The organism is Paenibacillus sp. FSL P2-0136, assembly GCF_037975325.1.
Lineage (GTDB): Bacteria > Bacillota > Bacilli > Paenibacillales > Paenibacillaceae > Paenibacillus_AQ > Paenibacillus_AQ silagei.
In genome coordinates, this window is the sequence record NZ_CP150244.1 from 4,668,468 (window position 1) to 4,783,810 (window position 115,343).

Genomic DNA, 115,343 nt, shown 5'->3' on the forward strand with positions numbered 1-115,343 from the left:
TAGAAAATCAGCCAGCGCGGCGTGATGCCCTGCAGCCAAATCGTAATGCGGAACATCTGGTCGGTGAACAGCAGGATGCCCATGAATACCATCAGCCCGCCGCCCAGCTTCATCAGCAGGTTGGAGTATTTCAGGATCTTGCGCGCCCCGCCCAGGAAAAAGGCCAGTCCGAAGAACGGCAGTGCAAAGCCGATACTGTACGCCGTAATCATCGTAAACCACGTTCCCGGATCACTGGCTGACAACGCGATAATGGCTGTTAGAATCGGTCCGATACACGGTGACCAGCCTGCCGAGAACCCGATGCCGAAGATGAAGGAGCCCAGGTACCCGGCAGGCTTCCATCTCAGCTCCAGCTTGCGTTCCCGGAGCAGGAACTGCGGCTGGAAGACGCCCAGCAGGAAGAGCCCCATGACAATAATAAGGATCGCCGATAATTGACGGATCAGATCCCGCTGGCCGTTGAAGAATTCACCGAACAAGCCGGCTCCAAAGCCAAGCGTATAGAACACTGCCGAGAAGCCCAGAATGAACGCCAGTGTATGCGAGAGGGTCCGGAGACGGACCTCTTTGCTGTTGCTGCCGCTCTTCAGCTCCTGCACCGATAAGCCGGTAATATAAGATAGATAAGAAGGATAGAGCGGCAGGCAGCAAGGCGATATGAATGACGCCACTCCGGCGGCAAAAGCGATTCCTGCATTCAGGTTGGACACGGGCGCATCTCCTTCCATAGTCGGGGTCACTCGGGTCACTTCATGTAGCAGCAGTACAGATACAGTTATGTAGTTGGTGCTGAGGGTGGCCGGTTATCCTCCTGTTTGTTAGGCTGGCAGCCCTTTTTTGCCGATGAGGGTTAGGGTCAATAGTGCAATTAACAATAGAACAATCGTTGCTCCAGGAGCCAGATTCCATACTCCAGCAATGACCAGTCCGCCAATCACGGCAATCTCGGCAATCGCCACGGACAGAATAACCGAAGACTTGAAGCTCCGGGACAGCAGCAGACTAACGGCCACAGGAATGGTCAACAGTGCCGAGACCAGCAGCGAGCCGACAATCTTGATCGCCGTACTGATCACCAGAGCCGTTAACACCGTAATCAGCATATTGAGCAGCTTCACCGGAAGTCCGCTGACACTGGCCGCGTCCTCCTCGAAGCTGAGCAGGAAGAATTCCTTGAAGAATAAGGTTACGACGACCACAACGGCAATCGTTACGATGCCCACCACGATAAGATCAGTAGTATTGAGCGTATAGATGCTGCCGAACAGATAGCTCATTACATCTGCATTATACCCTTTGCCCAGGGTGAAAAAAAGGGAGGCCAGCGCTACACCGCCCGACATGATGATCGCAATGGATAGCTCGGCGTAGCTTTTATAGGCTTTGCGCAGCTTCTCAATCGCAAATGAGGCCACAACCGCGAAGATCAGCCCCGCCCCGAGCGGATAAAAGCCAGTCAGAAAGCCCAGCGCTACCCCGGCAATCGTAACATGCGCCAGCGTATCTCCGATCATAGACAGACGCCGCAGCACCAGAAAAACGCCGATCAGCGGCGCCGTAATGCCAATCATCAGCCCGCCGGCCAGCGCCCGCTGGAAAAAATCACTATACAGGATTTCCAAGATGATGTTCTCCTACCTTTCAAATGTGAAACCTTTTTCGATCCCTCCCAAACCCTCCCTTCGCCAAGGGAGGGCCCCAAGGGCTCTGCCCTCTGGACACCCGCTAAGTGCAATTGGCGTGGGAGGAGGGGTTGTCGCAGCTTAGGGACGTTGGTGAAAAGAGCGCTTTGCCTCCCTGCGGGATACGCTTCACAGCAGGCGGGATTTACTTACGTCCCAAGACTTTCACCTCATATATTTGACCTGCTGGCCTTATCATGCCACTCTACTATTTTATTTCCATAAATACAGTAAGGATGAAGCTGCGTTCGTAGCGAATAATCAGAGATAAGTGTAGTCTGTGCAACTAAAAACAGTAAAACGGAAGGCTTTCCTCTTCTAATTGTATTCTGTACAACTATATTTGCCCGGATGGCCGAAAATCCAGGTACGAAGGCATTTTAATTGTACGAAATACATCAAAACAGAGATTTGGCGGCGCATCTGACTATTTAGTTGTACGAATTGCAATTAACCCACCCTTTCCCCCTAATCTGGGCACGGCAAGCCCTCAGCAAGCGAGAGTTAAAAGTAATCCTCACACGTTTAAAACTGATTGCAGAATGTACAACAGAACTATCACTTTTGAGCGTATAATCAGATTCTGTTGTATTTCGTACAATTGATATTGGCAGAAAGGCTGGAAAAAGGTCCATTTCAAAAAATCTAATGTACAAGCTGCAACAGAAGAGCAAAAAGGGCAGAAATTCGTGCAATCTACTGTACAAAATACAATAGGCTGCGGTTCGAGCAGTTAAACCGTTAAATGATCAGGGTAACTATCCTCTTATCAGCCAATCTCAACGATCAGGACAACGTATGCTGCAGGTTATCGACAGCGCAGTCCTGCACATCATGCGAGTGGCGGCAGTAGAAGTTGATTTTACCGTTCTTCTGGACCGGCTCGCTGCCCAGGTAGTTCTTCATCATGTCGATATCATGCGAGACCATCAGGAAGGTCATATGATGATGGGCATGCATGTGCATGATCAACTCGAAGAATCCGGCCTGGGTCTCGGCGTCAATGCCGACGGTAGGCTCATCCAGAATCAGCAGATCCGGGTGGTTGATCAGCGCACGGGCCAGGAAGACACGCTGCTGCTGGCCGCCGGACAGCTGGCCGACTCTTTTCTCGGCAATATCCTGAATCCGCATCACTTCAAGCGCATCCTCACACTGCCGGTGCTGGGCCTTCGAGACCCGCCGGATCAGATTCTTGTTGTTATACAGGCCGGACAATACGACCTCACGGACAGTTGCCGGAAACAGCGGGTTGAACGCATTCTTCTGCGGAACGTAGCCGATCCGCTCCCAGTCCTTGAACCTCCGCACCGGCTGGCCGAATAATTTGATTTCCCCGCTGGTGGCAGGCAGCAAGCCGACGATCATCTTAAGCAGCGTAGTCTTGCCCGCACCGTTAGAACCGAGGATGCCGAGGAAATCACGTTCTTTTACCGTATAATTCAGATTCGAGATGACCTTCTGTTCCCCGTAGGAGAAGGACAAATCCTGTATTTCGATCATATGCTGATGGCAGTCCAGGGATACCGGTTGCATGTGAAGTACCGCCTTTCGCTTATACTTTCCTTATTATTGTAAGGCCAGAATGAGATTTTGCAAATTTTTCTCCATTAAGGTGAAATAATTGTCCCCGTTCTTCTGCTGGGCCTCGGTCAGCCCTTCTACCGGATTCAGCACCATCGTGGATACACCGGTCTCACTTGCCAGTGTCTTAGCCAGCTTATCAGATACAAGCTCCTCGAAGAAAATATAACGGATGCCCTCTGCCTTAACCAGCGCCGCCAGCTTCACCAGATCCTGCCCGCGCGGCTCAGCGTCAGGTGACAGCCCCATAATCGCATGCTGCGACAGGCCGTAGTCACGTGCCAGATACGAGAAGGCCTGATGAGATACGACAATCTCCTTGCCCGGCAGCTTGCCCAGCTCTTCGGTGAACTTCAGATCCAGTGCGCTCAGGCGGTCCGCCAGCTTCTGGTAGCGCTCCTCATAGCCTTCAGTATGCGCAGGATCAACGGATTGAAGACTATCCTTGATATTCTTGGCCATTACAAGCGCCGACTTCGGGCTTACCCAGGTATGCGGGTCCGTGTGCAGGCTGTCGCCATGCCCGTCTGCTTCAGCCTCTTCACCTTCATGGCCGTGATCATGCCCATCGTCTTCATCCGTTGTAATCAGCTTCACCCCTTGGCTAACCTCTACAGCCTTAGTTTTACTGTCACGGTCAAGGCTCTTGAGGAAATTAGGGACCCAGCCCTCTAGCCCGGCTCCGTTATAGAGAAACAGCTGCGCCTTGGAGGTAGCGATGATATCCTGGCTGCGCGGGGTCCAGTCATGCGGCTCTACCCCTACAGGAAGCAGGTTGATAACATTGGCATCTTCGCCGCCGATTTCGGCAGTGAATTCATATATAGGATAAAAAGTAGTTATAACGTTCACTTTTCCTTCCACAATGCTTCCGTTGCTCTTCGGTCCGCATGCGGCCAGCGACAGCGTAAGCAACAGGACAGCGGCGAGCAGCAGCCCTTTTTGCAAGCTTTTTGTAACCATTTCTCTATCGACCCCTTAAATCGTAAAATTTACTATCAGAATTATAATAGTAATCGTTACGATAAGTCAACTCCGATCTGCATTTCGTAGTCTGCAAGCTGCCTTCTACCCGGTTATCTTGGAGCAAAAAGAAGCAATCCCCGCTGCCTGTGGCCTGCGGAGATTGCTGTACAGTCATTATGCGGATGCTCTTGGCATCCTTATTTCACAATCGCTCCGTTCGGCATGCTGTCCGGAACGGTTGCAATGGTCAGCTGCTCGCCCTTGGAAGCGGCCAGGATCATGCCCTGCGACAGCTCACCGCGCAGCTTCACCGGCTTCAGGTTCACAATGCAGATCACCTTGCGCCCCACCAATTCCTCCGGTGTGTAGAACTTCGCAATGCCAGATACCACCTGGCGCTGCTCATAACCAAGATCCAGCTGCAGCTTCAGCAGCTTATCCGCTTTCTTCACCGGCTCGCACGCGATGACCTGGGCGACGCGCAGCTCTGCTTTGGCGAAATCGTCGATGCCGATTTCTTCCTTATGCTCCTCTTCCTCCGGATCGGCTGCCGCCGCCTCCGGAGTCACAGCAGCCGCTGCCGGCGCCGCCTCTGCAGCGGCCGGCTTCCCGGCTCCCATCGCTTCGGCGATGTACGCTACTTCCTGCGCCACATCCAGGCGCGGGAAGATCGGGTCGCCCTTCACCAGCTTAGTACCTGCTGGAATCAGGCCGAAGGACCTGCCGCTCTCCCAGGTGGTCAGCTCGCCCGGCTGAATGCCCAGCTGCTCCCAGATTTTCGCCGGAGCGCCGGTCAAGAACGGCTGGAGCAGAATGGACGCAGTGCGCAGTCCCTCCACCAGATGTCTCATCACCGAAGCCAGCTCCCCGCTACGGCTCTCTTCCTTCGCGAGTACCCATGGCTGGGTCTCGTCAATGTATTTATTCGTCCGGCTGATCAACGCGCCGATCGCAGTCAGAGCTACGGAGAATTCCATTTTCTCCATCGCTTCTTCCACCTTGGCGTAAGTGCTCTGCACCATTGCCTCAAGCTCACCGTCAAATGCGGTAACCTGACCGGCATAAGCCGGAAGCTCGCCGCCGAAATATTTCTCCACCATCGCCCCCGTCCGGTTCAGCAGGTTACCAAGATCATTGGCCAGATCGTAGTTAATCCGGTCCACGAAGCTCTCCGGCGTGAAGGTTCCGTCCGAGCCGAAGGGAACCTCGCGCAGCAGATAATAGCGCAGGGCATCCAGACCGTAGCGGTCAATCAGCGTCACCGGATCAACCACATTGCCCTTGGATTTGGACATCTTGCCGTCCTTCATCAATAGCCAGCCATGTGCGAATACCTTCTTCGGCAGCGGTTCGCCGAGCGCCATCAGAATAATCGGCCAGTAGATCGTATGGAAGCGGACAATTTCCTTCCCGACAATGTGTACATCTGCAGGCCAGTACTTGTCATACAGGCTGCGGTCCTCCGAGCCATAGCCAAGGGCCGTAATGTAGTTGGTAAGGGCATCGATCCACACATAGACTACATGCTTCTCGTCGCCTTTCACCTTAACGCCCCAGTCAAAAGTCGTACGGGATACAGCCAGATCCTCCAGACCCGGCTTGATGAAGTTGTTAATCATCTCGTTCTTACGGGATTCCGGCAGGATAAACTCCGGGTTCTCTTCGTAGAACTTCAGCAGGCGGTCAGCATACTTGCTCATGCGGAAGAAGTAGCTCTCCTCCTTGACCAGCTCCACCGGATGACCGCTGTCCGGACTTTTTCCTCCGGTAATCTTGCCGTCAGCATCTCGTTCAATATCCACCAGCTGGGTCTCGGTGTAGAAGGTCTCATCCGAAATACAGTACCAGCCTTCGTACTCCCCTTTGTAGATATCCCCCTGCTTCAGCAGGCGGTCAAAAATATCCGCAACCACCTTCTTATGGCGCTCCTCCGTGGTACGGATGAAATCATCATTCGAGATGTCCAGCTTCTTCCACAGATCCTTAATGCCGACTACAATCCCGTCCACGAACTCCTGAGGGGTCTTTCCGGCCTTGCCGGCCTTCTCTTCAATCTTCTGCCCATGCTCGTCCGTTCCGGTCAGATAGCGCACCTCATAGCCGCGCAGCCGCTTGTAGCGGGCCATCGCATCACCAGCTACCGTAGAATACGCATGCCCGATATGCAGTTTGTCGCTCGGATAATAGATCGGTGTTGTCAGATAAAAGGTTTTGTTCTCACTCATTACTTCATCATCCCTTCGTTATCCCTAATCGTCCATTTCACACAAAAAACTCCCGCCCCTATATGGGGCGAGAGTAAACTCACGCGATACCACCCAACATTCCCCGGCTCCTCACAGAGCGCAGGCTTCGTCAGTTCCTTAACGGAACTGTCCATTAACGCTGGAACACGCCGTGCGCTTACGCAGGCCCCGGCTTCAGGCCTTCCGCTCGAACACAGTTCCTCCCGGACCATATTCAATCTGGCGTCCCATACCGGCTCCCAGCAGCCCCGGCTCTCTGTGATGGTGTCCATATCTACTTATCCGTTCCTCGGAATATCACTTATTATTCAAAATATACCCATCCCAGCGGCCTGTGTCAAGTCGTATGCAGCGGCTTGTCCCCGGATGGCTGCTCTTTGCGCGGCGGCACCGGGTCAAGACCTCCCGGATGGAAGGGATGACAGCGGGCGATCCGCCTGGCAGCGAGCCATGAGCCCTTAAGCGGCCCATGGACCTCAATAGCCTCCAGCGCGTAGGCCGAACAGGTCGGGTAGAACCGGCAGGTGGCGGGCTTTAGCGGCGAAATGAACTTGCGGTAGACCCGGATAGGGGCCTGTACCGTTCTTCGTAAGCTAGCCATACTCAGCGTCCCTCTTTGCTGCGGACTGCCCCAGCCGGCTCTTCTTCTCTTCCCTGCTCACAATCCTTGCAGTAGCCGAAGACCTCGAATTTATGCTTGACCACCCGGAACTGATCCGGCGGGTCGGTTAGATTCATCGGGCAGAATTGAATCGGGTACGTCTTCATGCACTGCAGACAAATCATATGGTGATGATGGTGATCCTGACTGCAGCTTGCCTTGAATTTGACGCCTTCTTCAAATACAATCTGCTCCAGTACCCCCAGCTCCTCCATAACGCGCAGGTTACGGTAGACTGTATCGAAGCTCAGCCCGCTATACTTGCGGCCCATATGCTCATATACATCCTTCGCAGACAAATATCCCGTATTCTCGCCGAATAATTTGGCAAGCGTCTTGCGCTGATCGGTGATTCGCAGCCCCTGCCCCGACATGGCTTCCAGGATTTGATCTGTCGACAGCATTCGCTCATCTCCCATAACATTAGATCGTTTGTGTTGCACTCTCTTTATAATGCCCCAAAAGCACTGCCCCGTCAATAAAGGTGCCTGTTGCCTCCCCGCATCCAGATACTTGCGGAAGAATACAAAACGGCAGCCGCCCCCTCAGGAGCGCTGCCGTTTGTATTGTAGAGAAATTATTTTTTCGCCGGAAGCGGGGTGAAGACAAAGTTAACGGGCAGGTTGCTGCCTGAGGCGACGGAGAACACAATCTCCACACGCCCTTCATATTCTCCGGTGCGGTAGATGACAGCATTCGTGTCTGAGGATAAGCCTAATACGCCCTTATTGGGCAGGTTCACCATTGTACCGTTTACGATCAACGGCCCCAGATAAGGACCCCCGCGCGGATTGAAGGTGATCAGCGTGTTTGCTGCAACACGATCCAATACGATTTTGTACAGTACCCCGAAGTTACCGGCGTTAGAAACATATGTTCCATTCATTGGATCAAGGCCGTCCAGGTTTTTGTCCATTTTATTGTCGCCCAGAAGCAGCTTGCTTTGCGTGGTACCCACCAGATCGGTCACGTTCATGACGCGGGTAGAATCGGGGAAGGTTCCCCGGGTATGCACGCCGTCAATGTCAAGAACCGGCAGATAAGGCAGCTCGGCGACAGGATCTTTGCTCTGCTCCACCATAACTACATTATACTGAATCGGCAGATCACTGAACAGGTCTGCGCTCAGCGACATTACGTCTTTGGGCTTCATGGCGATTTTGTTCAGGTCTGTCATAATCGGAAGACTTTGCCCCGGCTGCAGGGTAATTTGCGATTGGGCCAAGCCGGTAACCATGGAATTGAAATATTTCTCCATCGATACTTTTCCAGTATATTCCGGTGAGGTCACCGGTCCGGCAATTCCTAGATATTGGATGTTAATAGTTGTCGGATACAGGTTGTTATTCGTTGCAATCACATAGAGCTTCTGTCTGGTAGCCATATTGTTCATATGATGCACCAGGAAGCGCGTATTGCCCACTGAACTCTCCCGGTACAGTACACCTTCCGTCTGAACGGTCTCCGGGCTGTTACTGCGGATCAGGGTGTAGCCTTCGGACGACAACGTATACGGCAGGTTAGGGAGCGCCGGAATCATCCCGCCGTCCAAACTGATGATATCCCCCGGAATGGTGAACAGCTTCGTTACTTCATCCTGTGTATAGAGTTGTTCATTCGTGATTGTAATCATCTTCTCAAAAGTACTGCTAAGACCATGCTTGTCCGTAACCGTCAGCTGAATGGACAGCGGTCCCGGGGTGAAGTATGCCAGGGAACGATTATTCCAGGTTGCGGTCAGCTCTTCATTCTCAGGATCATAGCTGGTATCGGTCAGGATGACCGGCTCACCCATTTTGTATTCTTCTTTATCTGTTGTGAATTGGGCTACTGGCGGCTGATTAGGCTGCAGTACCTGAATGGTTACCGGATAAGGGTCACTCCACATGTTGTTGGCATCCCGTACCGAATACATAACCGTATAGAAGCCCGGCTGATCATAAATATCCTGCTTGTTGTCGCTCCAACGTTCTTCAACAATCGGCGTACCGTTCGGGGAAGAGCTGTAGGTTACATAATTCACAGTAGTCTCACCAGCATAGATTTCTTTGGGCTGAACTGTGAAGGAGGCAGTCGGCTTTGTATTCAGCGTAAGAATAACCCGCTTCTGCACATTGTCTACGGTATAAGGAATATTAAGTGCATAGGTAATGGACGTTAACGGAATCATGAAGGTGCCTTTGAACTGGTAAGCCGGTCCCTTCATAGTGAACTTGGTACCATTGACGGTATAGATTTTGCTGTCGGTCTTGAACCGCATAATGCTGGTACCCTTGGTCACAATGACCTCTTTGGTTTTGGCGTCATAGGTGAAGGCAACGCCGACCATTTCCACCATTGCGCGGATCGATACGTAGGAAACGCCGTTCTTGACTGCCATCGGCTGATTGGCGGTGTAAGGCGTTCCGTTTCTGAACATCTTGTTGCTGTTCATCATCAGAATAAGCTGGCCTGCCCCTGCAGCAGAGGTAGTAGTCATACTTGGCGTTACAGGCGTATCCGTTAACGGAGTAGCCGTAGGCATAACGGCATCAGTCGGCACAGTACCGTCCACAGGAGCAGCTGTTGCACCTGGAACCTCAGTAGCGGCCGGAGCCGGAGTCTCTGTTACTGCTGGAATGCCTTGAACCGGTGATGCTGTAGGAACAGGTGCCGGTGTTGGGGTCGGTATTACTGTGTCTGCCGGCGGCAGCGGGTCCGTTGACCCGGGCTGAAGCTGTGTGTCAGCGGTGTTTGCCGCTGCGTTAACGTTCTGAGGTGTTGCACTCTCTGTGCTGACAGGCGCGGCCCAAGCCGGAACGGCTGCAGCGGCTTGCGATACAGCCAGTACTGCCACTAAAAATACTTTTTTCAAATTCATTGTACGACTCCTTCTGCTCCCATTGTAGTGTATAAGGCAAGTATCTTTATTGCTTTCTCTTCACCTTATATTCCCCGTAAAAACGGGAACCGTCCTCTTCAGGACGGCAGCATATTTTGCCACGTTCATTTTACAAAACATAGTATTAGACGCAAGCAACGGAGAAAAGTTTCATTCTGTGTAAAGAAAGATCAATATAAATCCAATTAGCTCCATTATTAATGGGGTGCCCCCACCTGTCACCAGGAGAGTATAATAGTAGCAGACTTCATGTGAAAGGAGTATTTAAGCTGAAATGAATCCATCTGAAGGGTTATACAAACTTATCGACGCCCGCTGTGTTAATCCGGCTGGATCTGAATCTGAAATACATAAGTCAGACAGGCATACCCTCCTCATAGGAATTAAAGGCAGCGGCGAAGTTGAAGCTAAAGGCTATTGCTTTGAATTCGGTTCTTGCGATGTACTGCTGCTGCTCCCTGATACACCGTGGCGCTTGTTAGTGAAGGAGAAGAACTCTCTGGAATACTGCTGTTTTACCTTTGATGTGTATACTATGGACGGACAGCATACGCTTCAGCGCGGAGAGCTGGAGGCCGATATTTTCCCGCCTGCCCATTGGTCTGAAGCGTTAGCCAAGACTGACCTGATCTGCACTTGCTTGCAGGGCAGCAGCTGGGACAGAATGGAGTCATCTATCCGTTTCCAGGAATTGCTGCTTCAGTTATGGAGACCAGACAGTCCGGAGACTAAGCATCGCACTCCCTCAACTGCAATAATTGACCAGTCCAAGGCCTATATAGATAGTCATTTCGGGCAGCCCATGACCAGAGAAAAGCTTGCCGAAATGACAGGAATGAGCGTTGCCCATTATTCCCGGCTGTTCAAAAAACAGGTGGGCCGGAGCCCGATGGAATATCTGAATTCTGTCCGCATTCGTCATGCGGGTGATTTGTTGCTCCGCTCTGAAATGACTCTCCGTGACACAGCGCACCATGTAGGCTATCAGGATGAGTTCTATTTCAGCCGTAAATTCAAATCAGCCATTGGTATTTCACCATCTGTATATGTTAAAAAACACCGTATGTCCACTCGAATTGCCTCCATGGCCCATCCCTATACCTCTCATTTGCTGGCATTAGGTTTAACGCCTTATGCGGCATTGATTAATAATTCACGCGGATCTGCTTATAGCTTGAATAACGTTATCAGCTTGGGGCATGATCAGCCCGACCTCGGCAGACTGGCAAATTCCCGGCCGGAGCTGATTATCAGCTTCGAACATTCAGATTATGCGGAACCGGACAAAGCAGGCTTGTTCCCCCATATTGCCCCAACGTGTACCGTGCCATTTGAAGGGGATTGGCGTGAGCATCTCCGGATAATTGCGAGAGCGGTGAACCGTCTGGAGATCGCCCGGCAGTGGCTTGAGGCATACGAAGAGCTGGCTGAGAGTCTTCGGCTCAGTGTCAGAGAAAAGCTTAAGGACGAAAAAGTTGCTGTGGCGCAATATGAGAACGGGTGCTTCCGCCTGTTCGGCAACCGTAACTTGGGTACCGTGCTGTATAAAGATTTGCAGCTTGAGAGACCCCGGCAATTACTGAATGTAGAGCATTCCATTCTTCTTACTCCAGATCAGCTTTCGGAATGCAGCATTGACCATCTGATTCTGTTTACATCGGGTAACTCCGCACAGCGTGATTTGATCCATCGTTCGCTAGCTTCACAAGAAGCATGGAGGGAGTTAAATGCCGTACGAAAAGGAAACGTCTACGAGGCCGCTGATTCAAGTCTCTATTCCTGTTACACCTCGCTGGCCCACGATTTATTTCTGCGCCGTTCAAGCGATTTGCTCCTGAGCCATATGTCCAGGCGATGAGCATTTTTGTCCATGGCACCCACCTATGCCACTCCTTATAATTAAGTTGTGATAATGATTATCAAAATCAATTACGAAAGGTGTGTGGCTTGTGTTTCCTTATACTCGAAAGTTCAAAGACAAATTTAGCCGTGGAGTCATCGGCCTGCTTGGAGTAATAATGCTGGGGCTTGTCGTTGGATGCAGCAACAGCGGGAATAATGGAGGTTCGGCGGTTGCCGGTTCCACCTCTCCAGTACCTGCCAAGACGGCTGAAAATACGGATACCCGTATCATCTCAACCATTAAGGGAGATATTGAAATTCCGGCACATCCGAAAAAGGTTGCGGGCATGCTTTATGTTTTTGCTGACCATCTGCTGGCACTTGGAATTGAACCTCATGCAATGGTTACATACAACGATTTGGGATTCCCCCAATACCTGTCAGACCAAATGAAGGATACTATCGTTATTGGCTCAGGAGAAGCACCTAACTTAGAAGCACTGCTCGAAGCGGAGCCGGATCTCATTCTTGCTTCTAAGACACTGAACGAAGCGAACTATGAGCAGCTATCAAGGATTGCGCCAACGATACTTTTCGACAATGAAAATGAAGATGATTGGACCCGATTCCGGCAAACGGCAGAAATCTTCGGAAAAGAAACTGTGGCTGATCAGGTCCACGCCGATTATGAATCAAAGATAGCTGCGGTAAGGAACGAATTGGCTGCCACTGCTGCCACTGAGACTGTCGCCTATATGCGAATACAGGACAAGCAATTGCAGCTGATTCAACCGGGAGATAATTTTACGCTCTTCGGCCCTCTGGGACTAACCCCCGCTTCCACAGAAGGTATAGATTTCAAGGACTCATGGAATGTAGCCATCTCCGAAGAAGTACTTCCCGAGCTGAATCCTGACCGTATGTTCATCATTCTTCGTCCAGGTGACAGCAATCAGACGGCTCTGGATAATATTATGAGCACTTCAATCTGGGCCAACCTTACAGCTGTCAAGAACAAACATGTGTATATCGGTGATGCAAATCTGTGGTTTGCCGGCTATGGCCCAATCGGACTAAGCAAGGTTATCGATGAAATCTCGAATGCCTACCTGCCGGAATCGTGAGGGACGAGCCATGACTCCCACTCCTGACAGCCTGCTCATACGAACGATACGCGACAGAAGAACCATACAGGAATTTAATGGAATGCCCATTGCCCGGTGCACACTGCTCAACTTGCTGGACAATGCGGTATGGGCACCTTTTCATTCCAAAAAAGAGCCTTGGCGATTCATCCTGTTCACAGGGGAGGGCCGGACAATATTTGCCGACGCTGTTCTGAAGACACGCCCGGAAGCATTCGTTCAACATTTCGGTGCACAGATACATGATACGTATTGCAGGCGGATTCCGGTCCACCTCATCGTGATCATGCATAGCGCCCTTCCTCCAAAAGCCTGGGAGGAGGCCCTGGCAGCAACTGCCGCTCTGATTCAGAACATTCAGCTGCTGGCCTGGGAACAAGGAATCGGTGTGGTATGGAAGACCACTGCTTTTAATGAAGATTCCTCATTTCGGTCAGCAGCAGGTGTAACTCCTAACGAGAAAATCGTTGGCACCTTGCATATGGGATATTTCGATCCCGAAGACAAGCCTGCTCCAAAACCGCGTACTGCTGCTGTAGACTTGCTGACTGTTATAGAAGGCAATCATTCGGATAATTGTTGACAAGAGATCGTGGTCGGTTCCTGCTTTAAAAAAACAGAGGGCTGTCCCGCAAAGCCATTTCACGGCTTTGTGGGACAGCCCTAATTACTGAAAAAGCAGACTTACTGTGCTTCAGCCGTCCTGAACCTGCTGCGGTATTCCTTGGGGGTCATTCCCGTCTGCTTCAAGAACACCTTGGTGAAATAACGGCGTTCCTGATAACCGACGCCCGAGCTGATGGCCGTGATGCTCTTATCACTGCTGGCGAGCATGAATTTGGCAGCATCAATCCGCTGCTGGGTGACATACTCCACGAAAGTCACCCCGAAGCGGTTCTTGAACAGCAGGCAGAAATAACTGCTGCTGATGCCTATCGTATTCGCCACCTCATCAATGCCGAGATCCGCATGGAGGCGCTCTGTAATGAACTGTGCGGCCTGATTCATCAGCTGCTCCGGTGTTTTTTTGACAGGATCGTCAGCCACAGGCACTTCCTGAAACAACGGGATGCTGTTGTACAACTTATCCTTATACTGCCTGCTGCGAATCCGCGAGCCAATCTCCCTCACCTTGTCGCCAAGCTCCCCATAATGAATCGGCTTGCAGATATATTCCTTCACACCCAGCCGGATCGCTTCACGCGCATAATCGAATTCCTGGTAGCCGCTGAGCAGCAGCACTTCGCTCTCCAGCCCCATCTCGCGCAGCTTGCCGATGAACGTCAGTCCGTCCATTACCGGCATACGGATGTCACATAGCACCAGATCCGGCGGCTGCTCCTCAGCAAGGCGCAGCGCCTCCATGCCGCTGCGGGCCATCCCCGCAACCTCCATCCCCATCTCCTGCCAGGGCAGCACAGTGTTGAGATTGCTCAGAATAGGCGCTTCATCGTCAACCAATAATACTTTTAGCATAATGGCCTTCCCCCTGCCCGTATTTCGGAATGACGCACTGGATGATCGTTCCTTCCCCAGGACTTGCACATATGAAAATCCCATATCTGTCGCCGTATTCGATCCGTATCCGGTCCGCAACACTTCGTACACCCAACCCTCGCCGCTCCAGATGAATGCCCTGCCCAGGCTTGCCTTCCGGCTGCTGCTCTGCCGCGTCATTCACCATGTATTGAAACATCGATAGCTGAGACGGGGTCATCCCGATTCCGTTATCCTGTATCCGCAGCACCAGATTGCCTTGGGTCTCCCACACCTTGACACTCACCAGACCCTTATACCCGATCCCTTCAAAACCATGCTGAATACTGTTCTCCACCAGCGGCTGGAGCGTAAGCTTCAGAATCCCGCAGCCCAGCAGCTCTGGCGGAATTTCAAGCTCATAATCGAACAGATCCTCGAACCGGAACTTCTGGATATCCAGATAATTGCGCAGATGCTTAACCTCTTCCTCCAGAGTAATCTCATCCCTGTCCTGAATGCTGATCCGCAGAATACTCGCCAGCCGGTAGACCATCTCACTGACCTTGCGGCCTTCATTCTGCACAGCCAGCACATTGATCGATTCCAGGGTATTGAACAGAAAATGCGGCTTGATCTGGGCCTGCAGCACACGCATTTCCGCCTGATTCTTGCGCTGCTGCTCCACATGAACCCGGCTGAACAATGTATTGATTTTGTCCATCAGATCATTGAAGCCTCTGGCCAGCAGCGTCATCTCGTCGTTGCCCTTCTCCTCGACACGGGTAGTAAGGTCACCGTCCTCCACCCGGCGCATGAAGCGCACGATCACAGCAATCCCGCCTGTAATCCGGTTCATGAAGAACAGATTGAAGATGACAGCACCCAGGAGGCACAGGAACATCACTACGACGAACCAGCGGGCGAACACCGTCACCTCATGAGACAACGTATCCCAAGAAGTGATGGAGACCAGACTCCAGGGATACTCCTTGAGATGGTAGACTGACAGAATGCTTTTCTCGCCGCCGAACTGCGTCTTGAAGCTCTGAAAGCCGGGCTTAAACGTAATCTCCTTCGTGGTGAAGCCGCGGAAATCCTGCCCGTCCAGCTGCCTGTCCGGGTCCAGCAGAATCATCCCGTCATCGTTAACCAGCATGAAGGACACCTTCTGGTCGGTGCCGCCAATCTTAAGATTGCGAAAAATCGACTCGAACTCCCAGTTCTTGATCTGCACCACCAGAATGCCGATATTCTGAAAGAAGCTAAGCTCCTTAATCAGCCGGATTTGCGTAAATACAGCCTCCGTCCCGGTCAGCTCAGGGTACTCATGCGGGGCCAGCCATTTCGGAACCCCGTTCAGCTTCATGACCTCCTGGTACAGCTCGCTGCCTTTGAACTTATCATAAGGCAGGGTGCGGAAGTTCTCCTTGTTGAAGACCGACACGATCTCTGAGCTGCCTTTACCGTTGAAATTATACAGGAAAGCATAGCTGATTGACGGATGATTATAGAGCAGACTGCGGAAATTGCGCTGGCTGGCATTCAGGCTGAGCTGCTCGGCATCGGTTAAATCCTGCTTGGAGGGATCATCCGCGCTGAGCGCCATATGAAAGACCGAGGTGGCAATTCCGTTGTCAGTCACATTGTCCATATCCTTGAGCACATTAGAAATGCTGTAGCTGATCGCTTTGAGCGAATATTCGGACTGCTGGCTGTATTTCTTCTCAATGGAATTATAAGTCACGAAGAACATAATCATGCCAAGAATGAACAGCGGAATGATAATCAGGCCTAAGAATGCCGTAAACAATTTGTAGCGCAGATTCATCGGCTGTTGCTCCTGACATGATTGATATTAGCCTTTTACACTGCCTGCGGTGACGCCTTCAATAATCTTCTCTTGCAGAACCGCATAAATCACTATAACCGGAACCACACTGTAGACAATCCCCGCCGACATCTGTGCGTAATTCATCTGATACTGATCGCGGAACTGGACCATCCCCACCGGGAGCGTACGCAGCTCGTCATTGGAGAGAAAATAGTTGGCCAGCAGGAACTCATTCCAATTTCCCAGGAAATTAACAATGAATACCGTAACCATCGCCGGAACTGTCAAAGGTACAATAATTCTAGCAAATATACCCGGGGCCTTCAAGCCATCCATGACCGCCGCTTCTTCAATTTCACTGGGCAGCGAACGCATGAAGGCCGCCAGAATAATGATCGTGAACGGAATCGCATTGGCAATGTAAGGAATAATGAGCGCCCAGTGGGTATTGAGAATATGCAGCTTGCGGACAATCGTGTAGATGGGCAGCATCAGCGCATTATTCGGAATCAGCATCCCGATCAGGACCAGCGAAAAGAGGATGCCGTTCCACTTCCCTTGGCGCATCCGCGTGACCGCGAAGGCGAACATAGACGCCAGCAGAATAGACACTACAGAGGCCAGAACCGAAATATATAAGCTGTTGAAAAAATAAGTGCTGATCTTGGCATTCACCCACGCTTCCACATAGTTGGACCATTCGAAGCTCTTCGGAATGCCGAAGGGGTTGAGGGCAATCGCATTATTATCCTTCTTCACCGAAGAGAAAAGGACAAAGAGGAACGGAAACAGCACAATCACCAGATACCCTAGCAGGGCGATGTGCGGCAGACTTTTTTTCAACGCGCGCGGCATCAGTATTCAATCCTTTCCGTACGGCGGGCAAACACCAGCTGGTAGAGGGCGGTTACCACGAGTGTGAACAAGAAGATCAGAACAGCGATCGTATTGCCGTACCCGTATTTGAAGTTGGTAATCGCATACTTAATCATATAGGTAGCCATTACCTCGGTTGAACCCGCAGGACCGCCCTTGGTCATAACAATGACGATATCGGCAGCCTTCATCGCTCCGGCAATGGAGAGCATAATCACCACCGAAATGATCGGTACGATCAGCGGCAGAGTGATGCGTGTAGCCCGCTGGAACCCTGTAGCGCCATCTATGGCCGCTGCTTCATCCAGCTCACCGGGAATGGAGAGAATCGCCGCCAGTACCATTACAATGTAGAATCCGGTCCACTGCCAGGCGTTCGTAATCAGAATTGACAGCATGGCGAAGCGCTCATCCGACAGCCAGTAGACCGGCTCAATGCCGACAAGGCCAAGCACTTTGTTGAACAAGCCAATATTCGGCTCATAGATGAAGCCCCAGAGAATCCCGATAACCGCTGTAGACATAATGGATGGCATGAATACCGCCGTCTTGTACAGCCCCTTCAGCTTCTTCACATTCGCAATCAGTAAGGAGAAGAACACAATCAGCGGCACCTGTATGCCTACGGAGAAGAGAATGAACCACCCGTTATTTTTCACAGAAATCCAGAAGCGTTCATCTCCCAGCGCTTTCTTGAAGTTGTCCACTCCGGCATATTTGACCGTCTCGGATACACCGTTCCAGCTAGTGAAGCTATAGTAGATTGAGCTGAAGATGGGATAGATGAAGAACATTACGAACAGCACCAGTGCCGGAATAACGAACAGAATGAACACCAGAGGATTTCTCAGTGCCTTATTCATAGCTACCTCCATATTGCTTTCTTTTGAAAAATGCACCCTGGAGCAAGCACCAGGGCACATACAGTTCACCGTCTCTTATTCCACCGCTGCATTAGCCTCTTCCTGTATCTTCTGAAGCGCTTCGCCCATCTTCTCAGGAGTCGTCTGCCCGCCGATCAGGCTCTGAATCTGGATATTACTGATTTCAGTGGTGACATCCGCCTGCACCAGCGAATCAAAGGCCGGGAAGGACGACTGGGAGCTATTCAATACAGCGACAATCTCACTCATCAGATCATCCGTAATGTTCTTGTTCAGCACAGCCTGATCGATCTTCATGGCAGGCAGGACTCCGTCCTCTACCAGACCGCGCAGTTGCATCTCTTCATTGAACATATTCTTAATGAAGGATTTCACTGCTGCAAGCTGCCGCTCATCTTCACCCGCCGAAGCGGAGAAGCCATAACCGTTGTTCACATCGCGCATAAGCGCCGTCTGATCCCCCACTCCGCCTTCAACCGCCGGAATATTGAAGAAGCCGACCTTGCCGATTAGACCTTCGCCGGATTGGCCGGCTTTGAATACGGAAGACTTCCAGGTTCCGTCATACATCAGGATGGCTTCACCGCTGGTGAACTGGGTCGTATATTCAGCATATTCGAAGCCCAGCTCTCCCTTCTTGAAGTAGCCTTTATCCACCCATTCCTTATATTTCGCCAAGCCCTTGATAACGTTCGGATCATTCCACTTCGCTTCACCGGTAGCGAACTTCGCGGTCACATCCGGTCCGGCATAACGGGACCAGAGATGGTTGGCCAGCATCAGCGGTACCCAGCCTGCTTTGGAGGCACCGGCCATCGGCACTTTACCATCCGCTTTAATACCGGCCAGCTGCTGCTCCAGTTCAGCGAAGGTTGTCGGAGCCTTCCAGCCCTTGCTGGTATAGTATTCTTTATTATAGAAGAAGCCTTCTCCGGAGCCGCCGATCGGCAGACCGTAAATCTTACCTTCATAGGTGAACGGGTCCAGATTAGAGAACTTGTCTTTGATGCCTAATTCATCAAGGATCGGGGTCAGGTCCAGCAGCTTGCCTTCTTTGGCATAGATCTTGGAGTCCGGGCTACCGAACAGGTCGAAGATCTCCGGAGGGTTACCGGCCGCCATTTCACCGCGCAGCTTCTCCTTACGGTTCACATCCGAATCTACTCCATCAAGCTTGAAGGTCAGTCCAGGCACATCCGCCTGCACCTTGCCCACCACATCCTCCAGAATAGCCAGTCGTTTCTGTTTGTCCGCTCCAACCTGGGTATGACGGATCGTCATTTCAAAAGGCTCAGCATTAGCCGGTTCTTCCGTTGCGGCAGCATTGGTAGCAGCAGCTTCATTCGTTGCAGCAGGCTCTTTGGTGGCAGCAGCATTGTTATTCTTGTTGCCTCCACAGCCAGCCAGCAGCGCCGAGCTAACGAACATCAGGGACAACAGCAGTGTTAGACTTTTTCTCATTACGGGTGACCCTCCCTATTTCATGATTTCCCTTACAACTCTAATTATAGAAAATCACATTTGTAATCGTAAGGTTAAGATTTATCTTCAATAGGGATAAAATCCTCTAATGGAAGCGGATTCAGTTAGGTTTCCTGACATAGAAAAAAGCGAAACTCCTCAGAATAGAAGCTCCGCTTTTGAAATTCTTATATGCAATTAGACCAATGCGGTCTGCATACGGCCTTCTTCAATCAGCCGGTACGCACGCTGCACTTCTTCATCGGAAGGCGACTCTACCCCTTCAAGCTCATAGGGACGGCCAAGCTCCTTCCATTTGTAGATGCCCATTACGTGATAAGGCAGGATTTCGAACTTCTCTACTCCATTAAGCGTTCCAATAAAGCGTCCAAGGTTCTGCAAATCCTCTTCCTTATTGTGAATGCCTGGAACATAGACATGGCGAATCCACATTTTACGGTTATTATCGGATAACCAGCGGGCCAGCTTCAAGGTACGGTCGTTGGACTTACCGGTCAGCTTGATATGCGCTTCATCATCAATATGCTTCAGATCCAAGAGCACCAGGTCAGTAACATCCAGCAGGTCGCTGATTTTCGATCCATCATTATAGCCGTTGGTATCAAGCGTGGTATGCAAATTCCAGCGTTTCTTCACCTCGGTGAACAGTTGCTTCACGAAATGCGCCTGGAGGGTTGGTTCACCGCCGGATACGGTCAGGCCGCCGCCGGACGTTTTATAATAATTCAGGTAAGGCTCAATTTCCGCCAGTACTTCCTCGACGGTCATTTCCTTGCCTTCATTGAGTTCCCATGTATCCGGGTTGTGGCAGTATTGACACTTGAGCAGGCAGCCCTGCATAAAAAGCACGAAGCGGATACCCGGGCCATCCACCGTTCCAAACGTCTCCAAAGAGTGGATATGTCCTTTAAGCATGAGATGTCATCCTTTCGAAAAAAACTTAAAATTTTAACCACTTTCAGACAAGAGTGTACCGCCCTCTTGCAAGGGCGGCAGCTCTTTGATTGATTTCAGTTCTTGTAGAACAAGAATGCTTCTTACATGGAATCGTGGAATGTACGGTTGATAACATCCATCTGTTGTTCACGGGTCAGCTTGATGAAGTTAACAGCATAGCCGGATACGCGAATCGTCAACTGTGGATAGTTCTCTGGGTGATCCATAGCGTCAAGCAGCTGCTCACGGTTAAATACGTTAACGTTCAAGTGCTGAGCGTTATTGTGGAAGTATCCGTCCATCATGAAGACCAGGTTGGACTTACGGGAATCTTCGTCTTTACCCAGCGCCTTAGGAACGATGGAGAAGGTGTTCGAGATACCATCCTGTGCATCGGAGTAAGGAAGTTTGGCAACAGAGTTCAGGGATGCCAGGGCGCCCTTCTTGTCGCGTCCGTGCATTGGGTTAGCACCAGGAGCGAATGGTTCGCCTTTTTTACGTCCATCAGGAGTAGTACCAGTCTTTTTACCATATACAACGTTCGAAGTGATAGTCAGTACCGATTGAGTCGGCACAGCATCACGATACGTTTTGTTTTTGCGGATCATCGACATGAAGGTTTCAACCAGCTCAACAGCAATGCCGTCAACAGCGTCGTCGTTGTTACCGTAGCAAGGGAATTCACCCTCAGTTTCAAAGTCGATAGCAATACCTTCTTCGTTGCGGATTGGCTTAACCTTAGCGTATTTGATTGCGCTCAGGGAGTCAGCAGCAACGGACAGTCCGGCAATACCGCAAGCCATAGTACGCAGAATGTCGCGGTCATGCAGCGCCATTTCGATACGTTCGTAGGAATATTTGTCATGCATATAGTGAATGATGTTCAGCGTATTGACATAAGTCTTAGCCAGCCATTCCATCATTGGTTTGAAGCGTTTCATTACTTCATCATAATCCAGGTATTCAGAAGTGATAGCAGGATATTCAGGACCTACCTGAGCACCGGATTTCTCATCTTTACCGCCATTGATCGCATACAGCAGAGCCTTAGCCAGGTTGGCACGGGCACCGAAGAACTGCATTTGCTTACCGATACGCATTGGGGATACGCAGCAGGCAATCGCATAATCTTCGCCCCAGTATGGACGCATTACATCATCGTTCTCATATTGGATAGCGCTGGTCTCAATAGATACCTTAGCACAATATTTTTTGAAGCCTTCCGGAAGCTTCTCGGACCACAGTACAGTCAGGTTTGGTTCTGGAGCAGGTCCCAGATTGTACAGGGTATGCAGGAAGCGGAAGCTGTTCTTGGTTACGCGGGTTGTGCCGTCTTCAGCCATACCACCGATGGATTCTGTAACCCAAGTTGGGTCGCCGGAGAACAGGTCGTTATAGTCAGGCGTACGCAGGAATTTCACGATACGCAGCTTCATTACGAAATGGTCAACGATTTCTTGAGCTTGCTCTTCAGTCAGAGTACCTTCTTCAACGTCGCGTTGAACATAGATATCAAGGAAGGAAGATACGCGTCCAAGGGACATTGCCGCACCATTCTGTTCTTTAACAGCTGCCAGATAACCGAAATATACCCATTGTGTAGCTTCTTTGAAGTTCGTAGCCGGTTTGGAAATATCCATACCATGAGCTGCAGCCATTTGTTTCAGTTCGCCAAGAGCACGCATTTGCTCGGACAGCTCTTCACGCAGACGGATAACATCTTCTGTCATGGAGTCAACTTCAAGCTCAGCCAGTTGCTGCTTCTTGTCTTTAATCAGGAAATCAATACCATACAGAGCAATACGGCGATAGTCGCCGATGATACGTCCGCGGCCATAAGCATCAGGAAGACCTGTGATTACGCCCGATTTACGCACAGCTCTCATATCTGGTGTATATGCATCAAATACGCCTTGGTTATGCGTTTTGCGGATGTTCGTGAACATGTCAACGATATTCTGCGGAAGCTCGAAGCCATAAGCCTTAGTAGCATCGATCATCATCTTGATACCGCCGAACGGCTGAATGGAACGTCTGAAAGGCGCGTCAGTCTGAACGCCGACAATCTGTTCCTTGTCCTTGTCAATGTAGCCAGGAGCGTGGGAAGTGATGGTGGAGACAGTATCGAGGGATACATCCCATACGCCGCCTCTTTCTCTTTCTTCCTTGCTCAGCTGGGAGATAATCTTCCACAGTTCAGTTGTATTGCTGGTAGGTCCAACCAGGAAATCTTCAGTTCCTTCATAAGGCTTGATGTTCTTTGCAATAAAGTTGTTAACGTCAACTTTCTTGGCCCAGACACCTTTTGTGAAATTTCTCCAACCTGATTTTGCTTCTAATACTTCTTTTTCAATCACCGACATGCTAAATCCCTCCATTTATATTTATTATATTTGTAGAGATCGCGGGCTTGAAGGTTAATCCCGTGTCTCGTGATCCCGAAACTAATAGTTGTTATAAAATTCACAATCACATCTTCATAACGGGGATCGTTGTCTATATAAACATTTTAGTTTATTTTCTGAAAAAGGACTGTGACAAATATCACTCTTTCGGTGATATTTGTCACTTCCATCCAGTCCCATATTAACCTTTAACCTTATTCTTTGCCAGGCAACCGTTAATTAGTTATCGAATTTGCCGTAGAATGCGTTGCGGTATACATCAGCAAGCTCGGATACCAGCGGCATTTTAGGATTGGCAGTAGTACATTGGTCTTCAAATGCACGGTCAGCCAGATAGTCTACACGGGATTCGAAGTCCTTAGGATCGAAACCAAGAGCCGAGAAGGATTCTTCGATACCGAGTTTTTTGTTCATGTCGCGGATTGCATTGATCAGGCTGGTTACGCCTTCTTCGGTAGTGCGTGCAGGCAATCCCAGAATACGGGCGATTTCTGCGTACCGTTCGTCAGCTACAAAGTGCGAATATTTAGGGAACGAAGCGAACTTCGTAGGTTTCTTGGCATTGTAACGGATAACATGCGGCATCAGGATCGCATTGGTACGGCCGTGTGCGGTGTGATACTGTCCGCCCCATTTGTGTGCCAAGCTGTGGTTAATCCCCAGGAATGCGTTGGCAAAGGCCATACCGGCAAGCGTCGAAGCATTGTGCATTTTCTCACGGGCCAGCTTGTCACCTTGCAGTGCGGATTTCTCCAGCCACTGGAACACCAGTTGGATGGCTTTGATTGCCAGACCATCGGTATAGTCACTGGCCATTACAGATACATAAGCTTCGATAGCATGTGTCAATACGTCCATTCCTGTATCGGCAACTGCAGTCTTAGGCAAGCTGTAGACAAACTCAGGGTCAATAATTGCTACGTCTGGAGTCAGCTCATAGTCAGCGAGCGGATACTTGGTATTATTGCCTGTTGTCTTGTCTGTGATAACTGCGAACGATGTTACTTCAGAACCTGTACCCGAAGTGGTTGGAATGGCAACGAATTTCGCTTTGTTGCCGAGCTTAGGGAATTTGTATACCCGTTTGCGGATATCCATGAACTTCTGTTTCAGGCCGTTGAAGTCTGCATCCGGATGTTCGTAGAACAGCCACATACCCTTGGCAGCATCCATTGGGGAACCACCGCCGAGTGCGATGATGCAGTCCGGCTGGAATCTGTTCATCATAGCTGTACCTTTTTCTACAGTAGTAGTCGATGGATCCGGTTCAACTTCCGAGAACACTTCGATCGCTACAGGAGTCTGGCGCTGACGCAGATAGTGCTCAACTCTTTCAACATACCCCAGCTTAACCATTACAGGGTCAGTGATGATAGCAACGCGTGTGATATCAGGCATTTTGGCCAGGTACTGAGTGGCTCCCTTTTCGAAGTAAATCTTGTCAGGTACTTTAAACCATTGCATATTCACGGTACGACGATTCACCCTTTTCACGTTGATCAGATTGATTGCAGTGACGTTCTGCGATACCGAGTTGCGTCCGTAAGATCCGCAGCCCAGTGTCAATGAAGGGATATTAGTGTTGTAAATGTCGCCGATTGCGCCGTGAGTCGATGGCGAGTTGACGAGAATACGTCCGGTCTGCAGACGGTTGGAGAACTTCATGATTACTTCTTCGTTGTTGGAATGGATAGCCGAGCTGTGGCCCATGCCGCCAAATTCAACGATTTGAGCTGCGCGCTCGATACCCTGGTCAGCATTCTTCACCTTGTAGCAAGCCAGAACCGGGCTCAGCTTCTCAGCGGACAATGGATATTTAGTACCTACACCTTCAAGCTCAGCTACCAGGATCTTCGTTCCGGCAGGAACCTGAATGCCGCACATTTCAGCGATCTTCACAGCGGATTGGCCAACGATAGCCGGGTTAACTGCACATTTCTCTACGTTCATTGCGCCGCTGGTCAGCTTAGCTGCTTCTTCTTTGTTCACAAAGTAACAGCCGTTTGCAATCATTTTCTTTTTCACTTGATCGAAGATGGCTTCTTCAATGATAACTGCCTGTTCAGAAGCACAGATCATACCATTATCAAAAGTCTTCGACAGGATAAGGTCTGTTACAGCCTGATCAATATCAGCACTCTTCTCAATGAAGGCAGGCACGTTACCAGGACCTACGCCGAGTGCCGGTTTGCCGCAGCTGTAAGCTGCCTTGACCATTGCCGATCCGCCGGTTGCCAGAATCAGTGCAACGTCCGGATTGTTCATCAGTGCGTTTGTTTTGTCCATCGTAGGAAGCTCAATCCATTGGATGAAGTTCTCAGGTGCGCCTGCTGCTACGCCTGCATCATGCAGAATTTTGGCTGCTGCCGCACTGCACTCTTGCGCTGACGGGTGGAAACCGAATATAATAGGGTTACGTGTCTTAGCGGAAATCAAAGCTTTAAACATCGTGGTGGATGTTGGATTGGTTACCGGTGTGATACCCATAATGATTCCGACTGGTTCAGCAATCTTCTGGAAGCTGTCATAAGCGTTATCCTCAATAACGCCTACAGTCTTGTCGTACTTAATACCGTGCCAGATATATTCAGTGGAGAAGATGTTCTTTGTAATTTTGTCTTCGTATACTCCGCGTCCTGTTTCTTCAACAGCCAGTTTTGCCAGGTACATATGCTTGTCGAGTCCGGCCAGCGCCATTGCATGAACGATTGTGTTTGTCTGCTCTTGATCCAGGCCCATGAACGCTTCGTGGGCTTTCTTTGCTTTATCCACCAAAACCTGAATATACTCTTCAGCGGTGGTTTGTTTCACTTGGGCGGCGACTTCGTTTTTAACTGCCATCTCCCTCGTCCTCCTGTCAATTTTTAGGTTGTTTCTTTCTATACATTTATCTTAGCACATCCTTTTCACCTTGTATAGTGAAATCTTTCACAAAGTTTAAAGTTTTTTTTGAGTTGTTTTCAAAGCGCTTTCATTCGATCATTTACCGGTATTTTTTCCACATTATATGTAATATTTAATTAATATTTGTCTATTCTGCGAACGCAATACGATAGTCTGCAGCGTTGATGGCCCATCTTGCCTTGCAATGCCGGTTGGGCTTCGGGAATTTTGCTCATGAATGCCAAGCCTCCACTTCGGTTCATCCGTCGCTCTTCTACAGACTCACTCTGACGGTGAATATAAATATAAATCTCTGCCAAGTGGAAACGGCTTTGCCGTCCTTTTAAAGGACGGTAAATTACCCTGCGGGTGAACGATGCTAATGCCTCTCTCACCGGCCGCTTTTAAGGAGCAGTAATGGTAATGTTGCAGTTTTTGCAGGATTTCTCTATAACTTTTACGGGTTGCAAGTACAATGTTGCATTATTTGCACAAATTTCGGTGTTTAGAGCACGTTAGCGCTGAATTTGTTGCAGTTCGTGCAGGATTTCAGCATAGAACGCTTCTTTGGGGCAGTAATGTTGCACTTTTGGCAGGATTACTCTTAAAATGTTATTGGCATAATTTCCTGAAAGGAAAAAAAGGAGACAGCATCTCTGCTGCCCCCCTTATTCATCTCTTCCCCTAAGTCTAGAAAGAGACATCCCAGGCTACTCCACCTTAATGGTATCGAAAAATTTCTTCTGTACGGTTGCGGCTGCTGCATCAAGCTGGGCCTTCGAGTCCGTGCCTTCCTTGGCGAACAGCTCCTGAATGACATTGGACATGGTTGCATAGTAGTCCTGGGTATTGTACTGCGCCTCAGGCTTGCCGTCGAGCAGAGCCATAATATCTGTATTGTATTGATATACAATATCAGAGTATTTGTCATACACTGCTTTGGTCTTCTTGCCGAAGTCGGAATCGGCAGCATAGTAATCCAGAAGCGGCGGAATGAAGTATTTGCCGTCCGCCTTGCGCTGCTGCAGAATGGCATCGAGCGCATCCAGGCCTTTATCCGAGAAATAGTCGAAGGTAATATAACGGAAGGCCATCTCCTGCTCATCCTTGCTGGCATTCGGGTTAATGACCAGATAGTCGCCGCCGAGCACACCGGTATGCTTGCCGCCCTTCTCAGCCGCAGGCATTGGATAGGTCAGCACATCCTCAGGCTTGAACCCGCCCTGGTTAAGCGCCTGTTCAATGACTCCGTCTGATCCGGCCATTACCATCGCGGTACGGCCCTGCTGGAAGGCACCTACAGCATCGCCCCAGCCGAGCGCCCAATCCTGGGGAACCGCTTTGGCTTCCCATCTCAGCTTTTTATAGAAGTCCAGCGCTTTAACACCAGCTTCGGAATTGAAGGTGGCCACCACCTTTCCGCCCTCAATCTTCTGAATCTCCCCGCCTGCTTCGAACAGGAAGTTGGTCCAGTTCCAGCCGGCTTCGTTGCCTTTGCCCATCGGGGCAATCCCGGAGATACCTTTCTTGGGATCGGCCACTCCTTTGGCTGTGTTCAGCATGTCGTCCCAGGTCCAATCCATTGGAGGTACGGCTACTCCTTTGCCATCCAGCATCTTCTTGTTGATCATTGTTGTAGTGACGTAACCCTTTTGTGTAACCCCATACACCTTGCCGTCAATGATGAACTGGTTCTGCAGCACAGGATTGATCTGATCCTTGAACTCATAGTTATTCCACAGATCGGTGATGTCGGCTACCCAGCCCTTCTCAATCAGGAATTTAGCTTCGGTGGCATACGTGTTGAAGAAGGTCGGCGCTTCATTCGCTGCCATCTTCACCCCGATCTCGCTTACATTATACTGCCAGTCGTCCTTGACGATCTCCACGTTCGGATAGACTTCCTGGAACCGCTTGATCTTGTCATCCTCCTGCGCTCTCACCTCGGTCAGGTCCGGCGTAGGATAGTGGATTTTAATTGTTACCTTTCTCTGGGTGATATCGTCAGCCGGTGCTGCAGACGGAGTGGCTGACTCTTCCGCCGCCTGGGTCGCTGCTGGTGCAGGTGTCGCTTCTCCCCCGTCAGCCGCCGGCTTGTTGCCGTTATTATTGCCGCCGCAAGCGGACAATAAGGTCCCCGTGACCAGGAGACAGGCGAATACGCTGGAAACTTTACGCATGGTAACTCCCCTTTTCCATATCATAATGAGCTTACAAATTCATCTTAAAAGAGAAACCGTTTACAAACGAGGTGTATTTATATTCCCTTCATGTGCAGGAGTACGATCTCTAACGGACCTCATCCTTCCTGCTCAGCCTTTGACAGCAGACAATGAAACTCCGCGCATAATGAACTTCTGGAAGACCAGGAATACCAGGATCGGCGGCAGAGAGACAATGAACAGAATTGCGAATTTGATGTTCGTATTCAGCGCTTTTACATTGATAACGTACTTATAGATAGCGGTAGCGAGCGTATACTTCTCCTCACTGTGCATGACCAGCGACGGCCAGAACCAGTCATTCCAGGCTGTGGAGAAGATGAAGATCGCCAGTGTTGCAAAAATCGGAATCGACAGCGGCACCGCGATGGTGAAGAAGCTTCTCGGCTCCGAGGCCCCGTCCATCCGCGCGGCTTCCAGAATCTCAGGATGAATCCCGTCGAAGAAATTCTTAAGCAGCAGGAAGAAAAATGTGTTCGCGCCTGCCGGCAGCCAGAAGGCCGCATATTGATTGAGCAGGCCCAGCTCCTTCAGATTGACAAAGTTCGGAATCATATAGCTCGTAGCCGGAATGAACAGTGTCATCAGGAAGAAGAAATAGAAGGCCTTGCGGTAAGGCACATTCATCCGTGAGATACTGAAGGACGCGAGTCCCAGTACAATTAGCGTGGCGACCATATTCCCTGCAAAAATATACAGGGTGTTCCGCAGAAACATAGCCAGATCGATATAATCCAGCGCATCCTTCAGATTACCGAAATGCCATTCCTGCGGAAAAAAATGCGGCGGAAAGGAATTGACCTCGATATTCGACTTTAGCCCGTTGAACATCGTCATGAGGATGGGATACAGCATGCTGAATATCATCAGGACAATGAACAGCACCATAATTCCGTAGACCACCCTGTTGCTGGTCTTTTTCAGGTCATGCTCCGAGAGAATACCTCTGTCTGCGCTCTTCATCCTAGTTGTCCTCCTTGTTAAGCTTGAACTGTAGAATGCCCAAACCGCCCAGAACAACAAACATCAGCATCCCCAGCGCAGTCGCCGTACCATAATCCAGTCTGGTAAAAGCATACTTCACAATAAGCAGCGCATACGTCAGCGTAGCATTGTTCGGCCCCCCGTCCAGCAAGGCCAGCTGTGACTGGTAGCCCTGAGAGGTGGCAATCACCTGAAGAATCAGCATCAGCAGAATCAGATTGCGCAGCGAAGGCAGGGTGATGTGGCGGATACGGGCCCAGACTCCGGCTCCGTCAATCTCGGCGGCTTCATACCAGTCCCGGGGAATACTTAGCACCGCAGCAAGATAGATCAGCATCCCCGAGCCGAACTGCTGCCAGGTCTCCATGAAGACCAGCGAGATCATCGACCACCGGGTATCGGTCAGGAAGGCGATCTGCTCCGCTCCGGTGCTGCCGATTACCGCATTTATCGGTCCAACGGGATCATACAGCCAACGCCACAGCCCGTATAGGACTACAGCAGGCATGACATATGGCAAATACGCAGCAACGCGCACGAATCCGCCGAATTTCCGCAGCTCGGAGATCGCAATGGCAAAGGCAATCGGAACCCAGAAGCCGATCACCAGGCAGAGCAGCATATAGTACAAGGTGTTTTTGACAGCAATCAGTACATCGGGGTCAGTAAGGGCCCTGGCATAATTGTCCAGGCCGACGAAGGTATTCCCTTTGACGAAATCAACGGTGTAGAAGCTGTACAGGAACCCTTTGAAGATAGGCACCCACATAAACATAATGAAGATAATCAATGCGGGGACAAGAAACATCACGCCCCAATAATTCTTTTTCCAGCGGTTCTGCTTGTACGGCTTGCTCTCCAGCTCCGCTGGAAGGTGATCATGTAACGCAGCAGACTGATTCATTCCGGCTCCCTCATTCCTGTCGTCTTTCAGCACTTTATGGGAAAGCGCCTCCTGTCTTCATTGTAGGAAATGAGGGAGAGACTTAACATGTCTATATCTATGGCAATCGTAAGCGTTCTTACTTCTTCAGTTCGCTGGGGCTGAGTCCAAAGTATTTTTTGAAAATTTTGCTGAAATGCTCAGGCGACTCGTATCCTACCCGCTCCGCAATCTCATACCGCCGCAGATCGGTGTTCAGAATCATCTCCCGGCTGTCCTCCATCCGCAGCTTAATGACATATTCCCAGAGGTTGTAGCCTGTATTCTTCTTGAACAGATAGCTCAGGTAATTAGGGCTGACATGATTCTTCTTCGCTACTTCATGGATCGTCAGACCCTTCTGGGCGTAATTCCCGTCAATGTATTCCTTCGCCTTCTGAACGATCAGATTGCTATGCGTATGCAGCTCCTCAGGTGACGGATCAGCAGCATAGTTGTTCCAGTTGAAATCCCCATAATAGAACACATAATGATCGGCATGCTCGTTGTTCCAGAGGATCGCCTTCGAGGCCTGCCGGTTCAGCACATCCATGAAGCTCAGCCCCTTCAGAATCTGGCTGATGCCGATGACAGCCCGGAGCTGCAAATAGCGGTTAATATTGTAATGGAGGCTGCGGCCCAGCACCTCCAGGCGGCTCAGCTGGCCGGTGGATGGCTCCTCGTAGCTCTGCTCATCCCACTGAATCAACACGGAAATCTCCCCGTCCGGCGAATAGAACGCGGTAGAATTCCATTCCTGGTCGAGCAGCTCCTTGGCAATATTCAAGGCAGCGTAACGCAGCAGGCTATGATCGTGGGTAGTGTACCTCTGCTCCGGCCGGTCTTGCGGCAGGGGAAGCTTGATTTTGATCACCGCAAAAAACGGCCCCTGCAGCCTCAGCTCATCCAGCTTGCGCCGCTTCTCCTCTGCCCCCAGCACCGCCGCAGTCTCCGTAAGCAGGCTGTTCAGCAGCTCGCTGTACTCGGGAAGCGGCTCCTCCAGGCGGAAGCGGTCTGCATTCCCATCCATATAAGTGGCCAGCTCCGGCGACGGTCTATTCATCTTCAGGACGACACTGCGCACCGAATCCAGGAACTGCTCACTGTTCAGCGGCTTGATCAGATAGTCTCTCGCACCCAGCCGGACGGCCATCTGGGCGTACTGAAAGGTCTCATGCGCAGAGATGACGATCGTCTGCATCCAGGGCCTGGTCATTTTGGCATGCTGCATCAGTTCGATCCCGCTCATAGCCCCCATCTGGATATCGGTCACAAGCAGATCAATCTCCTCCATGCGGATACAATCCAGTGCCTCATACCCGCTGCCAGCCGTATAGATATGGTCAATATCCAGCCCGGAAGCAGCCAGCAGACTGCTCAGTCCTTTGCAAATGAGCGGCTCATCATCAACAACAAGTATATTGAACACCGTATTCTCTCCTCTACTCTATAGTCTCTGACTTCGGAAGGATCACACTTACTATCGTGCCTCCGCACTCGCGCGGTCTGTAGCTGATCCCGTAATCCCCGCCGAAGTGCAGTTGCACACGCTGATGGATATTGCGGATACCGTAGCCGTTAACCGGGTTCGGGCTGTCATCATTGAGTATCTGTTCGATAGCCTTATAATCCACCTGCTTATAACCGTTATCCTCAATGGTAATCCGAATCCGGCCATCCTCCAGCACAGAGGTAATAATGATTTCGCCGTCCTCCTCCATATGCTTAACCCCGTGGATAATCGCATTCTCGATCAGGGGCTGCAGCGTGATCTTGGGGATCAGATTCCTGGTCGTCCCGGGAGCAATATTCCAGATAACGGCGAACACATAATCATGCCGGTGCTGCTGGAGCTTGATGTAGGCACCGGCATGCTCAAGCTCCTCTTCGAGCGTGATCAGCTCCCGGCCCCGGCTTAAGCTGATCTTCATCAGCTTGGATAATTCCTTGATCATTTCCGCGGATTCCACGTTGCCTTCGAGCGAGCTTTTCCAATAAATACTCTCCAGGGTGTTGTACAGCAGATGCGGGTTGATCTGCTGATAGAGCAGCTGCAGCTGCGATTCCTTCTGCTTCAGCTCCATCTGGTATTTGTACATAATCAGGCTGTTGAGCCTGCGGGCCATATCGTACGTGGCGTTAATCAGCACACTGACCTCATCGTTGCTTCCTCTGCGTGGAGTCTCGGGCACACGGTTGCCCGGCTCATACTTGCGCACAAAAAAAGCCAGCTTCTGCAAAGGAGTCATCAGCGAACGCCAGAAGTAGGTAATGATGATCAATCCGAACAGCGCATAGGCCACTGTTATGTATTGAATGACGCGTTTCATTTCGTTTTGCTGCTGGAGCAGGGATTTGACGGGTACCTTGTAGACCAGCTTTTGCTCAAAGGCATGATTGTTGTTCACCACATAGATGAAGTCATCAGTGATGATATCCTCGGTCCCTTCCGGATCTCCCGCCTCCGAGCCGTCCGGCAGAACGATCACCTCTCCAGTTGAATTCGTGGTGGAGGCCAATACACGGTTGCTCATATCCGTCAGATAGATTTCCCCGTCCGGCAGTGAGATGGACCTTAGCGATTCACCGATCTTCGATTCCATCTTGGTCACCACCAGCACGCCGAGCGTTCCTTCCCCCCGGTAGATATTATTGACAGCCCTGACATAAGTGAGCGTCTTCAGATCTTCGGCCTGCGGACTCAGCTTCTCGGTGAACATCAGGGTACCGCGGCCTTTCTGCTGCACCACCTGTTCGAACCAGTACGGCTGTTCCTCTTTGGAGAAAAAATAAACCCCCGCCTTCTTCACCTGCGGAAAATTGGGAGCGAAAAAGTAGTAGTTATCGGGATCATAAACGTACAGCGAGTAGTAAATGCCGTCCCCCCGCTCCGCTCCCTGCGAATAGCTGCCGAGCAGCTTCTCGATGGTCTCATAACGTTCCACCCGCTCCAGCACCGTATCATTCCCGCTCATGTTGAGCTGCTGCAGGACCGGATTCTGGATGACGGTGGTCGTTATTTTATTCACCGTATCGATGTCTCTGTTAATAATGGCGAAATTCTGCTTGTTCAACTCCACATAAGCATTGGTCACATGGTGCTTCAGAATCTCCTCTGCTTTGTAGTTGCCGTAGCTATTCAGAATCAGAATAGGCGTAATCATGATCAGGAACAGCAGAATCAACTGCTGCTTAACACTGAGCCTGACAATGGGTTTCACAAGCATGGACAACATCTGGATTCACCTCCAGTTTTAATAATATAACAAACGTATAAGCGCTTACACAGGTTTATTTCAAAGTTCTTTATGTCCATTTATATGGAGTTTCTCACCCAAGTAAAAACCAGCCCTCACACGAACATCCCGCGTTGGACTGGTTTTATAGTGCTTCATCCTGAGCACATTGAGCCGGACGGCTTATGCTAGCTGTAATTCTTCCTCTACTGTTCTCAAAAAAGCAAGCACAGCAGCAATCATCTGCTCCAGCCCCGGTTGTTCAATCGGAAAATGACCTGCACCCTCTAGAATCACAGATTCTTTTCTGCTTTTAAGATGGTCATAAAATGGTCTGCTGAAACGGTAAGGCGTCATAGGATCTAATTGAGGATGAACGAGTAATACCGGACAAAGATCAAAATGCTGAGGTTTCAGGACCGGTTTCATATTTAGAAAGGTTCTTAATAAGCGTAAAGGGATTTTTGTTCCTGCCGCATGAGGATCATTCATAATGAGTCTGGTCAGCTCGGCGTTGTTCGTGATCCATTTCATCCGGGATACTTTATTCACAGAGATCTGCAGGGTATCTGTTAGGGCAGGGAATTGATTCATACACCATCCGCCTAACCGGCTAATGAGTTTGTTAGGAGCTAGCTGATCACGAACCTTCACCTCACTCGTATCCACAAATGTCGTTGCAATCAACCCTTTGACCTGCTTACTTTGTACTGCGGTGTGATAAGCCAACATGCCGCCAATACTGGAGCCCAGCAAAATAACAGGCTTGCCGTCCCGTTTCAGCTCCTGTTCGATCAGTTCATTCAGGATGTCAATCCAGAGTTGATAATCCAATGATTCCCCTGAATCGGTATAGCTTAGACCATAGGGAGGCAGATCCGGAGAGACGACTTCATAACCATAGGTTTGCAGCATGCGCGCATAAGGAGCGAGCAATCTTCCATTGCCGCCAGCTCCATGAATGAAAATGATTTTTAAAGGTGCGTCAGGAGCTGGCATACGGTCCAGATGAATATGGGCATTATTCCAGATCATCCATTCCTCAGTTGGCATATGTTCCGCATCGATCTGCATTTCCTTAGAAAAAAATTTTTGATATTGTTTCCAATAAGTCACCGATTGGTTATAGGATGAACCCGAACCCTTGTTCATGAATATGTAGTTCCTTTCCACGCTTCCTCGCTTAGGGGACAGGAATTTCTTTTTCCATAATAAAATCATCCATAACAAATCCATTGCCGATATCCGCCATTTGTCCCCGTAGGGTCCGGAAGCCTTTTTTCTTATATACTGCAATACTGGATTCGTTATCACGATTGACTGTCAGCCAGATATGAGTCAGATTACGGTCCTGACACAGCTTCTCCAGGAAGGCCAACGCTTGGCTGGCATAGCTGCGCCCCCTGTACTCCTTACTGATATAAAACTTACTCAAAAAGAGCTTCCCTTCCTCTTCTCTGGCCGACATATATCCGGCTGTGGAGCCTTCGCCGTTATGGATCAAGTAATATTCGTAGCCCTGATGATGGATCTGATCCGTTATCGCGGGAACCGATTGGAACTTTCCAATCATGTAATCAATCTGCGCGATGGTAATCATGGAGACATAATGTTCGTGCCATATTTCTGCTGCCAACCGGGCAACCTCAGCAGTTTCTTCCGCTGTTTTCACTTGTGAAAATCTAAGCTCCATAATATGTACCTGCCTTTCCTGAGTCTCTCGTATCACCCTATCCTTGGACACGGACATTGAAGCAGAAGTTCACGCTCTGGTATACCCGTTCAATTGCAGCCACGAGGCACAGGCATCCGTCCAGGTCTTGGTGTGCGGCTCTTCAGGGGCTAAGCCCAGACCGTGTACACCATGCGCATAGATATGCAGATCGAATGGAACCTTATGACGGCTAAGTCCTGCGGCGAACAGCAGGCTGTTCTCCACAGGAACATAATCATCGTCCGAGGTATGCCAGAGGAACGTTGGCGGCGTGTCTGGGGTTACCTGGAACTCGCTGCTGAGCTTAAGCGACAGCTCCGCATCAGGAATGTCTCCCAGCAGATTCTCCTTCGAGCCTTGATGTGTGACCCCTTCGGTCATCGAGATGACCGGGTAGCATAGAATGAGGCGGTCAGGACGGCTGGACAGCCGCTCCAATGGCTCCGGGTGATCAGGATTACCGAGATCATAAGATACCCCTGCGGTAGAAGCTAGATGTCCGCCTGCCGAGAAGCCCAGAATGCCGAGCCGAGCCGGGTCAATGCCGAATTCGTCCGCGCGGAAGCGGATCGTACGCAGCGCCCGCTGCGCATCCTGAAGCGCACTCGGGTATTGATAGGGCGCTACACGATAGCGCAATACGAAGGCGGAGATGCCCAGTGTATTCAGCCACTGCGCCACGGGCCCTCCCTCATGATCGGCACGCATAGCGTACCCACCTCCCGGACAGACCAGCACAGCAGCATTCCCCTTGCCTTCTACTAAATACGGTATAATCGCAGGCTGATCCTCTTCGCTGGTTCCCAGCGCTCCAGGCGCCCCTTCAGGCCATAGCAACAACGTTTCCATCATCATCCCTCAAGCTTTCCTTCTATAATAGAATAGATAATAGAGGAAAAAAGTTCCTCAAGAGCCATTCTATCAAGCCCTTACAATTCATGCAATCCGGATATCACCAGATCCGCTGCCTTCAGCACTTCAGGCTTCCCGATACCTACCACCTGCATTCCGGCCGCCTTGCCGGCGGCTACTCCAGCCTCAGCATCCTCGAACACCACACAGTCCTGCGGCTCCAGCCCCAGCTCCCGGCAGGCAGACTGGAACACCTCAGGGTCCGGCTTAGCCCGGGCTACCTTATTGCCGTCAATAACAACGTCGAACAGCCCCGCAATATTCAGCTTCTCCAGTATGAATTCCGCATTCTTACTCGCAGAGCCAAGGGCAATAGCCACGCCGCGTGCTCTAAGCGCATTCAGATAGGCTCTGACTCCAGGCAGCAGCTCTGATTCATCCAGACCTGAGATATATTCTACATAAAGGCGGTTCTTCTTCTCCGCCATCGCCAGCTTCTCTGCTTCGCTGTATTCAAGGCCGCCAATCTCTAGAAGAATATCCAGGGATCTCATCCGGCTGACGCCCTTGAGCCGCTCATTGTCCTGTTCGGTGAACGGGAAGCCCAGCTCCCCGGCGAGCGAGCGCCAGGCCAGATAATGATACTTCGCCGTGTCTACAATCACGCCATCCAGATCGAAGATAGCGCCCTTCATATGCTCCAGCATCATGGTCATGCTCCTCTCTGATTGGACTCAGACGCTAACTCCAGGATCGCACCGGGAGGGCACGGCACCACCTCACCGCCGAATCCGGCGAAGCTTACCGCTTCGCTGTTGCCCGGCGCTGCCGTAACCGTGATCTCTTCGCGGCCGATCCGCAGCCGGAAGCTGCCGCCGCGCAGAATCACCGGCAGCTCAATGGAACTCCAGGTCTCCGGCAGAGACGGCTTAAGGGTGACGGTCTGTCCATCAAAGCCCACACCCGCGAAGCCAAGAACCGCAGCCATCCACGCGCCACCGTTCGCCGCCGGATGCGTCCCGCCAATATAGAGGTCTCCGACATACTGCTTCGATTCACCGGTTAGATCTACGGTGGCAGTGCGCATGAAATACGGATATCCCCAATCCGGCAAGCCGATATCCGCTGCAGCCAGCGCATAGATACACGCGCTGAGGCTGGAGCCATGCTCGGTTCGCGGCTCATAGAATTTCCAGTTGGCCTGTTTCACTTCCCTGCTGAATCTGTCCCGGAACAGATGAAGCATGAGCACCACATCGGCCTGCTTCAGGATTCTTGTGGTTGTTGCCAGCCCATTGCCTCCGCCCCAGTACTCATTCGGGTGAATGACCCGTGCCTTCAGCTCAGCCAGAGACACATCCTCCAGTTGCAGATAATGGTCGAATTGTTCAATCACCAGCGTATCCGGGTCCGGCTGCGGAACATAGAGCTGTGCCAGCATTGCTGTGAACTCATCCAGGAACGGCCCGTCTGCATACGATTCAGCAAGACCGTTATACACAGCCGGATATTTGTCCTGCAACCGCTCTGCTGTCTGCAAGGCAATCTTCAGTGTCTCCTGAACCATGGCGCTCGTAAATGCGTTATTATTCACCCGCTCATGATATTCATCCGGTCCTGTAACATCCAGCAGCTCATAACGCCGCTTCACAGGATTATAGTAAGCATAGGAATAGAAGAAACGCGCACATTCCCAGATCACCTCCGCCCCGCCGTCCGCCAGGATGCTGTAATCTCCCGTGAAGGTCACGTATTGCCAGAGTCCATGCACGACATCTGCACTGATATGAATCTGCTTATCGCGGAAATAGGTCCGCATGGGGCGCCCGGTAAATACATCGTTCACATTGAACAGAGTGCAGGCATCATCCCCCGTATCCTGACTCTCCCAGGCATAAAAAGCGCCCAAATATCCGTACTCCGCCGCCTTCCGCCGCGCACCGTCCAGCGTGTGGATGCGGTACATCATCAGATTGCGGGCAATCCCAGGATCACTGTGCAGGAAAAAGGGCAGCATGAACATCTCCGTATCCCAGAATACGGCCCCCTTATAGACCTGCCCGGACAAGCCGCGCGCCGGAATCGAGACCTTCTCCGACTTCGTCGGTGCAATGATCAGCAGCTGATACATACTGTACCGCAGCGCGAACTGCGCCTCCACATCGCCTTCAATGATACAATCGCTGCGTGACCATCGCTCCGCCCACTTGCGCCGGTGAGCCTCCAGCAGGCCGGGATACCCTGTAGCGGCGGCCTCCTGGACGGCCCGCACCGCCTGCTCATCAGGGCTGCCTTCCGCAGGAGCGCCTTCTATATCCAGGCCCGTGTACACGGCTGCATATTTGCACCATGTATGAGTCTCACCTGCCTTGGCTTCTATAGAAATATGGCGCAGCGCGGTTCCTCCATCCAGCTCGATAACAGCGTCAACCCGCTTCGCCTGTTCAGCGGTACCGAACACTATAAGCTCCGCCACCGCCACCGGCAGCCCCAGCTCCCCGGTAACTGCTGTTGACAGCAGCGCCCCGCCGTGCGAGCGGCTCTGTTGCTCCAGCAGATGGGGGCCGTTGATATCCCACACTGCGGCATCGATTCCTGTAGTAATCTCTATCCGGCAATCGGCGGTGCAGTGAAGGGTCCATCTGGCGGCCAGCAGATGGAGCTGATCCATGCTGACGAACCGCTCGGCGGTCAGGGTCACCCTTCCGCCTTCTCCGATCTCAAATACCGTCTCCCGCCGGTGGATAGCTGAGCGGAGATCCAGGCTCTGAGTATGAGCCAATGGTTCGGTATCCAACACATTTAGCTTGCAGCCGTTGGCGCTGACTACCGTATACAGCCCGTTCGGTGCGTTCACCGGCTCACGCCATTTGTCGCCCGCCCGGTCATACACTCCGGCCAATGTAACCGCCGCAAGCTGCTCCTTCCCGAACTCCTCAAGGACTCCCCGGAAGCCCATATAGCCATTGCCGGTCATAAATTTGTTGCCGTTCGCCGTAATCCGCCCAGGCTCGAAGCTGCGCTCACTTACCGTCCAGTCCATTACACAGTCATCCCTTCAGCGAGAGGAAGCTCGATTCCTGCTTCATCTACGGTCACCCGCTGATCATAGATCAGCACCTCTGTGCTTCCGCCATTGACTGCTCTGAAGGAAACCGACTCTGCATTTACCGTAATACCCAGCAGTACGCCCCTGCACATCACCTGGAAGCTGTAAGCGGTCCACTTCTGCGGCAGCACCGGCCGGAAGGACAGACAATCTCCATCCGAGCGCATCCCCCCGAAGCCGTAGACGATGTTCATCCACGCTGCGGCGATCGATGTGGTGTGCAGCCCTTCCCGGGTATTGCGGTTATAGTTGTCCAGATCCAGGCGCGTGGCGAACTCGAAGAACCGGTACGCTTCCTCCGATTTGCCCAGCTCACTGGCCAGAATCGAGTGAATCGACGGCGAGAGCGAGGACTCATGAATACATCTAGGTTCATAATATTCATAATTCGCCAGCTTGGTCTCGCGGGAGAACTGCCCGTTGTACAGGAACATGAACATCAGCACATCCGGCTGCTTGATCATATCGTAACGGTACAGGCGGTCATACGACCAATTCGAGTACAGCGGGAACTCAGTCACCGGAATGGAGTGAATGTCGATATGCGGCATATCAAAAAATCCGTCATGCTCCTCGTAGATGCCGCTGCCGGGATCGAACGGGATTTTCATATGGACACGCTTGTGGTCCCAGTCAGCCAATTCCTCCTCGCGGAGTGCAGTAACCGCTATAACCGCCGCATATTCTTCAGGCGCCTCCGCCTTCATGAGGGCTACTGTTTCGAGCGTATATTCGAATAACTTCTGAGCCAACAGATTGATGTAGCAGTTATTGTTAACCATAAGCTGGAATTCATCCGGCCCCATCACGCCGAAATATCCGTATTCCCCGGTGCGTTGACCCCACTGGCCGCGGGATGCGTAGAAACGGCTGATCTGAATCAGCATTTCGGCGCCTTTGCTGTAGAGGAATTCCAGGTCGCCGGTGTTCTTCACATAATGCCAGATGCCGTAGGCGACTGCTGTCCCGACATGAAGCTGCAGATTGGAATGCTGCCACAGGTCACAGCTCTCTGTCCCGTCAATCGTGGCAATCGGATAGAATGCGCCCGCACAATCCACATCCTTCCCGCGCTGGAGCGCCTGAGACAGCGTCTTGTAGCGGAATTCCAGCAGACTGCGGGCCGCCTTCGGGTTATTGAACAGATAGAACGGCAGACAGTAGGACTCGGTATCCCAGAAGGCAAGCCCCCGGTAAGCTTCGCCGGTTAACCCTTTGGCACCGATGTTATACCCGGAATGGTCCCCGTGATACGTCTGATACAGCTGAAAAATACAAAAACGGATGCCCTGCTGATTCTCCGGGTCGCCTTCAATCCGGATATCGCTGGTTGCCCAGATGCTGCTCCAATAGGAGGCTTGGTCAGCAACCACCTCTTCCTCCACCAGCTGGTCCGCCGCTGCTGCAAGCTCCATGCCTTTTGTCCAGAGACGGTCTGCAGCTGGGGCAGCATCCGTGCCTGTCACATTGACCACAAGCTTCGTGAAGGAAGCAGGCTCCCCTTCAGCCAGCATAAGGGAGAATTGCCGCCCGATATACCGGTCATCTTCCACAAGCTCCGTATGCAGCGCCTGCGAAGACTTCAGGACAAAGCCCGAGAACAGCTGATTTCCGGTTGTCAGCGTACGGGCCATAATGGCAGTTATTGCTCCTTCCCCGCCGCGCTGCTGCTCTTTCCACATACTCTGGCCGTGTTCCTCATGAACCATGCCGAAGTCAAGGCCAGTACAAATATCTACCTTACCCGTGAAATTAAGCGCGGTGAAGCTAATCTGCTGCAGTCCCAGATGGGACAGAGTCATGCTGACCAAGCGTGTGAAGCAGAGCTTCAGCTTTTTCCCGTCCGCCAGCAGCCAGATGAACTCCCGTGTATAGGTTCCCGTCTGGAAATCCAGTCTGCGCGTATACGCCTCTATGCGGGAGTGAGCCAGATCCAGGGTTTCACCGTCCACCGAGATCCGGGTATGCAGCCAGTCCACGCTATTCACCATGTAGCGCAGCGACCGGATAATGCCTTTATAATGATTGCCAACCTCCATTTGCTCATTCAACCCGTTGAAATAGCTCCCCGGCAAGGAATCGCCGCTGTAGCCCTCGTCCGCATACCCCCGTACCCCCATATACTCGTTGCCCAGTGAAAAAATAGATTCCGAAGTCCGGTTGCGTTCCGGATCAAAGCCTTCCTCAATAATTGCCCAGGGATCGACCTTCAGATAGGGATCTGCTACTTTTGCCATAATTGAAACTCTCCTTCGCTAAGTGAGGCTTGGTCCGCTCCTCCGCTCACACAGCGGAAACAACAGACACTTTAGTTCCAGAGTATCGCTAAGCCCGCCCGTGACCAAGGTCCGCCTGTAAGCGAGTTATGTGCATTTGTACGGATCATATGGAATACGGACGACAAACGCAAAAAAGCCGCCCCCCTCTGCATCTATCCAGAACAGTTGACAACTGATATAATATCCTTTGAATCATGTAAAGAAGCCTATCATACGCCCAAAAACATAAGCTTTCTCACACAAATGAAGTGAAATTTATCACAATGTTAAAAATTCGACACTTTTAAGGGAAAATATTTACCCATAATGAGGAATTTCAAGGTATAATTAATTTAAAATTTACTGAAAAACTGAGGGAATAAAGGGGATGTCGATTATGATAAAGGAACATTATAATGTTATCGAAGCCCGCGGCAATACAAACTGTTTCTCCGAGCAGAACTTTAACCGCCTGTTGGTCACCATGAAGGAACGTGTAGTCCCTGAAGGATCACACCTGTTCTGGGAAGGCGATTTCTCGGATAAACTGTTTTATATCAAGCGTGGACGTGTGAAATTGACCAAATCTACAGACGAAGGCAAGGAACTGATTCTGTATATGTATCAGGCTGGCGATATGGTAGGTCAGGCTGACCCGTTCTTCAGCACGAAGCATAGCTTCACGGCCGAAGTCATTGAAGAGAGTGAAGTTGGCGTAATCGAGCAGAAGGATCTGGAGATTCTGATCTGCCAGCACTGCGACTTCTCCATTGACTTCATGAAATGGATGGGGATCCATCACCGTCTCACACAGACCAAATTCCGCGATCTGATGATGTACGGCAAACCGGGCGCACTCTGCTCCACACTGATCCGTCTTGGCAACACCTATGGTGAGAAGACGGGCGACAGCATTCTAATCAACAAAAAAATCACGCATACAGATCTGTCCAACATGATCGGCGCTACCCGTGAGAGCGTTAACCGGATGCTTAGTGATCTGCGCAAAAAAGATGCGGTGGAGTATGAGAATGGCATGATCGTCATCAAGGATCTGGCGATGCTTCAGGAAATCTGCCACTGCGAATTATGTCCCAATGAAATTTGCCGAATTTAATTTCCTATCAATAATACCCTCTATTCACCTCATTGAAACATATCTGACCCAATAAATTTAATAGAGTGGTCAAGGCGCCCTGTCCGGCGCCTTTTTTTCTTGTCTGGCGATGAATTCACCGCAATAGCGGAACATCCTATGTACCTTTTACTTCCCAATCATCATAATATTCTGGTGTTAAAGGCAGTTCCTCATTCCTAAGGAACTTCGCAGCATATACGGCTAGCGGAGAAGCTGAATCGAGTGTTATTCTAGTGATATCTACCCACTCCGCCCCGCGGGAATCCTGTTCTTCGAACATTGAAATGGCAACAGGACCTTCTTCCCCGGTCAATTCAACCTGATACAAGGCTGCTAAATGATGCATTTGCGTAAAGTGATCTTCGTTATACCGGATAAAGAAATCGAAAGTGCCCAGGTTCTGTTGTACCTTTACTGTATAACCAGTCTCTTCAATAAACTCTCTAATCAAGCCGTCAACCAGGGATTCACCAGCCTCCAGTCTTCCCCCAGGCAGATCGTATCTTCCGCTATAAGGGCCTCTTCCTTTATGTATCACCAGCAGCCTGCTGTCACGCTGACAAATTCCATATACGCCAAAATGGTTAAAGCTTTCCATCGTAGCCCTCTCCTCGGTTCATTTTCTGGATTGCTCTCCTTATCAGTAAGCAATACCGACACGGGCTCTTATGAAATCGCTAGCATCAATTTGACTATAAGTGAATTCCGCTGTATCCGCTACAGATATTTCAGTACCGCCTCCGGGCAAAATATCTCGTCTCACACGATAGGTCCCCATACGTTCTCCTTCCACCAGAGCGGTTGGGCACACAATGGTCCATTTCAGAGTCGATCGCTCCAGCAAGCGATAGGCTTGTTCATGTTCTTCTGCAGCACGGGTTGACCTGCGTTTAGATTCGCTGGATTGGTAACGCAGGAGTTCCGGGGAAAGCTCACTCTGGAGAATGCCCGCAGTTCCTACGGTAATAATGCGCTCTATCCCTTCCTCATACATGGCTCCGATGATAAAAGGCATACTGTCTGTAAGCGTGGTTGTCCCATCGGTGTTCAATGCACTAATCACTACATCATTCCCCTGCACTGCCCGGGCGACATCTTCTTGATTAAGAACATTACCTTGGAGGATCGTCAGGTTGGCATGGAGAGGCTGAACCTTCTCCGGGTTACGGACCAGTACTGTAACATGATGTCCATCCTGAAGAGCATGGGTAACAATGTGGTTCCCCACCCGGCCGGTGGCACCTAGAATCAATATATTCATATGAAAATAACCTCCTGGTAAGAATTATCCCTATTATAGCAGGGATAGAGCGGCAAAAAAGCCCCGCAGCCATGTGGCAGCTGCGGGGCTTGATATTGGATCTAGCTTGCTTTCTTCGTCTGAGGAGGAGCTGATACGTTACGCGGAGTCCGTACAGGCGAGATCAGCCAGTAGGCCATGCCGACGAAGACACCGCCGCCGATGATATTGCCAAGCGTAACAGGAATCATGTTGTGGAACCAGCCGGCGATGCTCACTGTCTCTGGATGATTCGGCAGCAGCACGGCTACGCTCAGGAGCGTCATGTTCGCTACACTGTGTTCATAGCCGCTCGCGATGAAGGCGAACAGACACCACCAGATCAGGACCAGCTTCGCCGCTTCACTCTTGGCGCGGGAGGACATCCACAGTGCCAGGCAGACCAGCCAGTTACAGAGAATGCCGCGGAAGAACAGCTCTGAGAACGGAAGGCTCATCTTTTTGGCGGCGGCTGCGAAGATCAGATGCTCGGCAGGCGCTGCCTTGAAGAGGCCCGATCCCTGAATCAGCAGCGCCAGCACCACTGCGCCAGCTACATTGCCGAGGAATACCAGGACCCAGTTCTTCACCGTGTCCCAGACTGTAGTTCTCCCGGCAAGTGTGCTTACCGTGAAGAACATATTATTACCTGTAAACAGCTCTGAGCCTGCGAATACAACCAAGGTCAAGGCAATCCCGAAGGATGCTCCCATAATCAGCGGCTGGAACGGTGACTTAATCGCCGCCAGCGGTGCCCCCAGTGAGAAGATCAGAATAATACCAATTCCCACATATGCTCCTGCCAGGAGGGCCGCCAAAAAATATTTGGGCAGACTCTCATTCATTTTGTCGCGTTTCCCTACGGCTGTCTCAACGATATTCTCTACGCTCTGCGTAAACATATCCGCACCTGCTCTTCCTTTTAATTTAGGGTTGTTACTGCCGCAGGCAGAGTGACCTTAACAACTCCGCCCTCTACTGTAACCGGATAGACTTCTGCCTGCCCCCGGTCCGGTGCCTGAACCTCTCCGGTACGAAGGTCGATCTTCCAGTCATGCAGCGGATCATATAAATAATAGCCTGATACGATGCCTTCCGCGAGCGGACCGCCCTTTGGGTGGGGGCTGTGGTTGCGGACCGCATAGACTGCGCCGTCCGATGTGCGGAATATGGCTAATTCCACCTCTCCTGCATGAACTACCCGGCCGATCTGCAGCATGAAATCTTCCACTGCACCTATCGTATATTCCCGATTGCTCCGTTCCATTATGCTCTCTCCCTCTCCCTTTAGACTATACCTGTGTCTCTTCGAACAGCGCAGTACGGGTGTTTTTGTCATCCAGCATTTTCCGCCAAGGATCACTCACCTGGGCCAGTGCAAAGTCAATACGTGCCGCCAGCTCTTTACGGTTGTCGTCATTGCCCATAACCACAGTCTGGATATGCTCAAGACCCATGCGCTCTACCCATTCGGAGGTTCTCTCCAGGTAATTACCGGTCTCCCGGTAATACTGGATAACAGCGGAGCAGACCTCAACCAGCTCCTCGTCGGTCTTCACCTTGCAGAAGGCATCTGCGATGCGCGGCTTAATCCCGCCGTTGCCGCCGATGAATACCTCCCAGCCGCCGTCATTGCCGACAATCCCGATATCCTTCGTGCAGGACTCGGCACAGTTACGCGGACAGCCGTTAACAGCCATCTTGAACTTGGCCGGCATATCCAGCCGCTCATATTTACGCTCAAGCATAGCGCCCATGCCCATGGAATCCTGTGTGCCGAAGCGGCAAAACTGCGAACCCACGCAAGTTTTTACCGTACGCAGCGACTTCGCATAACCATAGCCGGACGGCATATCCAGCTCCTCCCACACCTTAGGTACATCTTCTTTTTTGACGCCAATCAGGTCAAGACGTTGTCCGCCCGTTACCTTCACAACCTTCACATCATACTTCAGGGACACATCGGCAATCCGCTTCAAATCCTCAGGAGTGGTCACCCCGCCATACATCCGCGGTATAACTGTATAGGTTCCGTCCTTCTGAATATTGGCGCTCATCCGTTCATTGACGAACCGGGATTCCTTCTCATCCTCATGAGTGTCAGGGTAGATCATCCCCAGATAATAGTTCACTGCAGGGCGGCATTTCGAACAGCCTTCTGCCTGCTTCCAGTCCAGGACATGCATGACTTCCTTGGTGGTCCGGAGGCCTTTAGCCGTAATCTCGGCTACGATCTCATCCCGGCTAAGCGAGGTGCAGCTGCAGATTCCCTGCTTGGCGCTCTGCTGGAAGCTGTCTCCGAGAACGAATTGCAGAATCTGCTCTACCACCGGCTTACAGCCGCCGCAGGAGCGGGTTGCACCCGTGCAGGCTTTGATCTCATCCACCGTAGTGAAGCCGTTCTCCGTAACAGCATCCACAATCGCTTTTTTGGTTACGCCGTTGCAGCCGCAGACGATTTCTTCATCAGCCATCGATTCAACGGACATGCCCTTCTTGGCACCGCCTCCGCCGCAGCAGCTTGTGCCCATAACTTCATCATAGATTTCATTGGTCATCTCTGTGCTGTTTTTCACAAGCTTCTGCAGGTTGGCAGATTCCGTTACATCACCGAACAAGACGGCACCGACAATCACATTATCCTTAAGCAAAATCTTCTTGTAGGTTCGCTTCCATTCATCCTTGGCAGAAATGACGGTATGCTCCGGCGTTTCGGTAAATTCACCAGCGGAGAACACATCTACCCCGGAAATTTTGAGCTTGGTTGCTACAACTGAGCCTTCATAGCCCGGAGTCTGTACACCAGACAAATGCTTGGCAAGAACCATGCCCTGCTCGAATAACGGTGCAACGAGTCCGTAGCAGGTTCCACGGTGCTCTGTACATTCGCCGACAGAATACACATCTGCCATAGAAGTCTGCATATAATCGTCAACTACGATCCCGCGGTTAACGGTGATTCCGCTGTCCTTGGCAAGCTGGACATTCGGCTTGATTCCAACAGCCATCACTACAAACTCTGCGGGCAGTTCACTGCCGTCACTGAAGCGTAGTCCAGTTACCCGTTCTTCGCCAGTTAATTCAACGGTCTGCTTGCCCATGGCGAATTTCACACCTTGACGCGTAAGCTCTGCCTGCAGCATTGAAGAAGCGGTACGGTCCAGCTGGCGCTCCATCAGATCCTCCAGCAGATGCACAACGGTAACATCCATACCCAGATTGACCAGGCCCTTCGCCGCTTCAAGACCTAGCAGTCCTCCACCGATCACAGCCGCCGTGCGGTACTGCTTCGCCGCTGCCAGCATCGCATCGCAGTCTGCGATATCTCGGAACCCGACTACCCCATCCTTGGTGCTGCCGGGTACGGGGAGAATGAAAGAATTCGAGCCTGTCGCAATAATTGCTTTATCGTAAGGAACCGCCAGTCCATTATCGGTCAATATTAGTTTGTTCTGTTCATCGATCCGGGTAACCGTCGTGCCGGTATGCAGTGTAATATGATTATCTTCATACCACCCGAGATCGTTGAGAATGATGTCTTCAATTGTTTTGCTGCCTTCAAGTACATAGGACAACATAATCCGGTTATAGTTGGGATGCGGCTCACTGCCGAAGACAGTAATATCATAAGCGCCGCCCAGCTTCAGAATCTGCTCAATAGTGCCTACTCCCGCCATGCCATTCCCAATCAGCACTAACTTTTCTCTTTCCGCTGCCACTGGTAGACCCTCCTTCAGAAACTCTGATTTCTTCAATAACTTTACCTGATAGAGAAATTATACTGTCCCCAATTCCATGACAAGTGTGACCACAGTCACACGTTATGTGAATTTTTTCACACAAGTGGATATGACTTCTCCTGTCCAAAAAAAACGGATACCCATGCAGTTTCGCACAGATATCCGTTCATTCGATACACGATCTCACTCCTATACTTCATTCACTTATTTCAGTACCAGAGAGATCTCCAGCTTGTCCTGCGGACTGAGCTTCATGTCCACTCCATTACCGAGCAGACCTTTATCGTTGACCTTCAGTCTCCATTCCTCGCTGCTGAGCGGTGTATAATCCATAACAGTAAGCACCGTCCGGTTATCCTCGGCAAGCCGGACCATACCGCTGTTCTTGAGCAGTCCCTTGACGGACATATCCTGCATAAAAGAAAGCACATGCGAATGTGTCAGCTCCGGCTGCTCGCTCCCCCCGTTCACCGTGATGATGACAGGCTGAAACATCTTTCCGGTTCCGGCAGGCCCTGCTGACATCGTAATGGCCGAACCCGGTTCCAGGGTCGTATTCAGCTCTGGAACCTTCTTGCCGTTCACCTGAACCTCCCAGCTCATATCCGGACCCAGGGAGACCTTATTCACCTCAAGAATACTGGTTCCATCCGCTGAAAATGTAACAACGCCGCTCTTTCTGAACAGCTCTATTATTGAATTCCCAGGCACGTAAGCTTCATTAAGCAATCTGGCCGAGCTTCCGGCCATTTCACTGTCACCCACCTTGACTGAAAAGGTTAATCCTTGGCCTCCGTTACTGCTGCCGCCATTCTCTGATCCCAAGCCACAACCGCTTGCCGCGGCCAGCAAGAGAAGGCACAGCATGAAGCGCATCCATTTCGTGGACATCCCACGGCACCGCCTTCATATGTATTTTCCCAGACTCTTTAAGGATAACGCATAGAGGAAGGGTTCTCAAATCATTTCTGCCGGAAGAAAAAGTAAAAAGCCCCCGAAGGGACTTCTACCTTGCAGCAGGTCCTATTGATACCGCAGGAACAAAATGTTGTTCTCCAGATGTACATGTTCGAAAGTCATGCCTTCCAGTTCTTCAAGGCGGGCATAGGTCAGGCGATAAGTCGTGCAGGCATGTGCAGGCGGTGTGTAGTCATTAGTAACTCTGCGCAGCTCGCGCAGAATCTCTCCGGCCCCGTCATGCTCAGCTTCCAAATTATGCAGCAGTCCGCGCAGCTCCGCAAGTCCTTCTTCGGTTGGGTTCTGAGTGTAGGCCAGCATCTTAGGGAATTCGCTCTCTTCTTCCTTCGCTGTATGCTGCAGCAGCTCTTCACGCAGCATATTGAACAGACGGTGCATTTCTCCGAGGTGCGGTGAATCCTCACCGTGAACGCGGAACACCTTGGTTACATTTTGACTGATTAGCGGAAGCTCTTCACGCAGGTAACGGTGATGCTTGTTCACAATATAATCCACCAGCTCCTCCGAAGAAGCTTCGTTCCAGGCGGTATCCTCTTCCAGAACCGGGTGCTGCTCTTGCAGCTTGTTCAGCTCCTGCACCATTGCTGCCGGATCAAGACCCTTCTCGGCAGCGGCTTCAGCCAGCGGCTTGGCACCTCCGCAGCAGAAATCGATCCGTTGTGCTTTGAAATAATCTGCTGCTTTGGGGAACTGCAGAACAATATCTCTGACCATTGCTTCCGGGGTGAACCCGGGATGAATTGTTGTATCGTTTAATTGATTGGACGCCATGTTGGCCCCTCCTCAGGTTAGATGTAGGTTTGTGCTTCTTTTCACTTCTACACCTTATCACTGGCCTTAGGCGGAACTTGTGATTGTACGCACTGAATATAACAAATTTTAATGAACGCAAACTTTTTGTTTTTTTAAATGTTAAATATACTAGACATTTTGTTTTATATATTTTACAATATGCGTGAGGTGAGGGAATGGGGAAGAATCTGAGGCTCAAAGCCTCGAGAGCGGCAAAAGACATGTCGCAAAAGCAGCTGGCGGATGCCGTGGGGGTCACAAGACAGACAATTATCGCGATTGAGAATGGTGATTACAACCCCACCCTGCGGTTGTGTATTGACATTTGTGTAACCCTTGGGAAGACGCTGGATCAATTATTTTGGGAGGGAACGAAGGATGAGCAGAACGAACCTGGATGAGAGACAATTGCAGCAGCGGCACAAGGCGGGGAATCAGGCATTTCTTTTGATGGCATTCTTATTGCTGGCAGACATGGCGCTGCAAAACTACGGAATGAAGTGGCTAAAATATCCGCTTAGTAATTACGCAATTTTCATGCTGGGTGTGGGTTCCTATCTCGTACGGCTGATCTGGAGCGGTGCATATGTGGGACCAGGCGGAGCACAGGGCGGAGCAAAAGGGAAAAACGTTCTGGGTGCACTGCTGGCGATCGTGGTGGCAGCCTGCATCCTTATCGTTACCTTCGTGAATCCAACCGCCCAATCAGCAGCAAACAGCGGTGCGAACGGGAAGGTGATTCTGATCATTTCCGTTACAGCAGGACTGGTCATCTTAAGCACCGTGTACTTGATCCGGCGGAGGAATAACCGGGCGGAGTAGAGTGGCTTGTACTGCTGTGAGTGACTAGAAGTACAAATAAAGGAGGAGCGGAGCGATCGCCTTTGTGTTTGGATTTCTACCGCGAAGAGCGGTTTGTATCAGGAAATCCAAACACAATAGCGGCCGGAAGTCCAAATGTTCACCGCAGCGACGACCTGGCTTCAAGTTCAACCTTTTTTCGAGCTTCACCTTTTCTATCGAACCGTCGCCTGCATGTAAGTCCGCTTGCCCTGCGCATCCTTCAGGTAGGGGCCAAGTCCGGCGAACCGCGAATGATCCACATATACACCCGTCATCCATCTGCCTTCGGTCAGGCCGCCGTTCCACTGCAGCACCAGGTCGGGGGCAGAGATCCATTCCTGATACACTCTGATGTTCTTATCCTTATATTCTTTGGCCGGTTTGTTCAATTCGCTTAGCGGTGCCGGGGTAAGGTAGGTGGGCACGAAATATACAGAGATCAGCTCCATATCCTCCTCACTCAGAAAAGCCTCCTCCCCCAAGTAAGGCTGGAGCAGCCGGGTATTCTCATACATGGACCATATCACAGCTTGAAGTACCATGCTCTGGCTAATTCCATTATGAAAAGTAAAACGGCGCTGAGCATTTGAGCCACTCCCTCCCTTAGCCGTTACCGGCTCCAGGCAATGCCGTTCACAACCGATACATTTCCAGCCGGACGGGCCTTGAATCCATTTCTGAAACACGCTCCCGCTGTCATTATCCCCTTTATATAGAGAAGAAATGATCTCATACGGCACACCGATCCACGCATCCCACAGAGAATCCGGGAGATAGCTATGAAGCATGAACAACACCTTGTCATAGATCAGCTGTACTTTAATCGAAGCAGTCTCCAGTTCGGCGACATCCTTTTTTCCATAGGTTATTTCCCGGGAAAACAAGGTGATGGTCATGGTCCTCGCCTCCTAAAAGTTGTGTGAGCCCTCCGCTTCCTTCCATCAGCATCGTCCAAAACACATCCCGTAAGCATCCGTCTGCCACATAACCTTAAGCTTTTCCTACTTTTGTTAACGCTTCCACACATCCGTAATATTTAGTATGTTCTATTATATTACACAGGTAGGGCCTAAGTGCAAGGTTTATTTGGGTAAAATTTGCATAAACAAGCGGAAACGGCATTGCCGTCCTTATAAAGGACGGTACCGTTTCAGCGAGAAATAGAAGGATAAGTTATCGTGTGAACCTATAAATTCTTATATTTCAAGCAGAACAGCATATGAAAAGCCCCTTACCCGGATACCCGGCAAGAGGCTGTCATCAAAAATATATTACGGTACTGCTACTCCACCCAGCTCTCGGCCCAGGACTGGATTTGCTGCATGACCGGCTCAAGCGCACGGCCCTTCACTGTTAATTCATACTCAATGCGCACCGGTGTCTCCGGGTACACATGACGTACCAGAATGCCCTCGCATTCCAGATCCTTCATGCGCTCGGACAGCATCTTATCGCTCATTGACGGAATCAGTCCGGAAATATCCTTGAACCGCTTGGGGCCGCTCATCAAGGTCTGAATAATGAGTCCGTTCCAACGCTTGCCCAGAAACGAAAAAGCCGTCTCAAATCTCGGGCACATCGTCAGTTGATGTTCTTCCATGGTTATCACCTCTCACTTATGAAGCTTACAATTAGTTAGTATATATAATTTTACCACATTTATTCTGGAATGAACATCGTTTGCCAAAAAAAAGTTCATTAACCCCTATTATTATATTTACGCTCTCAATCCTTGGTGTCTTCTGCCTTGCGTCTTAGCTGGATGGCCTCTGTAACCACATAGGCAAGATCATCGTTGCTGTAGAGGGAGAGTACACCCAGTACCGTATCATCGGAGATGAACCCGGCCTCCTCCGCGGATACCGTCAGGGCCAGCGCATTGGCCAGCGCCTGATTGCCCTCCTGCTGCGGATAAGCCTGCAGATACAGGGCATGCGGGTCCAGCTTATTATTCACACACCACTGGGCAAATACGAGAATCATCATTTCCTCGTCCCGCTTGTAGCTCTCGATAATCCTCTCTTCCATCGACTTGTTGTCATAATCCTCCATGTTGTTCTCCTCTCTGCTGCGATGCTGACCGCTCAGCGGCTTAATCTTGCTGCTAATCCATGGCTCGGCAATACGGCCGAAGCGGAAATACCGCATTGCTCCGGTGTCGCTATATTACTGAGATAATGGCTGACCGCTCCGCTGAAGCCTCTGCGCTCCAGCACGGTATCCCAGCTGCCGAAGTTCTGCGTGCGCGGCAACGAGCCCTGCTCATATAATATAACCCGTTCCATGTCTGTCACCTCAACCGACCTGCCATGTCCGTGCAGCTCCAGCTTCTCCAGATCGGCCCCTGCATCCCGGACCATGCTGTAATGTCCGGTGGTCCCATTCTCCCAGCCCAGCATTCCCGAGGCGTGCAGAAGCCGCCCCTCCGCATCAGCCCTCAGGCTGGTGTGCAGCAGCTCATAATCCCCGCCGGACAGCCAGAGCAGCAGATCCAGCATATGAATCAGGTCATCATGGATCGTCTCATGGCTGCTGCCCTGCTGCAGCTTCGTCCGGTGTTTGACAGCGGTGGATTGGCTGATGCCTCCGGCCTTATGCAGCCAGGATTTGGCGGCGGCATACATCGGGGCATAGCGGCGGTTGAAGCCAACTCCCAGCAGCAGCCCCTTGTTCTCAGCAAGCTCTGCCATCCGGCGGGATTCCTCCAGATCATAGGAGAGCGGCTTGTCCACATACACGGACACCCCATGCTCCAGGCAAGAGGTAACCAGCTCATAGTGCGTAGTTGTAGGACTATGTATGAACACAGCATCCAGATCCCAGGACAGCAGCTCCGTAAGCTCGGTTGTCCCCCGCTGAAGGCGATAAGCCTGGACTGCCCGCTCGACCGTAGCAGAGGAATGGCTGAGCACTCCCACCACCTCGGCCTGATCATGCCGGGAGAGCAGCGGCAAATAGACTTTACGGGCAATATCGCCTATGCCGATCATTGCCACTTTTTTACGGACAGGTAGTTTCATTAACAGCATCTCCCTTACATGTTGGGGGAATTTCAATTCCCTTATAGATGTATTATACCGTGACATGCTGCGGGAACAATGATCTTTGCTTCAATAATTGCTTTAATTGCTTTTTTTTCAGTATGATGAAATGGATGGAGTGAAGAAGGGGCATAGTATAATGAGAAAATGGCTAACGGTTATTCTATATGTTTCGTGCATAATCCTCGCGTTTATCTACAGGTATGAACTCCTGGCCTGGCTTAGAGAGGATCATCCTTTGTATTTGTCCATGCTCGCCGCCACAGTGCTGGCCTTATTTCCGGTCCTGCCCTACAAGCTGATTATCGGATTGTTCGGGTATGCCTATGGAAGCTTCGCAGGAGCGTTAATCTGCTGGAGCGCTACCACAATCGCGGCAGCTCTTGTCTATGGAGTCGTTGCATCCATGTTCCGGAGCAAATCTATGGCCTATCTAAGCAGTATTTCGGCGCTGGACAGATTTGTGTCTGCTGTGCAGCAGCGTCCTTTTGCATCTGTAGTGATCGCCCGCCTGGCACCGTTCATTCCGCAGATGGCTGTGAATATCTACGCCGGTGCCGCCGGACTGCCTTTCTGGAGCTATCTTGGAGCCACCGCACTTGGCAAAATTCCTGGCATCGCCCTCTACGCCTTCCTCGGAGGACAGATGTTCCAGCATCCGCGAAGTGCAGCTGTAGCTATAATCGTGTATATTGCCGTACTGGCTGTAGCCGGATTATCCATGCGCCGCCGTCCTTCTGCGGGCCGCTGACGCTTCAAGAATTTCCGGTGTGCTGGCAGTAAGCCTCTATTTGATTTATAATTAAATTGTGATCTATTTAATTGCATTCTACAGATGGAGGGATAACAATGAGTGAATTTCAAGCTGATTCTATAAATGTCAAGACCGAGCAAGCCACCTTCGCCGGTGGATGCTTCTGGTGTATGGTATCCCCTTTTGAAGAGCTTCCGGGCATTGTCAAGATTATCTCCGGTTATACAGGCGGACATACCGTGAATCCGACCTACGAGGAAGTATGCTCGGAAACCACCGGACATGTTGAGGCGGTGCAGATTACGTTCAATCCGGATATTTTCCCATATAGCAAGCTGCTTGAGCTGTTCTGGCAGCAGATTGACCCTACCGATGCCGGAGGGCAATTCCATGACCGCGGCACTTCTTATGGAACGGCAATCTTCACCCATTCGGAGGAGCAGCGCGAGCAAGCAGAGGCTTCCAAGGCAGCTCTTCAGGCCAGCGGACGCTTCTCTGCCCCCATTGTGACGCCTATTCTTCCGGCTAAGCCCTTCTACCCGGCCGAAGAATATCATCAGGGCTATCATCACAAGAATCCAGCCCATTACAAGCGTTACCGCAAGGGTTCGGGCCGGGAAGCATTCATCGAAGCCCACTGGACGCATAAGGAGGCCCCGCAGAGCCTGAAGGAGCGCCTGACCCCGCTTCAATATGAAGTAACGCAGAACAGCGCTACGGAATCTCCATTCCGCAACGAATTCTGGGATCACCACGGAGACGGGATCTATGTGGATATTGTCTCCGGGGAGCCACTGTTCAGCTCAGAGGACAAGTTCGATTCCGGCTGCGGCTGGCCGAGCTTCACGCGTCCGATCCGGGACTATGTGGTCAAGGAGAAAACCGACCTCAGCCACCTGATGGTCCGCACTGAGGTACGCAGCAAGACAGCGGATTCCCACTTGGGCCATGTATTCAATGACGGCCCCGGAGCGAACGGACTGCGGTACTGTATCAACTCCGCAGCTCTGCGCTTTGTTCCCAAAGAGGACCTGGAGAAGGAAGGCTATGGCGAGTACCGTGTGCTCTTCCAGCATGCTTAAGGCTGGAGATCCCGGCTTGCCTCAAGCTATAGCTTCATAAATTGCATAACTTACGTGTGGCCCGAATGTATACTGTTTTCCGCATACATTCGGGCCGCACGCCTGCGCATAAGCACAATGTATGCTGTTTTCCGCATACATTGGGGCCCCATGCCCGCACATCAGCACAATGTATGCTGTTTTCCACATACATTCGGGCCACACGCCTTCGTATCAGCGAATGTATGTTGTTTTCCGCATACATTCGGGCCACACGCCTTCGTATCAGCAAATGTATGTTGTTTTCCGCATACATTCGGGCACACACTTTATCCACAACAGAAGAAAATCATAATTTCCTGAACAAAACAAAGCCTCCAGCCCGGATTCACGGGTAGGGAGGCTTTATTCTTTACATAAATGATGATCCTATGTTTATTCGTACAGCCCGCTCTACTTGTTCTGCTTATCTGAATTCTCCTCCTCCGCTGCGGCCGGCACTACAGGTGCCGCTTCAGGATGAGGCTGCGATTCCCGGTCCGGCAGACGGTTGCCGCCCAACCGCACTTGTTCAGGATGTGCAGGTTGCCGACGCTTGAAGCTTTTCCGTAACCAGAGCACCAGCGCCACCACGACTCCAGCTACCAGCAGGACGGGGAGAGCAGCCGCCAGTACAACAACAAGCCACTGGAACATCACAGACAACGCCTTCATGCTGCTCTTGAGAGCTTCCGAAGCCCGTTCACCCAGCGGCCCCTCGGAATTAGTCTGTGTAAGGGTAAGACTCTTCTCCGTCTGGTAGAGGCGAAGCTCCACTGTAGAGAACGATACGTTCTGATCGATATACCGCATTCTGCCCTTGATCTGTTCGATTTGCTCCTGAATTTCCCCAAGCTGGTTGGCGAACTGGACGAGATCGGCCGGTTTGGTTGCTTTTTTCATAAAATCAATATACTGCGCCTCCATCATCTGCTTCGCCTTAAGACGTGACTCCAGGTCCACATATTCCTCCGACACATCCTGCCCCTGGATGCTTCTCTGGAGCTTCTCATGCTTAATCTTCTCAAGATTGTTCAGGAACGGAGAGAAGCCCGCCGCAGGCACTTTTAGGATAAAGGTTCCACCCTGTTCATATTCAGACATATTCTCTGAGAATTCGATAATGTAGCCCCCGGCCAGAGTAACCATATTCCGCACTTCAGTCTGCGCTGCCCCGTAGTCGGTTACCTCCATATTGAGGTTCGCCTTGTAGATCAGCTTCTTGTTCAGCCCTGCTACCACATCGGTGCCGGTGAATCCGGCAGAAGCATCTGTCCCTTGCTCAGCACCCGCCCCAGGGACTGCCGAATTTCCGCCGCCGCCCTTCACTGCAGCCTGATCATTGACAGCCATCGCCGTGTTAGCTAGACTATCCTCCTTAGCCTCCACCGCAGCAGGCGCACTCTCCGCTGAACCGTCTGATGCTGCTTGATTACTGAACGCGCTTTCTGAATTCGCTGCCGAATCTGAATTGTTACTCGACGCGCCGCATCCCGTCAGAACCACGGCTACAACCACTAGATACAATAAGTAATGCAGACCCCATTTTCGCATGCTCATTCCTCCACAAAGTGTAATTGTATACTGCTTCCGGTGCTTCAGCTTCCGCGGCGAAAGGCCGTTATCTGTATCGGTCCGTTCCGCGCTTATCCCTCTTGACGTTCCAAAATCTGGAAGGTTGCAGTCATTTACGGAAAATAACAAATAAGACCATTCAGTCATGAATAGCCGAGTGGGGTCCTGTTTGCGTATTGCCTCTTTATTTGTTACAATTACGATGATAAAACGGCAAAAAAACACCAAAAACCCTATTCACATTGAATTGAATAAGGTTATGGCGCTATTCGGACAAGCTCCACCTTGCCCGGGCAGCTTTAATTCATTTCTTGCCGATTTATGATGCCTACTACTACAAGAGGAGGTGAACCCTCATGGCAAAAGACGTATTGTGCGCAGTTAATTCTTGCACCTACTGGGCTGAAGAGAACAAATGCAACGCTGAGTCCATCTTCGTTGCTTACCACAGCTCCAAGCAGCCTACACAATCTGAGGAAACAGATTGCAAAACCTTCGAAAGCAAATAATGAATCTTCACAGAATATGAAGGAGCCCTCCACAGGTTCCTTCTTTCTTTTCTCATTCTATCAAGAATGAGAATTATTATCAAGTGTTTCCTGCAAAAAACAAACCACTGCGGGCCGGAGACTATACTCTCAGGCTTGCAGTGGTTTTGTTGTGCAAATCTAAGCAACTTAGGCGGAACAGTGCCGTCTGTTAACGGGTCACTGCGCCGTGCTGCTCTCTCACCAGGACAGCGGCCTTCACCATGTTGCGCAGTGCGCCTGTGGTCTCTTCCCAGCCCCGTGTCTTCAGTCCGCAGTCGGGGTTAATCCAGAACTGCTGGACATCCAGCACGCGCAGCGCACGTTCGATGGCTGAAGTCATCTCCTCTACCACCGGCACGCGCGGACTGTGAATATCATACACACCCAGTCCAATTCCCTTGTCGTATTCCTGTTCCTCGAAGCTGACGATTAGCTCACCATGGCTGCGCGAGGTCTCAATGGAGATGACATCCGCATCCATCGCCGAGATCGAACCGATCATGTCGTTAAATTCACTGTAGCACATATGCGTATGCACCTGCGTGGTGTCCTTGACATGGTTCGTGGCGGTCCGGAAGGATTTCACCGCCCAGTTGAGGTAATACTCATGATCTCTCGCCTTCAGCGGCAGGCCCTCGCGGATCGCCGGCTCATCGACCTGGATCATCTCGATACCAGCCTCCTCGAGTGCGGATACTTCATGACGCAGGGCGAGGGCGATTTGTCCGGCCACCGCCTCCCGGCTGAGGTCATCGCGGACAAAGGACCAGTTCAGGATCGTTACCGGTCCGGTCAGCATTCCCTTAACAGGCAGCTTCGTCAGTGACTGGGCATATACGCTCTCCTTGACGGTCATCGGCTCGATAAAGGCAACATCGGCATAGATTACCGGCGGCTTCACGCAGCGTGAGCCGTAGGACTGAACCCAGCCGCCTGCGGTGAACAGATAGCCGGCCAGCTTCTCCCCGAAGAATTCCACCATATCCGTACGCTCAAATTCCCCGTGTACCAGCACATCCAGACCAAGCTCCTCCTGAAGCGTAATCGCTTCAGCGATCTGCCGCTTGATGAACAAGTCATAACGCTCCTGGTTCCAGACTCCCTTGCGCCATTTCAGACGGGCCTGGCGGACTTCAGCCGTCTGCGGGAAGCTGCCGATGGTCGTGGTCGGCAGCAGCGGCAGACGCCACTTCTCCTGCTGAACCTTCACACGCTCGGCGAACGGAAGGCTCCGGCGGTCCGGCAGCTGGGCAAGGGCACGCACCTGCTCGGCTACATCCTCACGCCCGCGCTCCGGCAGGGCACGGAATACGGCCAGCACCTCACGGCTGCGCTCCAGCTCGGCGGCATAACGCTCTCTTCCCTCGTTCGCGGCTGCCGCAATGAGAACCAGCTCGGCCAGCTTCTCATTGGCAAACGCCAAGGCATTCTTGACCGCAGCCTTCAGCTTGACCTCGCCCTCAACCGTTACAGGCACATGCAGCAGACTTGACGCTGGCTGGAGAATTAACTGCTCCTGAGGCACATAGGTCAGCAGCTTCGCTACCAGCTCCAGCTTAGCATCAGTATCGGCGCGCCAGATGTTGCGTCCGTCAAGGATACCGGCTCCGAGTGTCTTATCCTGCGGCCACCCGAGGCGAGCAACCGACTCCAGATTCTTGCCGCCGTCATGGACGAAGTCAAGACCCAGACCCTGCACAGGCAGCGCCAGCAATGCTTCAAGCGGCTCTGCAGCTTCGAAGTACGTCTGCAGCATCAGGTTCAGTCCTGGTACGGCAGCAGCAATCTCACTGTAAATGTTCTGGAGCAGTGCGGTATCCTCAGCCGTTAAGCCGGTAACAATCGCCGGTTCATCGATCTGTACCCAGGCCACTCCTTCAGCCTGCAGCTCCTGCAGCAGTTGTACATACAACGGGAGGAAGCGTGCGGCAACGGCGGCGATGTCTGCTGCCGGGAAGCCCTTGGACAGCTTCAGGAAGGTATACAGTCCGACTATAACCGGCTTGCCCTCAATGCCTGCCCGCTCCTTGGCGAAGCGGTAGGCAGCCAGCGGTTTATTCGCTGTCAATACCGGAGTCAGGCTGCCGATCTCAGGCACAATGTAATGGTAATTCGTATTGAACCATTTCGTCATCTCGCAGGCCGGAGCCTCTGCATTACCGCGCGCCATTGCAAAATACAGATCAAGCGGAATCTCTCCGCCCTTATATCCGTAACGCGCCGGTACGATCCCAAACATAGCGGCGGTATCCAGCACATGGTCATAGAAGGTGAAATCGCTCACCGGAATCAGATCAATTCCGGCCTGCTGCTGGGTCTGCAAATGCTGAAGCTGAATATCCTCCATCTGCGAGCGGAAGCTCTGCTCATCGATTTTCCCGGCCCAATAAGCCTCCAATAATTTCTTCCATTCACGGTTCTTGCCGATTCTCGGATAACCGAGGCTGCTTGTCTTGATTCCTTTACTCATAGGTGTCCACTCCTCTGTATAATTGTCTGCCCTCATGTCTGCAAGCCTTAATCTGATGCCATCTTACTGCACGCCTACCGCGCCCCGCAACAGATTCCACGCAATCCGGCTATACAGATTCCCTATAGCAAAACGCCAAAAAAAGCTGCACCCCCATGAAGGAGGAGCAGCTTAAACATGGAGTCCCGGCGAAATCAGAACCAGATCAGATAGACCACACCGGCAAGTACAATCCGGTAGATTGCGAAGGGCAACAGCTTGATCCGGTTAATCAGCTTCAGGAAGAAACGCATCGATACCAGTGCGAATACGAAGGCGCTGATGAACCCGGCAATGAAGAACGGCAAGGCATCCAGCGTAAAATACTGCCAGTTCTTCAGCAGTGAAATCAGGCTCGCCCCGGCCATAATCGGCACCGCCATGATGAAGGTGAAATCGGCTGCCGCACGGTGGCTCATGCCCAGCAGAACCCCGCCGGATATCGTCGAGCCGGACCGCGAGAAGCCCGGCCACAGGGAGATACATTGGATCAATCCGACTGATAGCGCCTGCCTATATGTAATTTGATCCACACTCTCAGTCCGGGCATTCGCAGGCGCAAAACGGTCGGCACAAATCATGAATAACGCTCCAACCACAAGTCCAATCAGCACAGTAAAGGTAGAGAACAGATGCTCATCGATGTAATCCTCCAGCAGAAATCCGAAGATGCCGGCCGGTAGCAGTCCGACAAGGATATGTGTCAGCTTCAGCCGCCCTTCCGCCGGAGCCTGCCGCTGCCCTTCCGGCACTACGGCCAAGTCCTTGCGGCTGAGCTTCCCGAGGCCCAGCAGATCAATGAACCGGTTACGGAAAATAATGACGACTGCAAGAATGGAGCCTAATTGAATCACTACCTTGAAGGAGTTGGCCGTGTACTTCCCCAGGAACTCCTGCGATTTAAGCCACATATCATCTACGATGATCATATGGCCTGTCGAGGATACCGGAGCGAATTCGGTCAGCCCTTCCACAATTCCCAGAATGATTGCTTTGACAATGGTCAGCAGTTCCATGGCGATCCCCCTTTATTGTTTTCAATATAATAATTGTAAACTCGCACAGCTATTTCTGAAACTTACAGTTCGCTTGCAGTATGGCAAATTTTAATCATAACGCTGACTTGACAGGCAGAAACCAACAGCTTATATTTATATGCATGCGCATGCATTTATTATTTATCCATCCCATATAGAACGAAGGAGCGAAATTCATGACGAAAGATCTGTTCACCCCCTATGAGTATAAAAGCTTAAAACTGAAGAACCGGGTGGTAATGCCGCCCATGTGCCAATATTCAGTTACCAATAAGGATGGCATCGCTAACGACTGGCATTACAACCACTATGTAAGCCGCGCTGTCGGCGGCACCGGACTGATCATTGTCGAGATGGCTGATGTGGACCCGGACGGCCGGATTACCGATTATGATTTGGGCCTCTGGTCTGATGAGCAGATTCCTGCGCTGGCGCGGATTGTGGAAGCCAGTCATGCCCATGGAGCCAAAATCGGAATTCAGGTGGCCCATGCCGGACGCAAGGCGGAGGATGCCAAGGTTCCTGTCTCTTCTTCCGCAATTCCTTTTGACGGCAAGTCTAAGACTCCTCATGCCCTGACAACAGAAGAAGTTAAAGACATGGTCCAGAAATTCAAACGGGGCGTAGAGCGTGCGGTCCAGGCCGGGTTCGACACTATTGAGCTGCACGGCGCCCACGGCTATCTGATTCACCAGTTCCACTCGCCGCTGAACAACCAGCGGACTGATGAATACGGACAGGATCTGACCTTGTTCGGCCGGGAGGTGATCGCTGCCGCCAAGAGCGTGATGCCTGAGGATATGCCGCTAATCATGCGGATTTCCGCCAGAGAATATGTGAAAGGCGGCTACGGCCTCCAAGAGGGTCTGGAGATCAGCAGAGCCTATAAGGAAGCCGGGGCCGATATTTTCCATATCAGTTCAGGCGGTGAAGGAGCCGTTGACGCAGAGAATGGACCGGGCAACCATGCAGCCTATCAGTTACCGCTGGCAAGAACCATCCGCCAGGAGCTGAACGTACCGGTAATTGCTGTCGGCCGCTTGGATGAAGCGGTTCTTGCCAACGCCGTCATTAGCAATGAAGAAGCTGACTTGGTGGCGGTGGGCCGGGGAATGCTCCGTAATCCTTACTGGACGCTGGAAGCCGGTGTGACGCTGCGCAAAGACGCAAATATACCTAAGCAGTACGCATTAGGATTCCCGCGTTAAGGACAATTCGTCAGCAGCTTGCCTATGGTGATGGTATACTGTATAACAACTACTATTCATTAGAGGTATACACCGGGAGGATGAAGACATGACTAACCCCCCTTCAAATGATCTGATTAACAGCTGGTTATCGCTCTCTCTGATACAGATGAAGGTGGCCGCAGTCCTTGAAGCGAAGCTGACCGAGAACTATGAGCTATCGCTTAAGGAATTCTATGTATTGCTGTTTCTGTCCGAAGCCCCTGAGCAAAAACTGAAGCTCCAGCAGTTGGAATCGATGGTCGGGCTTAGCCAGAGTGCTGTGTCCCGGCTGGTCAGCCGCTTCGAAGCCAAGGGCTGCGGAGCGCTGGAGCGCAAGTCCTGCGAGGCAGACCGCAGAAGCATCTATACGTCCCTGACTGCCATTGGGCAGGACAAGGTTGACCGGGCGAAGCAGACCGTTCATGAAGTGCTGCAGAAAGCCTTTCCTGTAGACGACACGCAGCTGCTGCTGGAGCAGCTTATCCAGCTGAAGCAATCCTAGACCCGGGCAGCTGCCTGCCGGGTGAACCCGCCGTCCCTCCCGAGGGGCGGCGGGTTTTTGTCTGAACCTCCCTCTCCCCCTGAGCATACACCATACTATTAAGAAATTAAGTATAGCGGGGTGCAGCGTATGTTTTTCACAGCTATGCAGCTGGTTGGCGGTCTTATTCTCTCGGTAGGCTGGATTCCGCAGATTGTGCAGATCATCAGGACCCGTTCGGTTGCAGATCTCAGTCTGAAAGCTTACCTGCTGATGCTGCTGGGCATCCTTCTTATGGAAGCTTATGCGGTTAACCTGGCGGCGCAGGGGGTCGGACTTGCTTTTCTGATCACCAATTCCCTGTCGCTGGCGGTCGTAACAACGGTCGTCCTGCTGATTATCCGCTACCGTTCCCGAGGGCAACAATGAATTCTGTAGGCTGCACCTCCGTCCCATCTGCGTTATACTTTCTGTAATAAAAGGATGTGGGAGGTTCAATGAATGAAGCAAAATAAGTATGACGACGCGGGTTTTTTTGCGAATTACAGCCAGATGCCCCGCTCTACGGGCGGACTGGAGGCTGCCGGAGAATGGGAGGTCTTCCGTACTTTGCTGCCTGATCTGGCGGGCCAGCGGGTGCTTGATCTGGGGTGCGGGTTCGGCTGGCACTGCCGGTATGCCCGGGAGCAGGGGGCGGCTTCCGTCGTAGGCATAGATCTCTCCGCCAATATGCTGGAGCGTGCCCGTACGATGACAGACGACCCGAAGATTGAGTATCTCCAGCTCGCGATTGAGGATGCCGCATTCGGGGCAGAGCAATTTGATACCGTGATCAGCTCGCTGGCGATCCACTATATTGAAGATTTCGGCAGTCTCTGCCGCCAGGTCCGGCATTGCCTGAAGCCCGGGGGAGCCTTCGTCTTCTCTGTAGAGCATCCGATCTTCACCGCGCTCGCCGCGCAGGATTGGCATTACAGCCCGGACGGGGAGAAGCTGCATTGGCCCGTGGACAACTACCATGTGGAAGGGCTAAGGCTGGCTGATTTTCTCGAACACGAGGTTGCAAAATACCACCGGACCACCGCCACCTACCTGGGTACGCTGCTCGATTCCGGATTCGCCCTGAAGCAGCTGTCGGAGCTGCAGCCGACCCCTGAGATGCTGGAGAAGAATCCGGCTTGGCAGGAGGAGACGCGGCGTCCGATGTTCCTGCTGCTGTCGGCGGTGAAGCAGGAATAGCCGAATTACGCAGAACAAAATCATCGTACTGGATGAATGAGATTACCTGCGCGCCAGCACAATGTATGCTGTTTTTACCATACATTCGAGCCATGCACCTGCGCGCCCGCATATTGTATGCTGTTTTTACCATACATTCGGGCCATGCACCTGCGCGCCAGCATATTGTATGCTGTTTTTACCATACATTCGAGCCATGCACCTGCGCGCCAGCATATTGTATGCTGTTTTTACCATACATTCGGGCCATGCACCTGCGCGCCCGCATAATGTATGCTGTTTTTACCATACATTCGGGCCATGCGCCTGCGCACCGCACAATGTATGCTGTTTTTACCATACATTCGGGCCATGCGCCTGCGCACCGCACAATGTATGCTGTTTTTACCATACATTCGGGCCGCATAATTTTCTAATTAAATAAGGGGTAAGCTTCGCTTCCCCCAAAACATATAAATTCTTATCTTTTCAAAAAAAAGACCAGCCGGACGGTAGTCCGCTGACCTTTTATCATCCCCGTGGTTCACGGAGTTCACATTGCATTATTCACATTCACTGTGCCTTCCTGAGTCTTGGCAAGTGCGGACGGAATCTTAGGTGCCTGAACCAGCTTCCGTCTGCCCAGAGAGGTTGTAAAAGTGATTACATAACCGGCTACAACTACAGCCATCACAGTGTACAGGGTTTCTCTTAACGGCATATAGAAGAGGGAGAAAGCCAGAACGATTACATCCATCAGGATAAATACGGTTCCTACCTTAATACCTTTCCATTCACTGATCAGCACGGACAAAATATCGTCCCCGCCGCTCGCCCCGCCGCCCAGCAGGACCATTCCTGCGCCCAGACCTGTCAATACCCCGGACAACAGCGCCGCAACCGGCAAGTTATCCTGCAGGTCAATAACCCAGCCGGAATAGCGTTCCATCAGCCCGTAGAATACCGTGAAGGCCACTACGGAGATGAAGGTGTTCACTACGAATGATTTTCCTTTGAAAATGATTGCGATGATGAGTACCGGAATGTCCAATATCAGGATGCTAAGTGATGGTGAAATCCCCAGTACATACTTGCCGAGCAGCGACAATCCTACGAATCCGCCTTCGGTCAAGTGGTTCTGATAATTAATGTGATAATACGTAAATGCAAGCAATAGTGTTCCGGTCAAAATAATAGCTAACCGGAGCGGCAAACTCATGCCACTGTCTTGTTTCCTCATTACTCGGTCTCCCCTTATCGTATATGGCGGCTAGACGTTCGTGCCAGCCTCTACGGGGGGTTATACCGGAGGAGGTGTTGCTCCTTCGCATACAATACTCCCTTCCCTTCGCAGAAGCGGCTTCGTCAATGAACAACGGTTCGCGCACATTCTACAGGGAAGCTAAGTATAAGACAGATCATAACGTTTCCAAATCGTCCTTTGGGGAATCGTCCTTCGGGGACACATGGTATCCTGATCCTTTCTTTAGTTTGATATGTTCTGAATAGATTATACCACGCGGAGGGGCCACTCTAAACAGTTTCCATTAAAAATAAGCAATCAGCCCGGATTCCGCAGCAGACGGTTGACGGTCTCGCGGCGGACGCCGATCAATTGTCCGATCTCTTCCTGTGTCAGCAGATCTGTGAGCTGTGCGCCATGAGAATATTCGGTCAGCCAGCGGGTCAGCAGGGCCATCCGCTCCCCCGGCGTTCCAACGGTGAGATGATCGAGCCTTGTCTGCATGAACCGCACCTTCTCCTGAAGCAACAGGGCGATCTCCATCACCTTCTCAGGCTTCTCCCTCAGCTCCCGGTACCATTCTGCAGCCGGAATCAGCTCGACCTCACTTTTCATCATCGCCACTGCGGTTCCATGCGCCTCCTTCGGCGAAATGAGGGAATGATGCGGAACAGTCTCACCCGGATATAACAGGTTGAACAGTACCATGTTCCCGTTCTCATGCAGTCTCGTGACCTTGAACAGTCCGCTCTTCACCTTGAACAGGTTCTGGCCGCCGTCTCCCTGGCGGAATAAGACCTCACCTCTGTGCAGAATCATTTCGCATTCTCCTTTGCCTTCTCTGTATATATATTTTTAATTATACCGAAATAAGACACTAAAATGGAGGGGCAAGCGTAAAACAGCCATTTTCCAAGAGTTCAACGGTAAAGAAACCGCCTGGGGGCAGAGAAGAGTCTCTGCCCCCAGGCGGTTCCAGGGATAGGTAAAATACGTTATTTCACTGTGACCGGCTTCTTCCAAAGTCCCAGGATCAGCCCGGAAATTACAGAGCCGATCAGCACAGCCAGCAGAAACAGTGCCGCATTGCTGGACAGGAAGGCTACGAACACACCGCCATGCGGTGCGGGAACATTGAGGTTCCACAGCTGGGTAAGTCCGCCGGCTACGGCAGAGCCCAGAATACAGGAGGTGAGCACCCGCAGCGGATCAGCCGCAGCGAACGGAATGGCCCCTTCGGTGATGAACGACAAGCCCAGCACATAGTTGGTTACACCGGATTTGCGTTCGGTCTCCGTGAATTTATTTTTGAAGAACGAGGTTGCCAGGGCAATCGCCAGCGGAGGCACCATCCCTCCGGCCATCACTGCTGCCATCATCATTCCGTTTGTATTGCCGCTGGACGTAAACACGCCGATGGCAAAGGTGTAGGCTGCCTTGTTGAATGGACCGCCCATATCAATGGCCATCATCCCGCCAAGCACCAAGCCCAGCAGAATCTTGTTGCCGGTGCCCAGATTGTTAAGCGCATCGGTCAGTCCTCCGTTAATCCAGCTGAATAACGGATCGAACAGGAAGAACATAACCGCGCCGGTAATTAGCAAGCTGAATACGGGATAGAGCAGAATCGGCTTCAGACCGTCCAGTGTGCGCGGCAGGCCGGAGAAGGCTTTGCGGAGCATTACCACTACATAACCAGCCAGGAACCCGGCAGCCAGACCGCCGAGGAAGCCTGAATTGGAGTTAAGGGCCATCAGACCGCCGACCATACCCGGCATCAGCGCAGGCCGGTCACCGATGCTCATCGCGATAAATCCGGCAAGGATCGGAATCAGGAAGTGGAAGGCTCCGTCACCGCCGCCGATGCTCTGCAGCAGCTTGACCAGCGCATTGTCGGGACTGGCCACCTGTTCAATCAGGAAGGAGATCGCCAGCAGAATGCCTCCGCCGACTACGAACGGCAGCATATGCGAGATGCCGTTCATCAGGTCTTTGTAGATTTTGCTTCCAATAGAACCGGACTTCACAGGTGCTGAGCCTTCTTCATTGCGTCCAGAGCCGCGATAGATAGGCGCATCTCCTGTAACTGCAATCCGGATTAGCTCCTCTGACTTGCGGATACCGTCGCTAACCGGACGCTGGAGTACAGGCTTGCCGCTGAAGCGTTCCATCTCCACGTTCTTGTCGGCAGCGATAATCACGCCGCTGGCCCGGGCAATTTCATCTGCAGTCAGCACGTTCTGCGCACCCTCCGAGCCGTTAGTTTCGACACGGATATTGACACCCATCTCCTTGGCCTTCTTCTTGAGGGCATCCTCTGCCATATAGGTATGGGCGATTCCTGTAGGACACGCTGTTACAGCAACAACGAAGCTCTGTGAATCGGGGTTCCCGGTAATCATCCGTGCAGGTTCAGCTTGCGGCGCAGCTGCCTTCGGTGCAGCATCCTTCACCGCCGCTGCCTTGGCTTCCGCTTCTGCCTGGGCTTCCGCCTCCGCTTGCTTGGCATCGAATAAGGCGGACACCTCGGCAGGTGTCTTGGCATTCATGAGTTGTTCGATGAATTCGCTTTCAATGAGCAACCTGGACAGTGCTGCGAGTGTTCGCAGGTGCATATTTCCAGCTCCGTCCGGCGCGGCGATCATGAAGAATAGGTGGGCCGGCGCTTCATCCAGGGAGGCAAAATCAATTCCGGCGCTGCTCTTCGCAAATACCACCGTTGCTTCGCTAACAGCCTTGGTCTTGGCATGAGGCATGGCAATGCCTCCGCCGATGCCCGTGCTCGACTGGGCTTCACGCTCCAGAATCTTCTCCTTGAACAGCTTCGCATCCGCGATGCGTCCGCTGGCCGCGAGACTGGCAATCAGCTCGTCAATGGCCCCTTCCTTCGTGGTAGCCTGCAGCTCCATAATCATCGTTTCCTGTATCATCAAATCTGTAATTTTCATCAATTCTCAACTCCCCGAATGTACTTGAACCTGTTAACCTCTGTTATTCATAGCTGAGATATGGCAATAAGCGGACGAAGCTCTTCAATTAATGCCCGGTCTGCCAGATCATCGGAGAACGCTGTGGCACTTCCTGATGCCACACCGGCACGGAATGCTTCCAGCACATTCCCTGTCAGCGACAAGGTGCCCACGAATCCGGCAATCATCGAATCTCCCGCACCTACTGAATTCCTAACCTGGCCCTTAGGAGCGCTGGCGTGGAAGACTTCTTGCCCCGTAATGAACAACGCGCCTTCGCCAGCCATGGAGACCAGTACATGCTTGGCGCCGCCCGTAAGCAGCTTGCGTCCGTAAGTGATAATCTCCTCCCGGGTGCTGATCTGAACTCCGAACAGCTCCGCCAGCTCATGGTGATTCGGCTTGACCAGCAGCGGTCCCTGGGATAAGGCGTCCTGCAAAGCCTGCCCGGTTGTATCAATAACGAACTCCGCACCCTTCTGCTTGCATACTGCAATCAGCCTGCTGTAGAAATCCCCACCCAGCGAAGGTGGCGTGCTGCCTGACAGGATCACAATGTCACCCGGCTTCAGGGCTTCCAGCTTAAGCAGCAGTGCAGCCGTCTCGGTCTCCGTAATGACAGGACCGGCCCCATTAATCTCCGTCTCCTGGCCGGCCTTAAGCTTGATATTGATCCGGGTATCGTCCGCAATAGTAACGAATTCGCCGGCTATTCCCTCCTGGCCCAGCCAGGTGTCAATGTAGCCGCCGGTGAATCCGCCAAGAAATCCGGTGGCCGTATTCTCCACGCCGAGCTGCTTCAGAACACGCGATACGTTAATTCCCTTCCCGCCGGGCAGCTTCATATCCCGCTTCATCCGGTTGAGACCGCCTAGTGTTAGCTCTTCTACCTCCACGATATAATCGACGGAAGGATTGAGTGTCACCGTATAGATCATCATTCATCCCTCATTTATAATGTTTGTCTTCCCATCCCATCACACCAGTGTATAATCCACATCCAGCTTCTCAAGCTGCCTCCGGAAGCTATCCGGTATCCCCGTATCCAGAATGCAGTGGTCCATCTCCTGCAGATCTGCGACCTTACAGAAGGAGATCTGCCCAATTTTGCTGTGGTCGGCCAGCAGGATCGTCTGCTTCGCTACAGCGATCATTTTGCGCTTGGTGGCCGCTTCCAGCATATTCGGGGTCGTGATCCCTTCGCGGATATCCAGCCCGTTGGTGCCGAGGAAGGCCTTATCTACCCGAACCATATCCAGCGAGCGTTCGGTCATCGGTCCGACAAAAGCCATGGTGTCCGGCCTTAGCATCCCGCCTGTAATAGACACCTCAATATGGCGGCAGTCCTTCAGCTCGTTCAGCGCCATGATTGAGTTGGTAATGACCTTGAGATTACGGAACGATTTCAGCGCCCGGGCAATCTGCAGGGTGGTGGTACCTCCGTCAAGGAGAATGGCATCACCATCTTCAATCATCTCCACAGCCTTCCCGGCAATCCGCAGCTTCTCTTCCAGGAACCGGTCTTCCTTGTCAGGAACCGCCGCTTCAAAGTTCACACTCTGCAGGGACACCGCCCCGCCATGCGTACGCTTCAGCAGCCGCGCCTCCTCCAGCTCCTTGAGGTCCCTGCGGATGGTGGATTCAGAGACGGACAGCTCCTGGCCGAGCTCCTGAACCGAAGCTCTTGTATGCTTCTCGACAAACAGCAGAATCATCCGTTTGCGTTCTTCTTCAAACATGCAGCTCACTCCTTAGGATGTGCAGCTACCCGCTGCCGGATTCCTATATATACAGTAACTACTGAATTGAAAGATAAGATGACTGGATTCAAATCACTTGTGACTGATGTTGATCATTTGTGCTCATTTATGATTGTAACAGCGTTTTCATGAACTGTAAAGAGGCTACTATTCAGCCGGATACACTACTGCTGTAAGAATTGGCGTATGCTCTGCTCATTTATGCTCATTTCAGCCTTGTAACTATATCATCCGGTGCGGTAAATTACCTCCCGATTGCCCATTTCACAATGGCAGCGAGCGACATATTTATATTACATATGGGGAAAAGCGGGTGAACAGGAGATGGCCTATTACAATAACAACGGATATGGCAGCGCAGGCGGTAACGGCGGTAATGGCAGTAGCAGCGGCATTAACGGCCACGGAGGGGGCGGCAGTGACGGCCCAGTAGAAACCGAGGAGCTCAGTGCAGAGGATTATGCGATTATTGCCGCCGGCTTCGGCGTACTCGGGGAACTGTTTGCTTTTTTCTCTCTGGTAAAAGCCAAGCAGGTGACCAAGGAAACAGGCGGACAGGTAGGTGCCGGCATCGACCCGGTGCTGTTCGTACAGAACCGCAAAAAAAAAGCAGCCAGACGAAAGTCCCGCCGGCTGCGTTGATCCCTTATATTTTCCGAACCCATCGCTTACTTCAAAGGTATGACCTCATGCTTCGCAAATATGACCTGCACCTTCTCCCTCAGCTCCTCTTCGGGCAGAAGGACAATGACAATAATATGCTCCAGATCAGCATGCTCCGCATACGCCTCCGCGTCATCTTGCGGAATCCCCATTCCGATCAGGCTGACCGCTAGGCCGTCTGTCTCCAGATCCGCCCCCGCGAGCTTGCGGGCTGCCGGACCTGCTGCGACCGCAGAATCCGCGACCATATCCAGGCCTACCCCAAGCCCGCGGGCTGTACCGTACAAGCCATTATTCCCCTGCCCCGTCTCCACATCTCCAATCGCGGCATCCTTGCTGATGATCTCCAGCGTGTTCTTCTGCTTCGTGACAGCAGAGATATGCTTCGCCTTGATCCCATTCTTCTTCAATTCTTCGATCGCCAGCACCGCATCACTCCGGTGTCCAAAAATCCCCAATACCAATGTTGGCATGCGGCATCCCTCCTCTTACAGCTACTGCAATATTACCACTCTGCTACTGCGATATTACCACTCTGCCTGTGGCTTGAATCCCGCATGTGGCGGCGGCTCCCGGTCAGGTCTGAATCAATCTCTTCTAATTGGGTTATAAAGATACGTATACATAAACATAACTTAAGAGATAGGGGGGGCTGCTGTGCTTCAAAGCAAGTATTTTCGGACCTGCCTGGCCATTATCGCCTTTTTGACGATTCTGTACCTGGGCTCGAAGGTCATTTTTCTGTTCACACCGCTGGTATCTATCATTCAACTGCTGCTCGTACCCATGATGCTGTCGGGCTTTATGTATTATCTTCTGCGGCCGATTGTCAACTATCTGGGGACCAAAAATGTTAACCGCGGGCTGTCCGTCCTGCTGATTTATCTTGTGTTTACCGGACTGTTCGTCTTATTCTGGGTGCTGGTCTGGCCTACACTGCGCGAGCAAATCCAGAACTTCATTGACAATACGCCTTATCTGGTCGAGGGTATTCAGAATCAGTTCAACAAGCTCCAGAATGATCCGTCGTTCTCCCGCTTCTTCAAGGGTGACACGGATGTGACCACACGCCTGACGGAGTATGTGAACAGTGCCATTAACTGGGTGACCAATTCGATGTCCAATCTGATCACAGTGATCTCCAGTATTGTCGTGGTTATCGCTACCCTGCCGATCATTCTCTATTACATGCTGAAGGACGGGCACAAGCTGTCACCGATTCTTCAGGGCCTGATTCCGAGAAAGTACCGCAAGGAAGGCCAGGAGATGTTCAAGGATATTGACTCTGCACTCAGCGGCTTCATCGTTACACGTGTCCTGCTTAATGTGGTGCTGGGCATCTTGCTATACATCGGATTTTTGCTGATCGGCCTGCCTTATTCTCTGCTGCTCGCCGTGATCTCCATCCCGCTGAATTTCATTCCCTATGTGGGCTCGCTGCTGGCGGCGGTTCCGGTTGTTATCGTGGGGTTCATAGAATCGCCTTCTATGGCTATCTGGTCAGCGGTCGTCATTCTGATCGCGCAGCAGATTCAGGATAACGTGCTGTCACCGGTCATCTATGGCAAGTCGCTGGATGTTCACCCGTTGACAACAGTGCTGCTTGTACTTGTGGGGGGCGACTTCTATGGACTGATCGGCGTCCTCATTGCGCTTCCGGTCTATATGATTATCAAAATCATCTTCCTGCGCATATACGAGATCATTATCGCTGAACGGGTGGATCAACCCGTACCCGAGCCAAGTGCTCCGCCGGGGATTGAGATTGAGATCGTCAAGGACGATAAGGTATAGTAAAACAACCCCACAAAGCGGGGCTTTAGCGTAGGTGATAACTCAGGTACTTTGCGGGGGCTCCAAAACATATAAATTCTTATCTTTTAATAAAAAGCCCTCCGGCGCTGATGATCTCGCGCCGGAGGGCTTTTCAATGTACATGCTTGAATGTGTCCAGACTTTAGCCCCGCAGCGAGCGGACCACGAAAGTGTGGTTGCCCTTAGGCAGGTTCTGCCCGCCATGCAGCGTCACGGAGCCTTTGGTATGTGCGATGATCGTCGCATTGAATGCCACCAGCTGGTCCCCTTTCCAGACAGTAACCGCTGATTTGAAATAGACGGCATTATCAAACTGCAGACGTTCTCTCATGATATATCCGACCGAATGGAGAACCGGGGGCAAAGCCCTCTCTTTGGGAGCCAGGGCTTTGATGTACACAATATCGCGGAAAGGGACGGCAATCTCCTGATGCCCAATGACGGCTACCGAAGCTGCAAGATCCCATCTGCGCAGAACGCCTTTCATGATCGTATATGGCTGCTCGCCGCAGTACATAATGACCGGTCTGCCAACCCAATGCTTCATGGCTCCACGCCCTTCCCTGTGCCTGAACTACTTATACCTTCGGTATGGACCAGTCTATGCCCTTAAGCCCATGCTGCTCCAGATACTGGTTGGCCTGAGAGAACGGGCGGCTGCCGAGAAATCCGCGGTGTGCTGAGAACGGGCTCGGATGCGGAGACTGGATCACCTTATGTCTGCTGCGGTCAACGAACGCGCCCTTGAGCTGGGCATGGCTGCCCCACAGGATGAACACCATAGGTTCTGTCCGCTCGTTCAGCTTCTCCATAATGGCATCCGTGAAGGTCTCCCAGCCCAGACCCTTATGCGAATTCGGCTGGCCCTCGCGTACTGTCAGCACTGCGTTAAGCATCAGCACGCCCTCTTCCGCCCAGTGCAGCAGCGATCCGTGACCCGGCATCTCTACACCGAGATCACTATGCAGCTCCGCATAGATATTGCGCAGAGACGGCGGAATCCTTACACCCGGCTCTACCGAGAAGCTAAGGCCATGGGCCTGTCCTGCACCGTGATACGGGTCCTGTCCAAGAATGACTACCCGGGTCTTACTGTAAGGCGTCAGCTTCAGCGCCGAGAACAGCCTGTCCTTCGGGGGATAGACTGTATACTGCTTGTACTCGCGTGCCAGGGCATAGCGCAATTCCTCAAAGTAAGGCTTCTGCGTCTCTTCCTGCAGCACTTCATCCCAATCGTTGCCAAACATTCGGTTCTCCTCCCAATTCCCCTGCTATTAGTATTGTTTCATTACCTGTTATTAACCAGAATAACAGGAACTTATTTGCGGCCATAGTCCGCCTTGATCTCGCCCCATGACTTCGTCTGCCATTTCAGCACCTTGTTGTCATAAGTATGGCTGCGCAGCCAGCTCTCCGCCCGGTCAATCAGCTGCCAGATCTCCTCTGTAGAGGCATCCCGGGGCAAGGTCGTGGCCACCTTTTTCTGCTTGACCCATTTCATTGCATTGACAGAATCACTATAGACCGTCTTGCTGCTGCCTTCCTGCTTAAGATGAGCCAGCGCATGCACAATCGCCAGGAACTCTCCGAGGTTATTAGTCCCTTTGCGGATCGGACCGCAGGAGAAAATCACATCCCCGGTCTGGGTATCTACGCCTTTGTATTCGACCGGTCCGGGATTCCCCCGGGTGCCTACATCCACGGAGATGCTGTCATAATCAATCTCCTCAGATGTCTCCACGCCGGCACTCCGGCTCCAGGACTTGCCTGATTTGCTTGTGCCGGACGCCCCTGAAGCTGCCGCACCGGTTCCCCAGTTGCCCTTCCAGCCTGCCTTGAAGGCTGTCTCAGCCGCCGCCTTGCTCTCATAGGACTTATATTTCGCTCCGGTATAATGATCCGTCTGCGCCTGGCATTCCGCCCATGTATTGTAGACTCCGGGCTGCTTGCCTTCCCATACAACGTAGTATTTCTGCTTAGCCATTCCTATTGCTCCCTCCTGCCGGTGTAACCTTATCCAGAAACCTATTGTAATGCATACCGCGTTCATATTGAAGCATGAACACACTTACACGCCTGCTGCCAGCACGAATATCTATTTGGATAAATACCGGCAGGCGCGTTCATACTAATACGGCAGCTCAGTCCAGCACAGCCAGCGTAGTATCAATAATGGTCTGGAGCTTGCCCGCATCCCTCGTTGCCTTGACCATAACCCGCAGTCCAACCAAGGCATTGTGCAGATAAGCTGCAAGCGCGGGAGCCGCATGCCGGGAGGAGAGTTCTCCGGTCTCCTGTCCATGCAGGATCAGCTGTTCCATTAATCTCTCGGTATTCAAAAAAGCCTCATTGGCCCGCTCAGCAGCTTCCGGATCATGATTGGACAGCTCCACTGCCGTATTCACCAGCATACAGCCCTTCGGCTCCTCTTCACTTCTGTAAATTGTGGCTTCGAATAATAGGCGGATGGCTGCCTTGGCAGAGGTGATGCCCTCGATCCGGCTCTCCAGCCGGGAGCTTTGAAGGGCTGCAAAGCGCTCCAGCGCTTTTATATATAAGGTATGCTTGTCTCCAAAGGTGTCATACATGCTTCGCTTGTGAATTCCCATGCCGGCTACAAGATCCTGCATGGACGTCTTCTCATAGCCCTGCTGCCAGAAAATCGTCATTGCCTTGAGCAATACATCATCAATGTCAAACTCTTTGCTTCGCGCCATGATCATGCTCCTTTCGCGGTCTATTTTACCATTTATAGAACGATCGGTAAATATTATTGTAGCCGTGTTAACTAAATCACATCAATTCCGCACCAATCATTCTATATTAATTTTAAGGAAAATACCATCAGCATTACACACCCCAAGGAGGTTAACACAATGAGAAAGTTCGCAGTAATACTTGCGGCATTCACCCTGACCCTGCTTATCGGATGCGGCAACGCAAACAAAGATGCAGGCAACTCCGGCACAGCAGCGAACACGGGCAATACGGCGGCTACTGCTGCACCGGATGCAGTCACTTCAGCTTCGGTAGTCGATAACGGGGAAGCCTTCAAGAAGGCGATCAGCAAAGACGGCACCTGGATTGCAGCTACGCTGAAGGACCTGAGCTTCTCCGAGGAGCTTGTGCTCGACGGACAATTCATCCATAAGGAAGAGCCTGCCCGCAAAATCGCGCTCTATACCCAGGATGCCGATCACAACATCACGAATTCCTTCAAGCTCACCGCGCCCAAATTAACGATCCGTAGCGAGAATGCCCGGATTCAGGGAGGGACCTTTGTGGGTGATGTCTATGTAGAGGCTAACGGCTTCGCCGTCGTGAATGCCACCATTGAAGGTAATGTCTATTTCTCCGATGACAAATATCAGGCTACCTATTCCGCAGCAGACCAGGGTAAGGTAACCGGCGTCACCGAAGTGAAAAAATAATGCGGCAGGGTGCGGGGTGTTCCTCTTCGGGCAAGCGGCCGGGGAGAATACCCCTTTTTCTTGTTGTTGCCCGCGAAAAGAGGTGCTGGCCTAATGAAGTTCATCCATAAGTATGCTATCCTTCCCCTTCTGCTCCTGATGCTCTCCTCCTGCGGCGGACAGGATGTAGCGGAGCCGGAGCCGCAATACCGGATTCAGTCCGGCCATGATCTGAGGATTCTGACAACGAGTGACACCCATTATTTAGCGCAGGAGCTAAGGGATCTCGGACCTGCCTTCCAGCAGTTTCTGGCTGCCGGTGACGGCAAGCAGCTCGGCTACAGCAAGGAAATGCTGGAGGCGCTGGGCTATGATATCGGAATCCGCAAGCCGGATGTGGTGATTATCAGCGGGGATCTCAGCAACAACGGGGAAGAAGCCAGCCATAAGGAGCTGGCCGGACATCTGAAGCGCATTGAGCAAGACACCGGAACCCGGATCTATGTGATCCCGGGCAATCATGATATCCGGAATCCCTGGGCCCGGAGCTTCCGCGATAAGCGCCAATACGTCACAGATTCCGTGAGCGCCAAGGCATTCCGCCAGATCTATGGCAGCTTCGGTTATGATGAGGCCCTGCTGAGAGACGAGGATTCGCTCAGTTATCTGGCTGCCCCTTCGGAGGAGCTGTGGCTGCTCATGCTGGATACTGCACAGTACGGAGACAATAAAGCGCTGGGCCATCCCCAGCTGGAGGGCCGGGTGAGTGACCGGACCCTGGAATGGATCGCTGCCTGCGGCGCGAAGGCCGCTGCCGCAGGCGCGCAGCTCGTGACGGTCATGCATCACAGCCTGCTGAATCACAGTGAATTCATTCAGGAGGGCTTCACTGTAGAGGACCATGCCAAGGTTACAGAGGCCTTGATGCAGAGTGGTGTACGGACGGTTCTCAGCGGGCATATACACATTCAGGACATCAGTGAATATAGCCATGACGGGGAGCGTATCTATGACATCGCCAGCAGTGCTTTATCTGTTTTTCCCCATCAATACGGACTCTTAACCTATTCCTCCGCCCGTCAGACTCTGGATTACAGCACGGCAAGATTAGGGATGGAGCAATGGGCAGCAGCCTCCGGCAATACCGATCCAAATCTGCTGGACTTCAGAGCCTACAGTGAAGCCAACTTCCGCAAGCGGTCTGCCACCCGGAGTTATTACCGTCTGGCTGAAGACCCCGCTTACGCCCGTTATACGGAGGCTGCGCTGAAGCAAATGGCTGACGTTGTGGGAAGGCTGAACGAGAATTACTTTGCAGGCTCTGCTAGTACGGACAATGCAGCCGTGACCGCCACAGAAGGCTACCGGCTCTGGCAAGACGCCCCGCCAAGTGGAACGAGAAGCTATGTTCTGGAGATGGCCTCGCAGCAGCCGAAGAACAATCATGAACTGCATGTCCAGCTTCCTCAGCGGTGATGTTTGAAAAACTGGAAATAGGTGTAAAATAGACAAGTATGCTTACACCTACTGCTGAGGAGATGATAATCACCATGTTCACACGTATGGATGAGATTATGATTGAAATCCCGGACGTCGAGAAACCAGATCCTAATGCTGCAGCAGCCGTACAAGAGCTGCTCGGAGGCAAATTCGGTGAGATGTCAACACTCAATAACTACTTGTACCAGTCCTTCAACTTCCGGTCCAAGGACAAGCTGAAGCCCTTCTACGACCTGGTAATGAGCATTACCGCCGAAGAGCTGGGCCATGTTGAGCTGGTCTCCCACGCCGTGAACAAATGTCTAAGAGGTTCCACGGCTTATAAGAAACCGGATTCCACACCGCTTGCGGATGTCAAAGACGCACGGCTGTCTTATCATTTCCTGGCAGGCGCACAGGGGGCCATGCCGTTCGATTCGATGGGCAATCCATGGACCGGAGCTAATGTGTTCAACAGCGGTAATCTGGTGGAGGACCTGCTTCATAACTTCTTCCTGGAGTGCGGGGCCAGAACCCATAAAATGAAGGTCTACGAAATGACCGACCACCCTGCAGCCCGGGCGGTAGTCGGCTTCCTGCTTGTCCGTGGAGGTGTTCACGTGGTCGCTTACGCCAAGGCGCTGGAGATTGCCACAGGCGTCAATGTTACCAAGCTGGTGCCCATTCCTTCCTTGGACAACAAAGCTTTCAATGAAGCCAGAAAGTACGAGGAAAAAGGCGTTCATACGAAGCTGTACACCTGGAGCGATAAGGATTTCAGCTCCATTGACCAGATCTGGAAGGGGACTCACCCGGAGGACGGGCTGCCGCTTGAGGTCATTCAGGGCGTACCGGAAGGCTTCCCTATCCCCGAGGCCCCGGAAGTGAAGGAAGAATTCGCACCGGGCATCTCTGCCGAGGAATTCAAGGAGATTGCCAAACGGCTGAAAATGGCCGGGAATATTCATGACTAGCAGCTTGAGCCAAGCCTAGCGGATAATAGCACCGATAGAGAAGCGGATGTCCCGGAAGCCATGAACTGGCTGCCGGAACATCCGCTTTGTTTGGGTATGGATACTTCTAAGATCTCTGCCTTATAACTCCGGCTCAAGCAGCAGTGAGGTATCGGCAACAGCCCGCCCATTCACAAGCAGCACAAGGGTATGCTCTCCGGGATAGTGCTTCCGTGTAGTCAGGTTGGCCCAGCGGTGGGTCCTTGTACCGGAGAGTCTGGTGCCGCCGGGCACGGTTTTGTCGGATAACAGAAACAGCTTGCGCGAGGTCTTGCCGCCGGCCTTGACGAAGTTGATTCCGTATTCAATACGGATGTGCACCGGACCGCCCTCCCGGATCGTCAGAGTGTATTGCAGCTCACAGTGCTCCCCAATCCGCAGCTCGGCCGGTTCGGCCGTTAGGACAGCCGAGCTGACCAGCGGGGTGCCGCTCTCCTCCGGGGCATATCCGAACAGCTCCATGATCTCAGGGTCCGCCTTGCGGATCAGAGAGCGGCAGCCATGCCGCACAATCCAGTTCGTATTTACATTACTGCCCAGCCAGCGGCGGGCGGTAGCTATCACGATATCAGGGTGATCCTTCGCGATATCGTTCAGGTTGTTGGCTACACTTTTGCGCACATAGAGTGACGGGTCAGCCTTCAGCTTCTCCAGCAGCGGCAATAGCGGAGACGGATCGCGCTTGAACATCGGCAATGCCTGGCCCCAGGGCAGGCGGGGACGGCTGCCCTCGCTGGCGAGCCGCCGCACATGCTCCCCCGGATGCTCCGCCCAGACCAGCATTTGAGCCATCATCCGCTGCGGGTCACGCAGCAGGAACGGCCTGACGGCAAATTCCGCCGAGGACTTCGGGGTGAACCGCTCCAGCGCCTCCATCGACAGCTCCCAGTGCTCCTCACCTCCGCCATACACCTCTACGAAATCCGGGAAAATCAGATACGGGAAGCCGACACAGTCCTTATCTATCGCATACAATATCTTCAGCGCTTCCTCATAGTCCGGGGGCAGGCAGCTGCCCAGTGTCTCTGTAATCCTCCGCATCCGTGCCTTCAGCTCCAACTCCTCCCACGGCTCCCTCATCGCCTCAGCCATGAAACGGCCTAGCTCGAACGAACCGTAGACGGCTTTAATCTTCATTCCCAGGCTATGCAGGAATTCTTGGTTGTACATTGCTTTCAGGGGTTCGGCCATTCTTGAATTCCTCCTGCTGATGTAATTGGATTCTCTTATAATGAGAGCATACCATACGAACCGGACATCCCTGTGTCAACTTTCGGCTGGATATATATACACCAAGTATAGCCTATGTTCAAATCCGGCAGCCTGTCGTACAATAAGATTTAAGTTTTTTCCGCTGACGATGAACTTATTTGATGAAAGGACTGGGACTTTTGCCACAGACACTTGTTAAAAACATTGACTTTTTCGTAGCCGCACTGTCACAGACCTTCGTATCCGCCCTCCAGCTTGACCCTGACGGAATGTACTCCCAGGTAGGCAGCGGAGTCGTTGACAAATTCTCTGATGAGTATGTCCGGCTGAAAAGATTCGACGGCTCCACCTCGCATTACGCCCGCGATATTACGAAATTCCAGCACAACCATGCCTGAGAAGGCTTCGGGGTCTCTTCATCAGAGGAGAAGCAGCGCTCGCCTGTGATCCTCCCTCCCCTCTTCAAACGCAGACCCTGGACCCTGATCCGGGTCTGTTTTTGCGTTGACTTTTCACAAAATATTAACGTGTGCATTCCAATAAACTATTGACTTGACGCTGCTGGAGAACTAAACTGAAATCGTTAACAATTCCATGTACCCGGGGAGAACCTATGATTACCATCAAAGATATTGCCCGTGTTGCCGGTGTGTCCCATACTACTGTATCGAGGGCGCTGAACGGCAACCCGCTGATCAAGAAGGCCACCCGGGATAAGATTGAACGGATTGCCGCCGAAATGAATTATGTGCCCAATTACAGTGCCAAGAGCCTGGTCACCAAAAGATCGTTCATCATCGGCCTGTTCTTCTCCAGTATTGAGCAGGGGACTTCCTCAAGCTTCCTGGTGGATGCCATCAAAGGCATTACGCACATTCTCGATGAGAACTATAATCTGACGGTGAACGGGATCGACGGTGTGCAGCATTTCAGCAATATTCAGCCGCAGCGCTTCGACGGCATTCTGGTCATGAGCCAGAGCGATGAAGACAATGCCTTCATCTATCATGTGAAGAAGACCGGCATTCCGCTAGTGGTGCTGAACCGCCAACTGGAGGACCCCGGCATCATGAACGTGGTCGCCAATGACCGCGAAGGCGTCAAGGAAGCGATTGATTATGCTGTGCAGCAGGGTCACCGCAAGCTGGCTATTATTGAAGGCAAGCCCGGCTTCAAGTCCTCAAGCGAACGTAAGCAGGGCTTCCTGGACAGTCTGATTGCAGGCCGGCTTCCGCTGAACCCTGATTATTTTGCCCCGGGAGATTACAGCATTGAGAGCGGATATGCGGCGATGAGCAAGCTGCTTAGCCTGGAGGACCGGCCTACGGCTGTGTTCTGCTCCAATGATGATATGGCGATTGGCGCCATGAATGCCTGCTATGCCCACAAGGTGCAGGTGCCGGAGCAGATCTCACTGATCGGCTTCGATGATATGATGTTCGCCCGCTATACGAATCCTGCCCTGACCACGGTCCGCAAGCCGATTGCCGAGATCAGTGAGCTCGGCATTACCATGCTGATCCAGCTGCTTCAGCAGCCGGAGACTCCACCGCAGCAGCTGTTCGTTAAGACTTCGCTGGTGGTAAGGGATACGGTTGCAGAAGTATAACTCTATTTCAACCTACCCGCTATTTTCTGCAGATACGGAGCCTTCCTGGACAAGAGAAGGAATTCCGGATCTTGCTTAAAATAAAATGTTAACGTGTGCAAATTATCACTGTATTTTAAAGGAGATCATGACCACTATGACAAACCGTTTATCCAGAAGCACTCACCCAGGGCTAACCCTCCATCCGGAACGGATGATTCAGTTCGGCGAAGGCAACTTCATGCGTGCGTTCGTAGACTGGCAGCTGCAGCAAATGAACAATCAGGGTCTGTTCAACGGAAGCGCTGTCCTCATTCAGCCCATTGCGCAGGGAACCGGAGGCGTAGCTGATCTGATGGCCGCTCAAGACAACCTCTACACCGTACTGCTTAATGGCATCATGGACAACGAGACCGTCAATTCCCGCGAAATTATCAGCTCGGTCAGCCGGGTGATTAACCCATACATGGATTATGAAGCTTATCTCGCGCTCGCCGAGAATGATGATCTGGAGTTCATCACCTCCAATACTACCGAAGCCGGCATTGCCTATCTTCCAGGCGACCGCGCAGACGATGCCCCCCCTAAGAGCTTCCCGGGCAAGCTGACTGCGCTGCTCCACCGCCGCTTCGAGCTTGGCAAGAAAGGCTTCGTCATTATCCCCTGCGAGCTGATTGACCGCAACGGCGAGAAATTACTGGAGATCGTAGAACGTTATGCGGCTGACTGGAATCTTGGTGCAGAATTCCTCCAATGGCTAAAGTCCGAGAATACCTTCTGCTGCAGTCTGGTGGACCGGATTGTCCCTGGTTATCCGCGTGACCAGGCTGCCGCCCTCGAAGCTGAGCTCGGCTATCTTGATGACGTAATGGTAACCGCAGAGCCGTTCCTCTTCTGGGTCATTGAAGGACCGGAGTCTCTGACAGAGCGCCTGCCGCTGGCTAAGGCCGGACTGAATGTCGTGGTGACACCGGATATGACGCCTTACCGCGAACGCAAGGTTCATCTGCTGAACGGACCGCATACCGCTATGGTCCCTCTGGGCCTGCTCGCCGGTCTTGAGACGGTTGAAGACGTCATGAATGACGGTACCTTCTCCCGCTTCGTGAAGCAGTTGATTGAAGAGGAGCTGATCCCTATGCTGGATCTGCCTGCCGGGCAGCTATTGTCATACGCCGATGCCGTACAGGAGCGCTTCCGCAATCCGTTCATCCGCCATGAGCTGACCTCCATCTCGCTCAACAGCATTTCCAAATTCAAGGCCCGCCTGCTCCCGGTTCTGCTTCGCTACCAGCAGGAACGCGGCCAGCTTCCGGAGCGGATGACCCTCGCCTTCGCCGCCCTGCTGCTCAGCTACCGGGGCGACCGTATTCGCCGGCAGGACGGCGCAGAGGTACTGGCAGTGTTCGATCAGGCCTGGAGCCAGCCGGCCAGCTTCGTGAACACCATTCTTGGCGACAGCAGCCTGTGGGGACAGGATCTTACCCTGCTGCCGGGACTGGCTGATGCGATAGCCGCCCATTTGCATCAGCTGGAGCATGAAGATTCCCGCGCAGCATTACAGGAACTCGTCGGCTGAACCGGCGAGTTTGCACGAAGAAGTTCAGAGAAGCGCAGCTTACAAACTTTTAGGAGGGCCAACATGAAAAACTTAATGAAAATGAACCCGAGAGATACGGTAGCTGTAGCCTTACGGCCGATTGCTGCCGGAGAAGAACTCACGATAGACGGACTAACGCTTCAGGCCGCCCAGGAGATTCCGCAGGGGCATAAGATTGCCCTGACCGGTTTCAGCAGCGGAGACATCATTACCAAATACGGTTCCCCGATCGGCCATGCCACGGCTCCGATTGCCGCAGGCGACTGGATTCATACGCATAACATCAAAACCAATCTGTCCGGGGAGGAAGAATACGAGTATGTGCCTGATGTCCATCCGGTGATTTATCCGCGCCGTGATTTGACCTTCCAGGGGTACCGGCGGAGTAACGGCAAGGTGGGCATCCGTAATGATCTGTTCATTATTCCGACCGTGGGCTGTGTGAACGGCGTTGCCGAGCAGATGCTTCAGGAGTTCAAGGCCGAGCATCCCGATCTTGGCGGATTCGACAACCTGACCGTGCTGAAGCATCCTTACGGCTGCTCCCAGCTGGGCGATGATCACCGCATGACCCGCAGCATTCTGCTCGATGCCGTTAATCATCCCAATGCAGGCGGTGTACTCGTCTTCGGCCTTGGCTGCGAGAACAATATCGTCTCCGAGTTCCGCAGCATGCTGGGCGATTATGACGGGTCCCGGGTTAAGTTCCTGGTGGCCCAGGAGGTAGGCAATGAGCTGGAAGCCGGTCTTGTGCTGCTGGAGGAGCTGTATGAAGCCGCTGCGAACGACGTTCGTGAGCCGGTTCCGCTCAGTGAGCTGAACATCGGGCTGAAATGCGGTGGCTCGGACGGATTCTCCGGCATTACGGCCAACCCGCTGCTGGGCGCATTCTCCGACTTCATCATCTCTCAGGGCGGAACCTCGGTGCTGACAGAGGTGCCGGAAATGTTCGGTGCGGAGAAGGTGCTGATGGCCCGCGCTGAGAGCAAGGAGGTCTATGATGATATCGTCTCGCTGATCAATAACTTCAAGCAGTATTTCCTCTCTTACGGCGAGCCTGTCTATGAGAATCCGTCTCCCGGCAACAAAGCCGGCGGCATCAGCACACTGGAGGACAAATCGCTCGGCTGCACCCAGAAGGCCGGTTCGTCGCCGGTGGTGGATGTATTGCAGTATGGCGTGAAGCTGCGCAAAAAAGGGCTGAGCCTCTTACAGGCTCCCGGCAACGATCTGGTCGCTGCGTCTGCGCTTGCCGCTTCCGACTGCCAGCTCGTGCTGTTCACCACCGGCCGCGGCACGCCTTTCGGCAGCTTTGTGCCTACGGTTAAGATAGCAACGAACAACGACCTTTTTGCCAAAAAAGGCCACTGGATGGACTTCAACGCAGGCCCCCTGCTGGAAACGCCGATGGCCGATGTGCTGGAGGAATTCATCACGTATATCATTGATGTCGCCAGCGGCCAAAAAACACGGAACGAGCAGAATGAAGTGCGTGAGCTGGCTATTTTCAAAACAGGCGTTACCTTGTAGAACTTATTCCAATCCATTCAAAGGGAGATCCTACTCATGTTCCTAAACGAGGACTTCATGTTGTCCGGCGAAACAGCACGGCTACTCTTTCATAATCACGCCAAAACCATGCCCATTATCGATTACCATTGCCATCTGGACCCGCGCGAAATCTATGAGGACCAGCCCTTTGAGAATCTGACCGCAGCCTGGCTGTACGGCGATCATTACAAATGGCGGCTGATGCGTGCGAACGGCGTTCCTGAATCGCATATTACCGGCGATGCCTCTGATTATGATAAATTTCTGGCCTGGGCCCGCACACTGCCTAAGGCAGTAGGCAACCCTCTGTATAGCTGGACGCATCTGGAGCTCCGCCGTTTCTTCGGTGTAGAGGAGCTGCTGAATGAAGCCACGGCGCCGGCCATCTGGGAGAAGGTCAACCGCAAGCTGGCTGAACCGGGCTTCACCCGGCGCGGCCTGATCCGCAGCAGCGAAGTCAAGGTGATCTGCACCACCGATGATCCGGCAGATTCCCTGGAGTATCACAAGCTGCTGCAGGGGAGTGAGACCGCCTTCCAGGTGTTCCCGACCTTCCGTCCTGACAAGGCGCTGAACATCGATGCCGAAGGCTTCGCCGCCTGGACCCTTAAGCTGGAGTCGGCCTCCGGCCTGCCGGTCAAGAGCTATGCCGGGCTGCTGGATGCCCTGCGTAACCGGGTTGCTTTCTTCCACGAGCAGGGCTGCCGCCTGTCGGACCATGCGCTGGATATCCTGCGTTACGAAGCAGGTGCGCCTGAGATCGTTGAAGCTATATTCGCCAAAAGAATGCAGGGTGCTGTGCTATCACCGGAGGAAATCACCCGCTACCGCACAGAGCTGCTGACCGCGCTGATCGGCTTCTATCATGACAAGGGCTGGACCATGCAGCTTCACCTGCATGCTTACCGCAACAATAACACGCCGATGTTCCAGCGATTGGGACCGGATACCGGCTATGACGGCATCAACGATCTGCCGCTGACCACAGCGCTGTCGCAGCTGCTTGACCGGGCCGAGAGCGGCAGCGGCCTGCCGAAGACGATCCTCTACTCGCTGAATCCCGGCGACTACCCTGCCCTGCTGGCTCTGCTGGGCTGCTACCAGAAGGACACCCCCGGCAAGCTCCAGCTTGGCTCCGGCTGGTGGTACAACGATACGCGCAGCGGCATGCGCCAGCAGCTGACCCTGCTGGCTGAGAACAGCCTGCTCGGCAACTTCGTCGGCATGCTGACCGATTCGCGCAGCTTCCTGTCGTATACCCGGCATGAATATTTCCGCCGGGTCCTGTGCGGGCTGCTCGGTGAACTCGCCGAACGCGGGGAAGCGCCGGATGACCTAGAAGTTCTGGGGGCTATGGTCCGGGATATCTCCTACAATAACGCAGCCGGATATTTCGGCTTCCAGACTGCCGGCAGCGAAGCCGGAGTCACCGTCTAGATGGAGGCATGCTGAAGATGCCGACTATCTATATCGCCGGAGACTCTACCGCCGCCCAGAAGGGCGGCGGGGAATGGCCAATGGCCGGATGGGGCGAGTACCTGCAGCAGTATGTCAGCCGGAAGGTGCAGATTGAGAACCGGGCCATCAACGGACGGAGCACACGCTCCTTCCTGGCTGAGGGAAGGCTGACAGATATGGAACGGGACTTCATCCCCGGAGATTTCCTGCTGATCCAGTTCGGCCATAATGACCAGAAGCTGGAGGACCCTCTCCGTTACACGGAGCCGCATACCGAATACCGCCGGAATCTGCAGCTATTCATTGATTCCGCCCGCAGCCGGGGCAGCTTCCCTGTACTGCTGACTTCCGTGAGCCGCCGCCGCTTCACTACGGACGGGGAACCAGACCCGCAGGCTGTCGGACTCTATCCGCAGGTTATGCGGGAGGTTGCAGGGGAGACCGGAACACCTCTGCTTGATATTTTTGCCGCCTCCCAGCAGCTCTACCGCAGACTGGGAGTGGATGCATCGGCCGGGCTGTTCATGCACCTGCCGCCGGGCGCACGCCCCAACTACCCGGACGGCATTACCGATGACACGCATTTCTGCAGCTCCGGGGCGCAGCAGATCGCAGCGCTGGTAGCCGAAGCGCTCGCACAGTGCGCGGAGCTGAAGCTGCTGCATCCGTATCTGCGCGCGGGTGTAGCTGGGGGTCGGCAGGCGAGGTAGCGGAAACGCTAGCGCAGTCTGCGGGGCTGAAACTACTGCACCCGTATCTGCGGGTGTAGCTGTGGGAAGCAGATACGTGTGTCGTGCGGAATAGGTTGTGCATCAGCCTGTGGGGCATCGCAAACATAGCGCACGTTATTCGCCACTCTTACATGTTGCTTCAATCCTCAGACAGTATGATCGGGCCGCCTGTGACCACTTTCGGACACAGGCGGCCTTTTTAGTGGAAACCGGCCCATCGGCGCTCCATGCGAACTCTTATATCTGAATACAAAGGAGTCTAACCCTATGACCGTTCCATTTCACCTGGGCGTCCGTGCCCATGACTTCAAGCGGTGTCCGCTGCCGCAATTGATAGATAAGCTGAAGGAGCATGGCTTCCCGGCAATTCAGCTGGCGCTGCATAAATCTTTTCCGGAGAGTGTGGCGGAGCTTGGCGCACTAAGTCCGGGTGCTGCTGCGTACTATGGCGATGCCTTCAGACAAGCCGGTATCAAGATTGCAGTCCTCGGCTGTTATGTAAATATCATTGATGCTGACCCTGCCAAGCGCGCGCAAGCGCTGAGCGACTTCAATACTCATCTGCGGCTGGCCCGTGACTTCGGCGCAAGTCTGGTAGGGACAGAGACCGGCAGTGTGGGTCAGGGGTATACACCGGATAACTTCACGGAGAAGGCTTTTCTGGAGGTCGTCGCCTCGGTTAGCGCCATGGTTGCTGAAGCCGAACGCTTCGGAGTAACTGTAGGCATCGAGGCAGGCGTCAACCACCCGCTCTACACGGCCCCGTTAGCCCGGCGTCTGCTGGATACTATACCGTCTAATAACCTGCAAATTATACTGGATGCTGCGAATCTGATGACCCCGGAGAATTACCTTCAGCAGGAGCAGATTGTGGCAGAAGCGCTGGAGCTCCTCGGAGACCGGATCGCGGTCCTGCATCTGAAGGATTTCACAGTCAAGAACGGCACCATCGACATCGTTCCTGCCGGACAAGGGATGCTGAACTTCGCCCCGCTGCTCCGCTACATGAAATATAAGCGCCCGCATATCCAGGGCCTGCTAGAGAGCACTCCTGAGGAACATCTCCAGGCCAGCGCGCAATTCCTGCGGAGAATGTATAACGAGGTTTAACAAAAGTGCTCTGCGGATGGATGTTGGGAGGATGGATGGGAGATGCTGGATGAGAGATTAGAGATGATGAATGCTGAAAAATGAATGAGAGATAATGAATGAGAGATAATGAATGAGAGATGAGATAAGGAGTCATACGGTCCACACAGTTGGTGTCCTTACCTCTGCCTTACCCATCCGCTCACCTTTGGGACATTCGCGAATTCAGGGGCATTAGTGCTCTTCATTTGCTCATTTCGCCTGCCTGTGCTGATTTCAGGGGCATTAGTGCTCTTCATTTGCTCATTTCGCCTGCGTGTGCTGATTTCAGGGGCACTTGTGCTCCTCAGTTGCTCTCTTTGGGCTTTATCCTATTTACGCGCACCTGTGACTACCCAATGTATTCAGTTTTTCACACACATTTGCTCCACTTGCCTCACTACCCAATGTATTCGGTTTTCCATACACATTTGCTCTACGTGCCTCACTGCAGCCCAATGAATTCGGTTTTTCACACACATTTGGTCCACTCGACTCACTACTGCCTATTGTATTCGATTTTTCGCACACATTTGCTCTACGTGCCTCACTACTGCCCATTGTATTCGGTTTTTCACACATATTTGCTCCACTCACCTTCGCGCCAGCACATTGCGTCCCAACTTTATACTCCTCTCTACACACAGACGCATATTACAATTACTGTATAGTATAAATAGTGCCCCCTTATCGACGTATGAGGCACTTGTACTGCATTCTTGTGCTGGATTCCTGCACTATAATGTACAGTGGGCAGATACTTTATGCGTAAGAGTAATAGAGTAATAGAGTAATAGCATAACAAAGCAATCGAGCAATAGACTTTCAAACTAACACCAATAATCTTGCACAAATTGCAGCTTCTCCCCCAACTTACACACTCATAGCTGGAATTGTTGCACAAAAGGCAGGATTCCTCCTCTAACTAAGCATCTTGGCCTGCACATTCCTGCATTTCCTGCAACAATCCTCTGGCAGGCCCCTATTTCGGGGTAGCCAGGTTGCATAACTTGCAACATTTGAGGGTATTTGCTCTAAGTGAGCGGTCCTCTAAACGAGTGCTCCCGTAAGCGGAGCACTTTAGAAATAGCAATAAGACCGCCCATAGTTAACCGGGCGGTCCGTTGCTTGGTGCCGCTATTCCCCGGCCTCGGGGGAAATCACACCTTTTTTGAGTATAATGTTCCCGTAGAGTGCCTCTTCCCCTGTAATTAGAATGGCGTAGCTGTGCTTGGAGCGGTCATAGAAGTCGAAACGCTCTTCATACTCCACCTGCACCGCAGGATCATGCCGGGTGAGAATCTCCTTGTACGTGTCCCATATCACAGGGACAGTGGGGTCTCCCTCCACTACAGCCATGAAGGCCGCCTGAGCCGGAGCATAATGATCCAGCGGTAGCAGCTCCAGGATGGCGTCAAGCAGCCGGGGGATACCGATCCCGTCAGCCCGCAGCACCCGGGAATGCAGCGCATGTCCCGGATAATTGGCATCCGCCAGCACCAGCTCATCCCCGTGGCCCATCTCCATCAGGGTGCGGACGAGCTCGGGGGAGAGCAGTTTGGGTATTTTTTTGAGCATATTCCTATCTCCTCTCGGCTTCATTACATCCCGTAGAATGATCTAAGCGCCACCAGCTCCTCAATCCGGTGCGGCGGCAGCTCACGCTCTCCCCCGATCATGCGGGTCAGGAAGGTCAGCTTCGCTGTATACTCAAGCCGCTCCATGTTCATATAAGCAGCCATTACATCCTTGCCCCAGGTCAGGGCCCCGTGGCTCTCCAGCAGCACTGCGGTCTTCTTGCCCAGGAAGGGAGTCAGCGAATCCGGGATCTCTTCGGTCGAAGGCGTCCCGTATACCGCCAGTGGAATGTCCCCCATGGCAATGACGGATTCCGGCATCATCATTTTGTCCAGAGCTTCACCCTTGATGGCAAAAGCGGTAGCATACGGCGGATGCGCATGAACCACCCCGCCCATCTCCGGCAGCTCGTTGTAGATCTTCAGGTGCATCTTCACTTCCGTGGACGGCCGGTAGCCCTCCGCTGCATCCAGGATCTCTCCCTGCAGATTGACTTTGACCAGCATATGCGGCTGCAGATAGCCTTTGCTGACTCCTGTGGGCGAAGTAATGACCTCGGTGGCCGACAGGCGGGCGGAGATATTGCCGTCATTGGCCGCGATGAAATCCTTGTTGAACAGATTCCGGCCGATATCGCAGATTAGGCGCCGTAGTTCTTCTTCATGATTATTCATAATTGCCCCCTTGATTGCTACTTGATTGCTGTATGAAGCTTATCAGTTCTGATGTGTTAAAGACGGCTGGTACCGGAGCGTTGAGCAGGACCGGGCTGCCACCCTTGGGACCTCTGCGGGATCGACTGCACCGAGCGCCGTCAATTGCACCAAAAGGTTGCCGATCGCACTCGCCTCTACCGGTCCGGCAATAACCTCTTTGCCGGTGGAATCCGCCGTCAGCTGGCACAGCAGCTTGTTCTGAATGCCGCCGCCGACCATGTGAATGCAGCGCATCGGACGGCCGGTGAGCGCCTCCAGCTCGCGGATCGTATCCGCGTAAGACCGGGCCAGACTCTCCAGAATCGAGCGGATGATCTCCGACCGGGTCTGCGGCACCGGCTGTCCGGTGCGGATGCAGTAGGATTCAATCCGCAGCGGCATATCGCCCGGCGTGCTGAAGAGCGGATCGTTCGGGTCCAGCTCTGCTATGCACGCACTTGGCCGGTCCAGCTGCCCGGCCAGCTCGGCGGCTTCCTGATGGCTGAGCGGTTCCCCCGCTTCAGCCCAGCACCGCTGGGTCTCCTGGAGCAGCCAGAGGCCGGTGATATTCTTCAGCAGCCGGTTGGTGCCGCCGAAGCCGCTCTCGTTAGTGAAGCCGCTGGCCCGGGCGGCATCGCTTAATATGGGCTCCGCCGTCTCCAGGCCGACCAGCGACCAGGTTCCGCAGCTGATGAATGCAGCATCCTGCAGTGTGGGGCTGAGTCCGGCGGGCCGGTCAGGTCCGGCGGAGCTTGGATCTGGGGAGCTAAGATCGGCGTTGCTAGGATCAGCGCTGCCAGGGCCGACACAGCTAGCATCGGTGCAGTTAGAGTCGAATCCGCCGTAAGGAATGGACGCCACGGCGGAAGCCGTATCATGTGAGGCTCCAGCGATGATCTGGAGCGGGCCGCTGCCCAGCTCTTCCTGGAGTGCGGGCCGGAGCTCCCCCAGCACCGTGCCTGCCGGAACCAGCCGGGGCACAAGCGTCACCGGCAGCCCCAGCCTGTGCAGCACTTCGGCTGCAGGCGCTGTGGACTGCGGATTCAGCAGGCCGCTGGTGCTCCAGATGGTCTGCTCGGCCACGGCCACACCGCTGAGCATATAATTGAACAGATCCGGCATCAGCAGCAGCTGTCTGGCGGTTGTCCGCAGCTCCGCCTTCGCCATAAGATCGGCAAACAATTGATACACCGTATTAATCGGGCTGGACTGGTTGCCCGTCAGCTTGAATTGCTCTGCCGGAGGCAGCGCAGCCTCTAGTACTGAAGCGAAGTCCGCCGCCCGCTGATCCCTGTAATGATGCGGAGCGTCCAGCAGCCCGCCCTGCTCATCCAGCAGGCCATAGTCGACTCCCCAGGTATCCACGCTCAGAGAGCGCAGAGGGCCATACTTTGCCGCAGCTGCTGCAATCCCTTGCTTGATCTCCTCAAGCAGCCGCTGCACATCCCAGTGCAAATGTCCGTTGACCTCTACCGGTCCGTTAGGGAAGCGGTGAATCTCCTCCACCGTCACCTTTCCGTCCCTGTAGCATCCCAGCATCACTCTGCCGGAGCTGGCTCCCAGGTCGATGGCCAGCAGCCGGATTCCTTGGTTACCGGTTACCTCCATCACTTGCGTCTTCGCCTCTGTCATCTTCCCACCTCTTCACGTGGAGGATTAGTAGAGCGGGCCAAAGTTGCGGCAGGCTCTGTAATCGGCACTCTCCAGATTCTCTGTGCCGAACAGCGACCAGACGCGCGGGCGGAAAATCCGCGTTTCTTCCACGTTATGCATACTGACCGGAATCCGCAGGATCGAGGCCAGCGTAATGAGATCTGCGCCAATATGTCCGTAGCTGATCGCCCCGTGATTGGCACCCCAATTGTTCATCACATCGTAGACAGACTGGAAGGAGCCATGACCGGTCAGCTTCGGAGCGAACCAAGTTGTCGGCCAGGTAGGGTCTGTGCGCTGGTCGAGCGTTTCATGAACCTCTCCCGGCAGCTCAACAGTATAGCCCTCTACCAGCTGGAGCACGGGTCCCAGACCCTTGACCAGATTGAGCCGGGCCATAGTGACCGGCATGCCGCCCCGGGTCAGGTAGTCTGTGGAGAAGCCGCCTCCCCGGAAGTATTCCTGGGAAGCCGGGCGGAACTGGGTCTGTGCGATACAGGCAGCTGCCTCTTCATCCGTGATGTCCCAGAACGGCTTGATCGCCGGCTTGCCGTCAATGCTCTGCTCGCCGGTGCCGTCCAGCGCTGCCGAGCCCGAATTAATCAGATGCAGCAGACCGCCTGCCGCCGCTCCCGCAAGGTCATACCCGGTCACTCGCTTCACGGCAGCCGGACTCCAGAAGGTGCGCACATCGGCAAAGATCTGCGCCGTATTCGTCAGCAGATAATTGAACAGCATCGTCACCCCGTTCAGGCTGTCATTCTCGGTGGCGACGATATAAGGCGCCCGTCTGCCGTTCCAGTCGAACGAGGAGTTCAGAATCGTCTCCATGAAGTCGCCGTTCGGGAAATGGTCGGTCCATTGCCGCTGGCCCTGGAAGCCGCCCAGCAGGGCATTGTGACCACTCGCTTCTTCTTCGAAGCCAAGCTTTGCAAGCTGCGGATTGCCGGTCATGAGATCACGGGCAATCAGCGTCATTTTGACAACCGTCTCCCACTGCTCTTCCTTAACCTCTTCACTGAGCTGCAGATGCTGCGGGTTATTATCCGCCCCCACACGGCAGTTGTCCTTCACCCAGGCCAGCGCCCGCGCGAACTCCTCGGGATCATAGATCCCTTCCTCAAATCTGCGTACAAATTCAGACATATCGATGTATTCATTGCGCATGCCGAGATATTCCTGGAAGAACTGCTCGTTGACGATGGAACCGGCAATCCCCATAGACACGGAGCCCATCGACAGATAGGACTTCCCCTTCATCAGAGCAGCCGCCAGCGCGGACTTCGCGAACTGCAGCAGCTTCACCTGAACATCCGCCGGGATCTCCTCGCTGCTGGATTCCTGGACATCCTCTCCGTAGATGCCGAAGGCCGGAATGCCTTTTTGCGCATAAGCAGATAGAACTGCCGCCAGATATACCGCCCCGGGGCGCTCCGTTCCGTTGAAACCCCATACCGCATGCGGGATTGTCGCATCCATATCCATCGTTTCCGATCCGTAGCACCAGCACGGGGTGACTGTAATGGATACGCCTACACCTGCACCCGCGAACTTCTGCGCCGCCGCCGCAGCCTCCTTCACACCGCCAATCGTAGAATCGGCAATGATACATTCCACCTGAGAGCCATCAGGATACCTTACATTCTCCTGCAAAAATGCCGCCACGCGCTGCGCCATGCCCATCGTCTGCGCCTCCAGCGATTCGCGCACCCCGCGTCTTCTGCCGTCAATTGTCGGCCGGATTCCAATCTTCGGATATTTTGCTGTCACTGCTGTTCCTCCCCGGATCATTAGTTAATGGTATGAGAACATTACACTGGAGCTATAGCTCCGATTAGTAAGCGCTACCAAATACAGCCTCTGCGGTCTGCACCCTTTTGTCTTTTGCCGCCGACTAATCCATTTCCTCTACATCATAGAATCACTCACCTGCAAAGTCAACACCATTCCACACTTTAAATTTGGTTTTTGTGTGGTTTTGTGTGATATAATTTCGATGAACTGTGGAATTGTTTGTGATTGTGGGATTTATGTTAGGCAGCAGATTATAGTAAACTGTATACAACTACATAACGTAAGGGTGGGCATGATATGAAGGCTTTTGAACGGCGGGATCTGGTCATTAATGAGCTCTACAGGCATAAGAAGGTTCACGTTGCGGATCTGGCGCAGAAATTCGGTGTATCGGAGGAGACGATCCGGCGCGATCTCGACCGGCTGGACAAGGAGGGCATTGCCAAGAAGAATTACGGCGGGGCGATTCTGAACGTCCACACCAACGAGGACCCCTCTTACTCGCACAGGCATCAGGTCAACATTGAAGCGAAGCGGATGATTGCGGCAAGGCTGCTGGAGCTGATTAATGACGGGGACAGTGTGATGACGGACACCAGCACAACGGCTTTTGAAGGCTTGCGGAGAATCGTCGAGGACAAAAAAAATCTGACCATCATCACCAATTCCCTGGCGGTATTGTCAGAATTCCAGCATTCCGGGCAAAAGCTCATCTCCACGGGGGGCCTGCTCGGGCCGGAGACCAGCTCTTTCGTAGGGCCTACGGCCTCGCAGACGATCCTGAAATATAATGTGGATGTGGCTATTTTCAGCTGCAAGGCGCTCTCCATGACCGGCGGACTCTGTGATTCCAACGAAGCGGAGACCGAGCTTAAGGTGCTGATGCAGCAGCAGGCGAGCAAGGTGGTCCTTCTGGCTGACCATTCCAAGTTCGACCGGATCGCCTTCATCCGGCTGTTCAGCTTCGACAAGGTCGATTATATCGTCACCGATCAGCGGCCGTCTGAGGAATGGATGGAGTTCCTTGCCAAGTATCAGATCTCCCTGCTCTACCCTGCTGACTCACAATAAGTCTTAATTTTCACGCTTAAAAGCCTGCGCTGACACGTACACGAACCGTTCCGCTCTGGCCATCATATGGAACTTCTGCTCCGGGAAGTGGCGGTAGAGGTGATCCACGAAATAGCCCGGATTCTCGGCGTTGCCGGCGAAAAGGTCATAATGCAGCGGCACCACAGTCTCAAAGCCTGAGGTCGCCGCGAACTCCGCCGCTTCCCGGTAATTCATATTGCCGACGATATTGCGGCTTCCCCGGTAATAATCGCGTCCATTAATTGGCAGCAGCGCCAGATCGATCTTCCGGCTGCCTACCTCCTCAATCAGCTCAGGGAACAGCACGGTGTCCCCGGCATGATACAGCGTCACCCCATTCAGCTTCAGAATGTAGCCGACATACTTGGGATTGCCCTGTTCATCGCGGTCCATTTGCTCATGCGCCGCTGCCACCGGATATACCTTCAAGCCTTGTGCGGGCTCTGCCTCCTGACCGGGCAGGGCAGCAGCCAGACGCTCCTTGCGGATGCCCAGCTCCTGCAGAAGCTCCAGGCAGACCGCCGGAGCCATGAACTGCGCCTGCGGATTCAGCCCGGCAAGCACGGGCAGGGCCTCCTCATCCAGATGATCCGAATGGTCGTGGGTAATCAGGCAGACCTCCATATTCTTAATATCTGCCGGTGCAACCGGCGGCGGGAAGCTGCGGTCCGGGTTCGGTGATACATACGGGTCAATATATACGGTTACATCTGCGCCCTTGACAATAACGCTGGCTTGTCCGAGAAACCAGACCGCCAGGCAGCCGTAAGGCACCTCTGTGCTGCGGATTTCTTCGATTAATTCTGGTCCTGCTAATGGCATAGCGGGTTGCTCCCTTCCTCTTCTATCGCTCATTCATCATAGCTGGCTGTTTCATCCCTGTTTAGTTTATACCCGCGAGAAGACAAATGGAAGCGCTTGTGATAATCCCTGCTTGTTACCAATGCCATTTCATGGGTACAATTATTAGATAGTCTACTTCTATAATGGACAGATAAAGGACAGGTGAAATGAATGCAGAATTACGGATTCGCAAGAGTCGCCGCCGCTTCCCCGGAGCTCCGGGTGGCCGACTGCGTATTCAATGCAGACCAGATAATTGAAGCCATCAATACAGCCAGCACCCAGGAGGTGGAGTACCTGGTACTCCCGGAGCTGTGCATCACCGGCTACAGCTGTGCGGACCTGTTCCTCCAGCCCCGGCTGCTGGAATCCGCGATGCAGGCGCTGCTGCGGATTACAGCCGCAACGGCAGAGCACCGGATGATTGTCATTGCCGGTCTGCCGGTCTCCATCAAGAGCAGGCTGTTTAACTGTGCCGCTGTCCTCCAGCAGGGCCGGATTCTCGGGATTGTGGTCAAGACCTGCATTCCCGGCTACAGCGAATTCTATGAGCCGCGCTGGTTCGCCGGAGCCGAGGAGCTGGAGGTGACCGAGCTGCGGATCGGCGGATCGGCGGTGCCGGTGGGCAATGATCTGATTTTTGCCTGTGAGAGTGACGGGAACCTGTCGTTCGGTGTGGAGATCTGCGAGGATCTCTGGGTGCCGGTGCCGCCAAGCAGCCTGCTGGCCCAGGCCGGGGCCACGCTGCTGTTCAACCCGTCGGCCAGCAACGAGCTGGTCGGCAAGGCTGATTACCGCCGCCAGCTGGTCGGCAGTCAGTCTGCCTCCTGTGTGGCCGGTTATGTCTATGCCAGCTGTAATACCGGCGAGTCGACAACAGACGTTGTCTTCGGCGGACATTCGCTGATCGCGGAGAACGGCCAGCTGCTGGCCGAATCGGAACGCTTCACCCACGAGAGCCGGATGATTACCGCCGACATTGACCTGCCGCGGCTGCAGTATTCCCGCACCGTGATGGGAACGTTCCGGGCCGGCAAGGGCGGACGCAATTACCGCGAGATTCTCTACGCTGCGCCGCTCAGCAGCAGCACCCGGCGGGAGCTGAAACGAAGCGTAGGCGTCAACCCGTTCGTGCCGGGCAATCCGCTCCAGCGGGACGAACGCTGCCAGGAGATTCTCTCGATCCAGACCTCCGGTCTGATTAAGCGCATCCGCCACATCGGCACCAAGCAGGCTGTGATCGGCATCTCCGGCGGCCTCGACTCTACGCTTGCGCTGCTGGTTGCCGTGCGGGCTATGGAGCTGCTCGGGCGTCCGGCCAGTGATGTGCTGGCGGTCACAATGCCGGGCTTCGGCACGACCAGCCGCACGTACGACAACGCGGTAGGCTTGATCAAGGCACTCGGCGCCTCGATGAAGGTCGTTGACATCAAGGCGGCCTGCCTCCAGCATTTCGCGGACATCGGCCACGACCCCGAGGTGCATGACCTGACATACGAGAACGTACAAGCCCGCGAGCGTACCCAGATTCTGATGGACCTCGCCAACAAGAACGGCGGGATTGTCATCGGCACGGGCGACCTGTCCGAGCTGGCGCTGGGCTGGTGTACCTATAACGGCGACCATATGTCGATGTACAGCGTGAATTCGGGCATTCCGAAGACGCTGATCCAGTATGTTGTCGCCTGGTATGCGGACCACGAAGCACACGAGACGGTGAGCAAGTATCTCTACAGCATTATCGAGACCGGAATCAGCCCGGAACTGCTGCCGCCTTCGGCAACCGGAGAGATTGTCCAGCTGACCGAGAATATTCTGGGCCCTTACATTGTGCATGACTTCTTCCTGTATTACATGCTGCGTACAGGCGCTTCTCCCGGCAAAATGCTCTATCTCGCCCAGCACGCCTTCGGCGAAGCCTATCCTAAGGAGCAACTAACCGCCTGGCTGAAGGTGTTCGTCACCCGCTTCTTCACCCAGCAGTTCAAGCGCTCCTGCCTGCCGGACGGACCGAAGGTCGGTACGGTCAGCCTCTCGCCGCGCGGCGACTGGCGCATGCCAAGCGATGCTTCCGCCGCGCTCTGGCTGCAGGAAATCGAAGAACTGTAGCTCCTGGCCGCAGCAGCATGGCCTAAGGCAAAGAGGCGTCCCCCATCATCGCAGGATGATCAGGGACGCCTCTTTTGTCAGCAATCTGCTTCACTCGTACCGATTATCAAGAATCAAGACTTCATCGCTGCCGAACGGAGTCTGAATCGTTACCGTCTCTCCCGGGCACGCCAGAATCAGCCCTCTGCCCATAGGCGACCAGAGTGAGATGCAGAATTCATCCAGCTCGGCTTCACCGGGGATGACAATCCGGTACGGCTCATCAAGCGTCTCCTGGCCGATCCGCAGCGACACCCGGGACCCGACCAGCACCATAGAACGCTCTAGCGCATCGTTGTCACCGGACAGAATCCGCTCCACCGTCTCCTGATAGCGCTTGATCATCGCCTGTACCTCTGCCCGCTCAGCCGGAGACTCCCACGTTCCCCTGTCCAGAATGGAGAATTTATGCTCATCGAGATAGACCAGCTGCTGCACCAGCTCCTCGCGTAAGGAAACGGTTCTGAGACTATGGCTCATAGTAGATTTCACCTACCTTCTTCATCAGGTCATGCTCGAAAATACGCTGGTTCCTGCTCATAGCCCTCAGTCCTCCTATATAAGAAAATAGGTCCCGCGCAGGGACCTATTCTCTATGATAGCATCTTTCCCGGGAAAGACAATCTCATGTGCAGGGGATGGCGCGCTCCGGTTCAACGCTTCACAGAATCGGCAGATTTCCCGGACGTTCCGGCAGCGGCGCGGCTGTACATATTCAGGTCCTGCAGCTTGATCAGCACCTTGCCGAACCGTCCGCCTTGGCGGACAACGACTTGCTGCTGCGGGTAGGCCGTGTGCAGATAGTCTGTAACTACCTTGAGGGTAGCCTCTCCCCCGTCCAGATGATGCAGCGGCAGCATCTCCATCACCTCAGCGGCTGCTGCTTCCAGTGACAGCTCCTTGCTTTTCGCTTCGCGGGTAATGATCGTCTCATAGGAATAGCCCTTCAAATATAATAATTGAGTCAGATAAGCCATATCCGAGGACTCTGCATGAACCTCCCGGCCCGTCAGCAGCGGCAATACTTCATTCATCAGGCTATGCTCCTGCACACCTGCCGAGGTGCTGATATAACAGTATTTCCGGGCACAGCTGATCACCTTCTCCGTGCTCTCCCAGTCGAAGACCGCAGGACACATGGACACGAAGACCAGATCGAAGGCGTTCAGCCAGCCCCGTGCGGCAATGTCGATATTCTCGAATGCTTCATGCACCAGCTCCACCTGTCCCGTAGCCGCTCCGGCCGTGTTCTTGAGGAATAGCTCCGCTAACGGAACATTAGGCTCTACTGCTGTAACCTTGGCCCCCCGCTCGATAAAAGGAACCGTGAACCCGCCCGAAGCCGCCCCCACATCGAGAACAGTCAACCCGTTAAAATCCACGCCCTGGCCTTCCATCCAGCCGATAATCCGCTCACTCCGGTCCCGCCCGGCACTGCTGAAGACCTCTTCATTGAACACATCCGCTTTATGATCAAAGCTCGTGTGCGGGTTCATGCCCATCGCCTTGAACTTGTTAGCCATTGCCTTGGGATCTTCCTTCCAGGCCTTCTCCCATACGCTTGCATCGAATAATCCGTTATTCATTACTAATTCATCCTCTCCTGAATGTCTTGATTGTCTTAACTGCAATGCAATTACATAGACTTAAAAGATTTTGAATATCTATAATACCCGCTAAATAAAAACGGCTGTACCGCCCCTGAGGGGACGGTATCCGTTGCAGCGGGAAATAGCAGCACACAGAATGGCGAAGAATGACACTGCATGATGCCAGAGCTTATTGACAGGCCAGCATTTTCTCGGCAAGCTCGGACATCATTTTGTTACGCAAATAGTCTTCCATCTGCCCTTCGGCCTTGACCATCTCCTGCTGAATCAGACACTCGCTGGGATGGTCCAGGGCGCAGTCGAACAGCGACGCTGTGCCTTCAATGGCATGGATGATATCCAGGAACGAGATTTCGTTCCCCTTGCGCCGCAGACGATACCCGCCATTCGCCCCGGAGGCAGACTCGATAAGCCCGGCCTTGACCAGCTTGGTCAGAATCTTGGATAAATACGTAGGTGATACATTCTGCCGCTCGGCCAGCTGCTGCACGCCCATCGGCTTATCGGGAGTGTGCGCCACCAGAAACAGCATCGTGTGCAGAGCGTAGTTCGTTGCTTTGGAGTATTTCATCTCTTATTCCACCTTACATAAGGACTATGTTCGCAATTACAGACTTCATTTGTCTATGATAGCCCTTATGCAGGGAGATTGCAAGCACCGGGAGGGGGGATGGGGAAAGATAACAAGTGGGTACGGATTTGTTGTCCTTTAGACAGCCCGCTTACGTCCGCCTCGCCACATTGTGTTCGGTTTTTCGCCTACATTTGGTTCGCGCCCCGCGCACCGGCACATTGTGTTCGGTTTTCCGCCTACATTTGGCCCGCGCGCCGCAATAAAAAAACAGAGCCCCGTACTCCCGAGGGCTCTGCATCGCAGCATTATCAATGGCTGTAATAGCCCGTCTACACGCCACTTACTTCCGCAAAGGGTACTGGAATCTGTATTCCCCGGAGCCGAGTGTAACCTTCACCACCTGTGCCAGCTGCTCAGCGGAATGAATGCCGGGGACCTGCCCAAGCGGCTGCCCGGCCGCCATTCCTGTCTCCGACACTTCGGTCAGCAAGGCGTCCGGCAACAGCACCGTAGCTGAGGTATTCGGGGGAATCACGGCGATCAGCCCGATTGTCCCTGAATCTATCGTCCATTCGGAGCGGATCGTCCCGTACATAGATTCCAGACTGGCGGCAGCCGAGGTCAGTCCGCCTCCCGGATGCGGCTGGATCAGGAACTGCTTATAGCCCGGCCCCTCCTCCGTCTGCTCGATCCCCGCTACATGGCGGTACAGGAAATCCCCTACTGCCCCATAAGCATAGTGGTTGAAGGAATTCATCGATGCACTCCAGAAGCTTCCGTCCTCCTTCACTCCGTCCCAGTGCTCCCAGATCGTAGTTGCGCCTCGGGTAATCGGATACAGCCAGGATGGATAGTCCGTCTGGAGCAGCAGCTTGTAGGCAGCCTCGTAATGTCCCGCATCCGCCAGCACCAGATTCAGATAAGGCGTGCCGACGAAGCCGGTCGTAAGGTGATACCCGCTCGCTTCCAGCAGCTGTATTAGTCTCGCTACCGTACGGTCCTTCGCACTCCCCTCCACTAGTCCGAACATTAACGCCAGCACACAGGCCGTCTGGGTAGCTGGCCCTTCCTCCCCCGCTGGCAGGATATACGCTTGGTTGAACGCATCTTTGACCTGGTGATGAAGCTGTGAGTATTTCTCTACATCTTCTGTCCTGCCCAGCACCTTCGCCGTCTTCTCCATCAGCTGGACCGAATAGGCATAGAAGGCCGTTGCGATATAATTCCGGTCCGTTGCACCCACATGACTGTCAGCCTTGGCATCCAGACCCAGCCAGTCTCCGAAATGGTCGCCGGTATTCCACAGGAACTCATCCGTACCCTGGCGGCGGATATACTCCACCCAGCCCTGCATGCTGCTGTACTGCTGCTCCAGAATCCGCTTATCCCCGTAACACTGGTAGACTGTCCACGGACAGATGACCGCCGCATCGCCCCAGGCTGCAGAGGAATGCGCCTCCTCCCCAAGCACATGCGGAATCACGTAGGGAACGCCGCCATCCTCCCGCTGATCCGCAGCCAGATCCCCCAGCCATTTGCTGAAAAAAGGTGCTACATTCATCAGATACGCCGCCGTGCGGATGAACATCTGTGCGTCGCCGGTCCACCCCAGCCGTTCATCCCGCTGCGGGCAGTCGGTCGGCACATCGACGAAATTGCCCTTTTGCCCCCAGAGGATGTTGTGCTGGAGCTGATTCAGCAGAGCATTGGAGCAAATGAAGGTGCCAGTCGGCTCCATATCGGAATGCAGCACCACGCCTGCGAAGTCCTGCAGATCCAGCGGGTCCGGGAAGCCGATCAGTTGGACATACCGGAAGCCCTGGAAGGTAAAATGCGGCTGGAAGCTCTCCCGGCCCCCGCCTCCGGTGATATAAGTAACGGTCTGCCGGGCTGTCCGCAGGTTCTCGGTATATACATTTCCCTGCTGATCCAGCACCTCGAAATGCCGCAGCTGATATTCCTGACCCGCCGCGCCATCTACGGTGAACCGCAGCCAGCCGACCATATTCTGGCCCATATCGAGCACTGTCTCCCCCGCAGGAGTGCGGATGAGAGCAACAGGTGCCAATTCCTGGACCGCCCGGACCGGATCATTCTCCTGTGCAAGCAGAATATGCTTGGCATACGGAAGAATCTCCACAGCCAGCCACAGCGTGTCATCGTAACCCGGCGTGCTGAAGCCGTGCTGCGCCAGGCGGGCGTCATAGGTCTCCCCGTGATACAGCTCCGACATTAGCAGCGGGCCGGGCAACACCTTCCACTGCGGACCGCTCCCTATGATCTGCTCCGTGCCGTCCTCATAGGTGAGATGGAGCTGCAACAGCAGCGCTGTGCGGTTGCCATAGATATGCTTCCTGTGCTCCCAGCCGAGATTCCCTTTGTACCAGCCGTTCCCGAGCCAAGCTCCGGCCACATTGTCCCCAACCACCAGTTGTTCCGTTACATCGTACGTCTGATACTGCAGGCGGTGGCTGTAACTGGTCCACCCGGGAGTCAAATAGGCATCTCCGACTCTGGCCCCGTTCAGCTCCAGCTCGTACAACCCGAGACTGGTCACATAGATCCGGGCCCGGGCGAGCGGCCGGTCCACCTGGAAGCTTCCGCGCAGCAGCGGACTTTGCTCCGCATCTTCCGCAAGGCAGGCCAAAGGAGCCGTAATCCATTCTGCGGTCCACTCCTCCGGCGAGAGCAGCCCCATCTCCCACCAGGCCGCCTGTGACCACTCCGTAGGGCGGTTGTGCTGATCCCATATTTTCACCCGGTAATAATAAATCTGCCTGGACTGCAGCTCCAGCCCCTTCAACTCGATATGGAGAGATTCACCAGACTCCACTCTGCCCGAGTCCCACCATATGCTCCCGAAATCCGCCGCACCTGCCACCTGTAATTGATACGCCTGCTGCCTCACATCGCGCTCATCCGCTTGCAGCTGCCAGCTGATTCTCGGATTACGGGTATCCAGTCCCAGCGGATTCTCCTGGTACTCCACTCGCGGTTTTTGGATAGCTATCATTGAATACACCTCACCTTTTATAGGATTAATCCTGTATACCTGTATATATGATGCGCTTTCTATTACAATTATAGGATTCCGCTTGGTTTGCATGACCTGCAATATGGACATTACACCGGGGTAAAAAGGACTTTATGCGATCTGGAGGAGGGAACTGATGGATTCGGCCAACCATACGCTAAAAGGGGAGTATTTCTTCCGGGGCAATCTCCTGTTATATGTGAACCGCGCTACCGAGACCTATGATCTTCCGCTTCACTCCCATGACTTCATGGAGCTGACCTTCGTGGCCGAGGGCAAAGGATTTCATTATATCGGCCAGAAGGCTCACCCGACCGGCAAGGGCCAGCTGCACTTCATTCCTGTCGGCGTGTCCCATGTCTTCCGTCCGTCTTCACCCAGCTCTCTGCGTGAGCCGCTTGTCGTGTACAATTGTTTGTTTAAGCCGGAGCTGCTGGACCGTCTTGCCTGCGTGATTCAAGACCCGCCGATTGCCTCCTACCTGGAGCAGATCAGAGAACAACGGCTGCATTCCTTCTCCCTGACGGATCTGAATGGTTCCATAGAGAGCCTGTTTCTGGCGCTTCACCGTGAGTTTCACCTGCCGCAGAGCGGCTCGGACAGCTATTTGCTGACCCTGTTCATTCAACTGCTGATCGGTATCTACAGGCTGGAGCATGATGAGATTCAGTTTCCGCTGGGCAAGCAGACGCAATTTTTGCAGATTCTGAATTATGTCCACCTGAACTATGTGCAGGAGATTACCCTGACGCATCTCTCACGCAGCTTCGACTGGAGTGAACGGCATCTTCAGCGGCTGTTCAAGGCGCATACCGGGCAGACCTTCTACCGGTACCTGCAGAACATCCGGATTCAGAAAAGCTGTCTGCTGCTAATCCAGCAGCCCAAGTCGCCCGTTCACCTCATTGCAGAGCAGGTAGGCTACCGCGATCCGTCAACGTTCAATCTGGTGTTCAAGCGGATTATCGGCACCACACCGGGGATCTACCGGCAAACATCGGGAAGGAAACAGATAGAAGCGGTGAACCTGGAGGAACAACTTTAACGCGGAATCATTGATGTTATTAGGAAATAGTGTTAGGCTATCAACGGTAAACTCCATTCCAGCTACACAGAAAGGTAGTCCTATGATTAAAGTTCAACACCTGTCCTTCTCCTTCCCGCAAAAAGAGCTCTACACTGACATTTCGTTTACGCTCGAAGAGGCGCAGCATTGCGCTTTTATCGGAACCAGCGGCAGCGGAAAAAGCACCCTGATCGATATCCTCATCGACCGGAACAGATATTTGTTCGACGGTACAATAGAGATGGAGCCTGATTGCAGCATTGGGTATGTGAGCCAGTTCGCCAAGCCTGACCAGTCTCTAGACACCACCGTGTTTGAATATATAGCCGGACCTTTCATTAAGCTACAGGAGGAAATACAGCTCATCTGCACTGAGATGGAGACCTCGGCGGATATTGAGCCGCTGCTGGAGAAGTATCAACTGGCTCTGGACGCTTTTGAGGCCTTGGGCGGAGATGATTACGAGAGTCTCATTCATAAAAAGCTGAATCTGGCAGACCTCATGAAGCGCAGGGATCTTAAGGTATCTGAGCTGAGCGGAGGGGAATTCAAGCTCGTTCAGGTCATGAAGGAAATGCTGAACCGCCCCGACTTCCTGATTATGGATGAGCCGGATGTCTTCCTGGACTTCGAGAACCTGAATGCGCTCCGGCAGCTGATTAACGCTCATAAGGGAATTCTGCTGGTGGTTACGCACAACCGTTATCTGCTTAACCATTGTTTTAACAAAATCATTCACCTGGAAAATAAGGAGCTTCAGGAGTTTGACGGCCGTTATCTGGAGTACAACCTCTCCCTGCTTCAGACCAAAATAGAGCTGCAGGAGCTGGCCCTCGCTGAACAGGAAGAGATTGAGCGCAACGAGAACATCATCGATAACCTCCGGGCGATCGCCACGTATAATTCAGAAGCCTCCAGAGGGAGGGCGCTGAAAGCGAGAGTGAAGTTCCAGGAAAGACTGGAGGCCCGCAGAATCAAAGCGCCGTTCGTGGACATTAAGCAGCCGCAGATTCATTTGGGGATGGTGCATGAGCCGCAGGACACTGACTCTCCTGTAGTGACAGTCCAGGATTACCGGGCCGCCTTCGATGAACTGCTGCTGGACAAGGTTAGCTTCGAGCTGAATGCTGGTGATAAAGTCGCCCTGATCGGTCCGAACGGTACCGGCAAAACAACCCTGCTGCGCGATATTGCGCGGGGCCAGCACGACTCTATTACCCTCAGCCCGGAGGCTGCGGTAGCTTATCTGTCCCAGCTTCAAGGCGAAGTGCTGAACGATTCCAACACCCTGCTCGAAGAATTCATCGAGGCCGGGATGGCTACGTATGATGAGATCCGCTCCCATCTGGCAGGCTACGGCTTTGAAGGCGAGATCGTGAACCAGAGAATAGCAGCCCTGTCCGGCGGCGAAAAGAATCTGCTGCAGCTGGCCAAGGTGTCTGCCTTGAAGGCTAATGTCCTGCTGCTAGACGAGCCGACCAGCCATCTGGACACCTACACGCAAATCGCGCTGGACCAAGCCATCCAGGAGTACAAGGGCGCGATTCTTATGATCTCCCATGACTTCTATTCCGTAGTCAACGGGATGGATTATGTACTGATCATTGATGATAAGACGGTCCGCAAAATGACGATCAAGAAATTCAAGAAGATGATCTATGCCCGGCATTTCGATAAAGACTATCTGGAGCTGGAGCAGAAGAAGAAAGCAGCCGAAACCCGGGTAGAACTGGCGCTGAAGGATAACAATTTTGAGCTTGCCAAAAGTCTGGTTGCTGAGCTGGAAGAGCTGATTAAACAGATGTAAGCAGACAAGAACAGTTATATGTTCAAAAAAAGGCCGCCAATTTCGGTAGGTGTAGTGAAAACTCTCCTGCCGAAATGGCGGCCTTATTGATGTGCATTACCCTGCCTGGACGGGCAGATCAGACGCAAGACTCAGGCAAAAGCCACATGAACCGTATGGATCTCATAAGGCTTGAAATCAAGCCGTATAGCAGGTCCGTCTACCGGCTCAGCCTCCAGCGGCCGTTCCATCAGATCGCGCAGCTGCCAGGAGGAGACGGCATAATCGCTGCCGACATTCGCCGTGCAGCGTGTTCCGGTGAACTCATGCAGCCGGACGATACAGCCGCTGCCGTCTTCGGCCAGCTTCACAGCATCGATCGCAATGTTCGGGGCATCGCAGGTGATCAGGGATTTGCCGGCTCCGGCGGTGTAGGCTCCTTCGACGGCCAGCAGCGGCTGGTTCAGCGCCCATGCTTCCTGCACCGTGCCCGCAGCCACCCAATCCCCTTCATGCGGAAGCAGCGCATACGTGAAGTTATGCTCGCCCTGATCCGCCAGCCGGTCAGGGCTGGTTGCCGATTTGATCAGCGACAGCCGCATCGTATGATCCTTGATGTCATAGCCGTATTTGCAGTCGTTCAGCAGGCTGACCCCGTAGCCCCGCTCCGACAGATCGGCCCACTGATGGCCCACACTCTCGAACCGCGCGTAATCCCAGCTTGTATTCCAGTGCGTCGGCCGCTTCACATTGCCGAACTGGATATCATAAGTCGCTTCCGTAGCCCTCACGGCAACCGGGAAGGCCGCCTTCAGCAACTGGTGCTGCTCATGCCAGTCTACATAGGTCTCGAAATCAATCCGCGCGCTTCCGGCATAGACCTTGACCTTCTGGACAATGGAGGAATCCATATAACTCCAGGCGAATTCCAGCACCGCCTGGAGCGGGCCGCATTCGGTCAGCTTGACGGAGCGCAGATTGGTGATGACCTGCATTTTCTCCTGGTAGAAGAGGTCGATATCCCACGCATCAAACATCTTCGGCTTATCCTCGAACACTTGGAGTACATTGCCGCATTCGCCCGGTGCCAGCACCTCGCGTGCCGCGCCGCGGTCGAAGATCCGGCTTAGCTGTCCAGATGCATTCCACTCCAGAATATAATAAGGAGTGGTTAGTGTGGAATCCTGCCAGTGGAAAGGAACGGTAGGTTCCGGCTGAGCGGCTTCGGAACCGCCAGGCTCAGCGGCCACAATCACTGCGCTCCCCATTGCCGGGACCGCCGGCGTCTCCACCAGCCACTGCCCGCCGGAGCGCTGTGCAGTAAGCCGGTTACCTTCAGCATCTGTCCAGACAGCATTCTCCGCATCATGAGGCACAGTTGCCAGCCGGGGAGCGGTGAAGAATGCGCTGTTAAACAGCGTATATTCTGTCTGCACCGGGGCTTCCGCCGGAGGGAGGTCTGCTTGCGCCGCAAGCGAACCTTCGGCAGACGCAGACGCGGGACCGACAAGTCCCTCCACAGCCGCTGTCCGCGCCGCTAGGCCAAGCTGCTCTGCTTCGGCATATTCCACCCGGGAATCCTGGTACACCTCATGAATGGAGGAGCCGGGAATAATATCGTGGAACTGGTTGCGCAGAATGATCTGCCAGCCTTCCAGGAGCGCGTCCGCAGGATACTGGCCGAATCCGCCGCTCTCCGCCGCCCAGAGCATCTGCAGCCATTCCGCTTCGCGGTATAGCAGCTCCAGCTTGCGGTTCATTTTTTTATTATAGGCCTGGCTGGTATAAGTTCCCCGGTGGTACTCCAGATATAGCTCCCCGTCCCAGGTATGCACATACTCCTCCGTAGCATCTATCGTCTCATGGAGACGCTCGAAGTACTCCGCTGCCCGGCCTGTCTTCACCTGCGGAAGACCCGGCATCGTATCCAGCCGCCGCCGCATCTCCAGCATCTCGCGGTTAACACCGCCGCCCCCGTCCCCGTAACCATAGGACAACAGCAGCTCACGGTTCAGGTTCTTGTCCCGGTACTGTTCCCAGATGCCCTGCACAGAGAAAGGCTCGATCAGGCCGTTATAGGTGTAATACCAGGCCCCCGAATCCGGTCCCTCGGGTGTGGTGATGAAGTGGGTCAGCACCTCACTGCCGTCAATCCCCCTCCACTGGAAGGTATCATGCGGCATCCGGTTGTACTGGCTCCAGCTGATCTTGGTGGTCATGAAGGTGTCAATACCCGACTTGCGCAGAATCTGCGGCAGCGCCCAGCTATACCCGAACACATCCGGCAGCCATAGATATTTGCAGTCCACCCCGAACTCCTCGCGGAAAAACTTCGTCCCGTACAGAATCTGCCGCACCAGCGACTCACCGCTCGTCAGATTGCAGTCCGCTTCCAGCCACATTGCCCCTCCGGCTTCCCAGCGGCCTTCCTCTACACGCTCTTTGATCTCACTGTAAATTTCCGGGTAATCCTGCTTGATATAGGCATAGAGCTGAGGCTGGGTCTGCAAAAAAATGTACTCCGGGAACTCCTTCATCAGCCGCAGTACGGTGGAGAAGGAGCGGGCCGCTTTCTCCCGGGTGTGGGTAAGCCGCCACAGCCAGGCCACATCGATGTGTGTATGGCCGATGGCGGTTACAGTTACGGGATGCTCCTGCTCCAGCCGGGACAGGTCTGCGAGCAGGCTTGACTCGGCCTCCTGAACTGAGGCATAGAACGCCGCGCTTCCGGGTCTGGACCAGTCCAGCTTGTTAAAGGCCTTGTTCAAGGCGGTTAGCAGCTCATGCTTCTGAATCTGGCTGTCTTGTAGCTGCTTGATCGTACCCAGCGCAGCCCGACCGGTATAATAGAGATTGTCAGTGGACTCATCCAGATAGGCCAGCTCCGCCCGCTTGATCTTGTGCTCCTGCGGGATGAGCTGCCCGTCGCCGTTCAGGCCCGACCATAAGCGGAAGGTGAAATTCAGCTCACTGCCAGCCGCGCCGTCTTCCAGAAATACCTCCTGATGGTTGGAGTCCACCCCCTGATAAGGCTTCCCGTCCAGGTACAGCAGCGATTCGAACCCGCTGTTATTGCCTCCGCCGGTACGTCCGAAATCGAACAGCCCGACAACACGTTTCCCCTGCCATTCGGCTGGAACGTTTACCTTGCGGTGCAGCCACAGATAAGCATCATAGCCGGTCCAATGCTCCCCGGTCCGCAGCTTCCTGTTACCATCAAGAACAGGCGGATAGGCACCATTAGCCCCCTCCAGATCCTCAGTAACCTGCCACTCCTCAAGCATAATCCCCTCACGGTACCTGTAACTCTCCAGCTCTCTCAACCGCGCCCCAAGCTTCTCTTCTGTCCAGAACATTAACATTCTCCTCTCATGTTATAACACGTGTTATTAAGCAGGCAAAAGTAGTGGGGCTGAGACCAGGTGCACTTATGCTCCTCATTCGCTCACCTAGCCTACTTTCTGGAAATTCAGGGGCACTAATGCTCCTCATTCACTCACCCAGCCCACTTTCGGCTAATTCAGGGGCACTAATGCTCCTCATTCGCTCTCCCAGCCCACATTCGGCTAATTCAGGGGCACTAATGCTCCTCATTCGCTCTCCCAGCTCACTTTCGACAAATTCAGGGGCACTTGTGCTCCTCATTCACTCACCCAGCCCACTTTCGGTAAATTCAGGTGCACTTGTGCTCCTCATTCCCGCGCCTAGCCAACTTCGCGCCTAGCCAACTTTCGGCAAATTCAGGTGCACTTGTGCCCCTCATTCGCCTACCTAGCCCGCCTCAAGCAGCCCCGCTTCAGAGGGATTTATCCCTCTCCTTCCTGCATCCGGCCCATCCGGCGCACTCCACGCTACCAGCCTCGTCAGCTCCACTACCTCCAGCACTTAACACTTCAGCTCCACTTCCACCAGCAGCTACGCGCTTTCCCCCGCCCTCAACACAGCCGGGAGCCAGATTTTCTCGGCCTGGCCAGCCTTATTCCCGTTCCCTCCGCTCATCTGTGCGAGCAGGCAGCGGACGGCTTCCTCTCCCATACTCACATAGGGGATCTCTACGCAGCTTAAGGAGGGCAGGCTGAGCCGGTCGCCTTGAATCGTGTTGTCTGCTGCCATAATACGCAGGTCTTCACCGATCCTCAGGCCCAGCTTATGAGCAGCCCGGTACAGATCGGGAATCGCGCTCGACCAGTTAACCAGGAGGGGCGCAGACGGCTGACCGCTGACCGCCGTAAGCCTCTGGAGACAATCTACCCATGCGCTTCCATGCTCTTCCAAACGAACGATTACCGGCTCCATCCCACGTGATATACACCAGCTTGTGTAGGCCTCCCGGCGGTTCCGCTCCGCCCAGTTATCCGCCTCCCCCTCGTGGTACACCTCGGCGTAGACCGGCCCCGGCTGCTGTGCCTTGCTTTCCCGCATCAAATAATTCATTGCGGTCTCCACACTACCTGAATAATCAGCCAGTACAGACTGTACTCCCGGCACTTCCGCATACCCTTCCACGGAGACGTAGGGGACTCCGGCAGCGCTGACACCGGAGGCCCATTCCTCGTCCCGGTAGCTGGTGTGGTCCAGAGTGACAATACCGTCGATCTTCCGTTGGTGATACAATTCCAGCAGCTCGGCTCTGCCGCCCGCATTCCCCTTGGGGCGCGGGGAACAGAGCAGGATGTGATACCCGCCCAGCTCACACTCCCGCTGCATCCCTTCCAGCAGCCGGATGAACAGCGGATGACGCGTATCCCCGTAAGCGGCCAGCGTCATGCTTCTTCCTGTCTTCATGCTGCGCGCTCCCGCGTCCACATGATAATTCAGCTCACGGATGGCTTCCAGCACAGCCTCGCGCGTATCGGCTCCAACGCCAATGCCGGGCGTATCGTTCAGCACCGCAGAGACTACACTGCGCGACACGCCAGCCCTTTTGGCTACATCGAAGCTGGTCACTCTTTTTTTGCTCATACTAATTAGCACCTCAAGGGAAGTATAACACGTGTTATAAAACAATGTATAGCGTCTTAATCATCATACCCATCCGCCCCAAAAAGCCCCGCAGCCCATAATCAACATCATTCATGGCACGGGGCAATTTATTTATTTCTGCAGTTCCTGGTCCTTTTGCTTCAGCAGGTCGGCGTATTCTTCCTTGTACTGCTCCAGCTTCTGCTTGAGCTCGGCATTGCCGGGACTCGTCTTCAGCAGGCTGCTGGTGGTCAGGATGTTAGTTACCACGGAATCAATCTTCTCGTCAATAATATCAATTTTGCTCTTGGCCGCAGTCAAAGCAGGATCTGGTGTAGTCACCGGCACTGGACCAACCAGCGAGCTTCTCTCGTCGGACAACGGAGGAGCGGCTTGTCCTTTATCATCCAGGCTAATCGTTTTGCCCTTCACTGTCACTTTGAACCCGGCCAATTCACCAATCGCCCGTACGGGCGCGTAGCTCTTGCCATCAATCACAATGGCCGGATCTGCCAGCTTTTTTCCATACACATTTACCGTATACTCCGCCTGAATGGCCTTTCCTACCAGTGTTGCAGAAGCACCCAGCGCCTGCGCACCCACCATCAGTATCGCTCCGGCAATGACGCCGGCAGCAATCTTTTTCATAAGAAATTCACTCCCTGTATAAGACTATGACTATTATTCTATCATTTTATAGCGGCGGGTGCTTCCCTTCAGCTGTAAATTGGCTTACAGTTATTTTTTCCCAATGAGAAAAGAGTTCTGATTGTCCCCTACTTACCTTGAATCAGACCAACTTAGAGATTGACAAAGCGGTATTTCCTCTCTATCATAGTTAAATGATAATGATTATCATCTTCATTCAACTACATACCTTCTAAAGGAGCATAGCACATGCCAAGCCTCAAAAAATTAGTACTCCCGTTAACCCTGCTTCTCTTCACCTTGATCCTGGCCTCCTGTGGCCAACCGGATAACTCAGCTGCGACAGCTCCGGCAGCAGCCGCCACAAGTCAGGCAACCGTAGCGCCTGAGGCCAGCCCGGCAGCTGTCACGGAAGCGGCTGCTGCAACACGGAAGTATACCGATTACAAGAAACGGGAGGTTGAAATCCCCGCCGATCCCCAGAAGATTGTCTATGTCGGCAGCAATCCGGGTGACCTGCTGGCGCTGGGGATTAAGCCTGCGGGAGCTTCGCTAAGCGTCATCGGCACTCAGGTGGCTTACCCCGATCTACTCGAAGGGATTGAGGATATCGGGTATCCGTTCTCTGCTGAGAAGATTCTGGCCTTATCCCCGGACCTGATTATCTTCGACGATTGGGACGAGACCGGGATTGAAGCGTTAAGTAAAATCGCGCCGACCGTGGTGGTGGGACTTGACGGCACCTTCCCGACGGAGGAGCGTGTCCGGCAGCTCGCTGACTTGTTCGGCCGCACGGAAGCTGCGGACCGCTGGTTCAACGATTACCAGGCGAAGGTTGCCTCCGTGAAGAAGCAGCTCAATCTAACTGAAGGTGATACAGCTACCTCCCTGCTGGTGCTTGGCTCCGAGCTGTACATTATGGGCGGCAAAGGGCTGAACGAAACCCTGTACGGACAGCTTGGCTTCAAACCGGCTGAAGGCGTACAGAAGCTGGTCGATGCCGGCGAACGGTTCGTAACCATCTCTGACGAGGTGCTGCCACAGTATATTGGAAAGCACATGTTCCTCCTTACCGACACCAGCAGCAAGACGGCTGCAAGACAGAGCGCGCTGATGGACAGCGGCTTATGGAAAGCGATCCCTGCCGTCAAGGAGGGCCGTGTATACACCTTCGACAGCAAATATAACTTCGATGACCCGATTACCCTCGACCGGCTGCTGGATGAGATCGTTGAGATCTTTGGCAGCAAGGGTAAAGAGTAAAAAGGTAAACAGTAATTAGAAATTAAGCGCGCTGGCGAATTGTAATCGGTTTTTCGATTACATTTAGACCGCGTACCTCGTGTGTGCTCATTGTAATCGGTTTTTCGATTACATTCGGCCCACATGCCTCGCGACAGCGTATTGTAATCGGTTTTTCGATTACATTTAGACCGCGTACCTCGTGTGTGCTCATTGTAATCGGTTTTTCGATTACATTCGGCCCACATGCCTCGCGACAGCGTATTGTAATCGGTTTTCCGATTACATTTAGACCGCATACCTCGTGTGTGCTCATTGTAATCGGTTTTTCGATTACATTCGGCCCACATGCCTCGCGACAGCGTATTGTAATCGGTTTTCCGCACACATTCCGTCCACGCACATCTCGCCAGCCGATTGTGTTCGCTTTTCTGCATTCATTCCGCCCACGCACCATCACACTACTCCTAAAAAAGACTTAGGCTGCCCGGGAACATCCCGGCAGCCTAAGTCTTTGTCTAGCCTATACTTCTACTCCCGCTTACCTGCCCGCCCTCACCGAAACCGCACCCTTCGCGGCGATATCAAGGGTCAATAATTTTTCCCCCTCCAGCCGCACAGCCACGGTCTCCGGGGTCTCTCCGTCGTTGAACAGGACGACTGCGATGGACCCGTCGCGGTTGCGGAAGGCCACGGAACGCACGGGCTCATGGCTGGCGGCAGACTCCAGGCGCAAGGCTCCGGGGCGGATCACCTTGCTGAAATGTGCCAGTGCATAGTAGTCCAGAGTGTACGTCAGCTCCCGGGTCTGCTGGTTGACCGTCACTACCCCGCGGCAGGTGCTCTCCCCGAAGCCGGGCACCGTAGGGCCGTTCAGTTCATCCAAGGCCATATTCCATAGCACGAACGATTTGCTGTGATTCCGCAGAATCTCAATTCCCGTGCGCATCACATTGGAGAAGGCCTGCTCGAACGGGGGAATCCATTCCCCGCCGGAGCCTTCGGTGAAATGGACCTCATGATCCGGGTAGGCCGCCTGCACCTCCGACTGCGCGGACGCCGCGCCGCCGTACCAGTGCCAGGCTACGCCGTCCACCTCTGCCGCGGCTGCCTCCAGCACAGACAGCGGATAATCCGGCCGGTCCCAGTTATGGTCGTAGCAGAAGATTTTGGCGGCCAGCCCGTGCTGCCTGAACGCAGGCTTCAGATAGTCCCGGATGAACTCCCTCTGCTTCTCCGGCAGCATCAGCATACTGGGGTAATGCTGCGGCTCATAGAGCGGCTCGTTCTGCACAGTTACAGCATAGATAGGTAAGCTATGAGCGGCATAAGCCTGAATATAGCGGACAAAATAATCCGCATAGACTCCGTAATGCTCCGGCTTCAGCCGTCCGGCGATCATCGAGCCGCTGGTCTTCATCCAGCCCGGCGCGCTCCAGGGGGAGGCCATCAGCTTCAGCTCAGGATTAAGCCTGAGTGCCTCCTGCACCAAAGGAATGATGTCTGCTTCATCGTGGGCGATGGAGAATCCGGCCAACTCCGGATCGCTCCCGCCTTCAGGCAGGTCGTTATAGCTATAAACCGTTCTGGCATAATCCGATGCGCCCATGGGATTACGCAGGAAGGACAATCCGATCCCCGCCTGCGGATCGAACAGCTTGCGCATTACCTCCGTCCGCTGCTCTGCACCCAGCACCTGATGGATCAGGTAGGCGGCCGAGTCGGTGAAGGAAGCCCCGAAGCCATCCATCTCCTGATAGGTCTTACTCGCATCAATGTCTACGGTGACCGTAACTGCATCATCAGAAATCTGCGGCAGCTGTGCTGCGGACTGCTCTATAAACAGCTCGTTCTCTCCGCTGGACTGGTACATGATCATTTCCCGCATGTGTTATCCCTCCATCTTCTTATACAAAAGGGCCCAAAACGGGCCCTCCCTTGCGCCTTGCCTACTTAATGCCCAGCTTGGCCTTATTGGCCTTCATCTTCTCGCTGCGGACCTCTACGATTTTGCTCCAGTTGTTCTTGTCCAGGAAGGCCTTATGCTCCGCCAGAATGCTGTCAAAGGTTGCCTCGTCCTTGGCACGGATCATGCTGACCAGCGTGGTGTTCCAGTTCGTATTAATGGCCGTCTGGCCGCGGGCCTCCGCCGTCCCCTGATCGGGGTTAATATTCTCCAGGATGAAATGCGGCTTCAGCTTGCCTTTACCCCATTCCTGCATCTGCTTGATCGACTCGGGGAAGGCGTCCTTGCTCAGCGCTTTGTGGCGGTCATGTCCGAAGAACATGAATTCGCCCATCCGGTAGTCCTTCTTGAACTTATCCGCATTATTAAGCTGCAGGTCCTTCACTTCCGGCAGCAGCTCAACCGTACCGTCGGGATTGGATTTATAAGTTACACCTTCAATCCCGTAGTTCATCAGCTTCTGCCCTTCTTCGCTCAGCAGATACGTGAAGATCTGAATCGCTTTGGCCGGGTCCTTGCAATTCTTGGTGATGTAATTGATCATCCAGCCGGTAATCCCGGATTGATTGAGGGTCGGCTGATGCCCTACGGTGCTCTGCGGCCCGTCAACAGCCATATACTCCTTACCTGGATTGGCACTCATGAAGATCTGCAGATTGCCGCCCTGCTGAGGTGTACCGTCAAGCAGCATGGCCGCATATTTGCCGGATTTCACCTTTTCCTCAAAGCCGGTTCCGTCATCCGCGAAGCTATCATCACTGATCGCCCCGTCTCTGTACACGGCATTCAGCGTACGCAGCCAGGTCAGATAATCCTCATCCAGATTGCGGTTGTAGAACTTGCCGTCCTCCGTCTCCAGCGGAACGCCAATGAAATCCTGCAGCGCATCCCCGAGCGAGCCGGTCCCTTCCCCGATGGCATTGAACCCGAAGGGGATCATGTCCGGGAATTTGCTCTTAATTTCATTCATTGTCTTCTGGAAGGCCTCCGGGGTCCCGAAGTCAGGGCTGCCCAGCGCTTCATACACATCCTTGCGGATGACAAAAGCCGTCTTCGCCGGAATATTACCGCTGTCATAATCCGCCTGTGTATTGGAATAGTTCGGATAACCGTAGGTTTTGCCGTCCTTCAGCTGGAACCAGTTCAGCGTGTCGGCAGCGGCCACCTTGTTGAAATACGGGTCATACTTCTCCGCCAGCTCATTGAGCGGAAGCGCCCAGGTGGAGGCCTTTTGCACAACCGGGGAATTGGAGTCGAAGATCGTCAGCAGATCCGGCATATCGCCGCCCGCGAAGAACGTATTCAGCTTCGTATCGTCCCCGGTAATGAACTTGATATTGATGTTCAGATCCTCTTTGATCTTCTTGGTGACCACATCCTTGCCGAAGTCCGTATTCCACCAGTCTGCGTTCACATACCAGGTTAAGTCCGTAGTCTCCTCTTTCTTATCGAGCTGCCAGGCCGGAGTCTCCGGGTCAACCGTATACCGGTTGTCCAGGGACACCTCTACCGCCTTAGTGGAGCCGCCGCCCGAGCTGCAGCCTGCCGCCACCAGCATAGCCGCCATCAGGAGCAGCGCGGATTTTAGCGTTTTTGTGCCGAGAACCTTAGTCATCTTGATCATCTTCTTGACCTCCTATAATGTAGTGAACCTCTTCTACTCCTTGACTGCCCCCAGCATCATTCCCGAGATGAAGTACCGCTG

General features: G+C 53.1%; 97 protein-coding genes and 1 CRISPR repeat array (2 of these 98 cut by a window edge). Of the genes, 30 read left to right on the plus strand and 67 right to left on the minus strand.

Features of this window, described 5'->3' with window-relative positions:
* The 8 genes from NYE26_RS20005 to NYE26_RS20040 all read right to left on the minus strand — a co-directional run.
* A protein-coding gene (locus tag NYE26_RS20005) for a cytochrome c biogenesis protein CcdA (protein WP_036698435.1) crosses the window boundary here: on the minus strand, positions 1-713 show its 5' portion. The gene continues 1 nt to the left of window position 1, outside the view; only the first 713 of its 714 coding nucleotides appear in the window; its start codon is at positions 711-713; only part of the stop codon is in view: it crosses the left edge, with 2 bases visible at positions 1-2.
* A gap of 108 nt (positions 714-821) precedes the next feature.
* Complete coding sequence (locus tag NYE26_RS20010; protein ID WP_339249548.1) at positions 822-1,625, minus strand: metal ABC transporter permease; 804 nt, start codon at positions 1,623-1,625, stop codon at positions 822-824.
* Between the two features lie 846 nt (positions 1,626-2,471).
* On the minus strand, positions 2,472-3,221 hold the full coding sequence (locus NYE26_RS20015) for a metal ABC transporter ATP-binding protein (protein ID WP_036731897.1): 750 nt from the start codon (positions 3,219-3,221) through the stop codon (positions 2,472-2,474).
* A gap of 33 nt (positions 3,222-3,254) precedes the next feature.
* The gene (locus NYE26_RS20020; protein WP_339249551.1) at positions 3,255-4,232 is read right to left on the minus strand and encodes a zinc ABC transporter substrate-binding protein; all 978 of its coding nucleotides are present in this window, start codon (positions 4,230-4,232) and stop codon (positions 3,255-3,257) included.
* A gap of 200 nt (positions 4,233-4,432) precedes the next feature.
* Positions 4,433-6,460, minus strand: a complete 2,028-nt coding sequence (gene metG / locus NYE26_RS20025; protein WP_339249553.1) for a methionine--tRNA ligase — start codon at positions 6,458-6,460, stop codon at positions 4,433-4,435.
* Between the two features lie 358 nt (positions 6,461-6,818).
* The gene (gene yidD, locus NYE26_RS20030; protein WP_339249555.1) at positions 6,819-7,082 is read right to left on the minus strand and encodes a membrane protein insertion efficiency factor YidD; all 264 of its coding nucleotides are present in this window, start codon (positions 7,080-7,082) and stop codon (positions 6,819-6,821) included.
* Between the two features lie 2 nt (positions 7,083-7,084).
* On the minus strand, positions 7,085-7,546 hold the full coding sequence (locus NYE26_RS20035) for a Fur family transcriptional regulator (protein WP_076079914.1): 462 nt from the start codon (positions 7,544-7,546) through the stop codon (positions 7,085-7,087).
* A 173-nt stretch (positions 7,547-7,719) separates the two neighbouring features.
* On the minus strand, positions 7,720-10,002 hold the full coding sequence (locus tag NYE26_RS20040) for a stalk domain-containing protein (RefSeq protein ID WP_339249557.1): 2,283 nt from the start codon (positions 10,000-10,002) through the stop codon (positions 7,720-7,722).
* Positions 10,003-10,297: 295 nt separating this feature from the next.
* Between NYE26_RS20040 and NYE26_RS20045 the strand changes: the two genes are divergently transcribed.
* The 3 genes from NYE26_RS20045 to NYE26_RS20055 all read left to right on the plus strand — a co-directional run bounded on the left by NYE26_RS20045 (position 10,298) and on the right by NYE26_RS20055 (position 13,593).
* On the plus strand, positions 10,298-11,881 hold the full coding sequence (locus NYE26_RS20045) for a helix-turn-helix domain-containing protein (protein WP_339249559.1): 1,584 nt from the start codon (positions 10,298-10,300) through the stop codon (positions 11,879-11,881).
* A gap of 91 nt (positions 11,882-11,972) precedes the next feature.
* On the plus strand, positions 11,973-12,989 hold the full coding sequence (locus NYE26_RS20050) for an iron-siderophore ABC transporter substrate-binding protein (RefSeq protein ID WP_339249561.1): 1,017 nt from the start codon (positions 11,973-11,975) through the stop codon (positions 12,987-12,989).
* A 10-nt stretch (positions 12,990-12,999) separates the two neighbouring features.
* Positions 13,000-13,593 carry a nitroreductase gene (locus NYE26_RS20055; RefSeq protein ID WP_339249563.1) on the plus strand — a complete coding sequence of 198 codons (594 nt, stop codon included), beginning with the start codon at positions 13,000-13,002 and terminating at the stop codon, positions 13,591-13,593.
* Positions 13,594-13,694: 101 nt separating this feature from the next.
* On the opposite strand, the gene NYE26_RS20060 is transcribed toward NYE26_RS20055, so the two are convergent.
* From NYE26_RS20060 to NYE26_RS20150, 19 genes are all read right to left on the minus strand, one after another.
* On the minus strand, positions 13,695-14,486 hold the full coding sequence (locus NYE26_RS20060; RefSeq protein WP_339249565.1) for a response regulator: 792 nt from the start codon (positions 14,484-14,486) through the stop codon (positions 13,695-13,697).
* Positions 14,464-16,317: a sensor histidine kinase gene (locus NYE26_RS20065; RefSeq protein WP_339249568.1), complete on the minus strand. Its 1,854-nt coding sequence runs from the start codon at positions 16,315-16,317 to the stop codon at positions 14,464-14,466. Before NYE26_RS20065 ends, NYE26_RS20060 begins: the two co-directional genes overlap by 23 nt.
* Positions 16,318-16,344: 27 nt before the next feature.
* A complete protein-coding gene (locus NYE26_RS20070) occupies positions 16,345-17,175 on the minus strand; it encodes a carbohydrate ABC transporter permease (protein ID WP_036731881.1) in 831 nt (276 codons plus the stop codon).
* The gene (locus tag NYE26_RS20075; protein ID WP_036731879.1) at positions 17,175-18,059 is read right to left on the minus strand and encodes a sugar ABC transporter permease; all 885 of its coding nucleotides are present in this window, start codon (positions 18,057-18,059) and stop codon (positions 17,175-17,177) included. Before NYE26_RS20075 ends, NYE26_RS20070 begins: the two co-directional genes overlap by 1 nt.
* A 75-nt stretch (positions 18,060-18,134) precedes the next feature.
* A complete protein-coding gene (locus NYE26_RS20080; RefSeq protein WP_339249572.1) occupies positions 18,135-19,541 on the minus strand; it encodes an extracellular solute-binding protein in 1,407 nt (468 codons plus the stop codon).
* Between the two features lie 198 nt (positions 19,542-19,739).
* On the minus strand, positions 19,740-20,477 hold the full coding sequence (pflA, locus tag NYE26_RS20085; RefSeq protein ID WP_036731876.1) for a pyruvate formate-lyase-activating protein: 738 nt from the start codon (positions 20,475-20,477) through the stop codon (positions 19,740-19,742).
* 122 nt (positions 20,478-20,599) lie between these two features.
* Positions 20,600-22,861, minus strand: a complete 2,262-nt coding sequence (gene pflB / locus NYE26_RS20090; protein ID WP_076079923.1) for a formate C-acetyltransferase — start codon at positions 22,859-22,861, stop codon at positions 20,600-20,602.
* 261 nt (positions 22,862-23,122) lie between these two features.
* Positions 23,123-25,744: a bifunctional acetaldehyde-CoA/alcohol dehydrogenase gene (gene adhE, locus NYE26_RS20095; RefSeq protein ID WP_036731873.1), complete on the minus strand. Its 2,622-nt coding sequence runs from the start codon at positions 25,742-25,744 to the stop codon at positions 23,123-23,125.
* Between the two features lie 752 nt (positions 25,745-26,496).
* Positions 26,497-27,966, minus strand: a complete 1,470-nt coding sequence (locus tag NYE26_RS20100; protein WP_339249577.1) for an extracellular solute-binding protein — start codon at positions 27,964-27,966, stop codon at positions 26,497-26,499.
* 132 nt (positions 27,967-28,098) lie between these two features.
* Positions 28,099-28,971 carry a carbohydrate ABC transporter permease gene (locus NYE26_RS20105; RefSeq protein WP_209871219.1) on the minus strand — a complete coding sequence of 291 codons (873 nt, stop codon included), beginning with the start codon at positions 28,969-28,971 and terminating at the stop codon, positions 28,099-28,101.
* Between the two features lies 1 nt (position 28,972).
* Entirely contained in the window at positions 28,973-29,800 is an 828-nt protein-coding gene (locus tag NYE26_RS20110; protein WP_155991687.1) for a sugar ABC transporter permease, read from the minus strand.
* 214 nt (positions 29,801-30,014) lie between these two features.
* Positions 30,015-31,343, minus strand: a complete 1,329-nt coding sequence (locus tag NYE26_RS20115; protein ID WP_339249580.1) for a response regulator — start codon at positions 31,341-31,343, stop codon at positions 30,015-30,017.
* Positions 31,344-31,356: 13 nt separating this feature from the next.
* A complete protein-coding gene (locus tag NYE26_RS20120) occupies positions 31,357-33,150 on the minus strand; it encodes a histidine kinase (protein ID WP_339249582.1) in 1,794 nt (597 codons plus the stop codon).
* Between the two features lie 183 nt (positions 33,151-33,333).
* On the minus strand, positions 33,334-34,302 hold the full coding sequence (locus NYE26_RS20125; protein ID WP_339249584.1) for an alpha/beta hydrolase: 969 nt from the start codon (positions 34,300-34,302) through the stop codon (positions 33,334-33,336).
* Positions 34,303-34,333: 31 nt separating this feature from the next.
* The gene (locus NYE26_RS20130) at positions 34,334-34,843 is read right to left on the minus strand and encodes a GNAT family N-acetyltransferase (protein ID WP_339249586.1); all 510 of its coding nucleotides are present in this window, start codon (positions 34,841-34,843) and stop codon (positions 34,334-34,336) included.
* Between the two features lie 69 nt (positions 34,844-34,912).
* Positions 34,913-35,713, minus strand: coding sequence for an alpha/beta hydrolase (locus NYE26_RS20135; RefSeq protein WP_339257547.1), 801 nt, complete (start codon positions 35,711-35,713; stop codon positions 34,913-34,915).
* An 80-nt stretch (positions 35,714-35,793) separates the two neighbouring features.
* Positions 35,794-36,423 (minus strand): beta-phosphoglucomutase, encoded by a 630-nt coding sequence (pgmB, locus tag NYE26_RS20140; protein WP_339257549.1) that lies wholly within the window; start codon positions 36,421-36,423, stop codon positions 35,794-35,796.
* Positions 36,424-36,428: 5 nt separating this feature from the next.
* Entirely contained in the window at positions 36,429-38,759 is a 2,331-nt protein-coding gene (locus NYE26_RS20145) for a glycosyl hydrolase family 65 protein (RefSeq protein WP_339249588.1), read from the minus strand.
* Entirely contained in the window at positions 38,759-41,062 is a 2,304-nt protein-coding gene (locus tag NYE26_RS20150) for a glycosyl hydrolase family 65 protein (RefSeq protein WP_339249590.1), read from the minus strand. The genes NYE26_RS20145 and NYE26_RS20150 overlap by 1 nt, the downstream gene beginning before the upstream one ends.
* A gap of 421 nt (positions 41,063-41,483) precedes the next feature.
* Here NYE26_RS20150 and NYE26_RS20155 point away from each other — a divergent pair, with 421 nt between their 5' ends.
* Positions 41,484-42,200: a Crp/Fnr family transcriptional regulator gene (locus NYE26_RS20155; protein WP_036732146.1), complete on the plus strand. Its 717-nt coding sequence runs from the start codon at positions 41,484-41,486 to the stop codon at positions 42,198-42,200.
* Between the two features lie 136 nt (positions 42,201-42,336).
* On the opposite strand, the gene NYE26_RS20160 is transcribed toward NYE26_RS20155, so the two are convergent.
* From NYE26_RS20160 to ric, 7 genes are all read right to left on the minus strand, one after another.
* Positions 42,337-42,819, minus strand: coding sequence for an NUDIX hydrolase (locus NYE26_RS20160; RefSeq protein WP_339249592.1), 483 nt, complete (start codon positions 42,817-42,819; stop codon positions 42,337-42,339).
* Positions 42,820-42,861: 42 nt separating this feature from the next.
* Entirely contained in the window at positions 42,862-43,482 is a 621-nt protein-coding gene (locus NYE26_RS20165; RefSeq protein ID WP_339249594.1) for an SDR family oxidoreductase, read from the minus strand.
* A gap of 101 nt (positions 43,483-43,583) precedes the next feature.
* Positions 43,584-44,402, minus strand: coding sequence for a formate/nitrite transporter family protein (locus NYE26_RS20170; protein ID WP_209871242.1), 819 nt, complete (start codon positions 44,400-44,402; stop codon positions 43,584-43,586).
* Positions 44,403-44,422: 20 nt separating this feature from the next.
* Entirely contained in the window at positions 44,423-44,767 is a 345-nt protein-coding gene (gene nirD / locus NYE26_RS20175) for a nitrite reductase small subunit NirD (protein WP_209871246.1), read from the minus strand.
* A gap of 25 nt (positions 44,768-44,792) precedes the next feature.
* Positions 44,793-47,219: a nitrite reductase large subunit NirB gene (gene nirB / locus NYE26_RS20180; RefSeq protein ID WP_339249597.1), complete on the minus strand. Its 2,427-nt coding sequence runs from the start codon at positions 47,217-47,219 to the stop codon at positions 44,793-44,795.
* 225 nt (positions 47,220-47,444) lie between these two features.
* The gene (locus tag NYE26_RS20185) at positions 47,445-48,131 is read right to left on the minus strand and encodes a hypothetical protein (RefSeq protein WP_339249599.1); all 687 of its coding nucleotides are present in this window, start codon (positions 48,129-48,131) and stop codon (positions 47,445-47,447) included.
* A gap of 132 nt (positions 48,132-48,263) precedes the next feature.
* Positions 48,264-48,959: an iron-sulfur cluster repair di-iron protein gene (gene ric, locus NYE26_RS20190; protein WP_155991686.1), complete on the minus strand. Its 696-nt coding sequence runs from the start codon at positions 48,957-48,959 to the stop codon at positions 48,264-48,266.
* Between the two features lie 227 nt (positions 48,960-49,186).
* On the opposite strand from ric, the gene NYE26_RS20195 reads away from it, so the two are divergent.
* Positions 49,187-49,411: a helix-turn-helix transcriptional regulator gene (locus NYE26_RS20195; RefSeq protein ID WP_036698494.1), complete on the plus strand. Its 225-nt coding sequence runs from the start codon at positions 49,187-49,189 to the stop codon at positions 49,409-49,411.
* Complete coding sequence (locus tag NYE26_RS20200) at positions 49,389-49,832, plus strand: DUF6773 family protein (RefSeq protein ID WP_339249602.1); 444 nt, start codon at positions 49,389-49,391, stop codon at positions 49,830-49,832. The genes NYE26_RS20195 and NYE26_RS20200 overlap by 23 nt, the downstream gene beginning before the upstream one ends.
* Positions 49,833-50,026: 194 nt before the next feature.
* On the opposite strand, the gene NYE26_RS20205 is transcribed toward NYE26_RS20200, so the two are convergent.
* From NYE26_RS20205 to NYE26_RS20220, 4 genes are all read right to left on the minus strand, one after another.
* Positions 50,027-50,749 carry a hypothetical protein gene (locus NYE26_RS20205; protein WP_339249604.1) on the minus strand — a complete coding sequence of 241 codons (723 nt, stop codon included), beginning with the start codon at positions 50,747-50,749 and terminating at the stop codon, positions 50,027-50,029.
* Between the two features lie 386 nt (positions 50,750-51,135).
* On the minus strand, positions 51,136-51,453 hold the full coding sequence (locus NYE26_RS20210; protein WP_036698497.1) for a helix-turn-helix domain-containing protein: 318 nt from the start codon (positions 51,451-51,453) through the stop codon (positions 51,136-51,138).
* Positions 51,454-51,578: 125 nt separating this feature from the next.
* The gene (locus NYE26_RS20215) at positions 51,579-51,905 is read right to left on the minus strand and encodes a hypothetical protein (RefSeq protein WP_036698498.1); all 327 of its coding nucleotides are present in this window, start codon (positions 51,903-51,905) and stop codon (positions 51,579-51,581) included.
* A gap of 32 nt (positions 51,906-51,937) precedes the next feature.
* Positions 51,938-52,873: a Gfo/Idh/MocA family oxidoreductase gene (locus tag NYE26_RS20220; protein ID WP_339249607.1), complete on the minus strand. Its 936-nt coding sequence runs from the start codon at positions 52,871-52,873 to the stop codon at positions 51,938-51,940.
* 160 nt (positions 52,874-53,033) lie between these two features.
* Between NYE26_RS20220 and NYE26_RS20225 the strand changes: the two genes are divergently transcribed.
* The gene (locus tag NYE26_RS20225) at positions 53,034-53,645 is read left to right on the plus strand and encodes a VTT domain-containing protein (protein ID WP_339249609.1); all 612 of its coding nucleotides are present in this window, start codon (positions 53,034-53,036) and stop codon (positions 53,643-53,645) included.
* Between the two features lie 98 nt (positions 53,646-53,743).
* Positions 53,744-54,730, plus strand: a complete 987-nt coding sequence (gene msrA / locus NYE26_RS20230; RefSeq protein WP_339249611.1) for a peptide-methionine (S)-S-oxide reductase MsrA — start codon at positions 53,744-53,746, stop codon at positions 54,728-54,730.
* Between the two features lie 432 nt (positions 54,731-55,162).
* Here the strand turns inward: msrA and NYE26_RS20235 are convergent, their stop codons facing one another.
* Positions 55,163-56,302 carry a DUF4349 domain-containing protein gene (locus tag NYE26_RS20235; RefSeq protein ID WP_339249613.1) on the minus strand — a complete coding sequence of 380 codons (1,140 nt, stop codon included), beginning with the start codon at positions 56,300-56,302 and terminating at the stop codon, positions 55,163-55,165.
* Positions 56,303-56,679: 377 nt separating this feature from the next.
* Between NYE26_RS20235 and NYE26_RS20240 the strand changes: the two genes are divergently transcribed.
* Positions 56,680-56,832, plus strand: coding sequence for a DUF1540 domain-containing protein (locus NYE26_RS20240; protein ID WP_076079942.1), 153 nt, complete (start codon positions 56,680-56,682; stop codon positions 56,830-56,832).
* 190 nt (positions 56,833-57,022) lie between these two features.
* On the opposite strand, the gene metE is transcribed toward NYE26_RS20240, so the two are convergent.
* Positions 57,023-59,323 carry a 5-methyltetrahydropteroyltriglutamate--homocysteine S-methyltransferase gene (gene metE, locus NYE26_RS20245; protein WP_339249615.1) on the minus strand — a complete coding sequence of 767 codons (2,301 nt, stop codon included), beginning with the start codon at positions 59,321-59,323 and terminating at the stop codon, positions 57,023-57,025.
* Between the two features lie 194 nt (positions 59,324-59,517).
* Positions 59,518-60,378 (minus strand): undecaprenyl-diphosphate phosphatase, encoded by an 861-nt coding sequence (locus NYE26_RS20250; RefSeq protein ID WP_209871277.1) that lies wholly within the window; start codon positions 60,376-60,378, stop codon positions 59,518-59,520.
* Positions 60,379-60,575: 197 nt separating this feature from the next.
* Here NYE26_RS20250 and NYE26_RS20255 point away from each other — a divergent pair, with 197 nt between their 5' ends.
* The 4 genes from NYE26_RS20255 to NYE26_RS20270 all read left to right on the plus strand — a co-directional run bounded on the left by NYE26_RS20255 (position 60,576) and on the right by NYE26_RS20270 (position 63,348).
* Positions 60,576-61,607, plus strand: a complete 1,032-nt coding sequence (locus tag NYE26_RS20255) for an NADH:flavin oxidoreductase/NADH oxidase (protein WP_339249620.1) — start codon at positions 60,576-60,578, stop codon at positions 61,605-61,607.
* A gap of 88 nt (positions 61,608-61,695) precedes the next feature.
* The gene (locus tag NYE26_RS20260) at positions 61,696-62,130 is read left to right on the plus strand and encodes a MarR family transcriptional regulator (RefSeq protein ID WP_339249622.1); all 435 of its coding nucleotides are present in this window, start codon (positions 61,696-61,698) and stop codon (positions 62,128-62,130) included.
* A 129-nt stretch (positions 62,131-62,259) separates the two neighbouring features.
* Positions 62,260-62,538, plus strand: a complete 279-nt coding sequence (locus NYE26_RS20265; protein ID WP_339249624.1) for a PQ-loop domain-containing transporter — start codon at positions 62,260-62,262, stop codon at positions 62,536-62,538.
* A gap of 72 nt (positions 62,539-62,610) precedes the next feature.
* Entirely contained in the window at positions 62,611-63,348 is a 738-nt protein-coding gene (locus NYE26_RS20270; RefSeq protein WP_339249626.1) for a class I SAM-dependent methyltransferase, read from the plus strand.
* Between the two features lie 532 nt (positions 63,349-63,880).
* On the opposite strand, the gene NYE26_RS20275 is transcribed toward NYE26_RS20270, so the two are convergent.
* From NYE26_RS20275 to NYE26_RS20295, 5 genes are all read right to left on the minus strand, one after another.
* Positions 63,881-64,567 (minus strand): YitT family protein, encoded by a 687-nt coding sequence (locus NYE26_RS20275; RefSeq protein WP_036698508.1) that lies wholly within the window; start codon positions 64,565-64,567, stop codon positions 63,881-63,883.
* A gap of 321 nt (positions 64,568-64,888) precedes the next feature.
* On the minus strand, positions 64,889-65,389 hold the full coding sequence (locus NYE26_RS20280; protein WP_036731809.1) for a Crp/Fnr family transcriptional regulator: 501 nt from the start codon (positions 65,387-65,389) through the stop codon (positions 64,889-64,891).
* Positions 65,390-65,565: 176 nt separating this feature from the next.
* On the minus strand, positions 65,566-67,518 hold the full coding sequence (locus NYE26_RS20285) for a fructose-specific PTS transporter subunit EIIC (RefSeq protein WP_036731805.1): 1,953 nt from the start codon (positions 67,516-67,518) through the stop codon (positions 65,566-65,568).
* A gap of 47 nt (positions 67,519-67,565) precedes the next feature.
* Complete coding sequence (pfkB, locus tag NYE26_RS20290) at positions 67,566-68,477, minus strand: 1-phosphofructokinase (RefSeq protein ID WP_339257553.1); 912 nt, start codon at positions 68,475-68,477, stop codon at positions 67,566-67,568.
* A gap of 39 nt (positions 68,478-68,516) precedes the next feature.
* Positions 68,517-69,278: a DeoR/GlpR family DNA-binding transcription regulator gene (locus NYE26_RS20295; protein WP_036731798.1), complete on the minus strand. Its 762-nt coding sequence runs from the start codon at positions 69,276-69,278 to the stop codon at positions 68,517-68,519.
* Positions 69,279-69,623: 345 nt separating this feature from the next.
* Here NYE26_RS20295 and NYE26_RS20300 point away from each other — a divergent pair, with 345 nt between their 5' ends.
* Positions 69,624-69,941 carry a hypothetical protein gene (locus NYE26_RS20300; protein WP_036731795.1) on the plus strand — a complete coding sequence of 106 codons (318 nt, stop codon included), beginning with the start codon at positions 69,624-69,626 and terminating at the stop codon, positions 69,939-69,941.
* Positions 69,942-69,967: 26 nt separating this feature from the next.
* Here NYE26_RS20300 and NYE26_RS20305 read toward each other — a convergent pair whose 3' ends face one another.
* Positions 69,968-70,435, minus strand: a complete 468-nt coding sequence (locus NYE26_RS20305; protein ID WP_036731792.1) for a general stress protein — start codon at positions 70,433-70,435, stop codon at positions 69,968-69,970.
* Positions 70,436-70,619: 184 nt separating this feature from the next.
* Between NYE26_RS20305 and NYE26_RS20310 the strand changes: the two genes are divergently transcribed.
* Positions 70,620-71,756 carry an AI-2E family transporter gene (locus NYE26_RS20310; protein ID WP_051478588.1) on the plus strand — a complete coding sequence of 379 codons (1,137 nt, stop codon included), beginning with the start codon at positions 70,620-70,622 and terminating at the stop codon, positions 71,754-71,756.
* Between the two features lie 163 nt (positions 71,757-71,919).
* Here NYE26_RS20310 and NYE26_RS20315 read toward each other — a convergent pair whose 3' ends face one another.
* The 4 genes from NYE26_RS20315 to NYE26_RS20330 all read right to left on the minus strand — a co-directional run bounded on the left by NYE26_RS20315 (position 71,920) and on the right by NYE26_RS20330 (position 74,494).
* On the minus strand, positions 71,920-72,324 hold the full coding sequence (locus tag NYE26_RS20315; RefSeq protein ID WP_036731789.1) for a hypothetical protein: 405 nt from the start codon (positions 72,322-72,324) through the stop codon (positions 71,920-71,922).
* A gap of 31 nt (positions 72,325-72,355) precedes the next feature.
* Positions 72,356-73,024 (minus strand): uracil-DNA glycosylase, encoded by a 669-nt coding sequence (gene ung / locus NYE26_RS20320; protein ID WP_339249631.1) that lies wholly within the window; start codon positions 73,022-73,024, stop codon positions 72,356-72,358.
* A gap of 71 nt (positions 73,025-73,095) precedes the next feature.
* Complete coding sequence (locus tag NYE26_RS20325; RefSeq protein WP_339249633.1) at positions 73,096-73,761, minus strand: ribonuclease H family protein; 666 nt, start codon at positions 73,759-73,761, stop codon at positions 73,096-73,098.
* Between the two features lie 157 nt (positions 73,762-73,918).
* Positions 73,919-74,494 carry a TetR/AcrR family transcriptional regulator gene (locus tag NYE26_RS20330; RefSeq protein WP_339249635.1) on the minus strand — a complete coding sequence of 192 codons (576 nt, stop codon included), beginning with the start codon at positions 74,492-74,494 and terminating at the stop codon, positions 73,919-73,921.
* Between the two features lie 159 nt (positions 74,495-74,653).
* On the opposite strand from NYE26_RS20330, the gene NYE26_RS20335 reads away from it, so the two are divergent.
* From NYE26_RS20335 to NYE26_RS20345, 3 genes are all read left to right on the plus strand, one after another.
* Positions 74,654-75,208 (plus strand): hypothetical protein, encoded by a 555-nt coding sequence (locus NYE26_RS20335; protein ID WP_339249637.1) that lies wholly within the window; start codon positions 74,654-74,656, stop codon positions 75,206-75,208.
* Positions 75,209-75,301: 93 nt separating this feature from the next.
* Complete coding sequence (locus NYE26_RS20340; protein WP_339249639.1) at positions 75,302-76,663, plus strand: metallophosphoesterase; 1,362 nt, start codon at positions 75,302-75,304, stop codon at positions 76,661-76,663.
* A 74-nt stretch (positions 76,664-76,737) separates the two neighbouring features.
* Positions 76,738-77,640: a manganese catalase family protein gene (locus NYE26_RS20345; protein ID WP_036731772.1), complete on the plus strand. Its 903-nt coding sequence runs from the start codon at positions 76,738-76,740 to the stop codon at positions 77,638-77,640.
* Between the two features lie 120 nt (positions 77,641-77,760).
* On the opposite strand, the gene NYE26_RS20350 is transcribed toward NYE26_RS20345, so the two are convergent.
* The gene (locus tag NYE26_RS20350; RefSeq protein ID WP_339249641.1) at positions 77,761-78,870 is read right to left on the minus strand and encodes a hypothetical protein; all 1,110 of its coding nucleotides are present in this window, start codon (positions 78,868-78,870) and stop codon (positions 77,761-77,763) included.
* 200 nt (positions 78,871-79,070) lie between these two features.
* Here NYE26_RS20350 and NYE26_RS20355 point away from each other — a divergent pair, with 200 nt between their 5' ends.
* The 7 genes from NYE26_RS20355 (at position 79,071) to NYE26_RS20385 (ending at position 86,929) form a co-directional block, all read left to right on the plus strand.
* Positions 79,071-79,289, plus strand: coding sequence for a hypothetical protein (locus NYE26_RS20355; RefSeq protein WP_081751390.1), 219 nt, complete (start codon positions 79,071-79,073; stop codon positions 79,287-79,289).
* 215 nt (positions 79,290-79,504) lie between these two features.
* The gene (locus NYE26_RS20360; RefSeq protein WP_036731763.1) at positions 79,505-80,500 is read left to right on the plus strand and encodes a LacI family DNA-binding transcriptional regulator; all 996 of its coding nucleotides are present in this window, start codon (positions 79,505-79,507) and stop codon (positions 80,498-80,500) included.
* A gap of 136 nt (positions 80,501-80,636) precedes the next feature.
* Positions 80,637-82,058, plus strand: coding sequence for a tagaturonate reductase (locus NYE26_RS20365; protein ID WP_081751389.1), 1,422 nt, complete (start codon positions 80,637-80,639; stop codon positions 82,056-82,058).
* Positions 82,059-82,121: 63 nt separating this feature from the next.
* Positions 82,122-83,609 carry an altronate dehydratase family protein gene (locus NYE26_RS20370; protein WP_036731758.1) on the plus strand — a complete coding sequence of 496 codons (1,488 nt, stop codon included), beginning with the start codon at positions 82,122-82,124 and terminating at the stop codon, positions 83,607-83,609.
* A gap of 36 nt (positions 83,610-83,645) precedes the next feature.
* Entirely contained in the window at positions 83,646-85,067 is a 1,422-nt protein-coding gene (uxaC, locus tag NYE26_RS20375; RefSeq protein WP_339249645.1) for a glucuronate isomerase, read from the plus strand.
* 17 nt (positions 85,068-85,084) lie between these two features.
* Positions 85,085-85,798 (plus strand): rhamnogalacturonan acetylesterase, encoded by a 714-nt coding sequence (locus tag NYE26_RS20380; RefSeq protein WP_339249647.1) that lies wholly within the window; start codon positions 85,085-85,087, stop codon positions 85,796-85,798.
* Positions 85,799-86,086: 288 nt separating this feature from the next.
* The gene (locus tag NYE26_RS20385) at positions 86,087-86,929 is read left to right on the plus strand and encodes a sugar phosphate isomerase/epimerase (protein ID WP_339249649.1); all 843 of its coding nucleotides are present in this window, start codon (positions 86,087-86,089) and stop codon (positions 86,927-86,929) included.
* A 1,155-nt stretch (positions 86,930-88,084) separates the two neighbouring features.
* On the opposite strand, the gene fucU is transcribed toward NYE26_RS20385, so the two are convergent.
* Genes fucU through NYE26_RS20405 form a run of 4 tightly spaced genes read right to left on the minus strand, consistent with a single transcriptional unit; the run spans position 88,085 to position 92,643 of the window.
* Positions 88,085-88,525: an L-fucose mutarotase gene (fucU, locus tag NYE26_RS20390; RefSeq protein WP_036698546.1), complete on the minus strand. Its 441-nt coding sequence runs from the start codon at positions 88,523-88,525 to the stop codon at positions 88,085-88,087.
* 23 nt (positions 88,526-88,548) lie between these two features.
* Positions 88,549-89,199 (minus strand): class II aldolase/adducin family protein, encoded by a 651-nt coding sequence (locus tag NYE26_RS20395; RefSeq protein WP_036731751.1) that lies wholly within the window; start codon positions 89,197-89,199, stop codon positions 88,549-88,551.
* Between the two features lie 42 nt (positions 89,200-89,241).
* Positions 89,242-90,852: a rhamnulokinase family protein gene (locus tag NYE26_RS20400; protein WP_339249651.1), complete on the minus strand. Its 1,611-nt coding sequence runs from the start codon at positions 90,850-90,852 to the stop codon at positions 89,242-89,244.
* Between the two features lie 24 nt (positions 90,853-90,876).
* Positions 90,877-92,643, minus strand: a complete 1,767-nt coding sequence (locus tag NYE26_RS20405; protein WP_339249652.1) for an L-fucose isomerase — start codon at positions 92,641-92,643, stop codon at positions 90,877-90,879.
* A gap of 321 nt (positions 92,644-92,964) precedes the next feature.
* Between NYE26_RS20405 and NYE26_RS20410 the strand changes: the two genes are divergently transcribed.
* Positions 92,965-93,738 (plus strand): DeoR/GlpR family DNA-binding transcription regulator, encoded by a 774-nt coding sequence (locus NYE26_RS20410; protein ID WP_339249653.1) that lies wholly within the window; start codon positions 92,965-92,967, stop codon positions 93,736-93,738.
* Positions 93,739-93,741: 3 nt separating this feature from the next.
* Here NYE26_RS20410 and NYE26_RS20415 read toward each other — a convergent pair whose 3' ends face one another.
* On the minus strand, positions 93,742-94,581 hold the full coding sequence (locus NYE26_RS20415; RefSeq protein WP_339249655.1) for an MBL fold metallo-hydrolase: 840 nt from the start codon (positions 94,579-94,581) through the stop codon (positions 93,742-93,744).
* A 192-nt stretch (positions 94,582-94,773) separates the two neighbouring features.
* On the opposite strand from NYE26_RS20415, the gene NYE26_RS20420 reads away from it, so the two are divergent.
* Complete coding sequence (locus NYE26_RS20420) at positions 94,774-96,711, plus strand: NAD(+) synthase (RefSeq protein WP_339249656.1); 1,938 nt, start codon at positions 94,774-94,776, stop codon at positions 96,709-96,711.
* 90 nt (positions 96,712-96,801) lie between these two features.
* Here the strand turns inward: NYE26_RS20420 and NYE26_RS20425 are convergent, their stop codons facing one another.
* The 4 genes from NYE26_RS20425 to NYE26_RS20440 all read right to left on the minus strand — a co-directional run bounded on the left by NYE26_RS20425 (position 96,802) and on the right by NYE26_RS20440 (position 101,947).
* Entirely contained in the window at positions 96,802-97,230 is a 429-nt protein-coding gene (locus NYE26_RS20425) for a GreA/GreB family elongation factor (RefSeq protein ID WP_036731739.1), read from the minus strand.
* Positions 97,231-97,403: 173 nt separating this feature from the next.
* Positions 97,404-98,336 carry a methyltransferase domain-containing protein gene (locus NYE26_RS20430; RefSeq protein WP_339249659.1) on the minus strand — a complete coding sequence of 311 codons (933 nt, stop codon included), beginning with the start codon at positions 98,334-98,336 and terminating at the stop codon, positions 97,404-97,406.
* Positions 98,337-98,529: 193 nt separating this feature from the next.
* Entirely contained in the window at positions 98,530-98,931 is a 402-nt protein-coding gene (locus NYE26_RS20435; protein WP_339249663.1) for an Rrf2 family transcriptional regulator, read from the minus strand.
* 343 nt (positions 98,932-99,274) lie between these two features.
* Positions 99,275-101,947, minus strand: coding sequence for a glycoside hydrolase family 78 protein (locus NYE26_RS20440; RefSeq protein WP_339249665.1), 2,673 nt, complete (start codon positions 101,945-101,947; stop codon positions 99,275-99,277).
* Between the two features lie 157 nt (positions 101,948-102,104).
* Here NYE26_RS20440 and NYE26_RS20445 point away from each other — a divergent pair, with 157 nt between their 5' ends.
* Both NYE26_RS20445 and NYE26_RS20450 read left to right on the plus strand, forming a co-directional pair.
* On the plus strand, positions 102,105-103,013 hold the full coding sequence (locus NYE26_RS20445) for an AraC family transcriptional regulator (RefSeq protein WP_339249667.1): 909 nt from the start codon (positions 102,105-102,107) through the stop codon (positions 103,011-103,013).
* A gap of 82 nt (positions 103,014-103,095) precedes the next feature.
* Positions 103,096-104,841: an ATP-binding cassette domain-containing protein gene (locus tag NYE26_RS20450; RefSeq protein WP_339249669.1), complete on the plus strand. Its 1,746-nt coding sequence runs from the start codon at positions 103,096-103,098 to the stop codon at positions 104,839-104,841.
* Between the two features lie 131 nt (positions 104,842-104,972).
* On the opposite strand, the gene NYE26_RS20455 is transcribed toward NYE26_RS20450, so the two are convergent.
* From NYE26_RS20455 to NYE26_RS20465, 3 genes are all read right to left on the minus strand, one after another.
* The gene (locus tag NYE26_RS20455; protein ID WP_339249671.1) at positions 104,973-108,176 is read right to left on the minus strand and encodes an alpha-mannosidase; all 3,204 of its coding nucleotides are present in this window, start codon (positions 108,174-108,176) and stop codon (positions 104,973-104,975) included.
* 559 nt (positions 108,177-108,735) lie between these two features.
* The gene (locus NYE26_RS20460; RefSeq protein WP_339249673.1) at positions 108,736-109,782 is read right to left on the minus strand and encodes a LacI family DNA-binding transcriptional regulator; all 1,047 of its coding nucleotides are present in this window, start codon (positions 109,780-109,782) and stop codon (positions 108,736-108,738) included.
* A gap of 132 nt (positions 109,783-109,914) precedes the next feature.
* Positions 109,915-110,430, minus strand: coding sequence for a hypothetical protein (locus NYE26_RS20465; RefSeq protein WP_209871359.1), 516 nt, complete (start codon positions 110,428-110,430; stop codon positions 109,915-109,917).
* A 249-nt stretch (positions 110,431-110,679) separates the two neighbouring features.
* Here NYE26_RS20465 and NYE26_RS20470 point away from each other — a divergent pair, with 249 nt between their 5' ends.
* Positions 110,680-111,693, plus strand: coding sequence for an ABC transporter substrate-binding protein (locus tag NYE26_RS20470; protein ID WP_339249676.1), 1,014 nt, complete (start codon positions 110,680-110,682; stop codon positions 111,691-111,693).
* A gap of 38 nt (positions 111,694-111,731) precedes the next feature.
* Positions 111,732-112,114: direct repeats of the CRISPR family, unit length 26 nt; unit sequence ATTGTAATCGGTTTTTCGATTACATT.
* Between the two features lie 99 nt (positions 112,115-112,213).
* Here the strand turns inward: NYE26_RS20470 and NYE26_RS20475 are convergent.
* The 3 genes from NYE26_RS20475 to NYE26_RS20485 form a co-directional block, all read right to left on the minus strand.
* A complete protein-coding gene (locus tag NYE26_RS20475) occupies positions 112,214-113,560 on the minus strand; it encodes a glycoside hydrolase family 30 beta sandwich domain-containing protein (RefSeq protein ID WP_339249678.1) in 1,347 nt (448 codons plus the stop codon).
* A 61-nt stretch (positions 113,561-113,621) separates the two neighbouring features.
* Entirely contained in the window at positions 113,622-115,262 is a 1,641-nt protein-coding gene (locus NYE26_RS20480; protein ID WP_339249680.1) for a sugar ABC transporter substrate-binding protein, read from the minus strand.
* Positions 115,263-115,295: 33 nt separating this feature from the next.
* Positions 115,296-115,343 carry the end of a carbohydrate ABC transporter permease gene (locus NYE26_RS20485; protein ID WP_036731709.1) on the minus strand. It continues 840 nt past the right edge of the window, so only the last 48 of its 888 coding nucleotides appear in the window; its start codon lies off the right edge, out of view; its stop codon occupies positions 115,296-115,298.

Coding starts and splice junctions, on each gene's coding strand:
- NYE26_RS20430 (WP_339249659.1), bottom strand. CDS start 98,336: ATGAATAACGGATTATTCGATGCAAGCGTATGGGAGAAGGCCTGGAAG.
- NYE26_RS20440 (WP_339249665.1), bottom strand. CDS start 101,947: ATGATAGCTATCCAAAAACCGCGAGTGGAGTACCAGGAGAATCCGCTG.
- NYE26_RS20045 (WP_339249559.1), top strand. CDS start 10,298: ATGAATCCATCTGAAGGGTTATACAAACTTATCGACGCCCGCTGTGTT.
- NYE26_RS20240 (WP_076079942.1), top strand. CDS start 56,680: ATGGCAAAAGACGTATTGTGCGCAGTTAATTCTTGCACCTACTGGGCT.
- metE (WP_339249615.1), bottom strand. CDS start 59,323: ATGAGTAAAGGAATCAAGACAAGCAGCCTCGGTTATCCGAGAATCGGC.
- NYE26_RS20415 (WP_339249655.1), bottom strand. CDS start 94,581: ATGCCATTAGCAGGACCAGAATTAATCGAAGAAATCCGCAGCACAGAG.
- NYE26_RS20270 (WP_339249626.1), top strand. CDS start 62,611: ATGAAGCAAAATAAGTATGACGACGCGGGTTTTTTTGCGAATTACAGC.
- NYE26_RS20470 (WP_339249676.1), top strand. CDS start 110,680: ATGCCAAGCCTCAAAAAATTAGTACTCCCGTTAACCCTGCTTCTCTTC.
- NYE26_RS20455 (WP_339249671.1), bottom strand. CDS start 108,176: ATGTTCTGGACAGAAGAGAAGCTTGGGGCGCGGTTGAGAGAGCTGGAG.
- NYE26_RS20305 (WP_036731792.1), bottom strand. CDS start 70,435: ATGCCAACATTGGTATTGGGGATTTTTGGACACCGGAGTGATGCGGTG.
- NYE26_RS20070 (WP_036731881.1), bottom strand. CDS start 17,175: ATGCCGCGCGCGTTGAAAAAAAGTCTGCCGCACATCGCCCTGCTAGGG.
- NYE26_RS20330 (WP_339249635.1), bottom strand. CDS start 74,494: ATGGCGCGAAGCAAAGAGTTTGACATTGATGATGTATTGCTCAAGGCA.
- NYE26_RS20040 (WP_339249557.1), bottom strand. CDS start 10,002: ATGAATTTGAAAAAAGTATTTTTAGTGGCAGTACTGGCTGTATCGCAA.
- NYE26_RS20265 (WP_339249624.1), top strand. CDS start 62,260: ATGTTTTTCACAGCTATGCAGCTGGTTGGCGGTCTTATTCTCTCGGTA.
- NYE26_RS20395 (WP_036731751.1), bottom strand. CDS start 89,199: ATGAATAATCATGAAGAAGAACTACGGCGCCTAATCTGCGATATCGGC.
- uxaC (WP_339249645.1), top strand. CDS start 83,646: ATGTTCCTAAACGAGGACTTCATGTTGTCCGGCGAAACAGCACGGCTA.
- NYE26_RS20285 (WP_036731805.1), bottom strand. CDS start 67,518: ATGAAAATTACAGATTTGATGATACAGGAAACGATGATTATGGAGCTG.
- NYE26_RS20075 (WP_036731879.1), bottom strand. CDS start 18,059: ATGAATAAGGCACTGAGAAATCCTCTGGTGTTCATTCTGTTCGTTATT.
- yidD (WP_339249555.1), bottom strand. CDS start 7,082: ATGGCTAGCTTACGAAGAACGGTACAGGCCCCTATCCGGGTCTACCGC.
- NYE26_RS20370 (WP_036731758.1), top strand. CDS start 82,122: ATGAAAAACTTAATGAAAATGAACCCGAGAGATACGGTAGCTGTAGCC.
- metG (WP_339249553.1), bottom strand. CDS start 6,460: ATGAGTGAGAACAAAACCTTTTATCTGACAACACCGATCTATTATCCG.
- nirD (WP_209871246.1), bottom strand. CDS start 44,767: ATGGAACGGAGCAATCGGGAATATACGATAGGTGCAGTGGAAGATTTC.
- NYE26_RS20065 (WP_339249568.1), bottom strand. CDS start 16,317: ATGAATCTGCGCTACAAATTGTTTACGGCATTCTTAGGCCTGATTATC.
- NYE26_RS20340 (WP_339249639.1), top strand. CDS start 75,302: ATGAAGTTCATCCATAAGTATGCTATCCTTCCCCTTCTGCTCCTGATG.
- pgmB (WP_339257549.1), bottom strand. CDS start 36,423: ATGCTGGAGCATATGAAGGGCGCTATCTTCGATCTGGATGGCGTGATT.
- NYE26_RS20210 (WP_036698497.1), bottom strand. CDS start 51,453: ATGGAAGAACATCAACTGACGATGTGCCCGAGATTTGAGACGGCTTTT.
- NYE26_RS20255 (WP_339249620.1), top strand. CDS start 60,576: ATGACGAAAGATCTGTTCACCCCCTATGAGTATAAAAGCTTAAAACTG.
- NYE26_RS20015 (WP_036731897.1), bottom strand. CDS start 3,221: ATGCAACCGGTATCCCTGGACTGCCATCAGCATATGATCGAAATACAG.
- NYE26_RS20300 (WP_036731795.1), top strand. CDS start 69,624: ATGGCCTATTACAATAACAACGGATATGGCAGCGCAGGCGGTAACGGC.
- NYE26_RS20185 (WP_339249599.1), bottom strand. CDS start 48,131: ATGTCCACGAAATGGATGCGCTTCATGCTGTGCCTTCTCTTGCTGGCC.
- NYE26_RS20295 (WP_036731798.1), bottom strand. CDS start 69,278: ATGTTTGAAGAAGAACGCAAACGGATGATTCTGCTGTTTGTCGAGAAG.
- NYE26_RS20280 (WP_036731809.1), bottom strand. CDS start 65,389: ATGATTCTGCACAGAGGTGAGGTCTTATTCCGCCAGGGAGACGGCGGC.
- NYE26_RS20145 (WP_339249588.1), bottom strand. CDS start 38,759: ATGGACTGGACGGTAAGTGAGCGCAGCTTCGAGCCTGGGCGGATTACG.
- NYE26_RS20150 (WP_339249590.1), bottom strand. CDS start 41,062: ATGGCAAAAGTAGCAGATCCCTATCTGAAGGTCGATCCCTGGGCAATT.
- NYE26_RS20105 (WP_209871219.1), bottom strand. CDS start 28,971: ATGAAGAGCGCAGACAGAGGTATTCTCTCGGAGCATGACCTGAAAAAG.
- NYE26_RS20125 (WP_339249584.1), bottom strand. CDS start 34,302: ATGAACAAGGGTTCGGGTTCATCCTATAACCAATCGGTGACTTATTGG.
- NYE26_RS20315 (WP_036731789.1), bottom strand. CDS start 72,324: ATGAAGCATTGGGTTGGCAGACCGGTCATTATGTACTGCGGCGAGCAG.
- ung (WP_339249631.1), bottom strand. CDS start 73,024: ATGTTTGGCAACGATTGGGATGAAGTGCTGCAGGAAGAGACGCAGAAG.
- NYE26_RS20425 (WP_036731739.1), bottom strand. CDS start 97,230: ATGAGCCATAGTCTCAGAACCGTTTCCTTACGCGAGGAGCTGGTGCAG.
- NYE26_RS20480 (WP_339249680.1), bottom strand. CDS start 115,262: ATGATCAAGATGACTAAGGTTCTCGGCACAAAAACGCTAAAATCCGCG.
- NYE26_RS20345 (WP_036731772.1), top strand. CDS start 76,738: ATGTTCACACGTATGGATGAGATTATGATTGAAATCCCGGACGTCGAG.
- NYE26_RS20060 (WP_339249565.1), bottom strand. CDS start 14,486: ATGCTAAAAGTATTATTGGTTGACGATGAAGCGCCTATTCTGAGCAAT.
- NYE26_RS20205 (WP_339249604.1), bottom strand. CDS start 50,749: ATGACCATCACCTTGTTTTCCCGGGAAATAACCTATGGAAAAAAGGAT.
- NYE26_RS20225 (WP_339249609.1), top strand. CDS start 53,034: ATGAGAAAATGGCTAACGGTTATTCTATATGTTTCGTGCATAATCCTC.
- NYE26_RS20120 (WP_339249582.1), bottom strand. CDS start 33,150: ATGTTGTCCATGCTTGTGAAACCCATTGTCAGGCTCAGTGTTAAGCAG.
- NYE26_RS20435 (WP_339249663.1), bottom strand. CDS start 98,931: ATGAAATACTCCAAAGCAACGAACTACGCTCTGCACACGATGCTGTTT.
- msrA (WP_339249611.1), top strand. CDS start 53,744: ATGAGTGAATTTCAAGCTGATTCTATAAATGTCAAGACCGAGCAAGCC.
- NYE26_RS20235 (WP_339249613.1), bottom strand. CDS start 56,302: ATGCGAAAATGGGGTCTGCATTACTTATTGTATCTAGTGGTTGTAGCC.
- NYE26_RS20450 (WP_339249669.1), top strand. CDS start 103,096: ATGATTAAAGTTCAACACCTGTCCTTCTCCTTCCCGCAAAAAGAGCTC.
- NYE26_RS20360 (WP_036731763.1), top strand. CDS start 79,505: ATGATTACCATCAAAGATATTGCCCGTGTTGCCGGTGTGTCCCATACT.
- NYE26_RS20220 (WP_339249607.1), bottom strand. CDS start 52,873: ATGAAACTACCTGTCCGTAAAAAAGTGGCAATGATCGGCATAGGCGAT.
- pflB (WP_076079923.1), bottom strand. CDS start 22,861: ATGTCGGTGATTGAAAAAGAAGTATTAGAAGCAAAATCAGGTTGGAGA.
- NYE26_RS20420 (WP_339249656.1), top strand. CDS start 94,774: ATGCAGAATTACGGATTCGCAAGAGTCGCCGCCGCTTCCCCGGAGCTC.
- NYE26_RS20135 (WP_339257547.1), bottom strand. CDS start 35,713: ATGGAAACGTTGTTGCTATGGCCTGAAGGGGCGCCTGGAGCGCTGGGA.
- NYE26_RS20250 (WP_209871277.1), bottom strand. CDS start 60,378: ATGGAACTGCTGACCATTGTCAAAGCAATCATTCTGGGAATTGTGGAA.
- NYE26_RS20325 (WP_339249633.1), bottom strand. CDS start 73,761: ATGGCTAAGCAGAAATACTACGTTGTATGGGAAGGCAAGCAGCCCGGA.
- NYE26_RS20055 (WP_339249563.1), top strand. CDS start 13,000: ATGACTCCCACTCCTGACAGCCTGCTCATACGAACGATACGCGACAGA.
- NYE26_RS20400 (WP_339249651.1), bottom strand. CDS start 90,852: ATGACAGAGGCGAAGACGCAAGTGATGGAGGTAACCGGTAACCAAGGA.
- NYE26_RS20465 (WP_209871359.1), bottom strand. CDS start 110,430: ATGAAAAAGATTGCTGCCGGCGTCATTGCCGGAGCGATACTGATGGTG.
- NYE26_RS20260 (WP_339249622.1), top strand. CDS start 61,696: ATGACTAACCCCCCTTCAAATGATCTGATTAACAGCTGGTTATCGCTC.
- NYE26_RS20130 (WP_339249586.1), bottom strand. CDS start 34,843: ATGGAGCTTAGATTTTCACAAGTGAAAACAGCGGAAGAAACTGCTGAG.
- NYE26_RS20460 (WP_339249673.1), bottom strand. CDS start 109,782: ATGAGCAAAAAAAGAGTGACCAGCTTCGATGTAGCCAAAAGGGCTGGC.
- pflA (WP_036731876.1), bottom strand. CDS start 20,477: ATGCTTAAAGGACATATCCACTCTTTGGAGACGTTTGGAACGGTGGAT.
- adhE (WP_036731873.1), bottom strand. CDS start 25,744: ATGGCAGTTAAAAACGAAGTCGCCGCCCAAGTGAAACAAACCACCGCT.
- NYE26_RS20350 (WP_339249641.1), bottom strand. CDS start 78,870: ATGGCCGAACCCCTGAAAGCAATGTACAACCAAGAATTCCTGCATAGC.
- NYE26_RS20035 (WP_076079914.1), bottom strand. CDS start 7,546: ATGCTGTCGACAGATCAAATCCTGGAAGCCATGTCGGGGCAGGGGCTG.
- NYE26_RS20275 (WP_036698508.1), bottom strand. CDS start 64,567: ATGAGGAAACAAGACAGTGGCATGAGTTTGCCGCTCCGGTTAGCTATT.
- NYE26_RS20410 (WP_339249653.1), top strand. CDS start 92,965: ATGAAGGCTTTTGAACGGCGGGATCTGGTCATTAATGAGCTCTACAGG.
- NYE26_RS20380 (WP_339249647.1), top strand. CDS start 85,085: ATGCCGACTATCTATATCGCCGGAGACTCTACCGCCGCCCAGAAGGGC.
- NYE26_RS20165 (WP_339249594.1), bottom strand. CDS start 43,482: ATGAATATATTGATTCTAGGTGCCACCGGCCGGGTGGGGAACCACATT.
- NYE26_RS20195 (WP_036698494.1), top strand. CDS start 49,187: ATGGGGAAGAATCTGAGGCTCAAAGCCTCGAGAGCGGCAAAAGACATG.
- fucU (WP_036698546.1), bottom strand. CDS start 88,525: ATGCTCAAAAAAATACCCAAACTGCTCTCCCCCGAGCTCGTCCGCACC.
- NYE26_RS20110 (WP_155991687.1), bottom strand. CDS start 29,800: ATGTTTCTTGTCCCCGCATTGATTATCTTCATTATGTTTATGTGGGTG.
- NYE26_RS20080 (WP_339249572.1), bottom strand. CDS start 19,541: ATGAGAAAAAGTCTAACACTGCTGTTGTCCCTGATGTTCGTTAGCTCG.
- NYE26_RS20475 (WP_339249678.1), bottom strand. CDS start 113,560: ATGCGGGAAATGATCATGTACCAGTCCAGCGGAGAGAACGAGCTGTTT.
- NYE26_RS20445 (WP_339249667.1), top strand. CDS start 102,105: ATGGATTCGGCCAACCATACGCTAAAAGGGGAGTATTTCTTCCGGGGC.
- pfkB (WP_339257553.1), bottom strand. CDS start 68,477: ATGATCTATACGGTGACACTCAATCCTTCCGTCGATTATATCGTGGAG.
- NYE26_RS20160 (WP_339249592.1), bottom strand. CDS start 42,819: ATGGAAAGCTTTAACCATTTTGGCGTATATGGAATTTGTCAGCGTGAC.
- NYE26_RS20100 (WP_339249577.1), bottom strand. CDS start 27,966: ATGCGTAAAGTTTCCAGCGTATTCGCCTGTCTCCTGGTCACGGGGACC.
- NYE26_RS20365 (WP_081751389.1), top strand. CDS start 80,637: ATGACAAACCGTTTATCCAGAAGCACTCACCCAGGGCTAACCCTCCAT.
- NYE26_RS20020 (WP_339249551.1), bottom strand. CDS start 4,232: ATGGTTACAAAAAGCTTGCAAAAAGGGCTGCTGCTCGCCGCTGTCCTG.
- NYE26_RS20385 (WP_339249649.1), top strand. CDS start 86,087: ATGACCGTTCCATTTCACCTGGGCGTCCGTGCCCATGACTTCAAGCGG.
- NYE26_RS20215 (WP_036698498.1), bottom strand. CDS start 51,905: ATGGAGGATTATGACAACAAGTCGATGGAAGAGAGGATTATCGAGAGC.
- NYE26_RS20335 (WP_339249637.1), top strand. CDS start 74,654: ATGAGAAAGTTCGCAGTAATACTTGCGGCATTCACCCTGACCCTGCTT.
- NYE26_RS20200 (WP_339249602.1), top strand. CDS start 49,389: ATGAGCAGAACGAACCTGGATGAGAGACAATTGCAGCAGCGGCACAAG.
- NYE26_RS20170 (WP_209871242.1), bottom strand. CDS start 44,402: ATGTTTACGCAGAGCGTAGAGAATATCGTTGAGACAGCCGTAGGGAAA.